The organism is Kribbella sp. NPDC020701, assembly GCF_055562215.1.
This window is the reverse complement of sequence record NZ_JBVHFT010000019.1, coordinates 60824-173895: the sequence shown is the minus strand read 5'-3', so window position 1 is coordinate 173895 and position 113072 is coordinate 60824. Positions and strand designations below refer to the sequence as shown.

Genomic DNA, 113072 nt, shown 5'->3' with positions numbered 1-113072 from the left:
TGCTGGTGGCGTCCCCGCGGACCGACGGCGGCCAGTCCGCGCCAGGCGCGGACAGATCACCCACACATCAAGCAGGAGAGCCGGATATCCCCTCGCATGCGGTTAGGTCGGGTGGTGGGGGTGTCAGAAGGTGTGTTCGTCGGTGGGGAAGGTGCCGGAGGCTACGTCTGCGGCGTAGGTGGTGGCGGCGGCGGTGAGGATGCCTCGGAGGTCGGCGTACTGCTTGACGAAGCGGGGCATGGTGCCTGAGCGGAGGCCGGCCATGTCTTGCCAGACGAGGACCTGGGCGTCGGTGTCGCGGCCGGCGCCGATGCCGATGGTGGGGATCGAGACTCGCTTGGTGATTTCAGCAGCGACGTCGCCTGGAACCATTTCGAGGACCACCGAGAACGCACCTGCCTCGGCGAGCGCCACGGCGTCGTCGATCAGGCCAGCGGCTTGGTCGCCACGACCCTGGACGCGGTAGCCGCCGATGCTGTGTTCGCTCTGCGGCGTGAAGCCGATGTGCGCCATCACGGGGATGCCGGACTGCGTCAGCTTCTCGACCATCGGGACCATGTTGCGGCCGCCTTCGAGCTTCACCGCATGTACGCCGGCTTCTTTCATGAACCGTACGGCGGTGTGGAAGGCCTGCTCGGGTGAGGCCTGGTACGAACCGAACGGCAGGTCCGCCACGACGAGTGCACGCTCGACGGCACCCGCAACGGCCCGCGCCAGCGGGATGAGTTCGTCGACGGTGACGCGCAGCGTGGTCTCGTAGCCGAAGACGTTGTTCGCGGCGGAGTCACCGACGAGCAGCACCGGAATGCCGGACTGGTCGAAGATCTCGGCGGTGTACTGGTCGTACGCCGTCAGCATCGCCCACTTCTCGCCACGGTTCTTCATGTCGCGGAGGTGGTGCACGCGGTACCGGCGCGGCTTCTTGCTGCCGTCACCCGGGCCGCTGCCGCCGGACGGCTTGTTCTCCACCGGTGCGGCCGGACCGCCGATCGCCGACGACGCCGCGGCGCTCGCCATGGCCTGAGCCCTACGGGCCGCACGGTGGGACGCGGACTGGTCGTTGCCGACCTGGCTCGGAGCGTCCTGCTGGACGTCCGCACGCCGCCGCCCACCGACGGGCTTGGGCTCGCTCACCGGCGCGTTGCTCTCGTACTCCGCGCTCGGATCCGACAGGTAACCGTTGTCCTGCTTCTGGGCCGGCTCCTGCGGGTAGGACTCGATTGCCTCCGGCATGTACGCCGTGATCGTCGGAGTGTCCACCGGGTAGTTGGCCGGGGGAGTCGCGGGCGCGGGCGGACGCGGCGGCTGTTGCTGTTGCGGCGGCGCCTGGTTCTGGGCCGGCGCAGGCGGCGTCTGCTGCTGCGGCGTCGGCGGCTGGTGCGGCGGGGTCACACCGTTGCTGCTGTGACCGTTGCTCTGAGCCGGAGTCAGTGGCGGTGTAGGCGAAGGGGTCGGAGCCGGACTGCTCCAGTTGGTGCTCCCGTTCGAGCTGTGCGGTGCGCCTGGTCGCTGTGTCACGCCATTGCTCGACTGCGGCGGTGCGGGCGGGCGCTGGGCCTGCTGCGGCGGTCCGGCCGGCGGCTGCTGCGGTTGACGGTTCGGCGGTGTGCCGTTGCTCCCCGGACCGAACGGACTCGGCCGGCCTTGCGACGGCGGAGGCGTCTGCTGCGCGGGAGGCTGCTGCGGCCGGAAAGGGTTCTGCTCCGGGTACGACGCCTGTCCGTACTCCTCGCCACGAGCCTGCTGCTCACGCTCACCACGGAGCTCACGCTCACCACGAGCCAACTGCTCACGCTCACCACGAGCCTGCTGCTCGCGCTCAGCACGAGCCTGCTGCTCGCGCTCAGCACGAGCCTGCTGCTCGCGCTCAGCACGAGCCTGCTGCTCGCGTTCTGCGCGGGGATCGCGCTCACCACGCGCCTGCTCGCGGTCGGCGTAGTACTCCGGCCGCTGTGGCTGATCGCCGTACGGCCGCGGCTGGTCGCCGTGCCGCTGCTGCTGGGGTTGCTGCGCCGGCGGTGGCGGTGCGGTCGGCAGGTACGGCGACTTGGGCACGTACGGCTGCTGTGGCACCGGGCCACGCTCGTACGACCGCGGTGCGTTCGGCAGGGACGGCGACGGGTCGAGTCCGAGCCCGTTGGCCCGCTCCCGCCAGTTGTCGTCGCCATAGTCCCCACGACGCTGCTCTTCGGTTGTCCGGTTCTTCGGTCCGGTCCCGTACGGCGACGGCAGCTCCTCGTCGTCACCTGGGGTACCGGCCGACAGGAAGTTGTCAACCATGCCTTCATCGTCCCACCGTTGCGGAGGGTGAGCGCCACCGCCTGTGGGTGAGCGATCGCTCACATCGTCGGCGGGCAGGCCTGAGCGGCCGGAGGGTTCCTCGGTGGAACCCCACGGAATGTCGGTGGAAGGGCGGTACCGCCAGGAGTCGCTCAGTGCTCGGCTGCCTTTCGTGCGTCCTCACGCCATGCGCTGGTGATCGGCAGTCGCCGGTCCCGGCCGAAGGCCTTGTGGGTGATCTTCGGACCCGGAGGATACTGCCGGCGCTTGTACTCCGCACGGTCGACCAGCTGGATCACCTTGGTGACCAGCTCGGTGTCGAACCCGGCGGCGACCAGTTCCGCACTGCCGCGGTCCTGCTCGACGTAGTCGTCCAGCATGTCGTCGAGCAGATCGTACGGCGGCAGCGAGTCGGTGTCCCGCTGTCCGGGGCGCAACTCGGCCGACGGCGGCTTGGCGATCGCGTTCTCCGGGATCGGCGGCTGCTGGCCGCGTTCCTTCGCGTCCGCGTTCCGCCACTTGGCCAGCCGCCAGACCAGCGTCTTCGGGACGTCCTTCAACGGTGCGTAGCCGCCGACCGCGTCGCCGTAGATGGTGGAGTACCCGACGGACAGCTCGGATTTATTGCCGCAGGCAAGCACCAGGTGGCCGTCGGCGTTCGACAGGCCCATCCAGATCACCGCGCGGACCCGGGCCTGCAGGTTCTCCTCGGCCAGGCCGGTCAGGCCGAGCGTGTCCAGGAACGGCTGCACCATCGGCTGGATCGGCACCACCCGGTAGTTGAGCCCGGTCCGCGCGGCCAGCTCGGCGGCATCGTCCTTGGAGTGGTCGCTGGAGTAGACGCTCGGGTTCGAGATGCCGAACACGTTCTCGGGGCCGATCGCGTCGCAGGCGATCGCGGCGACCAGCGACGAGTCGATGCCGCCGGAGAGGCCGAGCAGGACGGACTTGAAGCCGTTCTTCTGGACGTAGTCGCGCAGGCCGGTGACGATCGCGCCGTACATCTCGGCCTCGTCGGCCAGCCGCGGCGCGATCGCGGAGTCCATCGCCTCGTACGGCGCCAGCGCGTCCTCGTGGAGCACGGTGTGGACGATCTCGATGCCCTCGTGGGTGCCTTCCGGCGTACCGGTCGCGGCGGGGAGGTCGAGATCGACGACCATGCTGCCCTGCTCGAACTGCGGGGCGCGGGCGAACACCTTGCCGTCGGCGTCGGCGATCAGCGAGTCGCCGTCGAAGACGAGCTCGTCCTGGCCGCCGATCAGGTTCACGTAGGCGAGCGAGCAGCCGGCCTCGCGGGCGCGGCGGCGGACCAGGTCACCGCGGACGTCGTCCTTGTTGGCCTCGTACGGCGAGCTGTTGACGACGAGCAGGAGACCGGCACCGGCGGCCTTGGTCACGGCGACCGGGCCGCCGTCCTGCCAGAGGTCCTCGCAGATGACCAGGGCGATGTCGATGCCGTGGATCCGGATCACCTGCAGGGTGTTGCCGGGGACGAAGTGCCGGAACTCGTCGAAGACGCCGTAGTTCGGCAGGTGGTGCTTGACCGCGCTGGTGACCACCTGGCCCTGATGGATCACGGCGGCGGAGTTGGTCGGGGAGCCCTTGGGGCGGCCGAGCCGGTCGATGCCCATCGCCGTACCACTGGCGCGGTCGAGGTAGCCGCAGACCACCACGATGTCGCCGAGGCCCTCGTCGGCCAGTCGCTTCGCCAGGGTCTTGATCTTCACCTGGGAGGCGTCCACGAAGGACGCCCGCAGCGCCAGGTCCTCCACCGGATAGCCGGTCAGCGCGAGCTCCGGAAACGCCACCACGTGCGCGCCCCGCTCGACCGCGTTGCGGGTCCACGCGACGATCTTGTCCGCGTTCCCGTCAATGTCACCCACGGTCACATTGAGCTGAGCGAGGGCTACCCGAAGCTGAGGCACGGGAGCACATTACTGGTTCGTTGGCTCGAACCCACGCCCGATGTACTTCTTGATCAAATGCAGGTTCGCCTCGACCGGATCCATCGCGTCCACCGTGAGGTGTTCACGACTCAGCGGCGGGAACTCGGCCCGCATCCGCTCGACGTGATCCCACCCCACCTCATGCCACCCGGGGATGCCCCGGGTACGTCCTTCGAGCCGCCGCCGATGCTCGCCCTCGTCAGTACAAACGCAGACGATCACATCGAGGCGACCGTCGTACTCCGCCGCGGTCTTCTGCCACCGGTCGGCGACCTCGTCGTTGACGAGACAGTCCAGGATCGCCGACTGGCCGAGCATCAGCTGACGCTTCATCAGCGTCTCGAGCAGGTCGTTGTACATCGCCACGAAGGTCGGCCGGCTCAATCCGCTCAGAACCCCGTGGGGTTTGAGTGCTCCGAACAACCAGTCGCCGGCGAACGCGGGGACGCTGAGCTCCGTCGCCAGTTGCTCGGCGAGGGTCGACTTCCCGGTACCCGGCAGTCCGGTGAAGGCGATGACGTTTCTCATGCCTTCGAATCTAGCGACGAAGGTTCTGAGGGCGGGGACTTTCGTTGGATGTGGGTACCGAGGGCAGCGGATTGACTGGCGGTATGAGTGGACCTACTGGGTTGAGTGAGCGGGCGCTGGGGCCGGACTTGGCTCGGGGGTTCATGTTGTTATTCATTGCCTTGGCCAACTCGCATTACTTCATCTACGGGGACCGGGTGTTCGGAGGATTCCCGGTCGATGCGGGGCCGGTGGGGATGGTGATCTCGACGTTCGTCGACGGGCGGGCGTTTCCGATGTTCGGGGTGTTGTTCGGGTACGGCGTGGCGCAGATCGTCCGGCGGCAGCGGGAGGACGGGAAGGAGTGGCGGCCGATCCGGAAGCTGTTGTGGCGGCGGAGTCTCGTGCTCGTGGTCCTCGGCTTCCTGCACGCGATGCTGCTCTACATCGGCGACATCCTCGCGGCGTACGGCGTACTCCTCTTCCTCGGCGTGTGGGCGCTGCGCTGGAAGGACCGCTGGCTGTTCATCGTCGCCGCACTGGTGCTCGTACTCACGGCTTTGCCGAGCGATGACTCACTGGCGACCGCGTCCGACGCGGCGGATCCGTCGATGCTGCCCACGGACTTCCTCGGTCAGTTCGGCGATCGCATCGTCGTGCAGCCGTACATCGCCGGACTCGGGTGGATCGGGTTCATCACGCCGTTCCTGATCGGACTCTGGGCCGGCCGGCGGCGCATCCTCGAGCGCCCGGCCGAGCACCGCACCTTGCTCACCACGACGGCGATCGTCGGCCTGACCATCGCCGTGGTCGGCGCGCTCCCTGTCTCACTCGTCGTCGGCGGCATGATCGACCAGCCGAGCGACCGCGCGCTCCGCATCCTCGGTCCGCTGCACGACGCCGCTGGTGTCTTCGGCGGTTTCGGGTACGCCGCCTTGATCGTCCTGATCGCACACCGGCTGAACGATCGCCAAGGCCCGATCACCCGGGCGATCGCCGCCGTCGGCCAGCGTTCGCTGACCTGTTACCTCTCCCAGTCCGTGGTGTGGGCCGTCGTCTTCACGCCGTACCTGCTCGACCTGTCGCGCACGCTCACCACGACCACGACGGCACTGCTCGCCGTCGCGACCTGGCTGGCGACCGTGGTGATGGCCGACCGGATGCGGCGCGCCGGCTACCGCGGACCGTTCGAGCTGCTGATCCGCCGGATCACCTATCAGCCCGGCATCACCGCGGCCACGCGGTCGCGCAGTTCCGGCAGCCGCGCGTAGAACACGTCACCCGGGCACTGCGTCGAGTTGTAGTCCCGGTGCCCGACGATCGCTGCTCCGGCCCTCCATCAGGAACCCGCCGCGGCTGATCGTGAGCTGGTTGCCCATGTCGATCCAGCCGTTGGTGTCCATGTGCAGGTCCTGGATCCAGTGCTGGACCGCGTACGCCGCCGCGAGCGAGTAATCGGTCACGTTCGGGCTCGCGGTGTGGTGGATGACGATGTGGTCGGGTGCGCCGATCACCTGGGTGGCGGACTTGGGCGGGCGCGCCGACCATTCGGTGCGCGTGTAGCAGCGCGGTGCGGGAGCCGCGTGGGCTGCTGTGGTGGGGAGGGCGACGCCACCGAGCAGGACGCCGCCGGCGGCCGCGCCGCGCAGCAGGGTACGCCGGGACGGCAGCGCCGGAGTCTGGGTACGTTGGATATTTTCTGGGGCGGTCATACCTTGGAAAATTCCCTACCGATAACCCGCCGAAACCGAGGATGGTCTAATGACGGGCGTGACAGATGGTGTGCGGACGGGGGACGTCCGGCTGGGCCGAATCGGCAAGTGTGTCCGGGTCGGTGTAGCGGTCGTCGGGATCGGCCTGCTGATCAACGGATCGGTGCGGGCCTCCGACGACGCCTGGCCGTTCGGGCCGATGTCGCAGTACGCCGGTTCGATCGCCGACGACGCCTCGATCACGTTCACCCGGATCAGTGCGCAGACAGACGCCGGTACGACGGTCGACGTACCGCTGAACATCGAAGGCGCCGGCGTTGCCCGGGCCGAGATCGAGGCCCGGACCGGCGAGATCGTCAAGGACCCGTCGTTGCTGCAGTCGGTGGCCGATGGGTGGGCGCGGAAGCATCCGGACCGGCCGAAGTACGTGAAGCTCGAACTGATCCGGGACACCACCCAGCTGGTCAAGGGCCGGGTCGAGGGCCCGCCGACGTCCGAGGTCCTCGCGACCTGGGAGGTGCGCAGGTGAGCGCCGCCCAATCAGACGCCCAGCCCGCCGACCAGGCCGTCGCTCGCCGATCCACAGCCGGCCGGGTCGCCGACTGGTTCACCCCGAGGATCGCCGTCGCCCGGATCGCGTGGCTGCGGACGGTGCTCTACCTGTTCGTCATCCTCGACATGCACGCGTTCGTCCGCGACACCCGCGACAAGGGCGAGCACCCCGGCCTGTACCAGCCGCTACTGGTGGCCCGGATGCTCGACCTGCCCAAGCCGTCGGTGGCGAACACGACCACCTTGTACGTCGTCCTGATCGTGTTCTGCCTGATCGGCGCGGCCAACCGGTTGCCGCGGATCGCGGGCTGGGTGGTCGCTCCGGCGTTCACCTGGTGGGTGCTGATCGGGATGAGCGACGGCAAGGTCGATCACGACCACCTCGCCCTCGTCGTGGCGCTCTGGGTGCTGCCGACGGTGGCGCCGCGGGGTCGCGGCTGGACGTGGCGCCGGGAGGTTTCGCCGTACGCGGACCAGACGACGTCCGAGGCCGCCGGCTGGGCGATCCGGTGCATCCAGATCTCGGTGATCGCGACCTACTTCCTGTCCGCGATCGCCAAGCTCCGTGGTGCCGGGTGGACGCTCGCCTGGCCGAACAGCGCGATCCTGACCTGGGCGATCGTACGGCGGCCGCACCCGGTCGGGGAGTGGTTGCTGCACCACCCGTGGATGCTGCACGTGATGCAGTGGGTCGGCATCATCGCGGAGTTCTTCTCGCCGGTGATCCTCTGGCTCAAGGGTCGGTGGCAGTTGCTCGGGGCGCTGTTCTTCCTCGGGTTCCACGCGGCGAACACGGCGATCCTGCTGATCCACTTCCTGCCGACCGTGGTCTGCTGGCTCGCGTTCGCGCCGCTCGAGCGGGTGGTGCCGTGGTTCCAGCGGCGGCGGGGATCAGAAGGCGGACAGCCCGAAGACCAGGCCGAAGAGAGCCGGCAGGCCAAGGAGCAGGCCGGCGCGTAGCCGGAACCGCCGGCCGCCGGGGCCTGGTGTCCGGACGACCCGGGAGAGCACGGCACCGGCGTACCCGAAGACCAGGGCGGCGAGCAGGATCTGCTTGGTCGGCAGGTTGTCGGCGTCGTGGTGGGTCAGCCCGAGCGTGACCAGCCCGGGGCAGCAGAAGGCGAACATGCCGAACCCGAGCTCCGGGATCGGCAGCCAGCGGCGGCCGAGCACGTCCCGCTCGGCGGGCCGCTTGCGCCGGATCGACTGGACGAACCGGGTGGTGCTGAGCAGCAGATCGCTCACACACAGCAGCGCGGCCACGATCAGCGCCACCTGGTAACCGGCGCCGAAGATCGTCTGCACAAGGGAACACGTTAGGCCCTGTGCAAGCTCATGTCCGCCCGAGCACGTAACGTCTGCTTAACAGAGCCAGGGCACACTGTGTGAGGGCTCCCCATAGGTAGGCGAGAGGTGGACTGATGGACAAGCAGCAGGAGTTCGTGCTGCGCGCGCTGGAGGAGCGCGACGTGCGCTTCGTGCGGCTCTGGTTCACCGACGTGCTCGGGTTCCTCAAGTCGGTGGCGGTGGCGCCGGCCGAGCTGGAGGGCGCGTTCGCCGAGGGGATCGGGTTCGACGGCTCCGCGATCGAGGGGTTCGCCCGGGTGACCGAGGCGGACATGCTGGCCAAGCCGGACCCGTCGACGTTCCAGATCCTGCCCTGGCGGGGCGAGACGATGGGCACCGCGCGGATGTTCTGCGACATCAACATGCCGGACGGGTCCGCGTCGTTCGCCGACCCGCGGCACGTGCTGAAGCGGACCCTGTCGAAGGCGGCCGACCTGGGCTTCACCTTCTACACCCACCCCGAGATCGAGTTCTACCTGTTCAAGTCGCTGGTCGGCGCCGCCGGTACGACGCCGGAGCCGGTCGACTCCTCCGGGTACTTCGACCACACGCCGCAGGGGATCGGCAACGACTTCCGCCGCGAGGCGATCACGATGCTGGAGTCGATGGGCATCTCGGTCGAGTTCAGCCACCACGAGGGCGGGCCGGGCCAGCAGGAGATCGACCTGCGGTACGCCGACGCGCTGTCGACCGCGGACAACATCATGACGTTCCGGGTGGTCGTGAAGGAGGTCGCGTTGTCGCAGGGCATCTACGCGTCCTTCATGCCGAAGCCGCTGTCGGACCAGCCCGGGTCCGGGATGCACACGCACATGTCGTTGTTCGAGGGTGACCGGAACGCGTTCTTCGAGGGCGGCGCGCAGTACCAGCTGTCCAAGACCGGGCGGGCGTTCATCGCCGGCCTGCTGTACCACGCGGCCGAGATCACCGCAGTGACGAACCAGTGGGTGAACTCGTACAAGCGGCTCGCAGTCGGTGACGAGGCGCCGTCGTTCATCTCCTGGGGGCACAACAACCGGTCCGCGCTGGTCCGGGTGCCGATGTACAAGCCGCACAAGGGCCAGTCGAGCCGGGTCGAGTTCCGCTCGCTCGACTCCGCGGCGAACCCGTACCTCGCGTTCGCGCTGATGCTGGCGGCCGGCCTGAAGGGGATCGAGGAGGGCTACGAGCTGCCGCGCGAGGCGGAGGACGATGTCTGGTCGCTCACCGCCCGCGAGCGCAAGGCCCTCGGCATCAAGCCGCTGCCGAGCAGCCTCGCCGAGGCGATCAGCGCGATGGAAGACAGCGAACTGGTCGCCGAAACCCTCGGCGAACACGTCTTCGACTTCTTCCTCCGCAACAAGCGCGCCGAATGGCAGGACTACCGCCGCCAAGTAACCCCCTTCGAACTGAACAAACTCCTGCCCGTCCTGTAGGAGTCTCCTTCCCACGGGTGCTCCGCCCGCGGGTTGCCAGAGGGCACCGGTCAGAAAGTGCGATTTGCCGTGTTGTGGCGGTGAATAGTTTCCTGCGGTGTCATCTAGTGGTTGCCGGGGTCGCGTGGGATCAGGGCCATGCGGCGGCTGCTGGTGGTTGCGGGGTTACTGGTTCTGCTGTTTCTGGGTGGGGCCTCGTCGGCTTCGGCTCATGTGATCGCGTCTACCGGCTACTCCGATGTGCACCAGGACGGCAGTCGGGTGACCTGGTTGCTCAGCTTGGAGTACGACGTACTCGCGCGGGCCGTGGATCTCGGTGCGCCGGCGACTGACGACGGTCAGCGGGCGCAGGCGCTGGACAACGCCAAGGACCGGATCGCGGAGTACCTGCACGACCGCGTGGTCGTGTCCGTGGACGGCGCCGCGTGTGAGTCGGCGCTCGAGACGACCGCGGTCGGTGAACGAGCCACCAAGGCGTACGCCGAGCTCGGGCTGGTGTTCGACTGCCCGGGATCGGCCGGCGCGTTCAGCCTGAAGTACGACGTCTTCGACACCGCCGAGGCAGTCGCCGACGATCACACCAACCTGGTCGAGTACACCTTCGGCGACGCTTCCGGCCGGACCGTCTTCGATCGCTCGCATCACGACTTCACCGCCGGCGACAACACGATGGCCGGCTCCGGCCTGCAGTTCGGGAAGATGGGCGTCGAGCACATCCTGCTCGGGCTCGATCACGTGCTCTTCGTGGTCGCGCTGATCCTCGGCGCCGGCAGCCTGCGCGGCCTGGTCCAGGTGATCTCGATGTTCACCGTGGCGCACAGCGTCACGCTGGTCTCCACGCTGCTCGGCGGGCTCGCCGTACCGGCGGTGATCGTCGAACCGCTGATCGCGCTCTCGATCGCCTTCGTCGCGGTGGAGAACCTGCTCGGCTCCACCCGCCACCGGCTCCCGGTGGTCTTCGGTTTCGGTCTTCTGCACGGGCTCGGCTTCGCCGGGTCGCTGCGGATCACCGCCCAGGTCAGCCCGGAACTGCTCGTCTCGCTGCTGAGCTTCAACGTCGGCATCGAGGTGGGCCAGGCGTTGCTGCTGCTCGCCGTGTTCCCACTGGTCCTGATGATTCGCCGGACCCGCGTCGCGGTTCCGGTGGTTCGCTCGGCGACCGGGGTCGTCGCCGCCTTCGGCCTCTACTGGTTCGCAGAAAGGTTCTTCCTGTCATGATCCGCCTGTTCCACAGGTCGAACGATCATCCACTCGCCACGACGAGGTGGCACAAACTCTTGTACGGCGTGACCGGCGGCCTGGCCGTCCTGGTTGTCGCGGTGCCCCTTACCGGCGTGGTCGCGGACGCCGTTGACGGGCCCAGCGCCACCATCACCGGCACGGTCTTCGAGGATCGCGATGCCGACAACCGGATCGACAACGGTGAGGTCGGGATCGCCGGCGTCAGCGTGTCGGACGGTCAGCAGAGTGTCGTCACCGACGCCAACGGTCACTACACGTTCTCGACGGCCGTCGAGCGCCGGGACGTCGACCTGGTGTTCGTCACCCAGCCGGCCGGCTACTCGGTCGGCACCGACGACAACATGACGCCGAAGTTCTTCCGGAACCTCGGTCAGCTGGCCGACGGCGCCGGCCAGGAGGTCAACTTCGGCCTCCGCAAGGACAAGGCGTCCGCGAGCGGTGGGTTCACCTTCGCCAACGTCGCCGACCCGCACGTCAACGCGCAGCTGCCCGAGCAGATCACCGAGATCAACTCGACCCAGCAGAAGCTCGCCTTCATCCAGGTCAGCGGTGACCTGACGAACAACGCCACCGATGCGGAGTTCGACACCTACCAGCGCGGGACCGCGAACTCGAAGGTCCCGGTCTGGCCGGCCGTCGGCAACCACGAGTACGCCGCGGGAGCGACGTACGCCGCTCGCATCAACAACTACCGCAAGCACGTCGGCCCGGAGTGGTACTCGTTCGACTACAGCGACCGGCACTTCCTGGTCCTGGAGAACAACGGCGCCGCACCGTTCGCCGAGCAGCTGGAATGGGTCAAGGCCGACCTCGCCCGGAACATGAAGCCTGGCAAGCACCTGGTCGTGCTGACCCACCAGCCGATGAACGTGCCGTTCGGCTCGCCCTCGGTGTACGACGAGTACGGCAAGGTGCTCGAGCAGTACGGCGCCGAGCTGATCCTGGTCGGCCACGAGCACTCCAACGACGTGGAGCCGAAGAGCGACTTCGCCGGCACCGCGAAGCACATCCAGACGGTGTCCAGCTCGTACACGATCGACAACTCGCCCCGCGGGTTCCGCTTCGTGCACATGGACAGCAAGGCCTTCGACAACCCGTTCCGGATCTACGGCGCGGAGAAGGATCTGACCGTCGTCTCGCCGGCACCGGGCACCGCGGTCCCGCTGGACCGGTTCCCCGGGATCCAGGTGAACGCCTACGACACCACCGACAACCCGGTCCGGGTTCGCTACCGGCTGGACAACGGCTCATGGCGGTCACTTCAGTCCACCGGCGAGTTCACCTGGTACGCCGACCTGCCGCACGGCACGAAGGCCGGCCAGCACCGCATCGTCGTCGAGGCCGCGGACAAGACCGGCGCGACCTGGACCCGGACGTCGGACTTCACGCTGACCGGCGAGAAGGCGATCCAGCCGATCGCCGGAGCGAACTGGTCGCAGCACCACGGCAACGAATCGCACAGCGGTGTCGCCACCGACGCGATCGCGGCCGGTCAGCGGCTGGCCTGGTCGTACCGCACCAAGGGCACCTTCCTCACCGGTTCGCCGGCCATCGTGAACGGCGTCGTGTACGCCGGGACGCGGGACGAGAACGGTGATGGCAACAGCGCGGTCCACGCGGTCTCGCTGGCCACCGGCAAGAAGCTGTGGAGCTACACCGTGCCGTCGTCGGTGCACGGGAGCGTGGCGGTGTCGGACGGTCTCGTCTACGTCCCGACCCTGCGCGGAACCCTGTTCGCGGTCGACGCGAAGACCGGCCAGCTGAAGTGGCGCCACGACCCCGAGGCCGCGCCGGAAGGCAACAACCAGCGCACCTACGGGTACTACGGCGTGACGGTTGCCGACGGCAAGGTGTTGTTCCCGTACCAGACGCGGTTCGGTGAGGCGGCGGCTGGTTTGCTGCTGGCGCTCGACGCCAAGACGGGCGAGCGGGCCTGGGCCGCACCGATGACCGGTGCCACGATGAGCGACGGCACACCGGCGGTCTCCGACGGACGGGTGTACGTCGGCAACGAAACCGCCGACCGGGTGATCGCGTACGACCTGAAGACCGGCGCGAGGCTGTGGCAGGGCACCGAGTCCCTCGGCGGCTGGCAGGACGGCATCCCGTCCGCGGCCGACGGCAAGGTGTTCATCGGCTCGAACAACGGCATCGTCGCCCGTGACGGTGCGACCGGTGCGACCTTGTGGACCTACACCAGCTCGCACCCGTCGCTGGTGAGCAGTGGCGCGACGCCGGCCGCTGCAGCGATCAACGGCAACACGGTCTACATGTCCTTCCCGAGTGGCGCGGTCACCGCGCTGAACGCAACCACGGGTGCAGTGATCTGGGACCAGTTGCTGCCGGGTTCGCAGTACCGGGGTGGTTCGTTCACCTCGCCGGCGCTGTCCGGGAACACGCTGTTCGTCGGCGCCAACAGTGGCGGGTTCTACGCGCTCGACGCACGGACCGGTCAGCCGTTGTGGTCGCAGGACATCGGCACCTGGGTGTCGGCCGGGCCGGCGGTCAGCGGCAACACCGTGGTCGCGGGCGCGTTCGACGGCAACCTGTACGCCTTCACGCCGGGCGGAACGACCGCCAAGCCGTGGCCGCTGGTGGCCGGAACGGTGAAGAACAAGACCACCGGTGCACCCGCGGCGAACAGCACAGTGCTGGTCGTGCAGGACGGTACGGCGGTCGGCCGCACGACGACCGATGCTGCGGGCAACTACCAGGTCGGTTTGTCGCAGGGCGCGGGCAAGTACACCGTCCAGGTCGCGCAGCTCGGCTTCGCGACCGCGGCCAAGGAGATCGAGGCCGGTGACAGCGGCACGTACCAGGCCGATCTCGAGGTGACGCCGGTCAACGTCGACGCGAGTATCGGCAAGCGGCTGCCCAGCGGTCTGGTCGAGGGCGGCGTCGGTGACATCGTGATCGAGAACAAGCACCTCGCGATGGCGATCGCGAAGGTCTTCCAGGACTCGCAGATGGCGCCGTCCACGCCCGGCAAGGTCGTCGACATGGCGATCACCGGACAGCCGGACCAGCTGGACTGGATCAACCTGCCGTACGTGAGCACCACCGAGCCGACCGGCGGCAGCGCCTGGCAGCAGTTGCAGGTGCGGTCGACCGATGTACGGATCGTCGAGAACACCGGCGAGAAGGCGGTCGTCCAGGCCACCGGGACCTCGGCGGAGAACCCGAACCTCAAGGTGGTCACGACGTACACCGCGACCGCCGACGAGCAGTTCGTCACGGCGGCGACGACCTTCACCAACGCGACGGGTGCGCCGCTGACGGTGTGGGCCGGCGACGCGCTCGACCACGACGGTGCCGGGTCACGCTCGGCGGTGTCGGGTAACGCGCCGGTCACCACCGGTGGTCCGTTCGCCCAGACGCCGGATGCGAAGCGCTGGATCGGGCAGTCCGGGACCGGCGCGGACAACCAGACCTACGGGCTGGTGTACGGCGCCGACAGCGGAGCGTTCACCGGGTATTCGCAGGCGATCTGGACGATGAGCAAGTTCAAGCTGGATCTGCCGGCCGGTGGCGCACACACCATCACCCGGCGCGTCGTCGCGGTCTCCAACGAGGGCGCGGCGGACAAGTTCGCCGTACTGAACCAGTTCGCCTTCTGATCAACCGATCAGGACCGCGAGCACCCTGACGGGCTGCCGGGGCGAGGCCGCGATCCGGTCGAGCACCGGCAGCCCGTTGCTCACGGCACCGATGACCGTACTCAGTAGGAGCACTGCGACAGAGTGTGTTCAGACTTTGGCCGGCTCCGGAGGTGCGTCGTCCGAGGCGTGCTGTGAGGTCCAGCGGGACGCCGCGGTGGAGTGCCGGTACGGCGCCTCGCCCGGGGCAGGAGGTGTGACAACCGGCAGCGGCGGCTCTTCCCTGGGTGCGATGACCGGGGTGCCGTCGGCGGCGAGGGCGTGCACTTCCTCGACCGTGAGCAGGCCGACCGGGCGGACCCCTTCGGTGATCACCACCATGCAGCCGGGGATCACCTGCTGGGCCCGGTTTCCCTTGCCTGGCACGAGGATCCCCTCGGCCGGCGTCCGCCAGGCGCCCGGCGCGAACCGGCGCAGCGCGATCCCGGCCTGACCGTCCTCAGCCGTCCGCGGCGGCAGGAAAGCGGTAGCTGTGTAGTCGTAGTCGTAGTCCGGCTCAGGCGGCCCGGACACTCGCCCACCCTGCTGGGGCGTCAACCAGACCACCGTGCCCCGCACCGCGAGCGACCCCGTCATCATGACCATGAGAAGCCATCATGCCGATTACTGCGCGAATCCGCTACACGACACCGTGTATTGACCGCAATCATCCCGCGATCTCTTCGCGATCTCATAACACTGAGTATGAGGGGTTCGGCAGAGGTTGAGCCCGGGCGCATCGGTGCGGGGGCGTTTGGGTAGCCTGCAGAGGTGGCTGAGGCTCGGCGGGGTTCGTGGGAAGGTCGGCTGGTTCGGCTCGGTTTCGCGGATCCGCGGCGGGCCGGGGTGATGCTGGAGCAGCTGGACGCGCTCGATGCCCGCAGCCCGATGGTGACCGAGCAGTTGATCACCAGTTTGTCGGAGTCGGCGGATCCGGATCTCGCGCTGCACGGGCTGTGCGGGATGGCCGAGGCGCTGCATCGGCATCAGTACGACCTCGCCGCTTTCGCGCGCACGCTCGAGGTGGACGACGGCTTCCGGCGCCGGCTGGTGTTCGTGCTCGGCGCGAGTGAGGCGCTCGGCCGGCATCTCGGCGTACATCCGCGGCACTGGTACGACCTGGCGGACCCTGCGCTGGCGGGTGCCCGTCCGTCGGTCGAGGACGTCGCTGCCAAGCTCGCCAAGGCCGTCGACGCCGAGAACCCGGTCGACGCGCTCCGGGTCGAGTACCGGCGGCTCCTGCTCCGGCTGGCCGCGCGCGACCTGGCCGAAGGGCTGCTGGTCGACGAAGTGGCCGCGGTCCTGGCCGACCTGGCCGGGGGAGCGCTCGAGACCGCCCTGCACATCGCCCGCAACAACTACTTCGCGGCTCATCCGGGCGCCGCCGACTGCCGTCTGGCGATCATTGCCATGGGCAAGTGTGGCGGCCGCGAGCTGAACTACGTCAGCGACGTCGACGTACTCTTCGTCGCCGAGCCGCTCGATGGTGAGCCGGAACTGCCCGCGCTCAAGACTGCGAGCCAGCTAGCCGCCGCAGCGATGCGGATCTGCTCGGACCACACCGGTGAAGGCACGCTCTGGCCGGTCGACGCCGCGCTGCGCCCGGAAGGCAAGTCCGGCCCGTTGGTTCGAACTCTCGACAGTCATCTCGCCTACTACCAGCGCTGGGCCAAGACCTGGGAGTTCCAGGCCCTGCTCAAGGCCCGTCCGGTCGCGGGCGACGCGAAGCTCGGTCAGCAGTACGCCGAGAAGACCGCGGAGCTGGTGTGGTCGGCGGCCGACCGCGAAGGGTTCGTCGGCGACGTCCAGGCGATGCGGCGGCGCGTCATCGACCACATCCCGGCGGCCGACGTCGATCGCCAGCTCAAACTCGGTCCGGGCGGTCTGCGCGACGTGGAGTTCGCCGTACAACTCCTGCAACTCGTCCACGGCCGCAGCGACGAAGCGGTCCGCAGCGGTACGACGCTCGTCGCGCTGGAGTCACTCACCACGAACGGGTACGTCGGCCGCACGGATGGCGCCGTACTCGCGGACGCCTATCGGTTCCTGCGGTCGATGGAGCACCGCATCCAGCTGTACAGGTTGCGGCGTACGCATCAGGTCCCCGACGACGAAGCGGACCTGCGCCGGCTCGGCCGCTCGCTCGGGTTCACGAAGAACCCGATCACCGAGCTGACCGCGGCCTGGAAGAAGCACGCGCTCGAGGTGCGACGGCTGCACGAGAAACTGTTCTACCGACCGCTCCTTGCGGCTGTCGCGCGGATCCCCGGCCAGGAGGTGCGGCTGACACCCGAAGCCGCGAAGCAGCGGCTGACCGCGCTCGGGTACGCCGATCCCGCTTCCGCACTGCGGCACATCGAGGCACTGTCCGAGGGCGTGTCGAGGCGATCGTCGATCCAGAAGGCGCTGCTGCCCGCGATGCTCGGCTGGTTCGCGGAGTCGCCGGATCCGGATGCCGGACTGCTCGCCTTCCGGACCATCTCCGACTCCCTCGGGTCGACGCCGTGGTACCTGCGTCAGCTGCGTGACGAGGGCGCGTCGGCGGAGCGGCTCGCCCACCTGCTCGCGAGCGGCCGGTACGCCGTCGACCTGTTGCAGCGCGCGCCCGAGGCGACCGCGATGCTCGCCGACGAACGCGAGCTCGTGCCACGGACGCCGGAGGCCTTGCTGACGGAGATGTCCGCGGCCGCCGGCCGGCAGGACGAGCCCGAGGCCGCGGTGGCCGCGATCCGGGCGGTCCGGCGACGTGAGCTGTTCCGCGTGGCCGCCGCGGATCTGTCCGGGTTGCTCGATGTCGAGGCGGTCGGGCTGGCGCTGACTGTGATCACGGCCGGAACGCTCACGACAGCGTTGGAGGTTGCGCGCCGGACGATTGCCAAGGGACAGCCGGAGCCGACCAGGATGGCGATCGTCGCGATGGGCCGGTTCGGCGGGCACGAGCTCGGGTACGGCAGCGACGCGGACGTGATGTTCGTGCACGACCCGAAGCCGGGTGCGGACGAGAAGGCGGCGACGGACTTCGCCACTCAGGCGGCGACCGAGTTCCGGAGGCTGCTGGCATTGCCCGGCGCGGATCCGGCGGTCGCGGTCGATGCCGACCTGCGTCCCGAGGGCCGCCAGGGACCGTTGGTCCGGACGTTGGCGTCGTACGCGTCCTATTACGCGCGTTGGTCGGCGGTGTGGGAGGCGCAGGCGTTGCTGCGGGCCGATCCGCTCTGTGGTGACGCGGATCTGTGTCAGTCGTTCCGCGAACTGATCGACCCGTTGCGTTACCCGGCGAACGGGGTCAGCGAGCGCGATGTGATGGAGATCCGCCGGATCAAGGCGCGGGTCGACGCGGAACGGCTGCCGCGCGGCGCCGACCGGGCCACGCACACGAAGCTCGGCCGCGGTGGACTCGCCGACATCGAGTGGACCGTGCAGCTGCTGCAGTTGCGCGAGGCACACCGGGTTCCGAGTCTCCGGACGACGCGCACCCTCGGCGCACTGCAGGCCGGGGTCGAGGCCGACCTGATCGACCCGACCGAGGCGGACATCCTCCGCCGGGCCTGGGAGATGGCCACCCGGATCCGCAACGCGATCATGCTCGTCCGGGCCAGGGCCAGTGACTCGCTGCCCCGTGACCCCCGCGACCTGGCCGCCGTCGCCCAGATCTGCGGTTACCCGCCGGGCGAAACCAGCCGCTTCTCCGACGACTACCTCCGCCTCACCCGCCACGCCTCCAACACCGTCGCCCGTCTGTTCTGGGACGACTAATAGACTCCTGCTGGTGAATGCAGTGGATCAGGTCAGGCAGGAGGGCGTTTTCAGCCACGTCCGGCGGAGTGTGCGGATGACGGTTGGACAGAAGCGTGTCTGGGAGACGCACTGGTCCGAGCTGGGACGGCGGCTGGAGGAGTTGCCGCCGGGGCGGGTCGATCTCGCCGCGTGGTTCGAGCGGGACGCGCCGACCGTGCTGGAGATCGGGTCGGGGATGGGCGACGCGACGGCTCAGCTCGCGGTGGCGGCGCCGGAGCTGAATCACCTGGCCGCGGAGGTGTATCCGGCCGGGCTCGGCCAGTTGATGTTGTGGGTGGAGAAGTACGACCTCGACAACGTCCGGCTGCTGCACGGCGACGCGCTCGACTTCCTCCGGGACCACGTGGCCCCCGGCACGCTGGCCGGCGTACGCATCTACTTCCCGGACCCGTGGCCGAAGAAGCGGCACCACAAGCGGCGCCTGGTCACGCGCGGGTTCGTCGCGCTGGTGGCGTCCCGGCTGCAGCCTGGCGGGACGTTGCACCTGGCCACCGATTGGGCGGACTACGCGGACCGGATGCTCGAGATCTGCGAGGCCGAGCCGCTGCTGCGCAACCAGTACGACGGCTGGGCCCCGCGACCGGAATGGCGGCCGGTGACAAAGTTCGAGACCCGCGCCCAGGCCGAGGGCCGCGAGTGCCGCGACCTCCTCTTCACGCGGGTCACGCCGAGCGACTCGTGAAGCTCCACTGCCCGGCCGGCACCGTGTAGATCGTGTAGCCGTCCTCGTACGCCGGCTCGCTCACAAAGGGACCCGGTACGGCGGTGACGTCCGAGGCAGCCGCGGACGGTACGTGGACCTCGGCCGTCGTACCGACCGGGACCTGGACCTCCACCGACAGCACCCGGCTCGTCCTCTTCCAGACGACCGACACCCGGCCGCGAATCGTCTCGGTCCGGATGCCGGCGGAGTCCACCTCGCCCCGCGCGTCCGGTCGGACCACGATCCGCTCCCAGCCGGCGTCGACGTTGCGGAGACCGGCGACGTTCTCGAAGATCCATTGCACGACGGTGCCCTGGAAGTAGTGGTTCCGTGAGCGGGAGTCGTCCTCCCACTTCTCCCACATCGTGTCCGCGCCGAGCTCGAACCAGTAGCCCCAGCTCGGGTACGTCCGCTGCAACGCGACCTTCGTCGCCACCTCGCCGTATCCGTGCGCGGTGAGAACCGGCAGCAGTACGCCGACGCCCAGGCACCCGGTGTTGAGATGGAAGCCTCGCGCCTCGACGTCGGCGGCCAGGTTGGCGGCGACCCGCTCGACCAGTTCGCCGGGCACCATCCCGAACGCCAGCGGTAGGGCGTTGGACGTCTGCCGGTAGTCCGGGTCATCGGCGGACCGATACCGGCCGGCCTCGCGATCCAGGAACGCGCGGTTCAGACCGTCGGCGAGCTCGGTCGCCGCCTTGCGATAGTCGTTGGACTGCCCAATGATGTCGCCGATCTCCGCCGCCGCGAGCAAGGCCCGGTACAGGTACGCCGTCCCCGTGAGCCGCCGGTCCTCCGGCGCCGGGCCCCGGCCGTAGCCCGGTGGGAGCCAGTCGCCGAGCACGCTGACGGACAGCCCGTCCTCGACCCGGTCGAGCTCCCACGACAGGTAGCGCGTGAGCGGTTCCCAGTGCTCGCGCAGCAGCCGGTCATCGCCGTACGAGCGATGCATTTCGCGCAGCAGGAACGGATAGACCGTCGGCCACTCGGTCGCGGGGGAGAGATCGGTGAACCCCCAGCCGCTGGACGGGACGATCACCGGCAACTGTCCCGACGCGACCTGGCTGTCCCGGATGTCGCCGAGCCACTTGGTGAAGAACCGGGCCAGGTCGAACGCGGCCAGCATCGTCGGCCCGCCCACCTGCGCGTCACCGGTCCAGCCGTTCTTCTCGTACAACGGCGTATCGGTCGGGATCCCGTGCAGATTGCTCAGGATCGTCCGGCGCATCGCCTGGTCGAACTGCTCGTACGACGGCTGCGTCGAGGCGAACCTGGTCACCGTCGGAACGTCGGAGTTGACGACCCGCATCGCCACGTCCGGACGCTCCGCGAGTCCTTCGATCTGGACGTAGCGGAAACCCTTGTAGGAGAAACGCGGCTCCCAGGTCTCGACGCCCTGGCCGGCGGCGATGTACTCGTCACGCTGGATCCGGTCGCCCTCGACGTGCCCGTTGACCGCGACCACGTTGCCGTCGGCAACCGTCTCGCCGTGCGTCAGGCTGATCGTCGTACCAGCGGCAGCGGTCACGGTGAGCCTGGTCCAGCCGGCCACGGTCCGGCCGAAGTCGGCCACCCACACCCCGGGGCCGGCCTCGGTGAGCTCGATCGGGTCGACGGTCTCGATCACCCGGATCGGCTCGTGCGCCTGCGCGACCAGCTTGCCCCTCGGTGCGTCGACCACGGTGGCTGCGGACCATGCCGAGGCGTCGAAGGCGGACGTGTCCCAGCCGGGGAGGGCGCGGCGGGCGTCGTACGTCTCGCCGAGGTACAGGGAGTCGGAGAGCGTCGGGCCGCCGGTGATGCGCCAGGTCTCGTCGGTGATCACCTCGGCGGTGCGGCCGTCGTCGTACTCGATCACCAGGCGCGCGATCAGGCGTGGGTCGGCGGTCCAGGCGGTCTGGTGCCAGCGCCAGACATTCGGGCTCGTCAGACCGAAGAACCCGCGGCCGAGTTCGGCGCCGACCACGTTGTCGCCGGCGCGCAGCAGGTCGGTGACGTCGTGCGTGGTGTAGAGGACGGTGTGGTCGTAGGCGGTGAAGCCGGGGTCGAGGACCGCGTCACTCACCGCCTGGCCGTTGAGGCGGAGGTCGGCGTACCCGAGGCCGCTCGCGTACAAGCGCGCTCGCCGTACTGTCCCGTCGACCGCGAAGGCCCGGCGCAGGAGCGGAGCGCTGTCGACCGCGCCGCCGATCCAGCGGGCGTCGCCGAACCCCTCGTCGAGGAGAGCGGTCTCGAACCATTCCGGCTCGGCCCACTCGCCGATGCGGTCAAGGCCGTCCCACAGCCGCACGGTCCAGTGGTAGCGCGTGCGGGGTGCCGTCGGGCCGTCGTACTCGATGCCGAAGGTCCGCGCCGACGCCACCTTGCCGGAGTCCCACACATCCGCGCTCTCCGGCGTCAGCAGCTCCGGCGACGTAGCCACGAGGACCTGGTACGCCGACTGCGTCGCGCCGTACCCCGGAGCCGTGGCGACCCAGCTCAGCCGCGGCCTGGTCACATCAGTGCCTAACGGGCGGACGGCGTACTCAGTCTTGAGGGATCGGGCAGTCAACGGACCACCAGGCGTCCATCCGTCCGGCACGTGCATCAGGCTCCTCAGGCTCGTCTCGGCACCCCGAGGACCCTAGGCAGCTGGGGGGCGGGCTTTCAACATTCCTGACCAGATCCGGACGATGATCGAAAATGATCGTTTGTCTCACTTCGCGACTTGTCGTCTCACATGGCGAAACCTGAGCATGTTACTCGACTTTGTCCGCTTTCATGGATGCATGCAGGTCACCTCGAACGCTCCCGGCGCCGCGCTCACGCGCCGCCGGCACGTCGACCTGCTGCGCGTGAACTCTTCGGGTTGTTGACCTCGGCGTAGGACCTTCCGCCTTCCGTCCGCGTCTCCTCCCGACCCGTAGGAGCAGCTCCGTGCGTCGTCTCATCCTGATCGCCTTGCTGGGCTCGATCGCCCAGCTCGTCGACGGCACCCTCGGCATGGCGTACGGCGTCACCGCCAGCACCGCCCTGCTGATCACCGGGATCACCCCGGCCGTCGCGTCCGCGTCCGTCCATCTCGCCGAGGTCGGCACCACCCTCGCCTCGGGACTGTCGCACTGGCGGTTCGGCAACGTCGACTGGCGCGTGGTCGCGCTGATCGGGGTGCCGGGTGGTGTCGGCGCGTTCGCCGGCGCGACGTTCCTGTCCAGCCTGTCGACCGAGTCCGCCTCGGTCTGGGTGGCCGGCCTGCTGCTTCTGCTCGGTGTCTACATCCTGGCCCGGTTCGCGACCGGGAAGGTGCGGGCGATCGTGGAGGGCCGGCCGGCCGGCAAGTTCCTCGGACCGCTGGGTCTGGTGGCCGGGTTCATCGACGCCACCGGTGGTGGCGGCTGGGGCCCGGTCGCGAACTCGGCACTGCTCAGCAGCGGCAAGCTGGCGCCCCGGCGCGCGGTCGGCTCGGTGAACGCCGCCGAGTTCATCGTCTCGGTCGCGGCCAGCGTCGGGTTCCTGTTCGGACTCGGCCGGCAGAACCTGCCGTTCAGCATCGTCGGTGCGCTGCTGATCGGCGGCGTTCTCGCGGCGCCGCTGGCGGCCTGGCTGGTGTCCCGGCTCGCCACCCGCTGGCTCGGTGTCGGTGTCGGCCTGGTGCTGATCCTGACCAACGCCCGCACGCTGCTGAACGGCCTCGACGTGGCCACCGCGCCGCGCTACGCGGTGTACGGCGCTCTCGTCCTCGGCTGGGCCGCGGTCGTCGTCTACGGCATCCGGTTCGCCGGCCGCCGCGCGGTCGCTGAGGCCGAGCGTCTCCTCGACGACGAGCGTGACCTCGAAACCGTCTCCTGACCTGCGCTTTCTCTTCCGCCCGCGGCCGTCCGGCCGCCCGCAACTGAAGGTCTTCCTGTGCGCATCTCCAGCTTCCGTCCTGCCCGTCTCCTCGTTGCTGCTCTGGCCCTCGCGGTTGCCGCCGCCGGCTGCTCCCGGGCGGACAAGGACGAGACCCCGGCCGCCTCGTCCGACAAGGGCCCGGCCACCGAGCTCCGGCTCGGCTACTTCCCGAACGTCACCCATGCCGCCGCGCTCGTCGGCCTCGGCAAGGGCCTGTTCACCAAGGAGCTCGGCAACACCAAGCTGGTGCCGACCAAGTTCAACGCCGGTCCGGAGGCGGTCGGCGCGCTGCTCGGCGGCTCGCTGGACGCGTCGTTCATCGGCTCCGGTCCCGCGATCAACGCCTACGCGAAGTCGAACGGTGAGGCGGTCCGCCTGATCGCCGGTACGACGTCCGGCGGCGCGCAGCTCGTGGTCAGGTCGACGATCACCAAGCCCGAGGACCTGGTCGGCAAGACCGTCGTCACCCCGCAGCTCGGCAACACCCAGGACGTCTCGCTGAAGAAGTGGCTGGCCGAGAAGAACCTGACCGGCAAGGTCAAGGTGACCAACCTGGAGAACGCCCAGACCCTGGATGCGTTCAAGAAGGGTGACATCGACGCCGCCTGGCTGCCCGAGCCGTGGTCGTCGCGACTCGTTCTGGACGCCGGCGCGAAGGTGCTGCTGGACGAGGCCACGCTCTGGCCGGACGGCAAGTTCCCGACCACGGTGCTGATCGTCCGGACCCACTTCCTGCAGGAGCACCCGGAGACGGTGAAGGCGCTGCTGAGCGGCCTGGTGGCGTCGATCGACTTCGCCAACACCGACAAGGCGGCGGCCAAGACCGTGGTGAACGCGCAGCTGAAGGAGGCGACCGGCAAGGCGCTGAAGCCGGACGTGATCGACCGCGCGTTCGAGAACATCCAGATCACCGCGGACCCGATCGCGTCCACGTTCCCGCAGCTGGCCAAGGACCAGGTCACCGCGGGCATCGCCAAGGAGGCGCCGGCGGTGGCCGGGTTCGCCGACCTCGGCCCGCTGAACGACGTACTCAGCAAGGCAGGCAAGCCGGCCGTCGACGCGGCCGGCCTGGACACGAAGTAGCTCACGCAGCCATGAGGAGGCAGCCATGACAGTGCTTTCGGCCGGGCCTTCGGCACCGGCAGGGTCATGGGGCCTTGGCTCCCGGCCTTCCCTCGTCGTTCCAGTCGCTTCGCTCCCTCCACTCCTCAGTCCAGGCCGGGAGGCCCCATGACCGTATCGATGCCACGCCTCCGGCGCGGCGGGTCATGGGGCTTTGCCTCCCGGCCTTCCCTCGTCGTTCCAGTCGCTTCGCTCCCTCCACTCCTCAGTCCAGGCCGGGAGGCCCCATGACCGCGATAGTTGAGTCCGATCGGACGGTGTCGGACAGTGTGGTGAGTCCGGTGCGGTTCCACCAAGTGGGCAAGGCGTTCGGGACCGGCCGGAAGGCGGTCGTGGCGCTGGACGGCGTCGATCTCGAGGTCGGGGCCGGAGAGTTCATCTGCCTCCTCGGGGCTTCGGGCTGCGGCAAGACCACGTTGCTCAACCTGGTCGCGGACCTGGACCAGCCGACGACTGGCCGGATCGAGCTGAACTCGTCGCGGCCGGCCGTCGTCTTCCAGGAGCCGGCGCTGATGCCGTGGCTGACGGCCGCCGGGAATGTCGAGCTGCCTTTGCGGATGGCCGGCCTACCCAAGTCGCAGCGGCGTGCGAAGGCTGCCGAGCTGCTGGAGCTGGTCAGGCTGGCCGGGTTGGGCGACAAGCGGCCGCACGAGCTGTCCGGCGGCATGCGGCAGCGGGTTGCGCTGGCTCGGGCGCTCGCGTCGACGACCGACAACACCGGCTCCGGCACGGGCAAGCCGTCGTTGCTGCTGATGGACGAGCCGTTCTCGGCGCTGGACGCGATCACGCGTGACGTGCTGCAGGGTGAGCTGCTGCGGATCTGGCGTGCCACCGGTACGGCGATCCTGTTCGTCACGCACGACGTCCGTGAAGCCGTGCGGCTCGGGCAGCGCGTCGTACTGCTGTCGTCGCGGCCCGGCCGGGTCGTGCGCGAGTGGGATGCGGAGAACCTGCCTGAGGCCGAGGCGGTCGACGAGATCAACGCCGCACTGCGCAAGGTGATCAGCAGCCATGCCGCAGCCTGAGGTTCTGGAACACGGGTCGGTCGAGGCCGGCCTGGATGCGCTGGACACGCCGGTCATCGCGGCGGAGGGCTCGCGGATCAGGCGGCTCGCTGCGCGAGTGCTACCACCGATCGGTGCGATCGCGCTGTTTGTCGTCGTGTGGCAGCTGTTGTGGGCGGCCGCGTTCTGGCCCGAGTTCAAGCTGCCCGCACCGGCCGACGTGTGGGGGCAGATCTGGCAACTGGTGACAAGCGGCAAGATCCTGGAACTGTTCTGGGTGTCGGTGCACCGGGCCGTGATCGGCTTCGCGCTGTCGCTCGTGATCGCCGTACCGCTGGGCCTGGCGATCGCCAACATCAAGGTCGTACGCCGGGGGATCGGGCCGCTGGTCTCGGGGCTGCAGAGCCTGCCGTCGGTGGCCTGGGTGCCGGCCGCGATCCTGTGGTTCGGGTTGAACGACCGGGCCATCTACTGGGTCGTGCTGCTGGGCGCGGTGCCGTCGATCGCGAACGGGCTGGTGTCCGGACTGGACCAGGTGCCGCCGATCCTGCCGCGGGTCGGCAAGGCGCTCGGTGCGGGCCGGCTGGGCGGGATCCGGTACATCCTGCTGCCGGCCGCGCTGCCCGGGTTCCTCGGTGGCCTCAAGCAGGGCTGGGCGTTCTCCTGGCGGTCGCTGATGGCCGCCGAGCTGATCGCGACCTCGCCCGAGCTCGGTGAGGGCCTCGGCCAGTTCCTGCACAACGGCATGTCGTTGTCCGACATCTCGATGGTGTTCGCCGGCATCATGCTGATCTTCGTGGTCGGAGTCGGCATCGAGCTGCTGGTGTTCCGTCCCCTGGAGAACTCGGTGCTGCGGGCGCGCGGACTGACCGCATCGACCCGCTGAGTTCCGCCGGATCCGGTTACGGGTTGGCTTCTTGGCCGTCGTGCCGCGGGCGTGTTCCCCGATCCGCCGTACTGTTGGAGCGTGGTCCGATTTCTGCCGTTCCTGATCAGCCTGGTGCTCAGCGTCTACGCGCTGTTCTCCTGCATCCAGACGCCCGACGAGGAGGTGCCGCACCTGCCCAAGCTGGTGTGGATCGTCCTGATCGTGTTCGTCCCGTTCGTCGGGCCGATCGTCTGGCTGCTCATGTCGCGGACCCAGTCCAGTCGCGCGGACAGCACCGGACGACCGTCGAAGCCGCCTTCCCGCCCCGTCGCCCCCGACGACGATCCGGACTTCCTCAAGTCCCTGGATCGCTACCGGGATCCGCGGACGACGGCCAAGCCGCCGGAGCGTCCGAAGGATGTGACGAAGGACGAGCCGAAGGAGCCGAAGCGGTCCAAGGCCAAGGACAGCGACAAGGCGAAGGACGCGGAGGCACCGACGGAAGAGACTCCGTCAGAGCCCGACGACGGTAAGGCCTGAGCTTTCGCGCAGGCCTCACCGGCCGGAACGTGGGTGATTGGCTGCCGCGGTGACTACGCGGACTTTCGGTGCTCGGGGAGGAGGGTGTTGTCGCGCTCGGACTCCGTGGTGCCGCCCCAGACGCCGTACGGCTCTCCGACCGACAGCGCGTGCTGCCGGCACTCGGGCTGGACCGGGCAGGTGCCGCAGAGCGACTTGGCCACCATCTCGCGGGCGCGTTTGCGAACGCCACGCTCCGATTCGGGCGAGAAGAAGAGCTCCGGGTTGACGTCCCGGCAGGCGGCTTGTGACTGCCAGTCCCACAGATCCATGAGCGGGCGGGGCAGGCGAGGCATCCCTCTCGACATGGCAACCTCCTTGACTCACCGTGAGCGCGGACGGGCGCTCGGTGAAAACTATGCTCAACTCACACCGAGTTCAACCCTTGTTGTCTCGAAGTTCGGTCCATTCGTTATCGCGGAGTTCTCTCGCGGCGCCGTCGCAGGCCGTGAGCGGCGCTTTTCACGCGGAGAGCGTGTTCACGTCATCACGTGATGTGACATGGGTCACTTAGACAGCCAGGCGCCGAGAACGGCGGCGAGCAGACCGGCTCCGAGGTTGAGTACGACGTTCAGCACCGCCAGGCCACGGCGTCCGGAAGCGGCCAGTGCGGTCGTCTCCGCGGCGAAGGTGCTGTACGTCGTGAACGCGCCACAGAACCCGACGCCGACGAGCAAAGCGATCGTCTGATGACCGACGCCGGTGAGCAGTCCGAGCAGCAGGCTGCCGAGAATGTTGACGGTGAAGGTTCCCCACGGCAACGGACTCTGGATCCGGGTGCCGAGCAACAACCGGGCGACCATGTGCTTGTCCACCAGGAACCGCAGGGGAGCGCCGACCGCGGCGCCGAGGGTGACGAGCAGGATGTTCATCGCGACCGCCCGTTCACGCGACCGAGCCGGCCCCACTCGCCCAGAGCCGCCGCCAGCATCGCTGCGATGACCGTGCCGAAGTAGTAGACCAGGGCAACGACCACGTGCCCGTGCAGCAGCTTCTCGGTATCGACCGCGAAGGTCGAGAACGTCGTGAAGCCGCCGAGGATGCCGGTGCCGAGGAACGGCCGCAGCAGCGGATGCGATCGCGGGGTCAGGCGGGCCAGCAGAACGCCGATCGCGAAACAGCCCACCACGTTCGTCGCGAACGTCGCCCAGGGAAAGTCACCCGGTCCGTGCGGGAACGCCTCGGCCAGCCCGTACCGGGCCAGTGAGCCGATGATCCCGCCGAGCGCCACCACACCCACGACGCGAGGCAGTTCGGAGTCAGCCATTCTCCGTCGGATCGTAGCGGTAGTACTCGTGCCCGCCGTGCGCGGTGCCGGTCTCGCCGGTCAGCGCCCGGATCACCATCGCGTGCGTGACCGCCAGGACCGGTCCGTCGGTGCTGGCGGTGTGCCGGGCGAGCGCCGCACGGGCCCGCTCGCGGACCCGGGACAGCGGCTCCCACGGTCGCTGGATGCCTTCCGGCCATTCCCCGTCGTACGCCTCGAGCTCGGCCTGAGCAGCCCGTACGTCGGCCATGCTGCGCCACGATCCGGTGTGGTCCGGCAGCCAGTCGCGCAGGTCGTAGTCGACCCGGACGCCGAGGGCCAGGCGATGACCGATGATCGCGGCGCTGTGCAGGGCGCGCGTGAACGGCGAGCTGACCAGGTAGGTCGCCCGTACGCCGCTGAGGATGTCCGCGAGCTCCTGGGCCTGCTTCGCGCCAAGGGCGGTCAGCGGGGCGGAGTCAGCCGCCATCCCGGGCCAACCCCGCGCATCGATCGGCTCATAATCCGGCTCACCATGCCGAATCAGATAAATCTGCGTCACGGGCATGTTCTACCTGAGATGGCGGGCGCCTGCCCATCCTCGGGCGTGGCTCGGTGGGACTGGATCGGTCAGCGCGGCGGGTGGCCGGACCTGGTGGAGCTCGTCGAAGACGTGGTCGATGCCCGCGGCGGCCTCGGGTTGGGGATCGATCCAGCGCACCTCGGTCGCACCCTGGTGGCCGTGCACCGCGAGTACGGAGTGCAGATCCGGCCAGACCGCGGTCGCGGGATTCTCACCGCGCCACCGCAAGGCCACCGACCCGTCGCTGAACTCACACCCCTCCGCGACCACGCCCGTGCCTGACACCCCACTTGGATCCCGGTACCGAACCAACTCGAAGGTCCGCGGCCTCACCACCTGCTGCACTCCCCGTTTGTCTCGACCCGTCGTTGCAGCCCTCAACGAGTCCGAACCACCTCCGGTTACTGACGAGCAACCGGACGGCGCATGAAGATCCGCTCCGCCGGGTCCGGCCCGAACGCCGTCTCCTCGGCCAGAATCTCGGTCAGACCAGGTGTCAGCTCGTCGGTGCGCAGCTCCACGAACCCGAGGCGCGCGTAGTACGGCCCGTTCCACGGCACCGCGCGAAAGGTGCTGAGCGTCAGCGCCGGCATCCCCTGCGCGGCAGCCCACGAGTCCACGTGGTCGATCAGCCGCCGACCGAGCCCGTGGCCCTGGTGGTCGGGATGAACGCTCACCTGCTCGATGTGTGCCGCACCGTCCACGAGCTTGACCAGGACGAAGCCGATGACCTGGTCCTCGGCGTCGGCGAGCACCCAGAGGCGGCCGGCCTGACGGAAGTGTTCGAAGACCTGGAGGGACGGCGGTGGGTGCTCCGCGACGTCGGTCATGCCGAGGTTCGCGAAGAGGACGCCGGCGGCGACATCGAGGTGCTGGAGGAGCGGAAGCTCGTCGGGACGCGCCGTACGGATGTTCACCGGGTGAGACAACCATGACCAGGGCTCGGATGCCATCGGATTCCGTCCGGGTGCTATCGTCGTACTCGTGAAGCGCAGCTATTGGCGATTTTTTGAGTGGCCGGCCCTGGTGCCGGGCAGCTCAGCCGATCGCTGACGCCCAACCGAACACTCCAGAGCCGGCTCGAAGGCAAGGACATCCGTCCTTGCCTTTTCTCGTTCTCAGCCGGCGCCTGCGACCATCCGCGGCCGTCCGGCGGAAAGGTCCCAGTCCCATGAACACCCTGCCGAAACCGAGCGAACAGACCGCCGTCGTCGACCGGCGGATCGAGAAGACGGTCCCGCTGATCACGCCGCTCGCGTTGCACGACGAACTGCCGCTGAACGACACCCTGGCCCGGACCGTGGTCGACGGTCGCCAGGCGGCGGCCGACGTACTGAACGGCGTCGACGACCGCCTGCTGGTCGTCGTCGGCCCGTGCTCGGTGCACGACGCCAAGGCGGCCCTCGAGTACGCCGAGCGCCTCCGACCGGTCGCCGAGCGACTCTCCGACGGTCTGCTCGTGGTGATGCGCGTGTACTTCGAGAAGCCGCGCTCGACCCTGGGCTGGAAGGGCCTGATCAACGACCCGGGCTTGGACGGCTCCGGTGACGTGAACCGCGGTCTGCGCACCGCACGGCAGTTGCTCTTGCAGGTGACCGAGCTGGGACTCCCGGTCGGCTGTGAGTTCCTCGACCCGATCACGCCGCAGTACATCGCCGACACTGTCGGATGGGGTGCGATCGGCGCGCGGACAGTCGAGAGCCAGGTGCACCGGCAACTGTCGTCCGGTCTGTCGATGCCGATCGGGATGAAGAACCGCCCCGACGGCTCGATCGGTACGGCGGTCGACGCGATCAAGGCAGCCGCCGTACCGCATGTGTTCACCGGTATCGACCACGACGGCGCTCCCGCGATCCTGCACACCCGCGGCAACCCGGACTGCCACCTGGTACTGCGCGGATCCGACAGCGGACCCAACTACGACGCGGAGTCCGTGGCCGGCGCTGTCGAACTCCTGCGCAAGGCTGGTCTGCCCGAGCGAGTAGTCATCGACGCGAGCCACGGCAACAGCCGCAAGGATCACCGCCGGCAGCCGGTGGTGGCCGAGGAGATCGGCACGCAGGTCGCGGCGGGCAACCGGGCGATCGTCGGCGTGATGCTCGAGTCGTTCCTGCGGGAGGGCCGCCAAGAGCTCGACCCGACCCGCGAACTGACCTACGGGCAGTCGATCACCGACGCGTGCCTGGGCTGGGAAACCACCGAGACGGTGCTCGAAAAGTTGCGGGACACCGCGATCGCCCGCAGGGGATAGCTGTTCATCTGGAGGTCTCACAGCGGCTACAGGGCGACCCTAAGGTCCCGACCATGACTGTGTTGATGCCACGCCTCCGGCGCGGCGGGTCACGGGGCTGTAACTCCCGCCCTTCCCTCGTCGCTCCAGTCGCTTCGCTCCCTCCGCTCCTCAGTGCAGGCCGGGAGGCCCCATGACCGGGATCTCCCGGCGCCTGGTGCTCGGTTCGGCGGTGGGTGGGGCAGCGGTCTCGCTGCTCCCACCCTCGCTGCACACCGCGATGGCGCAACCTGTGCGGCGCGGTGGTCTGCGAGCGATCGAGCACGTCATCGTGCTGATGCAGGAGAACCGCTCGTTCGACCACTACTACGGCACGCTCCGCGGGGTCCGCGGGTACGGCGACCGGCTGCCGCTGCGACTGCGTGACGGCAAGAGCGTCTTCCACCAGCCGAAGGCCGGTGGCGGCGAGGTGCTGCCGTTCTCGATCCGCAAGGCGGCCGCCGACGCGGGCCGCAACCCCGACGACATCCAGTACCTCGGCGCGCTGGCCCACGGCTACAAGGACGCCACCCAAGCCTGGGCCAACGGCTGGCACGACGACTGGGTCCAGGCCAAGACGCCGGCCACCATGACCCACTACGAGCGCCGCGACATCCCGTTGCAGTACGAGCTCGCCGAGACCTTCACGATCTGCGACGCGTACCACTGTTCGGTCAACGGCTCGACGAACCCGAACCGCAACTACCTGTGGTCCGGCACCACCGGCTACGAGCCCGGTACGACGCAGCGCGCGGTGACGAACGCGGCGTACTCCTACGACCACGCGGGCTACGACTGGACGTCGTACCCGGAACGGCTGGAGAAGGCCGGTGTGTCCTGGCAGATCTACCAGGAGTGGGACAACTTCACCGACAATGCGGTCGAGTACTTCACGACCTTCAAGGAGCTCGGGCACCGGATCCTGGCATCGGTGCCGGGTGGTTACCGGACCACTGAGGAGTTCTACGACAAGCTCTTCGCGAAGACGCCGGCCGAGCAAGCCGAGGCGCTGCAGCAGCTGAACGCGGCCGTCGAGAAGCTGCCGGCCAAGGATCAGAAGCTGTTCCGCAAGGCGATGTACCGGTCCGAGCCGGAGTCGCTGATCCCGCGGCTCCGCGCCGACATCAAGGCCGGGACGCTGCCCCAGGTGAGCTGGCTCGTGCCGTCCGCAGTCGACTCCGAGCACCCCGGATCGTCAACGCCGGTGGGCAGCGCGAACCTCGTCTACGAGCTGCTCGACGCGATCGCCGCGGACGCGGAGACCTGGTCCAAGACCGCGCTGTTCATCAACTTCGACGAGAACGACGGGTACTTCGACCACGTCCCGCCGCCGGTCGCACCGCGGCCCGACTCGGGTGCGGGCGACGACTGGTACGCCGGCCAGCCGATCGGACTCGGCCCCCGGGTGCCGATGACGGTGGTGTCGCCGTGGTCGATCGGCGGGCACGTGAACTCGCAGGTGTTCGACCACACCTCGGTGATCCGCTTCCTCGAGCAGTGGACCGGCGTCCGCGAGCCGAACATCAGCACGTGGCGGCGGACCGCGTGTGGCGACCTCACGTCGGCGTTCGACTTCCAGCGTTCGTACCGGCAGCCGTCGGTCGACAAGCCCGGCCCGGTGCCGGCTCCGATCGCGCGCTGGAAGCCGACGCCTCCGGTCGACCAGGCGGTGCCGCAGCAGGAGCCGGGCCGCCGGCCGGCCCGCGCGATCCCTTACCAGCCGTCGGTTTCCGGGCTCGTTGCTGATGGCAAGCTGATGCTGGCGTTCAGCAACGATGCGGCGGAGGCGGCGCACTTCGCGATCTACCCGTACGGCGGTGAGCTGCCGGCGCCCGCGCATCTCGACGTCCGGCGGTCCCAGGTCCAGGAGATCGCGGTGGACGGCCCGTTCGAGCTGGCGGTGCAGGGACCGAACCGGTTCTGGGTCGAGCTGGCCGGCTCGGTCGACGGGGCGGCCGCCGGGCTCGACGTCCGCGCGGACCGGCACGGCGACTCGCTCGAACTCGAGCTGGTCAACACCTCGCGCAAGCCGCTCACCCTCAAGGTGAAGGCCCGCGGGTACGGCAGCAAGACGTCCGTGGTCGAGTTGCGTGGCAAGCAGACCCGCACACTGCCCTGGCCGACCGACCACGGCTGGTACGACGTCGAGGTCACGGTCGTCGAGGACACGACGTACCGTCGCCGCCTCACCGGCCACCTGGAAACCGGCAAGCCGAGCATCACCGGCTGACCCGTGACGTCCGAAGAAGCGAGGGGCAGAGCCCTCGCTTCTTCGGACGCACCCTCGGTGTCAGTCGATTGGTCTGTCATCCTCCAGCGTCGCTGCGCCGGTCATGATCGCCACGCCCTCGCTCATGGTGTGGCTGGCCGGTGTGATGACGCCGGCGCACCGGCCGAGCCGCTGGATGTGAATCCGGTCGGCGACGTCCCATACGTGCGGCATGTTGTGGCTGATCAGGATGACCGGCAGCCCTCGGCGGCGCAGCCCCTTGATCAACTCCAGCACCTGGTTGGACTCCTTGACCCCGAGGGCGGCGGTGGGCTCGTCGAGCACCACCACCTTGCTGCCGAACGCCGCGGCCCGTGCGACCGCCACGGCCTGACGCTGTCCTCCGGACAAGGTCTCGACCGGTTGCTGGATGTTCTGGATGGTCTGGATGCCGAGGTCCCGGACAGCGCCGGCCGCACGTTTGCGCATGCCGCCGTGGTCGAGCATCCGGAACACCGAGCCGAGGATCCCGGGCCGTCGTTCCTCGCGGCCGAGATACAGGTTGCTGGCGATGTCGAGTGCCGGCGCGACGGCAAGCGTCTGGTACACGGTCTCGATGCCTGCTGCGCGAGCGTCCTGCGGGCGCCGGAAGGTCACCGGCTGGTTCTCCAGCATCAGTTCACCCGCGTCGGGCACGAGCGCACCGGTCAGGCACTTGATCAACGTGGACTTGCCGGCGCCGTTGTCGCCGATGATCGCGAGCACCTCCCCGGCGTGCAGGTCCAGGTCGACACCGTCCAGTCCGATGACGCGCCCGAACGTCTTGACCAGTCCTCGTGCGGACAGCACCGGGATCTTGACCCGGGTGCCCTCGGCTGTGCCGATGATCGCTGTCATGAGCGCACCCTCCTGATCCACTGGTCGACCGAGACCGCCACGATGACGAGGACCCCGACGGCCAGCAGCCGGTACTGCGCATCGACCCCGGCCAGCGAGAGCCCGACGGTGAACGCCTGCACGATAAGTGCTCCGAGCAACGTTCCGAGCAGGCCGCCCCGGCCGCCGAACAAGCTGGTGCCGCCGATGACGACGGCGGTGATGCTGTCGAGGTTGGCGTCGACGATCGCATTCGGGCTGGCAGCCCCGGCCCGGCCGATCAGGACCCAGCCGGCGATGCCGTAGATGACTCCAGCCACGGCGTACACGCTGAACAGGACCCGCCCGGACCGTACGCCGCTGAGCCGGGATGCTTCCGGTTCGTCACCGACGGCATAGACATGACGGCCCCAGGCGGTCTGGCTGAGGGCGAAGCCCACGACGAGGTACAGGGCGCCGACGATGACGACCCCGGTCGTGATCCTGAAGCTCCCGATCGAGAAGCCTTCGCCGGTCCAGTTGAGCAGTGCCGGCAGCCGGTTGTTCTGGATGCTCTGACCACTGGAGTAGAGCAGCGCGATCGCGGTGAAGATGCTCAGCGTGCCGAGCGTCACGATGAACGGTGGCAGGCCGACGCGGGTCACCAGGAACCCGTTCAACGCACCGGCGGCCAGGCCGAGGATGATCCCGGCACCCAGCGCGAGCCAGGCCGGCCAGCCGTTGTCTGCCGCCAGGGTCGCCATCACCATCGTGGAGAGGATGGTGATGGCGCCCACAGACAGGTCGATGCCCGCGGTCAGGATGACCAGCGTCTGGCCGACCGCCAGGGCGGCCACGACAGCGGTTTGCTGGACCAGCAGCGACAGCGCCGCAGGACTCGCGAACCGGCTGTTCACGAGGGTGAAGCACACCACCGTCAGCACCAGGATGATCGCCGGACTCAGCGCCGGCCGCTGGTGGAGCAGGTGCTGCACCCGTTGCCCCAAGGTGTGCTCCCGGCGGGCCATTTCCTGCGCCGCGGCTCCGGGGGTGGTGCTCTGAAGGGTCATGTCGTCACTCCAGGACGGAAGAGCTCAATCCTCAGCCCCAGCACAACGAGGTTCCCTTCGTGGTGTCGATGCTCGTGACCCCGTCGCTGGACTTGTCGGTGACCAGAGCCACCCCGGTGTCGAAGAAGTCGAGACCCTCGGTGGTCTTCGGCTTCTCGCCTCCCCGAGCGATCTTGGCGATCGCCTCGACGCCGAGAGCAGCCATCTTCAGCGGGTACTGCTGGGACGTCGCCCCGATGACGCCGTCCTTCACCGACTTCACGCCGGCGCAACCGCCGTCGACCGAGACGATCAGCACCCCCTCGGTCTTGCCGGCCGCCTTCAAGGCGTTGTACGCGCCGACGGCCGCGGGCTCGTTGATGGTGTAGACCACGTTGATGTTCGAGTTCTTGGTCAGGCAGTTCTCCATCGCCGACCGGCCGCCGTCCTCGGCGCCCTGGGTGGGCTCGTTGCAGGCGATGGTGTAGGTCCCGCCGTCGTACGACCCGGTCTTGTCCTCGTCGCCGTTCTTCTTGGCGTCCTTGGTGTCGATGCCGAGGCCGGTGAGGAAGCCCTGGTCACGGTTGTAGTCGACCGAGACGACCTTGTCGTTGAACAGGTCGAGCATGGCGATGGTGGCGGGCTTGCCGGCCAGCTGCTTGCCGGTCCATTGACCGATCAGCTTGCCCGCCTGGAAGTTGTCCGTCGCGAACGTGATGTCGACGGTGTCGGCCGGATCCGGCGGAGTGTCCAGGGCGATGACGAACAGCCCCGCGTCACGGGCCTTCTTGATCGCCGAGTTGACACCAGGTCCGTTCGGCGTGATCAGGATGCCTTTCTGACCCTTGGCGATGGCGTTCTCGATGGCCTGGACCTGCCCCTGCTCATCGCCGTCGGCCTTGCCGGACGCCACCGTCAGGTCGACGTTGTTCTTCGTGGCGTCCTCCTTCGCGCCCTTCTGCATGGCCACGAAGAACGGGTTCGTGGAGTCCTTGGTGATGAGTGACACGCCGACCTTCTCGGTCGAAGCCGCCGCGTTGTCGCTACCGGATCCGCCGCAGGCCGCTGCGGCCAGCAGGCCTGTCAGTCCGGCCGCGACGGCGCTGAAGCGCGCCGTACGAGCGAAGAAACGCATGGTGGATCCCTCCAGGGAACGATTCAAGAGTTTGTGCTTACGTCAACGTTGACGTAAGCAGGAGACACCCCCTAAGCCTTGTGGTCAAGGTTTCAGTCGGAAAGAATCTGCTGCATGGGACAACGATGACGCAGCCTGGTGCCGACGGCGCGAGACCGATCCGGTCGACGATGAAGGACGTCGCCCGGTTGGCCGGCGTGAGCGTCAAGACCGTGTCGAGGGTGGTCAACGCGGAGCCCGGCGCGGGGGAGGCGGTACGGCAGCGGGTGCTGGCTGCCGCCGACCGGCTCGACTACCGGCACAATCTCGGCGCCAGCACGCTGCGGCGCAAAGACGCCCGGTCCGGCATCGTCGGTGCGCTGCTGCAAGATGTCGGTAACAGCTTCTCGGCCGGCCTCCTGCGCGCACTCGAGGATGCACTTCGGGGCGCGGGCCTGTCGGTCCTGGCGGCGAGCCTCGACGAGGAACCCGAGCGGGAACGCGGCATCGTCTCCGACCTGGTCGCCCGGCGGGCCGATGGGCTCGTGCTCATGCCGGCGTCGCGGCGGCACGAATACCTGATCAGTGAGCACCGGGCCGGTCTTCCCATCGTCTTCGTGGACCGTGCGCCACACGGCCTGGACTGCGACTCAGTCACTGTCGACAACCACGGCGGCGCGAAGGTCGCGACTGCTCATCTCGTCGCCGGCGGACACCGCCGGATCGCGATGCTGAGCGACCTGCACGACATCGAGACGGCCGTGCGGCGCCGAGCGGGGTACCGCGCCGCGATCGAGGAGGCAGGGATCGCCTTCGATCCCGCGTTGCTCGTCCACAGCGTCCGCAGCGAGCACGAGGCCGCCGAAGTGGTGACGCGGTTGCTGCAGCTGACCGACCCGCCGACCGCGATCCTTGCCGGACGCAACATCATCACCATCGGATCCGTCCGTGCCCTGCGGGCCGCGGGACTGATCCACCAGGTCGCCCTCGTCGGCTTCGACGACTTCCCGATGGCCGACCTGGTCGAGCCGGCGCTCACCGTCGTCCGTCAGGACGTTCGGCGGATCGGTGCCGAGGTGGGCCGGATCCTGCTCGACCGCCTGGGCGGATCCAGTGCCCCGCCCGAGCATGTCGTCCTCGAACCCACCCTGGTCATCCGCGGCAGCGGCGAGATCCCGCCACCGCGGCCGGCCCGGACCTGATCAGGTCCTCTGTGTCAGCGGGCGATGGCCGCCGTACTTGCTTTGGTGACGGCGATCAGGTCGGTGGGGGACAGTCCGATGTCGAGACCGCGGCGGCCGCCGGAGACGTAGACCGTGGCGTGCTCGGTGGCGGTGCTGTCGACGACCGTGGTCAGGGGGCGCTTCTGGCCGATCGGGCTGATGCCGCCGACGACGTACCCGGTGGTGCGTTCGGCGGCGGCCGGGTCGGCCATCACCGCCTTCTTGCCGCCGGCCGCGGCCGCGATCGCCTTCAGGTCCAGTTGCTTGTCCACCGGTACGACGCCGACCGTGAGCTTGCCGTCGACCTCGACCAGCAGCGTCTTGAACACCTGCTCAGGCGCCAGCCCCAACGCCTCGGCGGCCTCCAGCCCGTACGACTTCGCGCCCGGGACGTGGTCGTAGGTGTGCGTCGTGAACGCGATCTTCGCCTTCGTCAACGCCACCGTCGCCGGCGTCCCAGCCGCCTGCTTGCCCTTAGCCACCACCCGAGCTTATGCCCGCTGGCACAAGCCGCACGCAGCAGTGGCCGGGGGTCGGGACGAGCCGGGCTTCGTACGGGATGTCGAGGGTGCTGACCAGGCCGGCCAGCAGGTGCAGGTTCATACCGCAGACCAGCTGAGGCTGTTCCTTGGCGATGCGCTGGAACGGACAGTTGGCGAGCGCGATGCCGCCCTTGTCCGGACGGGGTTCGAAGCCATGGGCGGCCAGGATCTCGGTGAGCGGAGCTTCGCCCGCCGCGCGCCCGATTGCTTCGCCGTACTCACGGGCTCGACGGTTGACCGCCTCGCGGGGTGACGTCCCGGTCGACTCGGCGTCCTCGACGGCGCCGGCCAGGAGGCGGGCGGCGACGGCGTACTGCCGCTCGGGGAGGCTGATCTCGATCTCGCGCTCGGAGCGGTGGTAAAGCTTCGCGGGGCGGCCGGCGCCGGGGCCGGTGCGACCAGTGCGGCGCTCGAAGCAGGTTGCGAGCAGACCTTCCTCGGTCAGCTTGTCCAGGTGGAACGCGGCCGTCGTCCGCGGCACCCCGAGGGCGGTGGCCGCGTCATCCCGGCTGACCGGCTCCGGCTGCGCGACGACGTACTCGTAGAGGCGGCGTCGGGTCGGTTCCTCCAGCACGGCGACCGCCTGCACGCGTGCGTCCCAGGAGTTGTCCACGGAATGATTCTATCGACAACATCGGTTGGAGTAACAGTATGATGGTCCTTCGTTGAACTTTCAGGGAGTGAGTAGATGGCGATCTCGGCCGATTTCGAGTCCGTCCCCCTCCACATCGTCCCCGGACGTGCGGAGATCGATCTTCCCGCCGCCCAGCTCGCGGTCGCGGATCTGCTGAAAGCCCTCGGGAGGGACCCGCACAGCACGCACCTGGCCGACACTCCGCGCCGCGTCGCGTCGGCGTACGCGGAGATGCTCACGCCGCGCGAGTTCGAGCTGACCACGTTCCCCAACGATGAGGGGTACGACGAGCTCGTGCTGGCCAAGGACATCCCGGTGCAGTCGTTGTGCGAGCACCACCTGCTGCCGTTCCAGGGCGTCGCCCACGTCGGGTATCTGCCGGGGGAGCGGATCCTCGGCCTGTCGAAGCTGGCCCGCGTGGTGGAGCTGTTCGCCCGTGACTTCCAGGTGCAGGAGCGGCTGACCAAGCAGGTCGCCGACTGGCTGCAGGATCACCTCGACCCGAAGGGCGTCGGCGTGGTGATCGAGGCCGAGCACCAGTGCATGTCGTTGCGCGGCGTCCGCGCCGTCGGCTCGCGCACGGTCACGTCGGCCCTGCACGGCACCCTGCGCGAGAACCCCAGCTCGCGTCAGGAGTTCTTCGCCCTGACCGGCCTCACCCCGTAGCTCCGGCGGTCGGGCGAAGCGTTCCTCAGGCGGAGGCGACCGCCGTCGGTGGGTGGAGATGGGTGTGCCGGCCGGTGGCCAGGATGTGCGCCACCTCGCCCGGGAGGAGATCGGTGCCGGGAACCGTTTCCATCTCGGAGACGTCGATCCAGCGCACGACGGTGGCTCCGCAGTGGCCGTGAACGGCGAGGATGGAGTCGAGGTCCGGCCAGACCGCCGTGGACGGGTTCGGGCCGTGCCAGCGGAGGGCGACCGAGCCGTCGGTGAAGACACAGCCTTCGGCGACGATGCCCGTTCCGGAGACGCCACTGATGTCGGTGTAACGAACGAGTTCGAATGTCTGGGGTTTCACCGGCTGACCTCGCCGGAACTGTGGTGGCCGGGTCGGCCTGAGGGAGCTGCCATGGTCCTTTCCCCGTGGTCGGCGTGGATGGGCGCTCGCCACAAACCGGGGACAATACGGACTGTCAGCGGGGAAAGACGGTCTGTAGCGACTCAACTTCTCACAACAAGTTAGATCCAAATTGCTTGAACGCGCCAGAGCACCGGCCGCGTGTCTCAATCCCCGGCCGTCTAGTACCCCGGAATCTGCCGGCAAATCATCGTAATTCGGTGCGTTCTGAACGCGCGGCGTGATCGAATACGGCAGTGTTCCTGACATTTGCCACCGATCTGGCCGGAGTCGACGCTCCCGCGAGCGATTTCGGGTTCCTGCTGCACAAGAACCCGGCGCGACCCCAGGCGGTCGAAATTACCGGTGGGTTGGCGTATGTCTTCTATCCGGAGGCGACAGACCAACGTTGTACGGCGGCGGTCCTGCTCGAGATCGACCCGATCGCGCTGGTCCGGTCCGGGCGCGGGAAGGCGGCCGAGGGATTCACTCTCGGGCAGTACGTGAACGACCGCCCGTACGCCGCCTCCAGCCTGCTCGCTGTGGCCCTCGGCAAGCTGTTCCGGACCGCGATGAACGGGCGCTGCGACGCCCGCCCGGAGCTCGCGGCCCGCCCGATCCCGCTCGAGATCCACGTCCCGGCGCTCCCATGCAGTGGCGGCGCCGAGTTGGCCGAGCAGCTGTTCGCCCCGCTCGGCTGGACTGTCGACGCGCGCCCGGTGCCGCTCGATCCGGAGATCCCCGACTGGGGTTTCTCCCGGTACGTCGACCTGCGGCTGAGCGGCGTACTCCGGCTGGCGGACGCACTCAATCACCTTTACGTGCTGCTGCCCGTACTCGACGACGCGAAGCACTACTGGGTCGGCTCCGACGAGGTCGACAAGCTCGTCCGCGCCGGCGAGGGCTGGCTCGGCGCGCATCCCTTCAAGGACCTGATTTCACACCGCTATCTCGCCCACCGCCGATACCTGGCCGACACCGCGTTGGAGCGTCTCGCCGAGGCGGACGGCGTGGAGCTGGTGGAGGAGGCGCCGGTCGAAGGTTCGGTGTCGCTCGCGGTCGAGCGTCGTACGACGGTTGCCGCCGTACTGCGGGAGCTCGGTGCGCGGCGGATCGCGGACCTCGGCTGTGGCGAGGGTGCGCTCGTCGGCGAACTGCTGAAGGACCCGATGGTCGGTGAGCTGATCGCGACGGACGTGTCGGCGCGGGCGCTCATCGCGGCCAAACGACGGCTGCACTATGACGACCTGCCCGATCGCCAGCGCGAGCGGCTCCGCTTCCTGCAGTCGTCGGTGACGTACGCCGACCAACGCCTCGCCGGCCTGGACGCGGCCGTCCTGATGGAGGTCGTCGAACACGTCGACCCACCCCGCCTGCCCGCGCTGGCTCGATCCGTCTTCCAGACCGCCCGCCCCGGAGCCGTCATCGTCACCACCCCCAACAGCGAGTACAACGTGCGTTTCCCCTCCCTCCCCGCCGGCCGGTACCGCCACCCCGACCACCGCTTCGAATGGACCCGCGAGGAATTCCGAACGTGGGCAGTCGGTGTGGCGGACCGATACGCCTATATCGTCGAGTTCCGTCCCGTCGGTCCGGACGATCCCGAGGTCGGTCCGCCTACCCAGCTCGCGCTCTTCCGCCTGCGTGAGGAGGCTCGATGACGACCATCGACGTACCGAAACTGTGTTTGGTGGTTTTGGTAGGGGCTAGTGGGTCGGGGAAGTCGACGTTTGCCCGGAAGCACTTCAAGCCGACCGAGGTGATTTCGAGTGACTTCTGCCGGGGGCTGGTTTCTGATGACGAGAACGATCAGGCGGCGACCAAAGACGCGTTCGAAGTACTGCACTTCATCGCGGGGAAGCGCCTCGCGTCCGGCCGGCTGACGGTGATCGACGCGACCAACGTGCAAGCGGAGGCGCGCAAGGAACTGGTGAATCTCGCTCGAGAGCACGACGTCCTGCCGGTCGCGATCGTCCTGGACCCGCCGGAGCGCTTGTGTGTCGAGCGGAACGAGCAGCGAGCCGATCGGCAGTTCGGGGCGAAGGTTATCGTCCGCCAACGGTCGCAGCTCAAGCGCGGGCTGCGGAGCCTGAAGCGCGAGGGCTTCCGGACCGTGCACCTGCTCGGCAGCGTCGAGGAGATCGATGCCGTCAGCATCGAGCGCACTCGGCTGTTCAACGACCGCACGGACGAGACCGGTCCGTTCGACATCATCGGCGACATCCACGGCTGCCGCGCCGAGCTCGAGCAACTCCTCACAAACCTCGGCTACGCGTTCACCCGTGACGACGCCGGCCGGCCGATCGACGCCGTACACCCGGATCGTCGCGCCGTCTTCGTCGGTGACCTGGTCGACCGCGGCCCGGACACCCCGGGTGTGTTGCGCCTCGTGATGGGAATGGTTGCTAGCGGCCACGCTTTCTGTGTCCCCGGCAACCACGAGGACAAGTTGCTCAAGGCCCTCAGAGGCCGGAACGTGAAGATCAGCCACGGCCTGGAAACCACGCTGGAACAGCTGTCCGACGAGCCACCGGAGTTCCGCGACGCCGTCGAGCACTTCATCGACGGCCTGATCTCGCACTACGTCTTCGACGGCGGCAAGCTGGTCGTCTCGCACGCCGGCCTGGTCGAGCGGATGCACGGTCGCGCGTCCGGTCGCGTCCGATCCTTCTGCCTGTACGGCGAAACGACCGGCGAGACCGACGAGTTCGGACTGCCGGTCCGCTACCCGTGGGCGAACGAGTACCGCGGTCGCGCGACGGTCGTCTACGGCCACACCCCGACGCCGGAGCCGGAATGGATCAACAACACGATCTGCCTCGACACCGGCTGTGTGTTCGGCGGCGCACTCACCGCATTGCGGTACCCCGAGCGCGAGCTGGTCTCGGTCCAGGCCGCCCGCGAGTACTACGCCCCGGCGAAACCGTTGCACGTGGCAACCGCACCGACACGCGAACCGGACGTCCTCGAGCTGACCGACGTGACCGGCCGCCGGGTGATCGAGACCTCGGCCCACGGGCGGCTCAGCATCCGGGCCGAGCAGGCCGGCGCGGCGCTGGAGGTGATGAGCCGGTTCGCGATCGATCCGCGGTTCCTGCTCTACCTGCCGCCGACGATGAGCCCGGTCTCGACCTCACCGGAGCCAGGCTTGCTGGAGCACCCGCGGCAGGCCTTCGAGACGTATCGGGCGCAGGGCGTCACCGAGTTGGTGTGCGAGGAGAAGCACATGGGTTCGCGCGCCGTGGTGTTGCTGACCCGGAACGACGATGTGGCGGGGAAGCGCTTCGGCCTGGCTGGTCGCGGTGCAATCCACACGCGGACGGGCCGGTCCTTCTTCGACGGCGTGCTGACGGACGAGCTGCTGCTCCGCCTGCGCGCGGTCGCCGAGGAGGCAGGCGTCTTCGACGAACTCGACACGTCGTGGCTGCTGCTCGACGCGGAGCTCCTGCCGTGGAGCGCGAAGGCCGAGGAGCTACTGCGGAACCAGTACGCCGCTGTCGGCGCGGCTGCGCGTACGTCGTTGCCGGCCGCAACCGCGGCGCTGCAGTCGGCCGTCGCGGCCGGCCTCGACGTCGGCGAGTTGCTGGCCGCGACAGAACGCCGTACGACGAATGCCGCGAAATTCACCGACGCGTATCGGCGCTACTGCTGGCCGACGGACGGGCTCGAGGGGGTGCGGGTCGCGCCGTTCCAGGTGCTGGCATCGGAAGGGGCGACGTACCAGGACCGGCCGCATATCTGGCACCTCGGGATCGCGGACCGGATGGTGGCTGCTGGGCCAGGGCTGATCACGCCGACCCGGCGGCTGTTCGTGGACCCGGCGAACTGGGAGGCCGGGATCGCGTGGTGGGAGGAGCTGACCGGTGCCGGTGGTGAAGGCATGGTGGTGAAGCCGGCGGCCAACCTGACGCGGACGGCGAAGGGGCTGGCGCAGCCGGGGCTGAAGGTGCGCGGGCAGGAGTACCTGCGGCTCATCTACGGTCCGGACTACACCGAGCCCGCCAACTTCGAGCGGCTGCGCGACCGCAACCTCGGTCACAAGCGTTCGCTGGCCCTCCGTGAGTACGCACTCGGCCTGGAGTCGCTGGAACGCGCCGCCCGCGGCGAACCACTGTGGCGCATCCACGAATGCGTCTTCGCGGTCCTCGCCCTCGAGTCGGAGCCGATCGACCCGCGCCTCTGAGGCGGTCAGCTCCGCAGGCAGCAGGTTTCGCCGGAGGGTCGCGGGGCGGGAGTTGTCTCCGGTCGGTAAACGTCTTTCGGAATCGCTTGGCAAGGCGTGGGGGAGCGCCTTAGGGTCAGTGCAATGTCACACGGTACTGAGCAGAGGACGACATTCGTGGTCGAGGTTGAGCTGACCGGAGGGCTGCTGGGCGCCTGGCAGCAGCGGAATCGGGCGGCGACGATCCCGCACTCGATCGCGGAGTTGCGGAAGGCGGGCAACCTGGAGAACCTTCGCCGGCTGGCCGATCCGTCGGTCGGGCCGTACCGCGGGCGGTATCCGTTCCTCGACACCGACCTGTACAAGACCCTCGAGGGGCTCGCCTACGAGGTCGGCCGCGACGACGCGCCGGCGGGAGCGCGGGAGTTCTTCGACGAGGTCGTCGGGTTGCTCGAGCAGGCCCAGGCCGAGGACGGCTACCTGAACTCGTACTTCCAGGACCCCGACCAGCCGAAGCAGCCGTGGTCGGACCTCGGCTGGGGGCACGAGCTGTACAACCTCGGCCACCTCATCCAGGCGGCGGTCGCGGCGAATCGCCAACTGTCTGATGGTCGATTGCTGACAATCGCCTGCCGGTTCGCGGACCTCGCCGTCCAGCGGTACGGCGTGGACGGCGAGGAGGTCGTCGACGGGCATCCCGAGGTCGAGATGGCGCTGGTCGAGCTTTATCGAGAAACGGGTCGTGACGAGTACCTGACGCAGGCGCGGCTGTTCGTCGATCGCCGCGGGAAGGGGAAGCTCAAGCACACGATCTTCCCGGCCGAGTACTTCCAGGACAACGCGCCGTTCCGGGAGCTCACGTCGGTGACGGGGCACGCCGTACGGATGGCGTATCTGGCGGCCGGGGCCGCGGACGTGCATCTCGAGACCGGCGATCCGACGCTGCTGGCGGCGCTGGAGCGGCTCTGGGACGACATGGTCGCGACGAAGCTCTACCTGACCGGCGGGTTGGGCAGCCGGCACTCCGACGAGGCGATCGGTGATCGGTACGAGTTGCCGTCCGAGCGTGCGTACGCCGAGACGTGTGCGGCGATAGCGACCATGCAGTGGGCGTGGCGGATGTTCCTCGCGACCGGGAAAGCGTCGTACCTCGATGTGTTCGAGACCGTGCTCTACAACGCTTACGCTGTGGGGCTTTCGGCCGAGGGTACGGCGTTCTTCTACGACAACCCGTTGCAGCGGCGACCGGATCACGAGCAGCGTTCCGGGGCCGAGAGTGGCGGCGATCCGCTTCGTCGCCCGTGGTTCGGTTGCCCGTGCTGCCCGCCGAACATCATCCGCTGGATGTCCGAACTCCAGGACCACGTCGCCGCCGTCCGCGACGACACCCTGTACGTCGGCCTGTACGCCGACGCCCGCATCACCACCGGCGACCTCGAGGTCACCGTCACCACCGACTACCCGTGGGACGGCCAGGTGACGATCACGATCGAGCAAGCACCGGAAACCGAGCAGGCGATCGCCCTACGCATTCCGTGGTGGGTGGTTGGCGCTCAGGTGGATGGCTCGGTGGTGGACGCTGGGTGGGCAGTCGTCAGGCGAGTGTTTGTTGCTGGAGAAACCATCCAGTTGACGTTGCCGATGGCACCTAGAGCGCACGGGTCGCATCCGTACTTGGATGCCACCCGGGGAGCGATTGCCGTTGCTCGCGGCCCGCTTGTCTACTGCGTCGAGCAGCAGGACGTCCCGGCGCCGGTAGACGATCTATTGCTCTCGGCAACAGAAGTCCAGAACGCGGCGGCGCGGCGGTCGAACGACCATGTCGTGCTCGAGTTGCCGGTCGGTGTCGCGCCGGCGCCGCCGAAAGAGCTTTATCCCGTGATCACCGAGCAACCGCAGGTGGCTCAAGCAGGCGAGGTGCCGGCGACGTTCGTGCCGTACTTCCTGTGGGGGAACCGTCAGGCCCTGGCCATGCGTGTATGGCTGCGCGCCGCGAACTGAAAGAAGGAAAATGAAGAGAACGACCATGCTGGTGGGGCTCGTGGCGTCCGGTGCGCTGGTGCTCAGCGCCTGCGGCGGCGGCACGACCGGGGCCAGTGGCGACGCGGCCGGGCCGGGCGGCAAGGCGGCCCAGGGCGGCACCGTCCAGGTGCTTCAGAACGCGGCCTACTCCCACCTCGATCCGGCCCGCGGCTTCGACGGCGGCGTGAACAACTTCTACCGGCTGATCTACCGGACCCTGACCACCCAGGGCGCCGCGCCCGGTCCCGACGGCACCAAGATCGTGCCCGACCTGGCGACCGACACCGGGAAGCCGTCCGACGGCGGCAAGACCTGGACGTTCACCCTGAAGGACAGTCTGTTCTTCGAGACCGGTGCGCCGATCACCAGCGCGGACGTGAAGTGGGGTGTCGAGCGGGCTTGGGACCCGGAGCTCGGCATCGGTTCGCCGTACGCGAAGCAGCTGATCGAGGCACCGGCGACGTACCAAGGCCCGTACAAGACCGGTGACCTGCCGACGATCGAGACACCGGACGCGAAGACGATCGTGTTCCACCTGAAGAAGCCGTTCGCCGACTTCAGCAGTGTGGTCGCGCAGAACACCTTCACCCCGGTGCCGAAGGGCCAGGGCGCGGTCAACCAGCTGGACAGCAAGCCGATCGCCTCCGGCCCGTACAAGATCTCCGAGTACAAGCCCGGCGCGTCGCTGACGCTCGTCCGCAACGACAAGTGGGACAAGAACACCGACTCGATCCGCAAGGCGAACCCGGACGGCTACCACTGGACGTTCGGGCTCGACCCGGCCACGATCGACGAGCGGATGATCGCCGGCCAGGGCACCGACACCGACGCGATCGCCGGCACCATCCAGGCCGCGACGGTGGCCCGGATCCAGACCCCACAGCTCAAGCAGCGAACGCTGACGGGTCTGGCCGGCTGTACGACGTACATGGGCCTGAACACCACGAAGAAGCCGTTCAACGACGTCAAGGTCCGGCAGGCGATCAACCTGGCGGTCAACAAGGAGACCGTCCGGAACGCCGTCGGCGGATCGACGCTGGCCGACATCGCGACCAGCATCCAGCCGCCGACCGTGGCCGGCCGGGTGGACTACGACCCGTACCCGAGCCCGGACCACAAGGGTGACGCGGCGGCGGCCCAGAAGCTGCTCGCCGAGGCCGGGCAGACCGCGGGCTTCACGATGACGCTGGACATCATGTCCACGCCGAAGATGCAGGCGATGGCGGTCGCGGTCCAGCAGGCGCTGGAGCCGCTGAAGATCACCGTGAAGATCAACACCATCGACACCTCGACGTACTACGAGGTGATCGGGACGCCGTCGCAGCAGCACGACGCGGCGATCACCGGCTGGTGCCCGGACTGGCCGTCCGGTGCGACCTTCCTGCCGCCGCTGTTCGACGGCCGCAACATCGCGCCGAAGGGCAACTCGAACCTGGCCCAGCTGAACGACCCGGGCGTGAACGCGAAGATCGACGAGATCGCGAAGCTGACCGACGTGACCGCGGCCAACGCGGCGTACGGCGATCTGGACAAGCAGATCATGGCGCTCGCGCCGGTGGTCCCGCTGCTGTACGAGAAGGTGCTGATGCTGGTCGGCAGCAACGTCGCCGGCGCGTACCTGCACGACGGCTTCTCGGGTGGGATCGACCTGGTCTCGGTCGGCGTCGCGGACGCCGGGAAGTAGCCGATGACAACGACCCCGACACTGCTCGACGTCGAGGAGGTGGGGACCCCGGCAGCGGCCGGCGGTCCCCCGACCTCGACCCGGCGGATCCTGACCAGGATCACCCAGGACAGAGGCGCCGTACTCTGCCTGCTGTTCCTGGCGATCGTGGTCCTGATGGCGGTGGCCGCGCCGCTGATCACCAAGCTGAGCGGCTGGGGGCCGTACCAGTTCGACTCCGCGGCGATCAACTCCGACCTGGGCGGCGTACCGCGCGGCGCGCTCGGCGGGATCAGCGGGAACCACTGGTTCGGCGTCGAGCCGCAGAACGGCCGTGACCTGTTCGCGCGGATCGTGTACGGCGCTCGCGTCTCCATCACGATCTCGTTGTCGGCGACCGTCCTGACCGGGATCCTCGGGGTCGTGCTCGGCCTGCTGGCCGGGTTCTACCGTGGCTGGGTCGACCAGGTGATCTCGCGGCTGATGGACTTCCTGATGGCGTTCCCGGCGCTGATCTTCATGATCGCGATCCTGTCCTCGCTGCCGGCCGGGAACCGCCCGGTCCTGCTGGTCGTGGTGATCAGCGCGTTCGGCTGGCCGTACCTGGCCCGGGTGATCCGCGCGCAGACGATGACGCTGGCCAACCGCGAGTTCGTCGAGGCGGCGCGGGCGTCCGGGGCGAAGGATTCCGCGGTGGTGTTCCAGGAGATCCTGCCGAACCTGCGCGGTTCGATCATCGTGATGACGACGCTGGCGATCCCGGGCTACATCGGCACCGAGGCAGGTCTGTCCTTCCTCGGCGTCGGTGTCTCCCCGCCGACAGCGTCGTGGGGCCAGATGATCGCGAGCTCGGTCAGCTGGTACTCGGTCGACCCGATGTTCTTCGCGATCCCCGGCGCCTTCCTGTTCCTCACCGTGCTCTCGCTGACCGTCCTCGGCGACAAGATCCGCTCGGTGATCGATCAGGGGGAGGCCGCGTGATTCGCTATGTTCTCGGGCGGCTTGGCGGGGTCGCGGTCATCCTGCTGGCGGTCTGTCTGTTCACCTACCTGATCTTCTTCAAGCTCTCGCCGGACCCCGCGGTGATGATCTGCGGCAAGACCTGTACTCCGGACCGGATCAACTCGATTCGCGACGTACTCGGTCTCAACCAGCCGATCCTGAGCCAGTTCTGGGAGTTCCTGCGGGGCATCTTCGCCGGCCGTGAGTACGGCTCGGTGCACTGCCCGGCGCCCTGTCTCGGGTACAGCTTCCAGACCAACGAGTCGGTGTGGAGCATGATCACCGCCCGGCTCCCGGTCAGTGTCACGGTCGCGGTCGGCGCCGCCGTACTGTGGTTGCTCGCCGGCGTGATCGGCGGCCTGGTCAGTGCGATCAAGCAGGACACGTGGTGGGATCGCACCGCGATGGCGCTCGCGCTGGGTGGGGTGAGCGTGCCGAACTACGTACTCGCGCTTGTGCTCCAGTACGTCCTGGTCGTGAAGCTGCAAGTGCTGCCGTTCCCGTCGGCACCGGCGTTCGCGGACAATCCCGTGCTCTGGTTCGAGTCGTACCTGATGCCGTGGACCGTGCTCGCCGTCGGCTACGCCTGCCTGTACGCGCGGTTGACCCGGAGCAACGTGATCGACACCTTGTCGGAGAACTACTTCCGGACCGCACGAGCCAAGGGCTTGAGCCGGCCACTGATCCTGCGCCGGCACGCGCTGCGGCCTGCACTGACCCCGATCACCACGATCTTCGGGATGGACTTCGCCGGCCTGCTCGGCGGTGCGCTGATCACCGAGACCGTGTTCGGGCTGAACGGGATCGGCAAGATGGCGGCCGACTCGATCGCGAAGAACGACCAGCCGGTGATCATGGCGGTCACCCTGCTGGCCGCCTTCTTCGTTGTCATCGGCAACGTCGTGGTCGACCTCGTCTACACCGCCCTGGACCCACGAGTGAGGGTGACGACAGCATGACGGATGAGCTGTTCGTGGTGGAGGACCTGACGGTCACGCTGCCGACCGGACGTGGTCCGGTGGACGTGGTGAAGAACGTGTCGTTCACCGTCGGCCGGGACGACACGCTCGGGATCGTCGGTGAGTCCGGGTCGGGCAAGTCGATGACGGCGCTCGCCGTCCTCGGGCTGCTGCCGCCCGGAGCGCGGACGTCCGGCAGCATCCGGCTGGACGGCACCGAGCTGCTCGGGCGGTCGGAGCGGGACCTGCGCTCGGTGCGCGGGAATGCGATCTCGATGGTGTTCCAGGATCCGTTGTCGTCGCTGAATCCCTACTACACCGTGGGATTGCAGATCGAGGAGATGTATCGGGCACATCGCGGCGGTTCGCGTCGCGCCGCCCGGCAAGTCGCGATCGAGGCGCTCGACCGGGTCCGGATTCCCGATCCGGGCCGGCGGATCGATCATTACCCGCACCAGTTCTCCGGTGGCCAACGGCAACGAGTCATGATCGCGATGGCCTTGTGCTGCTCGCCGTCGCTGCTGATCGCGGACGAGCCGACGACGGCACTCGACGTCACCGTCCAGGCGCAGATCCTGGAGCTGCTGGCCGAGCTGCAGTCGACCACCGGGACCGGGATGATCTTCATCACCCACGACCTGGCGGTGATCAGCTCGATCGCGCAGCGGGTGCTGGTGATGCGTGCGGGTGATCCGGTCGAGTACGGCACGGCCGAGCAGGTGTTCTCGGATCCGCGGCACGAGTACACGCGCACGCTGCTGGACGCCGTACCGAGGATCGACGACGAGGTGACGGCATGACGTTGCTCGAAGTGCGTGGGGTGACCAAGGAGTTCGTCACCCGCGGCGAAGGGGCGATGGCCCGCAAGTCCACGTTCACCGCGGTCGACGACGTCAGCTTCGAGGTCGAGCTGGGCGAGACGCTCGCGATCGTGGGGGAGTCGGGCAGCGGGAAGTCGACCACCGCGCGGATCGCGGCCCGCCTGCTGGAGCCGACCAGCGGTACGGTCGTGTTCGACGGGCAGGACGTGACCCGGGCGACCGGCAGGGACCTGGCCACGTTCCGGAACAACGTGCAGGTGGTGTTCCAGGACCCGTTCTCGTCGCTGAACCCGCGGTACACGATCGAACGGATCGTCACGGCGCCGCTGACCTACCAAGGGATCACGCCTCCCGGAGGTCGGCGGGCCTGCGCCCAGGAGCTGATGGCGCGGGTCGGGCTGAACCCGGACCACTGCCAGCGGTATCCGGCGCAGTTCTCCGGCGGCCAGGCGCAGCGGATCGGCATCGCCCGGGCGCTCGCGGTGAACCCGAAGTTGGTGATCTGCGACGAGGCTGTGTCCGCGCTCGACGTGTCGATCCAGGCGCAGGTGCTGGAGTTGCTGATGCGGCTGCAGCGGGAGAGCGGGTTCAGCTACATTTTCATCGCCCACGACCTGGCCGTGGTCCGGCAGATCTCGCAGCGGGTCGCGGTGATGAACCAGGGCAGAATCGTGGAGCTGGGATCGCGCGACCAGGTGTTCGGCGACCCCCGCGACGACTACACGAAGACGCTGCTGGCCGCCGTACCGCGGATCAACCCGGAATGGGACGCACGGCGCCGGCGTAAGGAGGCCTCATGACCAGCTACACGATTCCTGGGATGCACGTGCGCGAGCACACGGTCGAGGTGCCGCTGGACTGGTCCGGTGCCGGCTCCGGGACGATCACTGTGTTCGCGCGCGAACTTGTCGATCCGATGCGCAAGGACGACGACCTGCCGTGCCTGCTGTTCCTGCAAGGCGGGCCGGGCGGGAAGGGGCCGCGGCCGGTCGAGCCGTCGGGGTGGATCGGGCAGGCGCTGAAGACCTACCGGGTGATCCTGATGGACCAGCGCGGGACAGGTCGCAGTACGCCGGTCTCCGGGCGGCGGATGGCGTCGTTGAGTGCCGAGGAGGGTGCTGACTATCTGGCGTGCTTCCGGGCTGACTCGATCGTTGCCGATGCCGAGCATCTGCGGACGACGGTGTTCGGTGGGCGCAGGTGGTCGACGTTGGGGCAGAGCTACGGCGGGTTCCTCACGCTGACGTATCTGTCCAAGGCTCCTGAAGGGTTGACGGCCTGCTACGTGACCGGCGGGCTGGCCTCGATCGATCCTTCGGCGGCCGAGGTCTACCGTCGTACCTATCCGCGGGTGGCGGCGAAGAACCGCGAGTTCTACCGGCGCTATCCGCACAACGTGGAGCGGGTCGGCCGGATCGCGGACCGGCTCGCGGCGTCCGACGTACGGCTGCCGGATGGTGACCGGCTGACGGTACGGCGGTTCCAGTCGCTCGGGATCGACTTCGGGATGAAGCCCGGGTACGAGCGGATTCACTGGCTGATCGACGAGGCCTTCGACGGGGACGAGCTGTCCGACACGTTCCTCGGCCAGGTGCTGGGATTGTCGTCGTACAGCGGCGGGCCGTTGTTCGCGGCGCTGCAGGAGAGCATCTACGGGTCCGGGGACGGCGCGACGGGATGGGCGGCCGAGGCGGAGCGAGCGCTGCGGCCCGAGTTCGCCGAGGACGCGCGGCCGCTGCTGTTCACCGGCGAGATGATGTACCCCTGGATGTTCGCGGAGATCCGCGGGCTGCGGCCGTTCCAGGGTGCGGTCGAGGTGCTCGCGCGGCGCCCGCGGTGGTCGGAGTTGTACGACCTCGAGCGGCTGGCGGCGAACGACGTACCGGTGGCCGCCGCGGTCTACTACGACGACATGTACGTCGACTCCGGGCTGCAGCTGGACACCGCGAACCGGGTCGGCAACGTCCAGGCGTGGGTGACGAACGAGTACGAGCACGACGGACTCGGTGCGGAACGGGTGTTCGCCCGGCTGACCGAGCTGGTGCGATCCGTCGGGGGTGGCGTACCCGTCGATTGAGGGCTGGGTGCTTCACAATGGGCGGCGACCAGGGAGGTGAATCGATGGCGGCTGACTCGATCGGGCTGCCGAGCGTACGGCGGCTGGCACAGCGGGAGAACCTGCGGGACAGCGTCGCCAACGCGCTGCGGGCGGCGGTGATCTCCGGCGAGCTGGTGCCAGGGGAGGTGTACTCGGCGCCGATGCTCGGCGCGCGGTTCGGTGTGTCCGCGACGCCGGTGCGCGAGGCGATGCTCGACCTGGTCCGCGAGGGCCTGGTGATCTCCCTGCGGAACAAGGGTTTCCGGGTCACCGAGATGTCCGACGACGATCTCGACAACCTCGCCGCGCTGCGCCAGCTGATCGAGCCGCCGACGATCCGGGACGTCGTACCGGCGATTCCGGCGTCGGACTTTCCGCGGTTGCGCGCGTTGGCGGAGGCCATCGTGGTGGCGGCGGAAGCGGGGGATCTGATCGCCTACATCGAGGCGGACCGGGTCTTCCACGTCACGCTGCTCGCGTACTCCGGCAACCAGAAGCTGGTCGACGTGGTGTCGGACCTGCGGTCGCAGACGCGGCTGCTCGGTCTCACACCACTCGTCGAGAGCGGCCGCCTCGGCCAGTCAGCAGCCGAGCACCACGAACTGATGGACCTGGTCGAGGCAGGCGACGCCGAAGGCGCCGAACAGCTGATGCGCCGCCACATCGGCCACGTCCGCGGCCTCTGGGCCCGCTCTCAGAGCACCTGACCCTTGACGGCCTCTGCGGCGGTTGCGGCGGCGGGGGAGCCGTAGGTGGCGGAGAGGCGGTCCAGGAAGGTGGACTGGTCCAGTGTGTACTCCTGGGTGCCGACCGTTTCCAGGACCGTGGTTGCCAGGGTGCAGCCGAGGTGGGCCGCGGCCTCGTGGTCGAGGCCGGCCGCACGGCCGGTCAGGTAGCCGGCCCGGAACGCGTCGCCGCCGCCGGTCGGGTCGACCAGGCCGGGCGCCGGAACGGCCGGGACCTTGGCCAGGATGCCGTCGGCGTTCTCGATCACCACGCCGTCGCCGCCGTGCGTGGTGATCCGGACGCCGACCCGCTCGAGGATCTCGTTGTGGCTCCAGCCGGTCTTCTGCACCATCAGGCCGGCTTCGTACTCGTTGCTGAACAGGTACGCCGCCCCGTCGATCAGCCGGCGGATATCGGCGCCGTCCATCCGCGCCATCTGCTGCGACGGGTCGGCCGCCACCGCGATCCCGTGCTGCTTGGCCAGCTCGGTGTGCTTGAGCATGCCGTCCGGGTCGTCCGCACCGATCAGCACCAGGTCGATCCCGCCGGCCGCCGCGTGGATCGCGCCCAGGTCGAGCTCCCGCGCCTGCGCCATCGCGCCGGTGTAGAAGGAGGCGATCTGGTTCGCGTCCAGGTCCGTCGTACAGGTGAACCGGGCGGTGTGTACGTTCTCACACACGCGCACGTGCGACACGTCCACGCCGGCCGTCGTCAGCGCCGCGCCGTACTCGGCGAAATCGGCCCCGACCGAGCCGACCAGCAGCGACGGGTGCCCGAGCTGGGCCATGCCGTAGCAGATGTTCGCGGCCACGCCGCCGCGGTGGACGACGAGCTCGTCGACCAGGAAGGACAGGGAGACCTTGTGCATCTGTTCCTCGAGGAACTGGTCCTTGAACCGGCCCGGGAACGTCATCAGGATGTCGGTCGCGATCGATCCGGCGACGGCGATGCGCATGCGGGGTGCTCCCTCGGGTGGGGTGGGTGTGCGGCGTGCGGACAACCCATAGAGACTACAGGCGACCGATCTAATACATGGAGGGCGGGAATTCATGGGTAGCCAGGTGCAGGTGACCGAGGAATTGCACGACTACATGGTCGCGCACGGCATGCCGCTGGACGAGATCGCGACCGACCTGGTGGCGGAGACCCGGCAGCTCGGCGGCGTGTCCGGGATGCTGACCACGTCCGACCAGGCCGGGCTGCTGACCACCCTGACCCGGCTGATCTCGGCGCGGCGGGCGGTCGAGATCGGTACCTTCACCGGGTTCTCCGCGCTGGCGATCTCGCGCGGGCTGCCCGACGACGGGCAGCTGATCTGCCTGGACGCGAGCGAGGAGTGGACCTCGATCGGCCGCCGGTACTGGGAGCGGGCCGGGGTCGCGAAGAAGATCGAGCTGCGGATCGGTGACGGGCACGAGCTGGCGGCGGCCCTCGACGGGTCGTTCGACCTCGCCTTCGTGGACGCCGACAAGCCGGGGTACATCGACTACTTCGAGCGCCTGCTGCCGCTGATCCGGCCGAACGGCTTACTGCTGTTCGACAACACGCTGGCCGGCGGCCGGGTGGTCGACGCGGACGGTCCGGCCGACCGCAAGGAGTTCAACGCGCACATCGCGAACGACGACCGGGTCGACGTGACCATGCTCGGCATCGGCGACGGACTGACCCTGGTACGCAAGAAGTGAGCCCGGGGTCGAGCAAGGCCGCGGCTCGGCTGAGCGTGAAGGAGTTGCAGCACAAGTACGGCGACCGGCCGGTGATCGAAGGCCTGACCTTCAGCCTCGCCGCCGGTCAGGCGATCGCGCTGGTCGGCCCGAACGGCGCCGGCAAGACGACCGTGCTCAAGTGCATCGTGGGCTCGGCGGAACGGGCGGCGGGCACGATCCTGCTCGACGGCCTGCCGATCGACGAACGCGCCGAGGCGATCCGGCGCGATGTCGCCACGCTGCTCGACGACCTCGACTTCTTCCCGGACCTGACCGCGGCCGAACACCTCGACCTGCTCGCTCGTGCGCACGGCAACCCGACTCCGGAAGATCTCGTCGACACGATCCTCGACGACATCGGGCTGCTGACGGCCGCCGATCAGCTGCCGGGCTCGCTGTCGTCCGGTCAGCGCCGTCGCCTCGCGTTGGCGACGGCGCTGGTCCGCCCGCGAAAGCTGATGGTGCTCGACGAGCCCGAGGCCAGGCTCGATGTGGGCGGCGTTCAGTGGCTGTCCGAGCGCCTGATCGAGGAGAAGAAGTCCGGTACGTCGATCCTCTTCGCCAGCCATGACCCATCCCTCGTCGAAGCCGTCGCCGACTCCGTCGTCACCCTCACCCCGCTGCCATGAGCTCAGCGGAAGGACCGGTCGTCTTCGACCCGGCGGACTTCGGTGCGATCCCGACGTCGCGTGCGCTCCGGCAATGGATGCGGACGACGCGGCGGCGACGCGCGGACCGGCCGTTCTCGCAGATCTTCGAGGACATCTATCTGGTGCTGTTCACGCTGGCCATGGTCGGCGCGTGCGGTGGCAACGTCATCCGGCACCTGAACGCCAACGTCGCCCAGTGCACGTCGTTCACGTGTGGCGAGTTGTCGCACTGGATGCCGTGGGTCGTGGTGCCTTTGCTGCTCGCAACCACGATCCGGGTGCTCCTGAGTGTCGGCCCAGTCTCCGCGTCACGCGCCACCGGCTTCTGGTTGCTCGCCACGCCCGTGAATCGGGCTGCTTTGCTGCGACCGACGTACCGGCTGGTGATGGGCATCGTCGCGGTGGTCGGGTTCGTTGCGTCGTTGATCGTGTGGGCGCTGGTCGGCTTGATGTGGTTCGACGTACTCGAGGCGTCGGCGCTGGTCGGAGCGCTGCTCGTCTGTACGGCGACTGTGACGGTGTGGGTCCAGCAGACGGCCGGGCGGTCGCGGTGGGCGCTGCGGGTCGCGGACCTGCTGTTGCTGGCGGCCGCGGTGCCGGCCGTGATCCTCGCTTTGCAAGGCGGCTCCCGGCAGGGCGCCGCTGAGACGCTCGTCATCACCTCGGCCTTCACCGGCTCCGATCCTGCCCCGCTCCTCGTCTTCGGGCAGGTGTCCGCGCCGGGGCTGCTTGACCCGGCGCAGACGCGGCTGCTGGTGATCTTCGCGGTCGTACTGCTCTTGTGCGTGGCGTTGGTGATCGTCACCTCACAGACGCTCGACAAGCTCAATCGGACGACTGTGATCGCGGGTGGGGAGCTGCTGGCCGGTCTCGCGGGTGCCGCGAGCAGTCTGGATATCAGCATGCTGGCGGACGTGGTGGCCGGCCGGCACTGGCGGTTGAAGGGACGGGCGCATACGCGGGGCGGTCGGGGTGCGAACGGTGCTGCTCTGGTGCATCGGGAGTTCCTGCGGATCTTGCGGTGGCCGCGGCGACTCGTGATCGGGTTCGCGCTGCTCGTCGTACCGTATGCGGTGGCGGGCGCGGGGTTCGACGTACTGGTGCCTGTCGCCGCTGGGTTCGCCGGGTTTGTCGCCGTACGTCCGCTGATGGACGGGTTGCGCTCGGTCTGCCGCTCCACCGGGCTGGTCCGTGCGCTCGGCATGGATCTTCGCGAGCTCCGCGTCATCATGGCGGTCGTCCCCGGCCTCTTCGCGGCCGTGTGGGCACTCCTCGCCTTGCCGGCGATCGGCAATGGCCCAGCCGCCTTCGCCGTCGCCGCCGGCATGCTCTCCGGCGCCGTCCGCCAGGCGTCCGCGCGGCCCCCGTCGTACGCCGGCCCGCTGGTCGCCTCGCCCATGGGCGCCATCCCACCCGGCCTCTTCTCCCAACCCATGCGCGGCTTCGACCTGCTGTTGGTCTGCCTGGCCCCAGTCCTGCTGGGAATCAGCTCCACCTGGGTCCTGGCCGTCCCCGCCTTCGTCCTCGCGGTCATGTTCTCCATCCGCCCCAAGACCGCCTGAGATTTCTTCGCGGTTCCCCGTGTCAGGGGTGGTGTCAGCGGCGGTGTCAGGGCGGTGACTGGGCCGCGTCAGGGCGCTCGGTGATTGTTGTCGACATGAGCAAGGCCAAGCCGGGCTCACCAGACACGCACATCACACGAGGAGATTTGTCATGCCTGTTTTCGCTTCGCCGGAGCCGATTACCGCCACGTTGACCACCGCGGGAGCTCAGGTGCGGGTCTCCGCGAGTGAGCGGTCGGACACCGTCGTACTGGTCGAGCCGATCAACAGCGCGAGCAAGTCGGACGTGAAGGTGGCCGAGAACATCAAGGTCGACTTCTCCGCCGGCGAACTGTCGATCAAGACCACCAAGTCGGGCGACAAGAACGGGTCGGTCGCCATCACGATCGAGCTGCCGGTCGGATCCAAGCTGGTCCTGAACACGGCCTGGACCGACGTACACGCCGAGGGCCGGCTCGGTGACTGTGAGCTGAACACGGCATCGGGTCAGGTCCAGCTCGACCACATCGGCGGGACCGCCGCCATCGAGAACGGCGCGGCCGGGGTACGGATCGGTGAGGTCGAGGGCGTCGTCAGGTACGAGGGGTCGAACGGTCGGATCTGGATCGGTCACTCCCTGTCCGATGTCGAGCTCAACGGTGCGGGCGGCAGCTTCGACATCGACCGTGCCGAGGGCAGCGTCATCGCCAAGGCGGGTAACTGCCCGATCCGGATAGGCCGGATCACGCGCGGCCAGGCCGAGCTGATGAACGCCTCCGGCGGCATCGAGGTCGGCATCAGCGAGGGCACTGCCGTCGAGGTGGACGCCAAGAGCACGAAGGGTGCGGTGCGCAACTCCCTGCCCGCGCAGGACGGCCTTGAAGACAACGTCAAGCTCTACGCCCGCACGCGCCTCGACGACATCGTCATCCACCCCGCGACTGTCTGAACACCTACCCACAATTCACTGCCCGGAGGCAGACCGAAATGTTCCACCGCATCGGGCGCGTCGTCGTCCGTCACCCCATCTGGACGATCGTCGCGTGGATCTTCATCGCGGCCGCCGTCGTCGCCACCGCACCCAGCCTCCCGTCGAGCAGTGACGAGAGCAGCTTCCTCCCCAAGAGCTACGAGTCGATCCAGGCCGCGGACCTCCAGCAGAGCGCGTTCCCCAGCGCCTTCACGCCCTCCGCGCTCGTCCTGTACGGGCGTTCCGATGGCGGCAAGCTCACCGAGGCGGACCTGAAGGACGCAGCGCGGATCACCACCGAACTCGGCGCGAAGAAGATCGATCAGGTCCAGCAGGTCGTTCCCGGTCCGGCGTCGAGGGACGGCCGCTACGTACTGGGTCTGGTCTCGATGGACACCAACAACGCCGGCCAGCCGCAACAGCTGGACGCCGCGAAGACGCTGCGCGCCGACGCCAAGGCGCTGACGAAGGGCACGCAGCTCGACGCCAAGCTCGGCGGTTCGGCGGCGCAGGGTCTCGACCAGCAGGCCTCGTCCAGCCGCGCCAACGCGCTGACGTTCGCCGGCACCTTCGCGATCATCCTGATCACGCTGCTGATCATCTTCCGCTCGCCGATTCTCGCCGTACTGCCGCTGCTCGTCCTGATCGCCCTGGTGTCCTCGACGGCGAATGCGCTGATCGCCGACGCCACCAAGCTGTTCGGACTCCAGGCGAACAGCTCGATCTCGTCGCTGCTGATCGTCGTACTGCTGGGGGTCGGCACCGACTACTACCTGTTCCTGATGTTCCGCTACCGCGAACGGCTGCGAGCCGGCGACGAGCCCAAGGAGGCCATGATCAACGCGGTCGGCCGGGTCGGCGAGGCGATCGCCTCCGCGGCCGGTGCGGTCATGATCTCGTTCCTCGCACTCGTACTGTCGACGCTCGGCTTCCTCAAGCAAATGGGCCCGGCGCTCGCCATCACCGTCGCGGTGACGCTGGTCGCCGCACTGACGCTGTTCCCGGCGATCTGCTCGCTGATCCCGCCGCGCGCCCTGTTCTGGCCGTCGAAGGCGTGGCGCAAGGAGCCCGCGAACGCGCGGTTCGCAGCGCTTGGCCGCGGAGTGCAGCGTCGCCCGGCCCTCTTCGCCTGCGTCTCGGGCGTGGTCATGGTCGCGCTGGCGCTCGGTACGCTCGGCTTCAAGGCCACCTTCGACCTGGCGTCCGGCTCGATGCCGAAGACCGAGGAGTCGATGGTCGTCCAGACCGAGATGCAGAACGCCTACTCGGCCGGCGCCGCCGAACCGACCTCCGTCTTCGTCACCTCGACGGGCGATGGCCGCCTCGACACTGCGGCACTACCGGCGTACGAGCGGAAGCTCGAAGCGATCCCCGGTGTCGCGGACGTCCAGCCCGCCGCGATCAGCAAGGACGGCAAGACCGCCAACTTCACGGTCACGCTGAAGTACGGGTCGGCGACCGACGAGGCGATCAGCGCGGTTGGCGACGTACGCGAGGTTGCACACGCCGACGCCCCACCTGGTACGAAGGCCCTCGTCGGCGGCATGTCGTCGATCTACAAGGACATCGACGCCGCGGTCGACCACGACTACCGCACGGTCTTCCCGCTCGCCGCGCTGCTGATCATGGTCATCCTCGGCCTGCTGCTGCGCAGCGTGGTGGCTCCCTGGTACCTGATGGCGTCGGTGGGGCTGGGCTTCGGCGCGACGCTCGGCGCCACAGTCCTGATCTTCCAGAAGGGTCAGGGGCACTCAGGATTGATGTTCATGCTCCCGGTGATCATGTACCTGTTCGTGGTTGCCATCGGCACCGACTACAACATCCTGATGATCTCCCGGCTCCGCGAGGAGGCGCGGGAAGGCCGCAATCCGCGTGAAGCCGCGAGCATGGCCGTGCGGCACGCCGGTCCGACCGTGGCCGCGGCCGGGTTCATCCTGGCGGCCACCTTCGCCACCCTGATGCTGGCGGGCAACTCACTGCTGACCGAGATGGGTTTCGCCGTCTCCTTCGGCATCGTCGTCGCCGCGTTCGTGATGGCGATGTTCTTCACCCCGAGCCTGACCGCCCTGATCGGCCACGCCGCCTGGTGGCCCGGCCACCAGGACCGCAAGACCCCCGCCGACGCGCAGCCCTCGGACAACACCCGCCAGTTGGAGCCGTCCGCAAAGAACTGACAGCCCACCTTGGGCACCGACCAACCATCCAACGTCACGGATTCCGGTTGGTGGGTGCCCAAGGTGCGGGTGGGCGGGGCCCGGGTTGGACTATGTTGGTGTCGGCAGGTACTGCCGGCGGAACGGCGTGCGGAGCTCCTCGCGGAGGTGACCTCGCAGATCGCCGAGGCACGCGCGTCCGGCGCCGTCTCCGAGAGCGAGGTCCGGGAGGTTCTGCAGCGGCTCGGGGATCCGGACGACCTCGTCGCGGCCGCCACCGACGGGCTGGTCCTGGTCGAGGTTCCGCCACGTTTGCGGCTCCGGGAGTTCGGCGCGCTCGCGCTGCTGTGGCTCGGGCCGGTCCTGCTGCTGATCGGCTGGGTGGTCGGCGTCTGGTTGCTGTGGGCATCCGACCGCTGGACCCGTGCGGAGAAGTTGCTCGGCACGCTCGCCTGGCCGCTCGGCTACGCCGCGGCGATCGCCGGCGAGATGTTCCAGCTCCCGGTCTGGCTGACGATCCTGGCCGCCAACCTGATCGTGCTCGCCGTACTCGTCGTGCTGATCAAGAACGCCCGCCCAGGACGGTCAAGCTCCGCCCGCGGTGCCACGGCCACCATCAGGCCGGTTGCCTCAGGCAACAGCTAGACACGGTCACAGCACTCGACCGAGTGACCCCGCGCAACTGGTCAGACCTCGCGGGCCAGCCACTTCTGGTCGATTTCGTGCGGTAGGTCTACGTCGTGCCGGCGAGCGAACAGGATCAGATGGCAGAAGACGTCGGCGAACTCCTGGTGGAAGCCCGCCTGGATCTCGTCCGCGGTGAGTCCTTTGGCGCGCGCCCGTCCGGTGTGCTGGAGGTAGGCCTGTGTCAGCTCACCCACTTCCTCCTGCAACTTCAGCAGGAACCAGTCCGGATCACGCTCGAACCCGAGCGTCTCGCCGTACCGAACCGACAGCTTTTCCAACCGCTCAGCCAACTCCGTGAGATCCACGGAACCAGCCAACCAGCCCCCACCGACAGCTACTTGTCGACCGGCGGCGTCGGCTCGGGATCGGGGACGTCGACCTGCGGGTCGGCGTTCGGGTCGGGCTCGGCGGGGACGTCCGGCAGGTCGACGGCGGGGAAGGTGTCGGGGGCGGTGGCCCAGACCGCGGCGGCCGCGCGGGCCGCGTCGGCGGCGTCGGTCTGGCGCTCGTAGTTCTTGATGTCGAGCGCGTACGCCTGCACCACCGCGGACAGGTCCCTGCGGAGTGCCTTGTGCACCCAGAGGGCGTAGGCCTGGGTGCGGGCCTCGATGAAATTCTTGAGTTCCTGCATCTGGGCGGGGGTCATGTCGTCGTCCTCCGAAGAGCCTGGGGTGAAGTCGCCACGGGCGATCGCGGCACGGGCCGCCGGTCCGGGGCAGTCGGTCGGGTCCGGGCGGACCGCGGAGTGCGGCCTGATCGCCGTACCGCGGGGGAAGATGCGGCGGAAGTCGGCGATCACCGCGCGGGTGGTCGCCTTCATCGCCGCGGTCGGCTGCTCGCCGGTGACCAGGACGAGCAGGATCGCGCCGTACCGCTCGTTCAGGTCGTTGTTGCCGTTCGCGCCGGACTGGATGCGCAGGCCGCGCAGCGTCCAGGCCCGGCCGGCCTGGTCGACCGCGACCTGGTACGCGATGTCGGACCAGCCGCGGGTGTCCATGTGGTAGTCCTGCCACCCGCGCAACGCGGACGCGACCGCGGCCTGGCTGTGGATGACACTCGTCGACCCGGTCCCGGGCCAGTGGATCACCGCGCCTTCGACCCTGGACACGGTCAGGCTGCCCGGGCCGTCGTTCGGCGATCGCGCGTTCCACGCGGACCGGGGTAGATATACGACCATCAATGCTCCTCACATGCCTCACAGCACCCATACCCCACGCTGGCGCTCGGTAATCAACCGATCACACTCGGCACGCGGCCGTCAAGCGATGGGCGCATCCTTCCAGGACCGGAGGGGCATTCGGGGGACGGTGAGTACCGAATGAAGTCTTGACATCGTTGTCTCGACTTGATGAGCTTCCGCTCGGACATCTCTGAAACGTTTCCAACCACCGCCCAGGCCGCGCTGTCGACGAGGCCGACGAGGAGTTCGATCATGGTCGTGATACGTCCTTCGCGCGCCCTGCGCGCTGTCCTGTCCGGTGCTGTCGCACTGGCCCTCGGGATGGCGTCGGCACCGCCGGCCGGAGCTCATCCGGGCCAGGCCGCCGACGGTCCGACCGCGGTCGCGCGGGCCCGGGTCGCCGCCGACGTGCTGATGAGTTCGTACGACCCGGTGAAGGCGTGGTTCCCCTCGAGCTGGTGGAACTCAGCGGTCGCGCTGCAGACCATCGGCGACTACATGCAACGCACCGGCGACCGGCGCTTCCTGCCGCAGCTGGACAACACGTTCGAGAAGGACAAAGGAGTATTCCCGGCCGGATACCTCTCAGGCGATCCGCTGCTGGGCAACTTCACCAGTCGCGCGATCGACGATTCCGAGTGGTGGGGGCTGACCTGGATCCAGGCCTACGACCTGACCAAGAACCGCAAGTACCTCGACATGGCGGTCACGATCGCCGAGTACGTCGAGGGCTACTGGGACCCCAGCTCGTGTGGTGGCGGCGTCTGGTGGGACGGGGAACGCACGTACAAGAACGCTGTCACGAACGGACTCTGGATCCGGCTGACCGCCGAACTGCACAACCGGCTGCCTGGTGACAGCCGCTGGCTCGGCCGGGCGCAGGAGGGCTGGAACTGGCTCACCGGCAGCGGGATGATCAACTCCAACGGTCTGGTCAACGATGGTCTCAACGGCAGCTGTGAGAACAACGGCGGCACGGTGTGGAGCTACAACCAGGGCCTGGCGATCGGTGCCGGTCTGGAGCTGTGGCGGGCGACCCGGAACCCCGCGCTGCTGACCGCCGTACGGCGGCTGGCCGACGCCGCGATCGGATCCGGTGGCCTGGTGACGGACGGCGTACTGACCGAGTACTGCGATGCTCCGGATCGGCAGTGCGACGACAACGGCAAGCAGTTCAAGGGAATCTTCCAGCGGTACTGGATGGATCTCGCGGACACCACTCATGACGCGCGGTACGCCGCCTTCGTCCAGCAACAAGCCACTAATGTGTGGGACCACGACCGTGACGCGGCCGGGCGACTGGGGGAGCGCTGGTCCGGTCTGACGAATGCAGATCACCCGAACGCGTTCGACTGGCGTACTCAGGCCAGTGCGCTGAGCGCCCTGATCGCAGTCGTGCCGAAGCAGACTCCGAATCAATCACTGTCGGCGACCCTGAGTCCTGCTCAGCCGGTGGTGATGCCGGCGAGCGGCCCGACCCACGTCAAGCTCAAGGTCGATCTGCAGGCCACTGCGCCGGCTGGTTCTCCGGTCAAGGTCGAGGTGAAGGCGGCGGCGCCCGCCGGGTGGACAGTGACACCGGTTCGCTCGACGACCACGCTGCATCCGCGTGGGAACGCCGTACCCGCGAAGTCGAGTGTCGACCTGGACGTGACGATTCCCGGCGGCGCGGCCGACGGGCACTACGCGGTGACCGCGACGGCGACGTCTGGTAGCAAGCTGGCGTTCAGTGCGCAGGCCGACATCCTGGTGGCGCACAACGTCGACTTCGACACCGGTACGGCGGCCGAGACGCCCTGGTTGTGGGACGCGGACGGCTCGCAGAGCAACGGCGTCCAGAACCGGTTCGCCGACGGCAACTCGTACTTCGTCTACCGCTTCCCGTTCCCGGCCGATGCCACCGCGGCGCACGCGACGCTGACGATCGACAACGAGTACGTCGTTCAGGTCAGCGGTGACGGTCAGAACTGGACCACTGTCCTGACCGAGACCCGCCAGATCCACGACGGCGAGAACAAGGCCGACCAAACGATCGACCTGACCCCGTACCTCGGTCCGGACAAGGCCGCCTACATCCGGGTCTCCGACTCCTTCCCCACCGACGGCTGGGGCGGCCGCGTCTACCACCTGAGCGCGAGCTACAGCTAGGAGTTCTTCAGCAGCGGCAGGAGCTGGTCGCCGACGCGGATGGTCTCCTCCCGGTACGGCGTGTCGGACAGGATGAAGTGGGTGATGCCGAGGTCCTGGTATCGCCGCAAGGACTTCGCCACGTCCTCGGCCGATCCGACGAGCCAGGTCGTGCCGGCGCCGCCTCCGCCGTACTTGCCGGGCGCGGTGTACAGGTTGTCGTCCAGGACCTCACCGCGCTCGGCGAGCTCGAGCAGGCGCTGCTGGCCGACGGCCTTGAACCAGCGGCGGTCCTTGGAGCCGTGCGCCTCGGCCATCGTCGCGACCCTGGCCTCGGCGTCGGCCCAGGCCTGCTCGGTGGTGTCGCGGATGAGAGTGGTGATCCGCAGCCCGAACTCGAGCGGCGCGTGCTCACGCTCGAGGTCGGACTCCAACTGCCGCAGCGTGCTGATCCGCTCGGCGATCCCGTCCAGCGGCTCACCCCAGAACAGCTGTACGTCGGCATCGGTCGCAGCCACCCGCTGCGCGGCCTCCGATGCTCCACCGAAGTACAGCCGCGGATGCGCCCGCCCTTCCCGTACGACGGGACGCGTCGCGACCGTGGACCCGGTCACCGAGAAGTGCTCGCCCGTGAAGGTCACGTCCTCCTTGGTCCACAAGCGCCGTACCAACTGCAGGAACTCACGGGTACGCGCGTACCGCTGGGCCTGATCGCCCTCGGAGTCGCCGTACGCGGCGAGGTTGTCCTGGCCCGACACGATGTTGATCAGCAGGCGCCCGCCGGTGAGCTGGTCGAGCGTGCCCGCGGCCGACGCGAAGTGCGCCGGCTGCCAGTACCCCGGCCGGATCGCGACCAGCGGCTGGAAGGTCGTCGTCCGCGCGGCCAGCGCGGTCGCGACCGTGAAGGTGTCGGGACGGCCCCACCCGGTCCCGAGCAGCGCTCCGCCCCAACCGTGGTCTTCGGTGAGCCGGGCCAGCTCGGTCAGCCGGTCGAGGCTGTTGTGTCCCTGGACGGCGTCGTCCCCGCGGTGACCGGGAGCGACCTGGTTCGGGATGTACAGAGGAAGGTCATATAAACAGTTTATGTTGACTCGATTAGTCGACTTTGGAATCGTCTCGCGGTCTGGTCAAGCCGATCGTGCCGGGGTGACGCTGGAGTCATGACTGCGCAGGCGTTGAGCGCGCAGGGCCTCTGACTCAGTACTGCGATTTGTGGGCTTCAGTTTGTTTCCGTGTTGGACGGAAACAGGGGGTCGTGACCAGGATGCTGGAAACGTTCCCGCGACGGTCGGAGGATCCGATGGCTGAGGCAAGGCGACGTTCGCTCGGTGTGGGTGGACCAGAGGTCAGTGCGCTCGGGATGGGGTGCTGGGCGATCGGGGGACCGCATGCGCGGCAGGGGAGTCCGGTGGGGTGGGGGGTGATCGACGACGACGAGTCGAAGCGGGCGCTGCGACGTGCGTACGACCTCGGGGTGACGTTCTTCGACACCGCCGACGTCTACGGTTGCGGGCACAGCGAGAAGCTGATCGCCGCCGCGCTCGGCGACGTGCGGGACGAGATCGTGATCGCGTCCAAGGCCGGTTACACGTACGTCGAGGAGACGCGGGAGGCACCGGGGGAGAACGGCGACCCGGACTACATCCGGTGGGCCTGTGACGAATCGCTCCGCCGGCTCGGCACGGATCGGATCGACCTGTACCAGTTCCACCTCGGCGGCTACGACCTGGCGAAGGCGGACGACGTACTCGCGGTGTTCGAAGAGCTGGTCGCGGCCGGAAAGGTCCGGGCGATCGGGTGGAGCACGGACAGCCCGGAGCGGGCCGCCGTGTTCGCGAAGAGCGAGCACTGCAAGGCGATCCAGCAACACTTCAACGTCTTCGGCGGCAATGACGAGGTGCTCGAGCTGTGCGAGCAAAGTGGTCTCGCGAGCATCGTCCGCGGTCCGCTCGGCATGGGCCTGCTGACCGGCAAGTTCACGCAGGACAGCAGTCTGCCGGCGGACGACGTACGGAACGGCTGGAACTTCCGGTCCGGCGACCAGGCAGAGTCCCTCCGCCGCCTCGACGCCATCCGCGACGTCCTCACGTCCGGCGGCCGCACCCTGGCCCAAGGCGCCCTCGCCTGGCTCTGGGCCCGCAGCGAAGCCTTCATCCCCATCCCTGGCTTCAAAACCACAACCCAGGTAGAAGAAAACGCCGGCGCCCTGGCCTACGGCCCGCTGTCCTCCGACCAACTCGCCGAGGTGACCACGATTCTCACTCGGTAACAGAGCGGCTGCCCGCGGCAGCCGATTCCTTTGCGCGGTGGCGGGGGTCTACCTGGTAGAAGGCCGGCCCGCTGGACGGGGCCGGTCTCGATCATGCCGAGAAAGGAACGGTGATCGCCATGAGCATCCCCGCCACCATCCCCGTCACCATGCGCGCCCTGCAGCAGACGTCCCGCAATGGTCCGCAGGACATGCGGCTGATCACCGACGCACCGGTGCCCGTGCCTGGCCGAGGGGAGGTCTTGATCCGGGTCACCGCCGCCGGGATCAACTTCGCCGACATCTCGAGGGCCCACGGTACGTTCCTGGATGGTCCAAGGCCGCCGTACCTGGCCGGTTTCGAGGCCGTCGGCGAGGTCGCCGCGGTGGGCGAGGAGGTGACCGGCCCCTGCCCTGGGACTCGCGTCATCGGCGTCGGGAACGGTGCGTTCGCCGAGTACATGGTGTTGCCCGCGGCCGCAGCGACGGCGGTACCCGGAGGCTGGACGGAGCAGCAGACGTTGGGCTTGGTCGTGAACTGGCCCACCGCGCTGGCCGCACTCAAGCCTCTGGGTGGCATCGCTGTCGGGCAGACCGTGCTGATCCATGCCGCGGCGGGTGCGACCGGCCAGGCTGCGGTGAGAATGGCCAAGCACTACGGCGCGACGGTCATCGCCACCGCCTCTGCAGGCAAGCACGAGACCGTACTCGCGCTGGGTGCCGACCACGTGCTGGACTCCGTCGGCGGCGACCTGGTCGCCGAGGTGCTGCGGCTGACCAGCGGCGCCGGTGCCGATCTGGTGCTGGAGTCCGCAGGCGGCAGCACCTTCGAGGCCAGCCTGGCCGCGGCCAAACGGGTGACCGGGCGGGTCATCGTCTACGGCCTGGCAGGCGGCGAAGCCACGATCACCAACTGGGAACTGGTGTACAGACACCAGGTCCACATCATCGGCCTCAACCTCGGCGTGCTGATACAGGCCGCACCGCAGATCTTCGGTGAGCTCATGGCTGAGCTGTTCGCGCTCATCGCTGCCGGGGTGCTCACCCCCGGCCGGCCCACCGCGTACGACTTGGCCGACGGTGCGAAGGCGCTGGCGGAACTGGAAGCCAGGGCCACCATCGGCAAGCTGGCCCTGCTGCCGTGAGTCGGGCTATCGAAGGGCCGGCAGGCCGTCGGCCTAAGCTCGCCGCATGACGGCGCAGTTGCGGGCGACTCCGGCTCAAGATCGGTTCGCGGCCGAGACGGAGCGGTTTCGGCGGGAGCTGTTGGCGCACTGCTACCGCATGGTGGGCTCGGCGTACGACGCCGAGGACCTGGTGCAGGAGACCTACCTGCGGGCGTGGCGGTCCTACGCCGGATTCGAGCGCCGCGCGTCGATCCGGTCCTGGCTCTACAAGATCGCCACCAACGTGTGCCTGAGGGCGTTGGAGCCGCGCCGTATCCGGGTACTGCCGTCGGGACTGGCCGGCCCGTGCGACGAACCCGACCGCGTGCCGACTCCTGCCGCGCCGGGCGAGGTCTCGTGGCTGGAGCCGTTGCCGGACGCGTGGATCGCCCCGCCCAACGATGATCCGGCCGCGGTGGTGGTCGCGCGGGAGTCGCTGCGGCTGGCGCTCATCGCGAGCTTGCAGCACCTGCCGGCCCGTCAGCGCGCGATCCTCATCCTGCGCGAGGTGCTGGCCTTCTCCGCGGCCGAGACCGCGGAAGTCCTCGACACCACCACCGCCGCGGTGAAGAGCGGCCTGCAGCGCGCCCGCGCTCGGCTGAACGAACTGGAGCCGGAGCCCGCGGAGCTGCTCGAACCGACCGACCAGCGGGCCCGCGCGCTGCTGGACGGGTACATCGCGGCCTTCGAGCGGTCCGACGCTGCCCTGCTGGAGAAGGTGCTGCGTACGGACGCCACGCTGGAAGCGACGCCGTTCCGTGACTGGCAGGCAGGCCGGGCGATGTGCATCCACGTGCTCGGCGCCTACGTGCTGGGCACCCCGGGCGATTGGCGGATGCTCGCGACCACCGCCAACGGGCAACCCGCGGCCGTCGTGTACCACCGGTCCGCGGACGGCGTGCTTCGGGCGAACGGCGCCGTGGTGCTGGCCACCACCGCCACCGGTGTCTCACGTGTGGTCGCGTTCCACCACCAGCCCACGCTGGTCGAGCTGTTCGGCTTCCCGGACGTGTACCCGGACTGATCCCGACCTGATCCCGGCCTGAACGGCCGAGGCCCCCGATCGCCGGAGCGGTCGGGGGCCTCGTCGTACGGCGGGGGTTGCGAACTCAGACGTCGTAGTAGAGCTCGAACTCGTGCGGGTGGGGGCGGAGCTGGATCGGGGCGATTTCCTGCTCGCGCTTGAGGTCGACCCAGGTCTCGATCAGGTCGGAGGTGAAGACGTCACCCTCGAGCAGGAACGCGTGGTCGGCCTCGAGGGAGTCGATCACGGCCGGGAGCGAGGTGGGGACCTGCGGGATGCCCGCGTGCTCCTCCGGCGGCAGCTCGTAGAGGTCCTTGTCGACCGGGTCGGCCGGCTCGATCTTGTTGCGGATACCGTCCAGGCCGGCCAGCAGCTGGGCCGAGAAGGCCAGGTACGGGTTGGCGGACGGGTCCGGGCAGCGGAACTCGATCCGCTTCGCCTTCGGGTTGGACCCGGTGATCGGGATCCGGATGCAGGCGGACCGGTTGCGCTGCGAGTAGACCAGGTTGACCGGCGCCTCGAAGCCCGGGACCAGGCGGTGGTAGGAGTTCACCGTCGGGTTGGTGAAGGCCAGCAGCGACGGGGCGTGCTTGAGCAGGCCGCCGATGTACCAGCGGGCGACGTCGGACAGGCCGCCGTACCCGGACTCGTCGTAGAACAGCGCGTCGCCGCCGGAGAACAGCGACTGGTGGACGTGCATACCGGAGCCGTTGTCACCGAAGATCGGCTTCGGCATGAAGGTCGCCGTCTTGCCGGCCGCCCAGGCGGTGTTCTTGACGATGTACTTGAACTTCTGCAGGTTGTCCGCGGTCTTCAGCAGCTCGTCGAAGCGGAAGTTGATCTCTGCCTGACCGGCGGTGCCGACCTCGTGGTGGGCGCGCTCGACGATCAGCCCGGACTTTTCCAGGTTCAGCGTGATCTGGTCACGCAGGTCGCCGAAGTGGTCGGTCGGGGCGACGGGGAAGTAACCACCCTTGTAGCGCACCTTGTACCCGCGGTTGCCGCCGTCCTCGACGCGGCCGGTGTTCCAGGCGCCGGCGACCGAGTCGATCGAGTAGTAGCCCGAGTTCTGCTTGGTCTCGAACCGGACGTCGTCGAAGACGTAGAACTCGGCCTCGGGTGCGAAGAACGCGGTGTCCGCGATGCCGGTCGACTTCAGGTACTCCTGCGCCTTCCGCGCGATGTTGCGCGGGTCACGCGAGTACGCCTCGCCGGTCAGCGGGTCGTGGACGAAGAAGTTGATCGCCAGCGTCTTCGTCCCGCGGAACGTGTCGAGGAAGGCGGTGGTCGGGTCCGGCAGCAGCTTCATGTCCGATTCGTGGATCTGCTGGAACCCGCGGACCGACGAACCGTCGAACATCAGGCCCTCTTCGAACACCTCGGGCCCGAACGACGACACCGGGACGGTGAAGTGCTGCATGATGCCCGGCAGGTCGGAGAACCGGACATCGATGATCTCGATGCCTTCGTCCTTGACGTAGGCGAGCAGCTCCTCAGCGCTGGAAAACATACGTACTCCTAGGGTGGCTCAGAGATTGATCTGAACGTAGGGCCTCGGCATTACTCGGTCGTGACCCCAATGTTTCGCGGATGTTACGCCCAGCGTGTCCGCGCTGACCCACTGGTGTACGGCGGTGACGCCCTGAGATCTCGCGGTCCGCTGTCGGCGGGGCGTGGGCGCTTCCGTAGGCTAGCCATCATGGCATCATCGGCGCAGCCGGGCACAGGACCCTCCGAAGAATTCCGTTTTCCGGGGAACCGCCTCGGCCTGCCACAGGACGGTCCGGGCTCGGTCGCGACGTGGGGCCGGCGCGTCCTCGCGCTCTTCGTGGACTGGCTGATCGCCGCGCTGATCGCGTCGGCGGTCACCTCGAAGCCCATCTGGGCCGGCGGGAACGACTTCAGCACCGCGCAACTGGTCACGTTCTTCGCGATGACCGCGATCCTGACCGGTCTCGTGGGCGGGACGATCGGTCACCGACTGTGCGGGCTCCGGGTGATCCCGGTCCGCGGCGGTACGACGTACACCACACAACCCGGCCTGCTCGCCGGGGTGATCCGGGCCGTGCTGATCTGCCTCGTCATCCCCGCTGTGGTTTTCGACCGGGACCGGCGAGGACTGCACGACCTCGCCGCGAAGACGGTCGTCGTCCAGCGACAAGTCAGCGGCGCGTGAGGCGCAGTTGCACGTCGTCCAGGTAACCGGTGCGGAAGCCGGCTTCGGAGTAGGCAAGGTAGAACTCCCACATCCGCTGGAAGGTGCCGTCGAAGCCGAGGGCCTCGATGGCCGGCGAGCGGTCCATGAAGCGGTTCCGCCAGATCCGCAGCGTCCGCGCATAGTCCGCGCCGAGGTGGCGGATCACCTCCGCCCGCAGGCCGGTGTGCTGGGTGGTGACGTCCTCGATCACCTTGATCGACGGGATCAGGCCGCCGGGGAAGATGTACTTCTGCACCCAGGTGAACGTGTTCCGGGTCGCGAGCATCCGCGCGTGCGGCATCACGATCGCCTGCACCACGGCGACCCCGCCCGGGGCCAGCCGTCGCTCGATCACGTCGAAGTAGACCGGCCAGTACTTCTCGCCGACCGCCTCGATCATCTCCACACTCAGCACGGCGTCGAACTCGCCGATCTGGTCGCGGTAGTCACGCAGCGCCACCTGCACCCGGTCACTCACCCCGGCGTCCGCGATCCGGCGCTGTGCGAGCAACGCCTGCTGCGAGGCGATCGTGATCGCGGTCACCCAGGCGCCACGCTGGGCCGCGCGGATCGCCAGACTGGCCCAGCCACAGCCGATGTCCAGTACGCGCGACCCGGACACAACGCCGGCCGCGTCGAGGATCGAGTCCAGCTTGTTCAGCTGCGCTTGGGTGAGCTCGTCGTACGACGCCGTCGCGAGGTCGGCCATGACAGCGGAGGAGGCGTCGCCGCCGAAGTACGCCGCGGAGTACGTCAGCGTGGGGTCGAGGAACTCGGAGAACATCGCGTTGCTCAGGTCGTAGTGCCGGCTGACGTTCTCGCGGGCGCCGGCCCGGTCGTTCTCCTGGTCGCCCGGCTGTGAGCGGGTCACCAGCCAGCGCAGCGACTGGGCCCACTTCGGCAGCAGGTGCCGGGTCTCCTCGTTGCTGAACCGCTCGGCGAACGGGACGAGCAGGTCGGCCAGGTCCGTGCCGGGCTCAGGGTCCCAGTCGCCGGCCAGATAGGCCTCGCCGAACCCTGATCCGGCGTCCTGCCCCAGCCGGTCCAGGAAATGTGCGCCCCGGTGGACCCGCATCGCCGGGCCGCCCAGGCCGTACGTCCGGTTCTCCAGGTGGATCGTGGCCGGCAGGTCCTTGGCGATCAGACGGATCGCGGCCAGCGCGCCGGCCCGGCGTACCGGGTTCGAGCGCGGGCGGGCCAACGTCGGCCACGTCTCCGCCACCGGCCGGTGCACACCCGCCGGTAAGAGATCCGTCATGGTCGTCAACCTCGTGTCCTCGATCCGTCAGCGCCCGCACACAGTCGCACCTTAAGGCCCAACCGCCACCCCACGACGCGACACGAAGGCACACACGTGCCACGTCACGACTGATCAACTGCTGAGCGGCTGCCGGGTTACCGGCAGCTCACTCAGCGAAAGGTGTTCGTCGTCCCCCGGCGCCGATCAGCGCCCCTGTCAGCGCCCCTTCATGGCCTGCCGGGCGCCCTTGAGGCTGGTCGGGACCGGGCCCTTCGGCATCGGCACCTGCGGGCGGACGGCGTCCAGCGCCTTCAGCCGCTGCAGCAGGTCGGTGATCTCCGACGGCTGCAGCGCCTGCGGCAGCTTCATCACGTGCTTGGTCAGCTTGCGGATGTCGATCTCGCCCTCGCCCTGACCGGCGACGATCTGGATCACCGGGGCGCCGCCGGCCACCCGGGTGTGCTTCTTGCCCTCGGCGGCGAGCAGGTTCTTCACCCGGCTCGGCTGGCCCTCGCCGACCAGGACGATGCCCGGCCGGCCGACCACGCGGTGCACGATGTCGGCGTTCTTGGTGACCGCGATCGCGGGCGTCACGGTCCAGCCCCGGCGCAGCGTCTGCAGCGCGGACGCGGCCGCACCGGCCTGCCCCTCGATCTGGCTGTACGCCGCCTTCTCGACCTTGCGGCCGAAGATGATCGTGGCGGCCAGGAACCCGAGCGCGACACCCAGCGGGATCCAGACCAGCAGCGGTCCGACCAGGAAGCCGAGCACGACGAACACGGCGACGATGCCGAGGAAGATCCCGGCGAGCACCAGTCCGACCGTCGGGTCGGACTTCTTGGTCAGCTGGTACGCCGACCGGATCTGCTTGAGCCGGCTGGTCTTCTCTTCGGGCGCGTCGTTCTTGGCCATGTCTCCCGGATTCCCTGTTATGCGTCTTGTACCGCGGAGTTCATCCGCGATTCCACAGCCTGACGGTACAGCCGACCGGCCCGGTACGACGAACGCACGAGCGGTCCCGACATGACTCCGGCGAAACCGATCGCCTCGGCCTCGTCCTGCAGTTCCACGAATTCCTCCGGCTTGACCCACCGCTCGACCGGGTGGTGCCGCACCGAGGGGCGCAGGTACTGGGTGATCGTGATGATCTCGCAGCCGGCGTCGTACAGGTCGAGCAGCGCCTGGCTGACCTCCGCGCGGGTCTCGCCCATGCCGAGGATCAGGTTGGACTTGGTCACCAGGCCGTAGTCCCGGGCCTGGGTGATGACGTCCAGCGAGCGCTCGTAGCGGAACCCGGGCCGGATCCGGCGGAAGATCCGCGGCACCGTCTCGACGTTGTGCGCGAACACCTCCGGCCGGGACGAGAACACCTCGGCCAGCTGCTCGGGTACGGCGTTGAAGTCCGGCGCGAGCATCTCCACGCCGGTGCCCGGGTTGAGCTCGTGGATCTGGCGGATCGTCTCGGCGTACAGCCAGGCGCCGCCGTCGTCCAGGTCGTCGCGGGCGACGCCGGTCACGGTCGCGTACCGCAGGCCCATGGTCCGGACCGACTCGGCCACGCGGCGCGGCTCGTCGCGGTCCAGGTCCTCCGGCTTGCCGGTGTCGATCTGGCAGAAGTCACAGCGCCGGGTGCACTGGTCGCCGCCGATGAGGAACGTGGCCTCGCGGTCCTCCCAGCACTCGAAGATGTTCGGGCAGCCGGCTTCCTGGCACACCGTGTGCAGTCCCTCGGACTTCACGAGTTTCTGCAGCGCCTGGTACTCCGGGCCCATCTTGGCGCGGGTCTTGATCCACTCGGGTTTGCGCTCGATCGGGGTCTCCGCGTTGCGCACCTCGAGCCTGAGCAGTTTCCGTCCTTCTGGGGCGATGGTCACGCCCTCCAGGGTACGCGGCCCCGGTCAGCAGCCATCCACCCGTAGGCTGATGAGCTATGTCCACGCTCGAACTCGGTACGGCGTCGTCGAACGCCGAGCCCGGGACACCACCGGCCACCGGGACGACGGTTCGGGGCTGGGTGCGGCCCGGTCCGTCCCCGAAGCAGCGCAGCAACGACATCCTGCTGGGTCTGGCGATGGCCGTGGCCGGCGTCATCGGGACCGAGCTGGCCCGGGGCGCCGCCCCGATGCATGTCGACCTGGGGATCGGCGGGGTCGAGGCGTACGTCCTGAGCGCGGCGATCGCCCTGCCGCTGTGCTTGCGGCGCCGCTTCCCGATCCCGGTGATGCTGGCGGTCGCGGTGCTGTTCGTGGTCAACGGCGAGCGGGCAACCTTCGCCTTCAGCGCGAACCTGGTCAGCCAGTCGAGCATGTTCATGGCGATCTACGCCGCGGTCGCGTGGGCCCGGGACCGGCGCCTGATGAAGGCCTCGGCGGCGCTGGTGTTCGTCGCCATGTTCGGCTGGCTGACGATCAACTTCGTCAAGGCGCTGCGCAACAACGAGATCGAAGGGCCGAACCACGCGCTGCTGTCGCCGTACGTGTCCAGCGTCATCATCACGCTCGCGCTGAACGCCTTGTACTTCTTCGGTGCCTACTTCTGGGGCCGCACCGCGTGGGGGATCGCCCGGCAGCGGTACGAGCTCGAGCAGCAGGCCGCCGAGCTCGCCACCCAGCAGGAGGCGAACGCCCGGCGCGCGGTGATCGACGAGCGGCTGCGGATCTCCCGCGAGCTGCACGACGTCGTCGCGCACCACATCAGCAGCATCGGCGTCCAGGCCGGCGGTGCCCGCCGCGTGATGGACACCGACCCGGACGCGGCCAAGGACGCGCTCAGCGTGATCGAGCACTCCAGCCGCACCGCCGTGAACGAGATGCGCCAACTGCTCGGCATGCTCCGCGCGGCAGACCCGGACCTGGACATCGACGCACCCGTCGTCAAGGAGCCACAGGCAGGCGCCGACCGGCTGCCCGCGCTGATCGCGGAGGTGAACGGCGAGGGCCTGTCTGTCGGATTCCACCAGATCGGTGCACCGGTCCGGCTGCCGGAGACCGTGTCGGTGTCGGTCTACCGGATCGCCCAGGAAGCCCTGACGAACGTACGCCGCCACTCGACGGCGCGCAGTGCGCACATCACACTGCGTTATCTCGGTGACGCGGTCGAGCTCGAGGTCCTCGACGACGGCCGGCCGAAACACGCGCCGGTCGGGAGCCGGCTGGGCCATGTCGGGATCCGTGAGAGGGTCGGTCTGCTCGGCGGCGAGAGCGAGATCGGGCCGCGTCCGGTCGGTGGCTTCCGGGTCCGGGTCCGGATCCCGCTCGACCCGCAGAACCGCCCACCGGCACCGAATCCGCCGGCCCTGAAGGAGAGTTCGGAATGACCGAGACCGCCCCGATGCGGGTGCTGCTCGTGGACGACCAGGACCTGGTCCGCGCCGGCTTCCGGATGATCCTGTCGGTCGAGCCGGACATCGAGGTGGTCGGTGAGGCCGCCGACGGCGAGAAGGCGATCGAACTCGCACTGACGTTGCGGCCGGACGTCGTACTGATGGATGTCCAGATGCCCGGCATGGACGGGATCACCGCGACCCAGCAGATCGTCGCGGCCGACGCCGGCAAGGTCGTGATCCTGACCACGTTCGACCGCGACGACTACCTGTTCGAGTCGCTCGGCGCCGGGGCCAGCGGGTTCCTGCTGAAGAACACCGCGCCCGAGGACCTGGTCGACGCGATCCAGGTCGTGCACTCCGGCCACGCCCTGCTCGCGCCGGAGGTGACCCGCCGGGTGATCAAGCGGTTCACCGGCGGCGGCGAACGCGTCTACCGCCCGGACCTGCTGGCCGAGCTGACCGACCGGGAGCGCGAGGTCCTCGGCCTGATCGCCCGCGGCCTCACCAACACCGAGATCGCCAACCAGCTCTTCGTCGGCGAGGCCACCGTCAAGACCCACGTCTCCCGCGTGCTGCTCAAACTCGGCCTCCGCGACCGAGTTCAGGCCGTCGTCTTCGCCTACGAATGCGGCCTCGTCACCCCCGGCGACGACGCGTCCTCCTGATCCGTCCACCCCGCGGATGACCTGCGTGATCACCCGCGCGGACGACGTGCGCGCGTACATGTCCTGACTAGCTTGGGGGAGTGTCGGGCATCGGTCCGGCTGGGGGCTGAGCTGATGGGGAACGGTGACGGATGCTGAGGGTGGCTGGGCTCACTCGGCGATTCGGTGCGCAACTGGCGCTGGACGATGTGACTTTCGACGTGGTGCCGGGACGGATGACCGGGTTCGTCGGGGCCAACGGGGCCGGTAAGACGACGGCGATGCGGATCATTCTCGGCGTGCTGGCCGCCAGCGCCGGCGAGGTGAGCTGGCAGGGCGAGCGGCTGACCCAGGAGGTACGGCGTGACTTCGGCTACATGCCCGAGGAGCGTGGGCTGTACCCGAAGATGAAGATCCGCGACCAGCTGGTGTTCTTCGGCCGGCTGCACGGACTCGACCCGGACCGGGCCGCCGAGCGGGTCGACAAGCTCCTCGAACGACTCGAGCTGGCCCAGCGGGCGACCGACGTACTCGAGGCGCTGTCACTGGGCAACCAGCAGCGGGTGCAGATCGCGGCCGCGCTGGTGCACGAGCCGATCGCGCTCGTGCTGGACGAGCCGTTCAGCGGTCTCGACCCGCTCGCCGTCGACGCGATGGTCGACCTGCTCCGCGAGGAGGTCACCGACGAAGTGCCGGTGCTGTTCTCCAGCCACCAGCTCGACCTGGTCGAGCGGTTGTGCGACGACCTCGTCGTCCTGTCCCGCGGCAAAGTCGTTGCCGCAGGCCCCGTTGCCGACCTGGCCGCCGGACCGTCTTCGACCTACAAGCTCAGGGTGGACGGCGACGCGGGCTGGCTGCGCGACGTCCGCGGCATCCAGGTGCGCGACGTCGCCGGCGGTACGGCGCTCTTCGACGTCGAGGATGACGGTGCTGTGCAGCAGATCCTTCAACAGGCGATCACCCGTGGTCCGGTGCTCGAGTTCGGGCCGGAACGGGTGGCACTGAGCGACGTCTTCCGGGAGGCGACCCGATGAACGACCGTACTCTCGACGGGCCCGTTGATCGGCCATGGATGCTGATCGCCCAGCGCGAGGTGAGCACCAAGCTCCGGGACAAGACCTTCATCGGTTCGACCGTGGTGATGCTGCTGATCGTGATGGCCGCGGTGATCATCCCCGCGGTGCTTGCCGGCCGCGGTGGCGCCGACAAGATCGCCGTGATCGACGACGCCGGCGCCAAGATCGTGCAGCAGGCGTCGACGACCAAGGGCGGGGACGGCTTCGAGGTGACCCGGGCCGCGGATCGGCCGGCCGCCGAGGAGCTCGTCACGAACGGCGATGTCAAGGCAGCGCTGCTGCCCGGGCAGAACGGGTACGTCGTCCTCGGGAAGGACCGCGTCGACTCCGGGCTCGAGAGCGCGCTGCGTGAGGCGGCGGTGAACGTCGGGATGGAGCAGAACGCGGCGCAGGCAGGGCTGACGCCTGACGAGCTGCGGGCCGGCACCAAGGTCGAGTTGCAGCTGCTGAAGCCCGGTCCGTTGCCGGACATCGTGTCCGACTTCGTCAACATCGGGCTGGCGCTGGTGTTCTACATGACCGCGCTCGGCTTCGGCATGATGATCGCGCAGAGCGTCGTACAGGAGAAGGAGAGCCGGGTCGTCGAGATCCTGGCCGCCGCGGTGCCGATCCGGTCGCTGCTGTGGGGCAAGGTGCTCGGCAACACCGCGCTCGCGCTCGGACAGATCGTGGTGATCGCGGGGACGTCGCTCATGGGGCTGCTGATCACCGACCAGGCCGACATCCTCGAGGTTGTCGCGCCGGTGGCCGGCTGGTTCCTGGTGTTCTTCGTGCTCGGGTTCGTCGCACTGGCCGGACTGTGGGCGGTGGCCGGCTCGCTCGCCACCCGGCAGGAGGACCTCGGGTCGACCACGCTGCCGGGCCAGATGATCCTGATGATCCCGTTCTTCTTCTCGGTGTTCGCCGGGTCGTCGGCCAAGACGGTCGCCTCGTTCATCCCGATCGCGTCGTCGATGTCGATGCCGGGCCGGATGCTGACCGAGGACGTACCGCTCTGGCAGCCGCTGGTGGCGATCGCGATCCTGCTCGCCACGACCGTACTGATCATCCGCCTCGGCGCCCGCCTGTACGAGCGGACGCTGCTGCAGACCGGCCGCCGGCTCGGTTACCGGGAGGCGCTGGCGCTCGACGCGTCCTGACTCATCGTCACAGCCAGGCCGCGTGTTACACAGATGGCCCGGCTGTGACGAAACCGCAATGTTGGGTACCTGTGTGCTGTGCCCACACCTGGACTACGGTCTCAACGCATGAACGTCGAGCTGCGCCACCTGCGGGTGGTGGTCCTAGTGGCAGAAGCGGGGTCCGTCGGACGGGCCGCCCGCTGGCTGAAGGTGAGTCAGCCGAGCCTGACCGCGCAGCTCAAGCGGATCGAGGCGGCGTTCGGCGGCGAGCTGTTCGAGCGCTCCCGCACCGGGGTCACGCCGACGCCTCTGGGCCGGTACGCCGTCGATCGCGCCCGCGCGATCCTGGTCGACGTCGATCACCTGTCCGCGACCGTGTCCGCGATGACGGCGGTCGAGTCCAGTGCGGCCCGGCTCGGCGGGTTCCCGACCGCGCCGATGTCGGGGATCGCGTCGCGGCTGCGCGACCACGGCGAGATCGAGCAGGTCAGCATCGAGGTCGAGTGGTCCACGAGTGTGCTCCTGCAGCAGTTGGAGAGCGGGCGGCTCGACTTCGCGCTGTTGCGCGAGTTCCCGGGGTTCGAGCTGCGGCTGCCGAGCGGCGTCGAGGCGATCACGGTCGTCGAGTCAGAATCGGCGTACGTCGTGATGTCGGCCGACCACCCGATGGCGGTGGGCTCGCGGGCCCGCGGGGAGATCGAGCTGTCCACGCTGTCGGACGAGGAGTGGATCGGGGAGCCGCCGGACGACAGCGGGTTCCACGTGCTGTTCCGGGCGGCGTGCGAGTCGGCCGGGTTCCAGCCGAAGGTCGAGCACCACTCGGTCGACACGTCCGTACTGATGGGATTCGTGACGAGTGGTCAGGGCGTCGCGCTGATCTCGCCGACGTCGTACCGGATGCTCTCCTCCGACGTCACCACCCGCACCCTGGTCGGCGACCCGATCCACCGCAAGCTGCTGCTGGCCTGGAGCACGGACTCACCGCGGGCACAGATGGCGCCCGACGTACTCGCGATGGCGACCGCGGCGTACGACGAGGCCATCACCGAGCACGCCCGGCGCGATCAGCACCAGCGCATGCACGTCGCTTGAACGCCTACGTTCCGGCGGGCCGGACGACCGGGGCCTCGAACGCGGTGAAGTGGAACTCCCCGGTGTCTTCGGGGTCCTCCATCCGCTCCCGATACTGAGACCCCACCTGTTCCTTAGGACCCGGCACCTTCTCCGCCTTGCGCTCGGCAGCCTTCTGCTCCTTCACCTCAGGCACCGTCTGCGCGGCCGCAGGCTCTGCCTTGGGCGCCTTCTGCTCTTCCTTCGGCTCCGGCGCGCTCTGCTCCGCGGCGGGCTCTTCCTTCACCTCCGGAGCTTTCTGCTCCACGGCGGGCTCACTCTTGGCCTCACGCGCGCTCTGCTCCGCAGCAGGCTGCCGGTTCACCTCAGCCGTCGGGACTGGCTCCTTCACCTCCGGCACCTTCTGCTCCGCGGCAGGCTCTTCCTTTGCTTCGGGCGCCTTCTGCTCGGCCGTGGGCTCTTCCTTCGCCTCCGGCGCGCTCTGCACCGCGGCAGACTCTTCCTTCATCGCGGGTGCCGCGACCGGCTCCGGCTCCTTCGCCGCCGGCGTCTCCGGCTTCGGGTCGGCCGGCACGTCCGACTTCGGTTCTGCCGGCGGTTCCGCCGTCTCCGGCTCAGCCGGTGCTTCCGCCTTTGGCGCAGCCGGGGCAACCTGCGTTACCTCGGGGTCGGCCGGAGGGGTCTGCTCCGCTCGCGGTTCTACTCGGGGCGCTTCCTGCGTCGGCTCGTCGGCCTCGGTTACTGCTGTGTCCTCCGGCTCGGCTTTCGCGGGCTCGTCCGCCGGGGGAGTGGCCGGCACCTGGACCGTCTCGTCGCGGTCCGTCGGCACGAGTACCGTCTCGTCGGGATCGTTGCCTGGGGCATCGTTCTCGGGGAACTGGGTGGTCTGGTCGATGCCCCCGACCGGGAACTGCGAGGTCTGATCGTCCGCCTGGTTACGCGGGCGAACCGGCTCCGGATCCTCGTCGAACAGGTCGTCGAACCGGCTCCTCGTTTCGTAACCGGCGTACTGACCGCCCACCGGATAGGTGCTCCCGGCAACCGGGTACACCGACGCGGCATCCGCCTCGTCCTGCGCCTGCGCGACCTCCTGCTCGCGCTGCAGTCGCTCCGCCTCGACCCGCTCCCGCCGCCGGCGCTGCACTCCATGCACCATCAGCTGGATCGCGTAGACCAGCGAGATCACCGCGAGGATCGGTACGACGCCGTTCAGCGTGTACTGCTTCGACCCCTCGATCATCCCGGTGGTCACCCCGGGGACGTCGTTCAGGAAGTTCGTGGTCCGGTTCGGGATCCAGAGCCAGCAGTAGATCAGCGTGCCGAAGGCGAGGAACGCCCCCAGCGCGCCGGCGCCGGTGAAGTACGACACCACGGCCCAGAAGATCAGCGCGCCGATACCGTAGGCAAGCGCCATCTCCTTCGTATTCAGCTCGATACCGCCCGGCGCCGCGAGTACTCCGAACACCGCCGGCCCGGCGAGCGCTACGGCCACTCCGAGCAAGAACCCAAGAAATTTGGACACACCCCCAAGGTAGCGACGTTTTACCGTCTCGCCCCGCAGACACTTCGGCACCACACGGAAGGGCAATCGCTTGCCTAAGGTAGATCCATGCACCGTCCCAACATCCTGGTTGTCCTGTCCGACGAGCACACGGCCTCGGCAACGGGGTGGGCCGGGCACCAGCACGTCCGGACGCCGCATCTGGATCAGCTGGCCGCGGAGGGTGTCTCGTTCGACCGCGCGTACACGAACAGCCCCATGTGTGTGCCCTCCCGGCTCTCGCTGATGGCCGGGCAGTACGTGCACCAGATCGGGGCCTGGGACAACGGAGTGATCCCACGGCCGTCGTTTCGCACGTGGGGTCACCATCTGCGCGAGGCCGGTTACACCTCGGTGATCGCCGGGCGCACCCACTTCAACGGACCGGACCGGCTGCTCGGGTTCGACCGTCGGCTGACCGACGACCTGGACTTCTGGCTCGACCACAGCGGCCGTCCACCTCGTCGTACGGCGGAGTGGCGGCGGCCGTCCAACTCCCACGTGACCGAAAACGGCCCTGGCGACCACGTCCACACCAGGCACGACGTCGAGGCGACCGACGCCGCACTGGAGTTCCTGGGTGATCCTGGACCGGATCCGTTCCTGCTGTACGCCGGGTATATGCATCCGCACTTCCCGTTGGTCGCACCGCCGTCGTTCCGCGCTCTCTACGATCCGGCCGACGTCGAACCGCCGTTGGTTACGGGCCACCAGCACCCGGTGATTTCGCTGCTGCGGCACGGTTTCCGCAACGACGAGCCACTGACCGAGGAGCAGGTGCGTGAAGCGACCGTTTGCTATTGGGCGCTGATCAGTCACCTGGACCACCAGATCGGTCGGCTACTGGCGGCGGTGCCTGACGACACGGTGGTCATCTACACGAGTGATCACGGCGAGATGGCCGGCCACCACGGCATCTGGCAGAAGCAGTGCTTCTACGAGCCCGCCGTACGCGTCCCTCTGCTACTTCGCCATCCGTCGCTGTCCGCGGCCCGGATCGCCTCGGACGTCAGTCTGATCGATCTGCTACCAACCCTCCGGGACATCGCTGGTCTGGCTCCCGACCCGGCTCTTCCCGGTGTGAGTCTGCTGGACCGTGTGAGTCTGCTGGACGCTGTCGATCGGCCGGTGTTGTCGGAGTACCACGCGCAGGGGATGGTCGACGGCGGTTTCATGCTGAAGTCCGGTCCGTGGAAGTACTGCTACTACGGTGCCGGGCAGCGGCCGCAAGTCTTCAACCTCGACACCGATCCGCTAGAGCTGCACGACCTCTCGACGGACGAGGTCCTGGTCGCCAAGCTCGATACCGAACTCCGATCGATCGTGGACCCCGATCAGATCGACGGACTCGCGAAGTCCGACCAGGCGGAGCGCCTGGCCACCGTGACGAGAGGATGATTCTGCTTGTCCGCGCCCAACATTCTGCTGATCGTTTCCGATGACCATGGGTACGCCGATCGCGGCGTACAGGGGATCCATCACGACGTACGGACGCCTGCCCTTGATCGGCTCGCGGCCGAGGGAGTGAGCTGCACCGACGCGTACGTGACGGCGCCGATCTGCAGTCCGTCGCGGGCCGCGATCATCTCCGGGCGGTATCAGCAGCGGTGGGGCGGTCAGTGGTTCGACTCGGCCGCGTTCCCGCCGGACGACGTACCGACGCTGGCGGAGATCCTGCGGGACCAGGGGTATCGCACGGGGTACTTCGGCAAGGTGCACTACGGGGGAGAGGCGGTCGGTGATCGCGCCTGTCCGCCGCATCATGGGTTCGAGGAGACGCTGTACGGGCTGGCCGGTCAGTCGTTCGGACGGCTCAACTACCTCCACCACTCGGAGGACGCGGTCTCGTCGTACGGGCAACTGGCGGCGCATCACATGGCGGTCCAGCCGTTACTGTCCGGGGACGAGCCGGTCGAGCACGAGGGCTTCCTGACCGCCGAGCTGGGACGGCGGGCGGCCGATTTCATCACCGGCGCGGACGAGCGGCCGTACTTCTGCATGCTCGCGTTCAACGCCGTACACAACTTCTGCTGGCAGCTACCGGAGGCCGAGCTCGCGGCTCGCGGTCTGCCCGCCTTCCGCGACTGGACACCGGACGTCGACGGCTCTTACACCGACTGGTACGACGACGTGATCGTGCCGAACCTGCCGCACGGGCGGGAGTACTACCTCGCGCAACTGGAACTGATGGACGCCGAGATCGGGCGACTGCTCGACCTGGTCGACGACAACGCCATCGTCGTCTACGTCACCGACAACGGCGGCTCCACCTGCAACTTCGGCGACAACGCGCCGTTGCGAGGCACGAAGTACACGCTCTGGGACGGCGGGATCCGCATCCCGATGCTCTGGCGCTGGCCGGGACGGCTCCCGGCCGGCCGTCGTACTGACGCCCTAGTCAGCACCCTCGACCTAGTCCCGACCCTCGCCGCCGCAGCCGGCGCGACGGTCGCCGGCGCCGACGGTCTCGACATCCTCCCAGTGCTGTCCGGCGAGTCAGACGCCGCCCACGACACCCTCCACTGGGACTGCGAATTCCAATGGGCAGTCCGCTCCGGCCCCTGGAAACTCAGCTGGGTAGCCGACACCTCCGACGTAGACCACCTCAAGTCCTACGAACACGCCCCCATGGGCAACGGCTGGTTCCTAGCCAACCTCTCCAACGACATAGCCGAACAAACCAACCACGTCACCACCGACCCCACCATCGCAACCCACCTACAAACCCTCCACACCACCTGGCGAACCAAGGTAGGCCTACCACCCCTCACCAACCTCACCCCACCCACCACCTAACCCCCCCCCGCAACCCGCCCCACCCACCAGTCGACCCAGCCGTCACCCGCACCAGCATCCCCTGCCGCCACCGATCAGCTCAGTCAGCCGCCCGCCCGGGCCACCCACCCAGCACCCGCGACCGCCACCCGACTGACTGCGTCAACTCGAAGCGCCCGCCCGGCCACACCCAGCGCCCGCGATCGCCGCGCGTCCGCCCGCATCAACTCCAGCGGCCCGGCCGGGCCGCCCACCCAGCGCACCTGACCGCCTGCGACCACCCCGTCAACTCCGGCCGCCCGCCCACGCAGCAGACCCAGCGCACGCGACAGCCCCGGACCGCCACTCGACCGGCCGCGCTAACCCCTACCGCTCACATTCGGTGCTTTGCCTAGGCACCGAACGGTCACTCAAACACCAACCTGCAAAGCTCCGTGAAGCGAATGGGAGCTACCCGCACCGACCCACAACGCAGCGGCAGCGGCACCGTCACCGGACCCTCAAACAGTCAACCCATAGGTGATTGCCGTAGGCGGTTCCTCGGTGTGATCAATGTCCGGGCTCCGCTCGTACTCCTCCCACGCCAGCAGCTGATCCAAATGCCGACGCACAGGCTCGAGCACCTCCGTCACCGAAACATCCCGCCCCAGTTCCTTCGACAACGTGGTGACATCAGCATCCGCAATCCCACACGGCACAATCCGGTCGAACCAAGCCAAATCGTTGTCGCAGTTCAGCGCGAACCCATGCATCGTCACCCCCGACGCAACCCGGATCCCGATCGCCGCGATCTTCCGCTCCCGCCCGCGATCATCCGCCGCCACCCAGACCCCACTACGACCCTTGACCCGCCCCGTCTTCACCCCGAGCTCAGCACAGACCGCGATCAGCGCTTCCTCCAGCCGCCGAACGTAATCCACGACGTACACATGTGAGGCCAGCTTCACGATCGGGTAGCCCACCAGCTGCCCCGGACCGTGCCAGGTGATCTTCCCGCCGCGGTCGACATCCACCACCGGCGTGCCGTCGAACGGCCGCTCCTGCGGCTCGGTCCGCTTGCCCGCCGTGTACACCGGCGGGTGCTCGAGCAGGATGACCGTGTCCGAACCCGTGCCCTCGGCAACTTCCGCGTGCAGGCGCCGTTGCTCGGCCCACGCGGTCTCGTAGTCCACCGCGTCGGCGCCGAACCCGGCCTCCACATACCTGATATCCCTCACGCCTTCGAGTGTAGGCGGCGCCCGATCCCGTCGTACGCCGCCGTCCACAGGCACCCGCCGTACGCCCGGATCGCGCGCTCCTGTGGATAACTTCCGCGGCGGTTCTGGCGATTCGTGCACTCTCTTGGGCATGGACCTCGAAGACATCGCCGGCTACAGCCTGCGCCGGAAGCTCGGGTCCGGATCGGCCGGCACCGTCTGGCAGGTCCGCGACCTCGGATCCGGCCGCAACGCTGTGCTCAAAAGCATCCCGATCACCGCAATCCCCGACCAGGAGAAGCTCCGTGAAGACCTCACCATCCTGCAACGCCTCCGTCACCCACACATCGCCCCCCTGCTGGAGTTCCGCGAGACCCGCACCGAGTGGCTAGTCATCAGCCAGTACGTCGTAGCCGGCAGCCTCGCTGCCCTCCTCACCCGCCGCCCCCCGCTCTCACCAGGAGAACTAGTCACCCTCCTCACACCCCTGGCCGAAGCCCTGGACCACCTCCACCGCTCCGGCCTAACCCACGGCCACCTGACCCCCACCAACACCCTCTTCGACGCCGATGGCCGCCCAGTCCTCACCGACACCGCCCTTCACCTCCAGGCCCCGCCCGCACCCGCCCACACCCCCCACGACGACCTACGAGCCCTAGCCACCCTCTCCCACCAAGCCGGCGCCGACCCAGCCGTGTTCACCCCGACCCTCTTCACCACAACCTCACCCCACAACCTCCCCACCCGCCTCCTAACCCTCGCCGCCCCCGAACCCATCGACCTCGCCTTCCCCCAAGACACCACCCCCGCCCGCCCCGCGCACCCACCCACCGCGCCACCCCCCGACGACCCCGTCGAACGCTCCCGCACCCCCCTCACCCCGCCCCCCGCCACGCCGTCCTCCCCGCCACCTCCACAAGCCACCAGCACCCCCCACCCGCCGACACCCGCCAAAATCCCCAAACGACGCCCCCGCCGCTCCCGCCCCCTCCGCCGCCCCACCCTCACCCGCCGAACCCCAACCCCCATCAACCCCCTAACCCGCCTAACCCCACCCACCCCAACCCCAGCACCCGCCGCCACACCGGCCGCGACTCCATCCGGCCCGACCTCGCCATTCGCCGCCGTACCGCCAACGACTCCAACCACCCCGACCTCGGCAGGCGCAGCCGGACAGGCACCGACCGCACCCACCTCGACCACAGCAGGCGCCATTCCATCGCTACCGACCCCACCCACCCCGACGTCGCCACTCGCCACCTCACCACTGGCGACCCCACCGACCTCAACCCCGGCACTCGCGGCTACATCAGCGGCGATCCCACACACCTCGACCTCAGCAGTCGCCGCCACACCGGCCGCGACCCCACCCATCTCGACCTCGGCACTGGCCGCTGTCCCGGTAGGAACCCCAACGCGACCAGACCGCCCCCGAACGCGCCGCCACCCTTGGCGCCGCAACCAGACGCTCTGGCGCCGCCGAGCCCTGCGCCTGCCTCACCCCACGTACGGCGTCGTGGCCGCAACCGCCCTCGGAGCCGCAGTCGTCCTGGTCATCGCTGTCGCGACTGTCAGCGCCCTAGACACCCCGAGCACCTCAACAGCCGCAGGCAACCAACCCACACCCTCAGTAGCCCCCACCGACGCAGTAACCCCCACCGACGCCACAACCCCGGCAACCTCCACTGGCCCTACCACGCCACCAACATCCGCGGGCGTCACCACCCCGCCAGCAAGCACCGCCCCCACCACCACGACATCCACCGGCACCTCGACCTCAACAGGACCCACCGGCGCCACCAGCCCAACAACATCCACCGGCATCACCACTCCGACGACACCCACCGGTGCCACCACCCCATCGACAGGCGCGCGGCTCCCGACCACCGCTGGCTCACGCACCGAGGCCACCGATTGGGCGCTGACTCTCAGCGCCCTGGACGCCCAACGTGCACACGCGTTCTGGACCCTCGACCCGCACATCCTCGACAAGATCTACGTCCCTGGTAGCCCGCCATGGCAGGCGGACCGCGAGCTGCTAGAGACCTACCGCAAACAACAAGTCCGCATACAGGGACTCCGCATTCAGATCGACAAGACCACCATCGCCCACCAAACCCCCACCACCATCACCCTCAAAACCACCGACCACCTGTCCGCCGGCGAAGCCGTGGACCACACCGGCACCACAACCCCACTCCCACCCGGCACCCCCACAACTCGCCTCATCACCCTCACCAAAACAACCCCCACCTGGCGAATAGCCGTCATCACCCCAGCCTGACCCCGCCCGCTACAGCACGCCCCTACAGCTGCTGTCGCGCGCCACCACCGCTCGCACACGTGCTCGCAACAGCTGTTGTCGCCCGCCGCCACCGCTCGCACGCGCACCCACTGCAGCGGTTGCCACTCGCTACCAGCGCTTGCACACGCACCCGCTGTCGTCAGCCGCCATCGCCCGCACGCGTGCCCGCTGTAGTCAGCCGCGATCGCCCGCGCACGTGCCCGCTGTAGTCAGCCGCGATCGCCCGCGCACGTGCCCGCTGTAGTCAGCCGCGATCGCCCGCACACGCGCCCGCTGTAGTCCGGCACCATCGCCCGCACACGCGCCCGCTACAGCCGTTGTCGAACACCGCCGCCCGTCCCGGCCTGGTCCTTCTGGCGCCGACCGCTTGTCGTCAGCTCCGTTGAGTCGTCTGCGCACGAACCGTCAACGGACTGGCATCGGCGCTGGACCGCAAGCAGCTCCTCGTCTCACCCAGCAGGGCCGCCGCCGCGCCGTCCAACGCTGAGCGAAGCGTGCCGTCGCGCAATATGTTGCTTGAGGCAACCTATTGCGGTTGTCCACAGCGCTCGCCGGTTTGTGGACAGTTGAAGATCGTCTGTGGATGACTGGAATCCCTGCAAAACAAGGGTTTCTGGGTTTGAGAACTGTCGGTGGGTGTGTCTAGTGTTGACGGCATGGAACTCCTGGGTGAGCGGCCGGTCTGGTCGATGAGCGGCAGTGAACTGCTGACCACTCTCGACCAGCTCGACGCCGACCTCGCCCGCCGACAGACCTACCGACTGCAGGTGATCGCGCGCCTCGACCAGATCGGCCACGCCCAGGAAATCGGCGCCCACGACACCGCCCAACTGCTCGCGTTCCGCTACCGTCTCGACCGCCCCGAAGCCCGCCGCGACGTCCACCTCGCACTAACGCTGTCGAAGTACCCCGCCGTGTCCGCTGCCCTGCCCGCCACCGCAGACATCGACCTGGAAGACCGACCCGGCGATCCGGGAGACCCATCCGGCGTCCCGGGGGACCCATCCGGCGTCCCGGAAGATCTGCCTGCCGACGCGCGTGAACTGATCGACGATTCGGACGAGGCCGACGCCACGGGGTCGGCGGAACTGTTTCTGCGCCCGGCCCAGGCCGGGGCGATCGTGTCCGCGCTTGAGAAAGTCCCGGCCACCGTGCCGGTCGAGGACCTCGAGGTGGCCGAACGTGAACTCGTCGGCCTGGCCCGCCACCTGTCCCCGGCAGAACTGCGTAAAGCCGGCCAGCGGGTTCGCGACGTACTGGACACCGACGGCCCCGAACCCGACGAACGCAAGGCCTACGACCGCGAGACGCTCACCCTCATCGGCGCGGATCGTGGCGTGAAGTTCCGCGGCTACCTGGCGAACGAGAACGCCGAACTCCTCCGCTCCCTCATCTACGCCGGCGCTCGCCCGCACCGCACCATCGACGGTGAGCTTGACCCTCGCCCTCGGGACAAGCGCCAGGCCGACGCCCTCACCACCGCCCTCACCCTCGCCACCGCCGCCTACGACACCGGCACGACACCACCCAACACGACCGCAGCCGGTACGAATGGTCCGGGCACGATCGCGGCGGGTACGACTGGTCCCGGCACGACCGCAGCGGATGCAACTGGTCGTGGCGCCGCGGGTCCCAGTACTACAGGTGCAGGTGCGGATGCAGACGGGACGACCGGGGCTGCGAGGTCCGGCCGGGTGCCGGGGTTCGGGGCCAAGGCCACCATCACCGTCACCATCGACCTGCAGGACCTGAAGTCGGCGGCCGCGGACGCGATCGGCGACACCGTGTACGGCGACGGACTGTCGGCGGCCGCGATCCGGCGGATGGCCTGCGACGCGAAGGTCATCCCGCTGGTGCTGGGGTCGAACTCCCAGCCGCTCGACGTCGGACGCGCCGAACGCCTCGTTACCGGCGCGATGCGCCGTGCCTTGAACGCCCGCGACAAAGGCTGCGTCGTCTGCGGAGCCCCACCCGTCCACTGCGACGCCCATCATCTGCAGTCCTGGATCGACGGAGGCACCACCGCGATCCACAACCTCGCCCTGCTCTGCCGCAGGCACCACAGCGACCTGCATGCCGGCGACTGGATCATCACCATTACCAACGGCGTCGTCCACGTGGCCCGCCCCAGCTGGGCCGACCCACCACCACAACGACGTACGGCCCAACCACAACGGCGGGCCGACCCGAGTAGACCGCAGCGCCAACCCGCCACACCCTCACCGCGCACTGGACCGAGCCTGTCAGAATGCGCGGCTGCATCGCAGACCGGAGCCAACCCATCAGGTCCATCCCGCATGTCCTCAGCGGACACTGGAGTTAGCTCGTCCGGTCCGTCGCGCAGGGCCGCACTATTGGAGGTCCGGGGCTCGTTGAGCGCCACCGCAAGCGGAATGCGAGAAGGGATGTTGCAGCGGTTGCTGCTGGCTGACAGCGAGAGCAGTGGGGGCATCTCGCCTTCCTCGCTTCGCGAGGCGGCGAGTCTGGCTGTCTGGGGCGAGGCACCCACCCCAGGAGCCGAACAGGCGAATGAGGGCGGGAGTGCGATGCTCGGCGATCAACCAGGAGATCAAGCAGGCGATCAAGCAGGCGATCAAGCAGGCGAGCAACCAGGTGATCTCAGCGACGAGGGTGCGGCTGACCTGTGGTGCGAGGAGGCGATCGTCAGACCTGCTTCGTAGGCAGGGGGCGCGCGGCGGCCGTGCGGGTCAGGAGATGAGGGCGGCTGCGTGGGGTTCGGAGGTACGCGCGGGGGCGTGCTGTCGGGAGGTGTGCGCGCGGCCGTGGGGTTAAGCAGCCGTGGGGTTAGGAGGTTAGGGCGGCGGAGATGGCTGTGGAGGCGGTGGGGTGGTGGAAGGTGAAGTTCTGGGATTGGAGGCGGGTGGGGAGGGCTCGTTTGCTGCCGAGTAGTTCCCAGACGAACTCGCCTAGGGCGGCCTTCATGAGGAGGCCGGGGACAGGGACGAACGCTGGGCGGTGGAGGGCGGTGGACAGCGCTTCGGTGAAGTCCTCGTTGGTGGTGGGGACGGGGAGGCTGAGGTTGACGGGGCCGCTGAGGGCATCGTGTTCGGCGACGAAGCGGACCGCGCGGAGCCAGTCGATGAGGGAGATGACCGGGAAGTACTGGGTGCCGGAGCCGAGGCGACCGCCGAGGCCGAGGCGGAAGGGGAGGGAGAGGAGCTGGAAGGCCGGCGCGTTGCGGTCGAGGACCACGCCGGTGCGGAGGGCGGCGACGCGGCAGCCGGCGGCGCGGGCGGGTTCGAGGGCGCCTTCCCAGAGCCGTACGACGTCCGAGAGGAAACCTTCACCGAGTTCGGAGTCCTCGGTGAGGATGCGGTCGCCGCAGTCCATCCCGTAGCCGCCGATCCCGCTCTGCGTGATCACGACCGGCCGCCGCTCGAGCTGGGTCGCGACTGACGCGAGGGTTGCGGTGGTGCTGACGCGGCTCTCGCGGATGGTCCTGCGGTACGTCGGGGTCCACGGGCGGCCGATGTTCGCGCCGGCCAGGTTGACCAGTACGTCGGGGGTGCCGAGCGCGACCGGATCCAGTTCGCCGCGGGCCGGGTCCCAGCGGATCTCGTTGGCGTTTGACGGCGTACGGCGTACCAGTCGGAGGACTTGGTGGCCGTCGGCCACGAGATCGCGGGCTAGCGCCTTGCCGAGGAAGCCGGATGCGCCGGCCAGGACGTACTTCATCCGTGCTCCTTGGTGTAGTCCTGGGGAGATTCAAACGGAAAGGCGCCGGTGCCCGCTCCAGAGGAGACGGAAACCGGCGCCATCGTCCGATCGGGATCAGACGTCGAACTGGGCCTCTTCGAGGCGCTGCTTGACGGCAGTCAGGTAGCGGGCCGCGTCGGCACCGTCGACCAGGCGGTGGTCGTAGGTGAGGGCCAGGTACACCATCTGCCGGATCGCGATCGTCTCGCCGAGCTCCGGGTGGGTGATGACGACCGGGCGCTTCACGACGGCACCGGTGCCGAGCATGCCGACCTGCGGCTGGTTCAGGATCGGGGTGTCGAACAGTGCGCCACGGCTACCGGTGTTGGTGATCGTGAACGTACCGCCCGCCATCTCGTCCGGCAGCACCTTGTTGTTGCGGGTGCGGTCGGCCAGGTCGGCGATCTTCTTCGCCAGGCCCGCGATGTTCAGGTCGCCGGCGTTGTGCACGACCGGGACCATCAGGCCCTTCTCCACGTCCACGGCGATGCCGAGGTGCTCGGCGGCGTGGTACGTGATCTCGCCGGCCTCCTCGTCGATCGACGCGTTCAGCTTCGGGTACTGCTTCAGCGCGTCGACCGCGGCGAGCGCGAAGAACGGCAGGAAGGACAGCTTGACGCCCTCGCGGGCCTCGAACTCGGCCTTCTTCTTGTTCCGCAGCTTGGCGATCTCGGTGACGTCGACCTCGACGACCGTGGTCAGCTGGGCCGAGACACGCAGCGAGTTGACCATGTGGGCCGCGATCGCCTTGCGGATGCGGCTCATCTTTTCGGTGGTGCCGCGGAGGGGGCTGATCGTTGCCTGTGCTGCCGGGGCGGCTGCTGCGGCTGGGGCTGCGGGCGCCGGGGCTGCTGCGGCGGCCTTCTTGGCTTCGGCGGCGGCGATGACGTCCTGCTTGCGGATTCGGCCGCCTACTCCGGTGCCTTGTACGGCGTTGAGGTCTACCTGGTGCTCGGCCGCGAGTTTGCGGACCAGCGGGGTGACGTAGTTGGGGCCTTCGGAGGTTGAGCCGTTGGGGGATGCTGCGGGTGCCGATGCGGCCGGGGAGGTCGCGGGGGCTGGGGCCGCTGCTGCCGGAGAAGAGACGGAGGGAGCCTGAGTCGGAGCCGGGGCTGCCTGGGGGGCTGCGGCCGGGGCCTGGGCGGGGGCCGGGGCTGGTGCGGAGGCGGCCGGAGCCTGAGCAGGAGCGGCGGCGGGGGCCGGAGCGGGTGCGGCGGCGGGGGCCTGAGCGGGCGCGGCGGCCGGAGCTGCGGCGGGGGCGGCGGCCTGTGCGGCCGGGGCTTGCGGAGCCGGAGTGGCCTCGGCGGGGGCGGCGGCTGGGGCGGCGTCGGCTGAGCCGACGATGGCCAACTCGGCACCTACCTCTACGGTTTCGTCTTCGGCGACCTTGATTTCGAGGAGCTTGCCGGCGACCGGGGAGGGGATCTCGGTGTCTACCTTGTCGGTGGAGACCTCGAGGAGGGGCTCATCTACTGCTACGTCGTCGCCTACCTGCTTGAGCCAGCGGGTGACGGTTCCTTCGGTCACGCTCTCGCCGAGGGCCGGCAGGGTTACCGGGGTACCGGATGCTGCGCCGCCTGAGGACGGTGCCGATGCGGCCGAGGAGGTTGCGGGGGCTGGGGCCGCGGCGGCCGGAGCTTCCTGCTGAGCGGGGGCGGCCTCTGCGGCTGGCGCCTGCTGGGCGGGAGCTGCCTGGGCGGCCTGGGCCGGGGCGGCCTCGGCGGGGGCGGCCTGAGCCTGGGCGGCGGGCGCTTCCTGCGCGGGCGCGGCTGGAGCTTCCTCGGCCGGGGCGGCTTCGGCGGCCGGGGCTTCCTGGGCTGGGGCGGAGGCGTCGGAGGCGGTGGATTCGCCGGCGTCGCCGATGACGGCCAGTTCGGCGCCTACCTCTACGGTTTCGTCTTCGGCGGCCTTGATCTCGAGCAGGGTGCCCGCGACCGGCGACGGGATCTCGGTGTCGACCTTGTCGGTCGAGACCTCCAGCAGGGGCTCGTCGACGGCAACCGTGTCACCGACCTGCTTGAGCCAGCGGGTGACGGTTCCTTCGGTGACGCTCTCCCCGAGGGCCGGCAGGGATACAGAGGTCGGCATGACGGTGGTTGCTCCTTCGTCTGATCGGTCGAGTGTCAGCCTACGGTGCCGCCGGAGTGCGCAGGATCCGGGTCACGGCGTACCCGCACGCCCCAGCGGCCTCAAACCTACTCGGGCGGCCCAGTGATCCGCCCGAGCGTCTCAGTCATGGAAATGCAAAGGCTTCCCGGCCAGTGCGAGGTGCGCTTCGCCGAGGGCCTCGTTCTGGGTCGGGTGGGCGTGGACCAAGGGGGCGACGTCGGCCGGGTACGCCTCCCAGTTGTAGATCAGCTGGGCTTCGCCGATCAGCTCGCCGACCCGCGAGCCGACCATGTGCAGGCCGACCACGGCGCCGTCCTTCGCGCGGACCAGCTTGACGAAGCCGGACGTCTTGAGGATCTGGCTCTTGCCGTTGCCGCCGAGGTTGTAGTTGAGGATCTCGACGTCGCCGTACTTCTCCCGGGCCTGCTCCTCGGTCAGGCCGACCGACGCGACCTCAGGCTCGGAGTACGTCACCCGCGGGATGCCGGCCTCGTCGATCGGGGTCGGCGTGAGGCCTGCGATGTGCTCGGCAATGAAGATGCCCTGCTGGAAGCCGCGGTGCGCGAGCTGCAGCCCCGGAACGATGTCGCCGACGGCGTACACGCCCGGCACGCTGGTCTGCAGCGTCGCGTCGACGGTCACGAACCCGCGGTCGAGCGCGACCCCGACCTCCTCGTACCCGAGGCCGGTGGTGTTCGGTCCGCGGCCGACCGCGACCAGCAGCACCTCGGCCTCGATCACCTCACCGCCGGCCACGGTCACCTTCACGCCCGTGTCGGTCACGGAGACCGACTCGAACGACGTACCTGTCTTGAAGGCGATCTTCCGCTTCCGGAACGCGCGCTCCAGCGTCTTCGAACAGTCCGCGTCCTCGGCCGGGACCAGCCGGGGGAGGGCCTCGACGATAGTGACCTTGGTGCCGAAGGAGGTCCAGGCCGAGGCGAACTCGACGCCGATCACGCCGCCGCCCAGGACGACGGCGGACTCCGGCACGCGGTCCAGGGTCAAGGCGTGCTCGCTGGCGATCACCCGGTGTCCGTCCAGCTCGAGGCCGGGCAGCGAGCGGGAGTACGAGCCGGACGCGAGGATCACGTTGCGGCCGGTGTAGGTGGTGTCGCCGACCTGCACGGTGGTGGGCGACGTGAGGCGGCCCTCGCCCTCGATCACGGTGATACCGCGGGCCTTGATCTGGCCCAGCAGCCCCTTGAAGAGCCGGTCGACGACGCCGTCCTTGTACTTGTTCACGCCACCCATGTCGACGCCCTCGAGCGTCGTACGGACGCCGAACTGCTCACCGTCGCGGGCCGAGTCGGCCACCTCGGCGGCGTGCAGGAGGGCCTTGGTCGGGATGCAGCCGCGGTGCAGGCAGGTGCCGCCGACCTTGTCCTTCTCCACCATGGCGACGGACAGGCCGAGCGAGGCGGCGCGCAGTGCGGCGGCGTAGCCACCGCTGCCGCCACCGAGGATCACCAGGTCGTACGTCGTACCACTCTCAGTCACAGGTTCCTCCGTGGGTCTGGTCGGCGGGCGCCCCGGATCGCGGGACCGGCCCGGCGTCATCTTTCCACCGATCGCCACTGACGCCACCCCCGGGCCGGTCGCAGCTGGTGACCGGAACCGTTACGGGAGTTTTCTCCCGGGGACTTGCCGGGATAGGGGACACTAACCTCATGAAGTGGTTCGGTCGCCGGCAGAAGGCCGGAACGATGCGCCGGTCGGACAATCCCGATCAGGCGCACCTGCGGGAGTTCGCCCAGACCCGCCAGGGTGTCGAGGGGTTCGTCGAGCCGCGGACGGCGGTGACCGAGTACACGCTGTTACTGGTGGCCATCGACGGCGAGTGGACCCGGCGCCGGGTCCCGTCGGTCCGGTGGGCGCACGACTTCGCCAACAAGCTCGGCATCCCGTCGTACGACGCGGCCGTGGTCGGCTACCCGCCCCGCATGCGCGAGTACAACGCCCGCATGAAGAAGAACGGCCTCGCCTAGAGCCGGCGTGCCCTAGAAGATAGGGACCCGGGCGCGGATCGGCGCCACGACTGCGGTGTCGATCGTGGCGTGCAGGGTGCCGGCAGCGGCGTCCAGGCGGGCCGAGGTCTGTCCCAGGGGAGTGGTGACCGAGCTGCGGCCGATTCCCAAGGGATCGGTGCCGACCGGCGGCACGTAGGCCTGGTCGCAGGCCAGCAGCCAGGCTTGGGCGTCGGCGGCGCGCGCCCGGGTCAGCAGGTCCCACTGCTCTTCCTTGCCAGGCCCCGCACCCCACGACGCCGGTACGGCGATCAGCTCCGCGCCGAGCCGGCCGAGTGCGGTGAACTGGTCCGCGAACCGCAGGTCGTAGCAGGTCGCCAGCCCGATCGTCAGGTCCCGCCACCCGAAGGTCACCAGCTCGTTGCCCGGCGCAACGGTGTCCGACTCGCGCGAGCCGAATGCGTCGTACAGGTGGATCTTCCGGTACGACGTCTCCACGCCAGGACCCGTGACGAGCAAGGTGTTGTGCACCCGCCCGTCCACGGACGGCTCGAACACCCCGGCCACGACCACGACCCCGAGATCAGCGGCCACCTTCCGCAGACCCGCCGCGAACGGCCCGTCCAACGACTCCGCGACCGAGCGCAGGTCGGTGCCGAAGCAGGCCGACGTGGCCTCGGGGAGCACGACCAGCTCGGCGCCCTCGGCCGCCGCCTGCTGGACCGCATCGGTCGCCGTGGCGAGGTTGGCGATCGGGTCCGGGCCACTGCTCAGCTGGGCCGCGGCCACGCGCAGAACTGTCATCAGGATCTCCGAGGCTGTATACGTTGAGTATGCAATTGAGCGGGGACTCCGGTCGTGATCGTGCCTATCAGTACCTGCGCGGGACGGTCCTGAGCGACCCGGCCGTGTCGGGGACGTTCATCAACGAGCAGGTGGTCGCGACCGAGGTCGGCATCTCCCGGACGCCGGTCCGCGAGGCGTTGCTGATGCTCGCCGCCGAGGACCTCGTGCAGCTCGTCCCGCACCGCGGTGCGTTCGTCGCCCCGCTGCCGGGCCGCGAGATCGCCGAGTTGATGCAAGCGCGCGGCGTGATCGAGTGCTGGGCCGCGACGACCTCGCTCGCGGAAGGAGAGGCCCCGGTCGAGGCGATGTCCGGGATCCTCGAGCGGCAGCGGGCGATCGTCGAGCAGGGTGACGCGAAGGCGTTCATCGAGCTGGACAGCCAGTTCCACGCGCTCCTGGTCGCGGCGGGTGGCAACTCCGTACTCGGCCGGCTGTACGAGAACCTGCGGGCCAAGCACGTGCTGCTCGGGGTCGTCGCCCTCCGGCGCAGTGCCACCCGCCGGCAAGACATCCTGGCGGAGCACCAGGCCATCGTCGACGGCCTGGCGGCGGGCGACTCGGCCGCGGCCGAGAAGGCGATCCTCGGCCACCTCGGCACCACCGGCTCGATCCTCATGCAGGGCTGACCGCAAGACCTTCCTTCCTCCTGGACATCGAGTGGACCTCTTCAGGACTGTACTCCATACTCGTTGTATACGACGTGTTCACGCAATAGGTGGAGGAGTGATGGTCTTGCAGTTCACCCTGCCGGACGGCACTGAACGGGCCATCGAGGTCCGCTACGCCCTGAATGCGGGGTACGCCGGTCGTGACACCGCGCAGGTCCGGCACCACGTGGCCGAGTTGGCCGAATTCGGCGTACCGGCACCGGGCCGCATCCCGACGCTGTACCCGCTGTCCGCATCACTGGTCGGGCGGCCGGACATCGTTCAGGTGGCGCACGCCAAGACGTCAGGCGAGGCGGAGTGGGCGCTCGTCGTCGGCGAGGACGACCTCCTGCTGACGGCCGCCTGCGATCACACCGACCGGGCGCTCGAGGTGCACGGTGTTGCCTGGAGCAAGCAATCCGCGCCGGACCTGCTCGGCGACGTGGCCTGGCCACTCGGTCAGATCGAGCGCGAGCTGGACCAGTTCACCCTGAAGGCCTGGGTCCGGCATGGCGACACCGAGCAGCTCATCCAGGACGGTACGGCGGGCCAGCTGCTGCCGCCGTCGTACTGGTTGAAGGAGCTCGGCGATCGCCTGGTGCCAGGCACAGTGCTGCTGAGCGGCACGATTCCGATGATCGCGGGCGTCGACCAGTTCGCCGATGCGTGGCGCGTGGAGCTGACCGACCCACGGGGTCTTACCAGCCGCGTCGTGTACACGGTCGAGCAGCTCGCACCGGCCTGGGAGTGACGTGAAGGAACAGAAGGAGTTCTTCGCAACCGCTGACGGCCCGTGGACCGACGCGGGCGGGGGCATCACGGAAAAGGTGCTCAGCCACGATGCCCAGGACGGCACGCTGACGAGGCTCGCTCGCTGGGCACCTGGTACCACGTCCGGGACCGAGGTCATCCGGCACGAGTACGTGGAGGAGGTGTACCTGCTCGAGGGTGAGCTGACCGATCTCACCCTCGAGCAGACGTTCGGCCCTGGCGACTACGCGTGCAGACCACCGGGCATGCCGCACGGCCCGTACGTCACGGGCGGCGGCTGCACGATGCTCGAGATCCGGTACTCAGCTCGCTGAGGCGGCCAGTTCGATCAGGGTGCGTACGGCGTACCCCGTGCCGCCGGCCGGGATGTAGCCGGAGCCGCTGCCCTCGTTGAAGGCCGGGCCGGCCACGTCCAGGTGGACCCAGTCGATGCCCTCAGCAACGAAGTCGCCGAGGAACGCGGCCGCCGCCAGCGCGCCGCCCCAGGGCTCGCCGGTGATGTTGGCCAGGTCGGCGACCTTCGAGTGCGACTTCAGCTTGTCCAGCATCTCGGCCGGGATCGGCAGCGGCCACATCGACTCGCCGGCCGCGACCGCGGCGTCGACGACCCGGTCCCGGGCGGTGTCGGTGTTCGCGAACGCGCCGGCCACCTTGGTGCCCAGGGCAACGACACAGGCGCCGGTCAGGGTGGCCACGTCGACGATCAGGTCCGGCTCGTCCTCGGAGGCGCGGACCAGGGCGTCACCGAGGACGAGCCGGCCCTCGGCGTCGGTGTTCAGCACCTCGACGGTCTTGCCGCCGTACATGGTCAGCACGTCGGACGGTCGCGCCGCCGATCCGGACGGCATGTTCTCGGCCATCGCGGCGTACGTGGTGACCTGGACCGGCAGGCCGAGCCGGGCGATCGCGACGGTCGCGCCGATCACCGCGGCGGCGCCGGCCATGTCGGCCTTCATGCTGACCATCCCGCTGGCGGTCTTCAGCGACAGGCCGCCGGAGTCGAAGGTGATGCCCTTGCCGACGAAGGCCAGGTGGGTGACCGGCTTCTTCGGCGCGTAGCTGATCCGGATCAGCCGCGGCGGGTTCGCCGAGCCCTGGCCGACGCCGAGGATGCCGCCGTACCCGCCCTTGAGCAGGGCCTTCTCGTCCAGCACCTCGACCTTGACGCCGTACTCCTTGCCGAGCTTCAGGGTCGCGGCGGCGAAGTCGGCCGGGTTCAGGTCCGAGGGCGGGGTGTTCACCCAGTCGCGCACCTGGGCGACCGCGTCGGCGGTCACCTCGGCCCGCTCGAGCGCGGCCTTGGCGTCCTTGTTCCGGGCCAGGTCGGTCAGGATCGTCACGTTGCCGGGTGCCTCGGTGGTGCTGTCCGACGACTTGTAGGCCGTGAACGAGTAGCGGCCGAGCAGCGCGCCCTCGGCGATCGCGCGGACGCACTCGGCGTCCGGCGTCGGCAGCGCGAACGCGACCGACTGGCCGGTCTTGACGGCCCGGACACCGCTACCGGCCGCGGTCCGCAGGTCCTCGGTCTTCAGCGCACCGTCGGGCGCCGCACCGAGACCGACCGCGATCAGCGTGGCCGACTTGCCCGGCTTCGGCCCCGGCACCTTGGTCACCTCCCCGGCCTTGCCGGTGGCGCCGAGGCCGGACAGCACCTCCACCAGCTTCCCGCCATACGCGGCGTTCAGCGACTCGGTGCCGGCCGGCAGGGTGACCTTGCCGCCGAGTTTGACCACGCCGATGACCACGGCGTCGGTCTTGACACCGGCCGCATCGGACTTGCTCAGGGTGATGGTGGTCACGAAATCCTCAGTCCTCCTTGACCGGCCAGGCAGCGGGCCGGTCGTGACGGTACGTGCGTGCTGCCCCCGCATGCTACGCGTCAGGTAGTTTCCCCTCCATGACCGAGTCGTCGGAGTTGAAGAAGTCCCCGCTGCACGAGCGTCATGTCGCCCTCGGCGCGAAGTTCGCCGAGTTCGGTGGCTGGGAGATGCCGCTGGAGTACGGCGGTGTCGTGGCCGAGCACACCGCGGTCCGTACGTCGGTCGGTGTCTTCGACGTGAGTCACCTGGGCAAGGCGACCGTCAAGGGTCCGGGCGCCGCGGCGTACGTGAACGCGTGCCTGACCAACGATCTCGGCAAGATCGCTCCGGGGCAGGCGCAGTACACACTGTGCTGCAACGAGCGCGGCGGAGTGGTCGACGACCTGATCGCCTACCTGCATGCCGACGACGATGTGTTCCTGATCCCGAACGCGGCCAACACCGCCGAGGTGGTCCGGCTGCTGCAGGCCGACGCACCCGAAGGCGTCGTGGTGACCAACACCCACGACGACTACGCGATCCTCGCGGTGCAGGGGACGAACAGCGACGACGTGGTGGCCGCGATCGGTCTGCCGACCGGACACGACTACATGTCCTTTGCGGTAGCCGACTTCGCGGGTACGCCGGTAGTGGTGTGCCGGACCGGGTACACGGGCGAGCGCGGATACGAGCTCGTCGTACCGAACGCTGCCGCCGTCGGGGTGTTCGACGCGCTGCTGGAAGCCGGTGCGCCGCACGGCATCGTCCCGGCCGGACTGGGAGCGCGGGACACGCTGCGGACCGAGATGGGCTACCCGCTGCACGGTCAGGACATCACTCCGGACATCACTCCGGTGCAGGCGCGGTCCGGATGGGCTGTGGGCTGGAAGAAGGAGCACTTCTGGGGTGACGAGGCGCTGCGAGCCGAGAAGGAACGGGGACCGGCCCGGATCCTGCGAGGTCTGCGGGCCGCCGGACGTGGCATCCCGCGGCCGCACATGACCGTCCTCGACCAGTCCGGCACCGCACTCGGCGAGGTGACGTCCGGCACCTTCTCACCGACGCTGAAGAAGGGCATCGCGCTGGCACTGCTCGACGCGACGGTGAAGGAGGGCGACCAGGTGACCGTCGACATCCGCGGACGGCAGGAGCTGTTCGACGTGGTCAAGCCGCCCTTCGTCACCGTGCACGTACGGGAGAGCTGATCGGATCAGCCCCAGTCCCAGGCCCGAGCCATGGCGGTCCCCTTCCGTCGGTGAGGCTCGCATCCTGGACCGGGGCTGTTACCGCGCGCTTACCATCCGCCATCGGGACAGCCTTATGCTGACCCGATGGAGTTCCGACTGCTCGGTCCGGTCCAGATCTGGTCCGAGGGCGAGCGGATCGGACTGAAGCGCCGGCAGGAGCGGCTGCTCCTCGCGGTGCTGCTGCTGGAGCCCGCCAAGGCGGTGCCCGCAGAGCGGTTGATCGAGCTGCTCTGGCCAGAGGCGATGCCCGCCAACCCACGGCGTGCTCTGCAGGTCTACATCTCTCGGCTGCGCACTGTCCTCGACGTCGAGCTCACCAGCGGGCGCGAGGGCTACGCGATCCAGACACCTCTGGGCACCACCGACATCGAGCAGTTCAGATCGCTTGTAGAGCAAGCCCGTCGGCACGACGACCTGGAACAGCGCAGCAAGCTGCTGACGGACGCTTTGGCCCTCTGGCGTGGCCCGGCTCTCGCAGACGTCACTACTGAGGACGTACGGCGGCGATTGTGCCGGGGACTGGAAGAGGCGCGGTGGGCGGCCGAGGAGCTTCGGCTGGCTACTGAGCTTGCACTCGGGCACCACCAGGAGTTGCTGCCCGCACTCGCCGAGCTGACCGCGGCACAGCCGACGCGGGAGTCGTTCGCCGCGGCCTCGATGCTCGCGTTGTACCGGTCCGGTCGTCAGGCCGACGCTCTGGCCGTGCATGCCGAGCTGGTCCGGCATCTCGACGAAGAGCTCGGTGTCGAGCCGGGGACCGAGGTACGGGACCTCCAGGTTGCGATCCTCCGGCAGGACCCGGCGCTCGAGCTGCCGACGGGATCACAGGTCCCGCGTGAGCTTCCCGCGGATATCGGCCTGCTCGTCGGGCGGGACGACGTACTGCGGGAGCTGTCCGGTGTCCTGGTCGGAGCCGTGCTGCCCGGCGTACCGGCTGCTGTTTGTCTGTACGGCGCTGCCGGGACGGGGAAGTCAGCGGCAGCCGTGCGGTTGGGCCATCAGCTGGCGGACTCGTATCCGGACGGGCAACTGTTCGCGCGGCTGCAGGACGTGGACGGGCAGGCGACAGCGGCACGCACGATCCTCGGCCAGTTGCTGCGGTCTCTCGGAGTGGACGGTGGCGAGATCCCCGATGCGGTGGAGGCTCGATCCGCGTTGCTGCGGAGCCGGCTGGCCGACAAGCGGGTGCTACTCGTGTTCGACGACGCCCTCGATGCCGGGCAGCTTCGTCCACTGCTCCCGGCCGGCGGTGGCTGTGGCGTGATCGTCACCTCACGACAGCCGATGCTCGGCCTCGAAGACGCTACTCATCGCGAGCTCACGCCGCTGTCCGACGCAACGAGCGCTGAGCTGCTGGGTGCGTTGTCAGGCCTCGGCGCCGACCATGTGACCGACGTCGTACCGCACTGCGCCGGGCTGCCGCTGGCCTTGCGCATCGTCGGCGCCCGGCTGGCCTTGATCCGCGAAGACGTCGCCGACGTGGTCAAGACGCTGGCCGACGAGTCACAGCGGCTGGACTACCTGGTCGCCGGTGACCGAGCCGTCCGGGCCAGCCTGGACCTCACGCTGAGCGTCGCCACGACGCAAGCCCGGCAGCTGTTCGCCCGCCTGGCTCTGGTCGGTGCGGACGAGTTCGCACCCTGGGTCGCGGCCCCGCTGCTAGGGCTGACCGAGCCCGCCGCGACCGCCGTCTTCGACACCCTCGTCTCTCTCGGCCTCGTCCAGCCCCGCCGCCTCACTCCACCCCGCTACGGACTCCACGGCCTGGTCCGAGCCCTCAGTGTCGAACTGCTGAGCAACACCGAAGCGGCACAAGTAACGCGGCTCGAGCAGCGCTACCTGGAGACTGTCCTGCGCTTGGTCCACATCGCCGACGCACAGGTCGATCACGCGGTCACCACCAGGGTGGAGTTCGATTCTGGGGATGAGCAACTCCTGCACGCGACGGTGGAGGCGGCCGGCGCCGGCGCCGGCTGGTTCGACATCGAGCTGCCGGTGCTGCAGGCCGCCGTCGACCTCGGCGTGCGGAGGTGGCCCCGGATGGCCGGCCTCCTGGGCGTGCGACTGCACGGGTTCCTGGCGGTCCGAGATCACCGCGAGGCCCGCCAGTACATCTTGCAGACCACACGGGACGCCACCGCCGCCTCCGGGGACGTCGACCTGGAAGCCGAGCTGAACCGCGGGCTGTTCGCGGCGTACGCCCAGAGCGGTGGACTGTCGGCCGACGAGCTGACTCAGCTGGCGGAGCGCTGCCTGAACTCGGCAGAGCGCGCCGGGGATGTCGTCCTGCGGGTCCGCGCGCTCAATCAGGTGGCCTGGGCCGCGGGCGCTCAAGGCGACTTCGGTCGCAAGCTGGACGTCGCGGAACAGATGCTCGCGCTGGCCGAATCGAGCCCGGAAGCGGAATCGACGAGGCTGAACGCCCTGGATCAGCGAAGCTCGGCGCTCCACAGTCTCGGCCGGATGTCCGAGGCACAGGCGATCCGGCGGGAGATCTGTGCCCAGACCGAGCCGGGGAGCCGGTTGCACGCGATCCGCCTGGTGATGCTCGGGGAGTCGCTCCTCGGCGATGCCGATCTGGGTGCCGCGCACCTCGCGGAACTGACCGGTGTGATCGGCGCGGCCCGGGAGATCGTCGAGCGGATCGGCGACGAGCTGGGAGGTGCCCATGTGGACAACATCGAGGCACTGGCGCTGATCGCGGCCGATGAGCTGGAGCCGGCCGATGCCTTGCTGCGTCGTGCGGCGGACATCTTCGCCCAGCGGCCGGACGACTGGGGAGAGGGCATGAACGCCGTCGGACAGGCCCGGTCGGCGTTCGCGGCCGGCCGGCCGGGCGAGGCTCGCCGCATTCTCGACGAGGCCGTCCGATCCGATCCCCGCAAGGCCCAGAGGTCCGAGCTGGACCGGCAGTCGAAGCTGCTGGGGTTGGGGTCCCGCGGGCCGGAGGAGCCGGAACACCGTTACGAAGCGTGACCGTTACCCGTTGCCAGGTTTCCTTACGCTCTGTCATAAGTTGGCACAAAATGGCCGCTGGCTGGACTGTGCCGACGCGTTTTGCGTAGGAATGACTGCACAGGGTGACGGATCGGCGTAAATGTTCCGTTCCGGTACCTGTTCCGGTAACGATTTGTGCACTCGTGCCGGGCACCGCTGGTTTGGTGTCACAGTGTCAGGCAGGCTAGCCCGCGGTTGTGGGGGACCGGCCTGTCAAGGGGATTTGACGGCCGCCCGCCACAGAGCGATGCTTCGGCACGATATCCACCCGATAGGTGCCGGATCCACGGACCGAAATCCGGCTGACAGAGGCGACGGAGCGCGAATGAGTATTGGGTCACCCGACTCGACCGTAGGGATCGAGGACCACCCGGCGTCGGCGGAACCGGTACGTGCGGCGACCGTGGCGCACGGCAAGTCTCCGACCCGGATCGCGGTCGACCGGCTCCGCAAGGACAAGGTCGCCGTGATCTGCGTGTGCATCGTGCTGTTCTTCGTGCTGATCGCGATCTTCGCGCCGCTGCTGGCCAAGCTCGAGGGCGGCGACGTTCAGACGTTCCACCCGGAGCTGGTCGACGAGTTCGGCTTCCCGGTCATCGGCATCACGCCCGACCACTGGTTCGGTGTGGAGCCGAAGACCGGCCGGGACAACTTCGCCCGCTGGGTCTTCGGTGCCCGGCCGTCGCTGATCGTCGCGTTCGTGGCCACCATTTTCGGCACCACGGTCGGTGTCGTGATGGGCCTGCTGGCCGGCTTCCTCGGCGGCTGGGTCGACCGGGTGATCTCCTGGTTCATCGACTTCGTGCTGAGCCTGCCGTACCTGCTCTTCGCCATCGCGATGGTGCCGATCGTCGAGTCCTGGCGCGGCGGGTCCTTCAACCTGACGCCCGAGGAACAGGCCAGTACCAGGTTCTACGTGCTGATCTTCGTCCTGTCGTTCTTCGGCTGGGCCGGACTGGCACGCATCATCCGCGGCGAAGTGCTGTCGCTGCGCGAGCGTGAGTTCGTCCTGGCCGCCAAGGCGATCGGTGTCTCGACCCGGCGGATCCTGTTCAAGGAACTGCTGCCGAACCTGGTGGCCCCGATCGTCATCTCGGCCTCCCTCGCGCTGCCGGCGTACGTGACCGCGGAAGCGGGACTGTCCTTCCTCGGCGTCGGCTTGATCGAGCCCCGGCCCTCGTGGGGCCAGACGATCGCCAGCGCGACGAACTGGTTCAAGGCCGACCCGTTGTATCTGTGGCTTCCGGTTGCGGCGATCACCATCCTGGTGCTCGCGCTCGCCCTCCTCGGCGACGCCATCCGGGACGCCTTCGACCCCAAGACTCGCCGGTAGTACGGCGATTGCCCCAGCGGCAGAAAAGGAGAAACCCGACCATGCAGTGGAAACGGATCACCGCAGTAGCGGCGACGGTCATGCTGGCCGCCGTTGCCTGTGGCAGCCCGTCCTCGAACAGCGGTACCTCGAGTGAGTCGAACGGGCCGGCCAACTCGACCCAGGAGAAGGTGACCGACGAGGCGGCCAAGGGCCCGGCGCCCGATGTCGACGGGTTCAAGAAGGGCGGAACGGCGACGATCCTGTCGGACGTCACTCCGGACACCTTCGACCCGACGAACACCTACTATGTCGACGGTTTCCAGATCGAGAAGCTGTACTTCCGGGCGCTGACCCAGTACCGGCTCGACGGACCGGACCACAAGCCCGTCCTGGTGCCCGACCTGGCCGAGGACCTCGGCAAGGTGTCGGACGACAAGCTGACCTGGACCTTCAAGCTGAAGCAGGGCATCAAGTACTCCGACGGCACCCCGGTCAAGGCCGAGGACTTCGCGTACTCGATCAAGCGCTCCTTCGCTCACGACCTGTACGACGCCGGACCCGCGTACCAGATCCAGTTCTTCAAGGACGGCGACAAGTACAAGGGCCCGTACGCCGCCGGCGGCGACGCCTACGCGGGCGTCGAGACTCCGGACGACAGCACCCTGGTCATCCACCTGGCCAAGCCGTTCCCGGACATGCCGTTCTTCGCGGCGTTCACGATGTTCACGCCGATCCCGAAGGCGAAGGACACCAAGCAGAACTACGAGCAGAAGCCGCTGTCGACCGGCCCGTACATGGTCGACTCGTACAACCCCGGCACCGAGCTCAAGCTGGTCAAGAACCCGAGCTGGGACCCGGCCACCGACGCGGTGCGCCACCAGTACCTGGACGGTTACGACTTCAAGTTCGGTCTGGACACCCTGAAGATCCAGCGGCAGATCCTGGCCAGCTCCGGCCCGGACGCGAGCGCGCTGACCTACAGCAACATCGACTCGACGCTGGTGCCCGAGCTGACCGACCAGAACAAGTCTCAGCTCATCCAGGGCGAGACGCCGTGTAACCGGATGGTCCCGATGGACACCCGGAAGATCCCGTTGCCGGTCCGCAAGGCCGTCGCGGCGGCGTACCCGTTCGACACCGAGCGCAAGGTCGCGGGCTGGACCTCGCTGGCCGAGCCGGCGACCTCGACGTACATGTCGCCGTCGGTTCCGGGCTGGGAGAACTACGAGATCCCGGGCCTGAACGGCAAGGGTGACGGTGACCCCGTCAAGGCCAAGCAGATGCTGACGGACGCCAACGCGGTCGGCTTCGAGTTGTCCTGGTACTACTCCAACGACGACAAGATCGCGACGCAGCGCAGCCAGGTTCGCCAGCAGAAGCTGGAAGCCGCCGGCTTCAAGGTCAAGGCCATCGGCGTGCCGAAGGCTCAGATCCGCACCGTGACCGGTGACCAGAACGCTCCGGTCAACATGCTGAAGGCCCCGACCGGTTGGTGCTCCGACTGGCCGAGCGGTTCGTCCTGGGCCCCGGTCCTCTTCCGCTCCGACGCGATCGCCCTGGGCAACAGCGTCGGCCAGCTCGAGGACAAGGCGCTGGACGCGGAGATCGACAAGATCTCGAACATGGACCCGAACGAGGCCCTGAAGCAGAAGTCCTGGATCGGCCTGGACAAGAAGATCATGCAGGACTACCTGCCGGCTCTTCCGCAGTACCAGTCGCGGTCGGCCTTCCTGGTCGGTACCAACATCGGCAACGCGATCAACGACCCGACACAGGGCATGCCCGAATTCACCTCGCTGTTCCTGAAGCAGCCCTGATCGGTACCAGTGACCGGACAGCCGTGAGGCGTCCGTTCTGATCGCAGGTAGGTGGCCGGACCGGTAATCGGTCCGGCCACCGCCAGCGATCGGTGAGGAGAACCCCGTGTTGCACTTCCTGGCGCGTCGCATCGTGAGCGCCCTGTCCGTCGTGCTCGTCACCCTCGTCGCGACGTTCGCGCTGTTCTTCGTCGCGCCCACCGACCCCGCGGGCGCGATCTGTGGGCAGCGCAACTGTCCCCAGGAGCGGTACGAGGAAATCAAGAAGAACCTGAACCTGGACAAGCCGAAGGTGACCCAGTTCGCCGACTACATGAAGGGCATCGTCGCCGGCCGGACCTACGTGACCGCCGGGGCCGAGCGGGACTGCCCCGCACCGTGCCTGGGCTTCTCCTTCAAGAACGACCGCCCCGTCCTGCAGATGCTGGCTCAGCGCGTACCAGTGACGGTCTCGCTGGTCGCCGGTGCCGCGGCCATCATGCTGCCGGTCGGCGTCGCGATAGGTTCGATGGCCGCGAAACGACGAGGGACGACCGGCGACCGGGGGTTGGTGACCACGTCGCTGGTGATCAGTTCGATCCCGTACTACATCGTCGCGCTGATGGTCGCGCTCTACCTCACCATCTTCTACTCGGTGCTGCCACGCGGTAGCTGGACGCCGTTCTTCGACGATCCCGCCAAGTGGTTCGTCGGGTTGCTGACGCCGTGGCTGTGTCTCGGCCTGGTCAACACGACGCAGTACGTGCGGTACTCGCGAGGCTCGATGGTCGAGACGCTCAACGAGGACTTCATCCGGACCGCGCGGGCCAAGGGCCTGTCGGACCGGAAGGTCACCTACAAGCACGCTCTCCGCGCGGGACTCATCCCTGTCATCACGATCTTCGGTCTGGATGTCGCCGGCATGCTCGCCGGTGCGATCTTCACCGAGCGGATCTTCGACCTGCCGGGCTTGGGCAACCTGGTACTCGAGAGCCTGAACAACTACGACCTGCCGGTGATCATGGGGACCGTGCTGGTGGCCTCGGTGTTCCTGGTTGCGGCCAACCTGGTCGTCGATATCGTGTACAGCGTGATCGACCCGCGGGTGAGGCTTACGTGAGCACACCCGCCCCAGAAGACCGGAAGGACACCATGGTCGAGAGTGCAGCCGGCCAGCCGGAGACGGCGGCCGCGGCGAAGCGTGGTCCTTCGATCGCGACCCGTGAGCGCCGCCAAGGTGTGATCAACCCGAGTGGCGAGACGCCGTACCTGGTGGTCGAGGACCTGACGGTCAAGTTCCCGACCGCGGACGGCGTGGTCAGCGCCGTGAACGGGTTGAGTTATTCGGTCCCGCTGGGCCGGACGCTGGCGATCGTCGGCGAGTCCGGTTCCGGCAAGTCGGTGTCCAGCATGGCCGTGATGGGCCTGCACGACCGCAAGCGCACCCGGATCACCGGGTCGATCCGGCTCGGCGGTGACGAGATCGTCGGGTTGCCGGAGAGCGACCTGATGAAGGTCCGCGGCGACGCGATGGCGATGGTGTTCCAGGACCCGCAGTCCTCGCTGCACCCGCTCTACACGGTCGGCAACCAGATCGTCGAGGCCTACCGGGTGCACCACAAGGTGTCCAAGGAGGCCGCCAAGAAGCGGGCCCTGGAGATGCTCGACCTGGTCGGCATCCCGAACCCGCCGCGCCGGTTCGCGCAGTACCCGCACGAGTTCTCCGGCGGTATGCGGCAGCGCGCGATGATCGCGATGAGCCTGGTCAACGACCCGAAGCTGGTGATCGCCGACGAGCCGACCACCGCGCTGGACGTGACCGTGCAGGCGCAGATCCTGGACCTGCTGAACAACCTGCAGAAGGAGTTCGGCTCCGCGATCGTGATGATCACGCACGACCTGGGCGTGGTGGCCGAGATGGCCGACGACGTCCTGGTGATGTACGGCGGCCGCTGTGTCGAGTACGGCACCGCCGAGGACGTGCTGGCCAACCCGCGGATGCCCTACACGTGGGGTCTGCTCGAGTCGATCCCGACGGTGTCGGCGGCGAGTGAGCGGCTGCGTCCGATCAAGGGCCTGCCGCCGAGCCTGCTGGCCCTGCCGAGCGGTTGCTCCTTCAACCCGCGCTGTCCGTACGTGGACCGGGTGAAGGGCGAGCGCTGCACGACCGAACTGCCGGAGCTGATGCCGGTCGACGGCGCCGGTGCCCACACGTCCCGTTGTCATCTGCACGACAAGGCCGCGATCTACACGGCCGAGGTCCTGCCGAGACTGAGCTGACAGGGGCTGAGGAGAAAGATGAGCGACACAGTGCGCGAACCAGAGCGCAAGGTCGACGGCGTTCCGGCGTCCGGCGCTGCGGGCACCCCGCTGCTGCAGATCCGGGACCTGAAGATGCACTTCCCGATCAAGGAAGCGGCGGGTCTGTCCCGGACCAAGAAGGTCGTCCAGGCCGTCGACGGCGTGAGCTTCGACCTGAAGGCGGGCGCCAGCCTGGGCCTGGTCGGCGAGTCCGGCTGTGGCAAGTCGACCACCGGACGGATGATCACCCGGCTGCTGACCCCGACGTCGGGGCAGATCCTGTTCAAGGGCACCGACATCGCCCAGCTGAAGGAGAAGGACCTGCGCCCGTTCCGCCGGGAGCTGCAGATCGTCTTCCAGGACCCCTACAGCTCGCTGAACCCGCGGCAGACGGTCAGCAACATCATCAGTACGCCGCTGCGCGTGCACAACCTGGTCAAGAGGGGCAAGGAGGTCGAGCGGGTCCAGGAGTTGCTGGAGCGGGTCGGCCTGAACCCCGAGCACCACAACCGCTACCCGAACGAGTTCTCCGGCGGTCAGCGCCAGCGCATCGGCATCGCCCGGGCGCTCGCGGTGGAGCCCGAGGTGATCATCGCGGACGAGCCGGTGTCCGCACTGGACGTGTCCATCCAGGCCCAGGTGATGAACCTGCTGGAGGACCTGCGCCGCGACCTGGGCATCGCGTTCGTCTTCATCGCCCACGACCTCGGCGTCGTCCGGCACTTCTGTGACGAAGTCGCGGTCATGTACCTGGGCAAGATCGTCGAGCAGGGCCCGCGGGACCAGATCTACAACGCACCGCAGCACCCGTACACGCAGGCGCTGCTGTCCGCCGCTCCGGACCTGGGCACCATCCGTGGTGTCCCGCCGAAGGAGCGGATCCGGCTGGTCGGCGACGTACCCTCGCCGATCGACCCGCCGAGCGGCTGCCGGTTCCGGACCCGCTGCTGGAAGGCGGAGGACATCTGCTCCACGCAGGAGCCGCTGCTGGAGATCAAGCCGCAGTCCGGCGCCGGCCACACGGCCGCCTGCCACTTCGCGGAGCCGAAGGTCGACCTGACCGCCGAGGTCTCGGCCTGAAACACCTTGTGGAGAAGGTCCCCCGGTGATCCGGGGGCCTTTTCTCATGAGTGCTGTTCGCCGTGCTTCAGTTCCTCGCGCTCCTGGGCGAACCGGACCGATTCGAAGGCGACCAGGCCGGCCAGCAGCGCCGTGAGTACGGCGAGTTGCCCGAGCGCGGGCACCTTGGCCAGCAGCGGTACGGCGATCAGCGTGAGCGCGGCCGTGATCAGCCGGGAGACGCTCCACTGGTGCACCGTCCGCCGCTTGAAGCCCACGTGGCCGAGCAGGTAGAGCGCGACCCCGAAGAACAGCGCGGCCAGACCGACACCCTTCAGCGGGTCGTCGAGGTGGTGATGCTCGACGTCACCGACGTACTCGAGGACCTTCTTCAGTCCGAGCGCGAGCAGCACGATGCCGGCCACCATCGGCAGGTGCAGGAATGTGTACGCGTCCCGGGCCAGCTTCGGGCGGGTCTCCAGTGGTTCGGCCTCCAGCGCGCGTTCGCCGTACCGCACGGTCGCGTCGAAGTAGATCCACCACAGCGCGGTCGAGACCGCCAGGCCGAGCAGCGACGCGAGCAGGATCGGCCACGAGATCGGCAGGTCGGTCACCCCGACGCCGATCGCCACGATCGACTCGCCGAGCGCGATGATGATGATCAGCCCGTGCCGCTCGGCGAAGTGCGCGGCCGAGCGGAAGCGCCAGCCCCGCGCGTCGATCAGGTAGGTGCCGCCGTAGTCCGCCGCGAGTGCGGCCGCCCACAGCAACGTCTGCGTTCTCCCGTGGTACTGCGAGGCGATCAGGAGCAACGCCGTACCTGCGAGCATCGACGGCGCGAACCGGATCAGGGTCCGGCGAAGCACCGGGTCTCCGTCCGCGACCAGCCAGAACAGGACCAGATGCAGTGCCCGGAAGACGAAGTACGCACCGGCGATGACCACGGGTCCCGGTAAGCCACCGGGCAGGTCGTGGAACGCCTCCGGAATCGCGAGGGCGATCACGAACATCGCCGCCATCGCCAGCAGCAGCACGACCCGCACCGAGCCCTCGTCGGCCTTGACGATGTTGCACAGCCAGGCGAAACCGATCCAGCTCCACCAGAGCAGTCCGACCAGCAGCACTCCGCGCAGAACGCCGTGCCAGCTGAGGTCGTGGGCCATCAAAGCGGTGATCTGGGTCAACGCGAACACGAAGACCAGATCGAAGAACAACTCCAGCGTCGTGACCGACTGGTTCTCGCTGGTGACCGCTGCCCTGATGGGATTCCTGGATGGTGCCATGGCGCACATCCTGCCATCGCTACCAGGCCCCCGCGGGCTAGGTGGAACGGCGGGCTCCCGTCTGGTCAGGGTCAGGAAGGAGCCCGCCGGCTTGTTACGCGCGGCCGTGCGCTTGGCGGCTGCGGCGGCTGAGCGAGTCGATGGTGACGGCGATCAGGAGAACGCCTGCGGTGACCATGTAGCGCACGCTCGAGTTGAGGCTGAGCAGCGCCAGCCCGTTCGAGATCGACATGATCACGAGGGCTCCGAGGAGTGCGGAGTACGCCGAACCCCGGCCGCCGAACAGGCTCGTGCCACCGATCACGGCGGCCGCGATCGCGTTCAGGTTGGTGTCGGTGCCGCCGCTGCTCTGGTTCACGGCGACCAGGCGGGCCGCGGCGAGCAGACCGCCGACCGCGGCGAAGGTCGAGCAGGCCGCGAAAACGGACAGGTAGATCATCCGCACGTTGATACCGGCTCGGCGGGCCGCCTCGACGTTGCCGCCGACCGCCATCACCGAGCGCCCCCACCGGGTCCGCCGGACGGCGAGATCCGTGCCTACGACCAGCGCGAGGAAGAGCAGGAACATCGACGACACACCGCGATCGCCGTTCAGGATCAGCACCGGGATCAGCAGCACCACAGCGAGCGCGCCGGCCTTGATCGCGATCACCGAGTTCGGCGCTGCCGACAGTCCGGCACTCGCCCGCGCGCCGCGGGCGCCCAGCCGGGTCAGCACGTACGCCGCCACGACAACGGCGATCAGCCCGTAGGCCAGGGCGGGGGAGAGGAAGCTGCGAGTGGCGAACCCGACGAGCGCGGAGTCGTACGGAAGGTTGAGTGAACCCTCCTTGCCGAGCACCAGTAGCTGGAGCCCGAGGAACCCGAGCAGACCAGCGAGCGTAATCACGAAACTCGGGACGCCGAAGCGTGTGTACAGAGCGCCGTAGAACAGTCCGATCACCAGGCCGATGGCGACGCCGGCCAGCAGCGACAGCAGCAACGGCCAGCCCTGGTTGACGAACGTCACGCCGAGGACGGCGGCGGACAGACCGCTGACCGAGCCGACGGACAGGTCGATCTCGCCCAGCAGCAGGACCAGAACGATGCCGAGGGCAATCACTCCGACCGAGGTGGTCTGCAGGGTCAGGTTGACCAGGTTGCGGCTGGACAGGAACGAGCTGTTCGCGATCTGGAAGACCGCCCAGATGATGATCAGGCCGACCACCACCGGCACCGAGCCGAGGTCGCCGGAGCGGAGCCTGGAGGTGAACGCCGCGACCGCGCCGCTGATCCCGTGACCGGCGATGAGTCGCTCGTCCTGGAGGTCGGCGGGTAGTTGTGCGGCGTCCGTCGTACCGGTGTCGCCGTTGGCCGGCGTACCCGGCGTTGTTCCGTTCGCGGCCGCCGGGTCGGTGGAGTCGGGGCGCGGGGTGTCCTGAGGGCGGGTGCCGGATCCGTGCAGGCTCATGATGCGGGGCCCTCCTCCCGGGTCCGGCGCGCGGCGCGCTCGGAAACGGCGTTGTCGGTCGCGCCGGTGATGGCGGCGATGATGTCCTGCGTCTTGGTGTCACTCACCATGAAGACGCCGTTGTTGCGGCCGAGGCGGAGGACGGCGACGCGGTCGGCGACCGCCATCACGTCGGCCATGTTGTGGCTGATCAGGATCACGGCCAGACCGCGTTCGCGCAGCCGCTCGACCAGGTTGAGGACCTCGGCGGTCTGAGCTACGCCGAGGGCCGCGGTCGGTTCGTCCAGCATCACGACCTTGGGCTGGCCGAGCAGGCTGCGCGCGATCGCGACGGTCTGCCGCTGGCCGCCGGACAGGCTGGCGACCGGGATCCGGACCGAGGGGATCTTGGCGGACAGCTGGCGGAGCAGCTCCCAGGACGACCGTTCCATCTCGACCTCGTCGAGCACCCGGCCCCGGCGGAGCTCGCGGCCCAGGTAGAGGTTCGCGACCACGTCCAGGTTGTCGCACAGCGCGAGGTCCTGGAACACGGTGGCGATCCCGAGCTGCTGCGCCTCGGCCGGACTGCCGACCCGGACCTCCCGGCCGTCGAACACCATGGTCCCGTCGTCGGCGGTGTAGACCCCCGCGATCGCCTTCACCAGCGTCGACTTACCGGCGCCGTTGTCACCGACCAGCGCCAGTACTTCACCGGCCCGGACGTCCAACTCGATGTTCTTCAGAGCCTGCACCGCGCCGAAACGCTTGGAGACCCCTCGCAGCGACAGCACCGTACCGGTGCCGACGTCGAGGGGTGTCGGGGTAACAGTCACTCGATCAGCCTCCTGGGCTTTGCGTTCAGGCCATGATCCCGGCGTTCGGCCCCGCGGGACAGGGCGACGGGGCAACAATTCCGGACTGGGCCGGGACAGCTGCCCGGTGTTTTCCCCCCCCCCCCCCCCGGGTAACACCCACGGTGGGGTCCGTTGGTGTTCCCTTCCGCGTCGCTTCCAGCGGTGGTTAAAAAAATGGT

At 68.7% G+C, this 113072-nt stretch carries 95 protein-coding genes; 58 read left to right on the top strand and 37 right to left on the bottom strand.

What is annotated here, in order from left to right; genetic code table 11:
* Positions 1–123: 123 nt before the first annotated feature.
* The 3 genes from panB to ACZ3HV_RS36530 form a co-directional block, all read right to left on the bottom strand.
* Complete coding sequence (gene panB, locus ACZ3HV_RS36540) at positions 124–2280, bottom strand: 3-methyl-2-oxobutanoate hydroxymethyltransferase (protein WP_465691317.1); 2157 nt, start codon at positions 2278–2280, stop codon at positions 124–126.
* 152 nt (positions 2281–2432) lie between these two features.
* Positions 2433–4205 carry an NAD+ synthase gene (locus tag ACZ3HV_RS36535; protein ID WP_465691315.1) on the bottom strand — a complete coding sequence of 591 codons (1773 nt, stop codon included), beginning with the start codon at positions 4203–4205 and terminating at the stop codon, positions 2433–2435.
* A 9-nt stretch (positions 4206–4214) separates the two neighbouring features.
* On the bottom strand, positions 4215–4754 hold the full coding sequence (locus tag ACZ3HV_RS36530) for a P-loop nucleotide/nucleoside kinase family protein (RefSeq protein ID WP_465691313.1): 540 nt from the start codon (positions 4752–4754) through the stop codon (positions 4215–4217).
* An 83-nt stretch (positions 4755–4837) separates the two neighbouring features.
* Between ACZ3HV_RS36530 and ACZ3HV_RS36525 the strand changes: the two genes are divergently transcribed.
* The gene (locus tag ACZ3HV_RS36525) at positions 4838–6004 is read left to right on the top strand and encodes a DUF418 domain-containing protein (protein ID WP_465691311.1); all 1167 of its coding nucleotides are present in this window, start codon (positions 4838–4840) and stop codon (positions 6002–6004) included.
* Between the two features lie 6 nt (positions 6005–6010).
* On the opposite strand, the gene ACZ3HV_RS36520 is transcribed toward ACZ3HV_RS36525, so the two are convergent.
* Positions 6011–6445, bottom strand: a complete 435-nt coding sequence (locus tag ACZ3HV_RS36520; RefSeq protein ID WP_465691309.1) for a peptidoglycan recognition protein family protein — start codon at positions 6443–6445, stop codon at positions 6011–6013.
* 58 nt (positions 6446–6503) lie between these two features.
* Between ACZ3HV_RS36520 and ACZ3HV_RS36515 the strand changes: the two genes are divergently transcribed.
* Both ACZ3HV_RS36515 and ACZ3HV_RS36510 read left to right on the top strand, forming a co-directional pair.
* Positions 6504–6974 carry a hypothetical protein gene (locus tag ACZ3HV_RS36515; RefSeq protein ID WP_465691307.1) on the top strand — a complete coding sequence of 157 codons (471 nt, stop codon included), beginning with the start codon at positions 6504–6506 and terminating at the stop codon, positions 6972–6974.
* The gene (locus ACZ3HV_RS36510; RefSeq protein ID WP_465691305.1) at positions 6971–7957 is read left to right on the top strand and encodes a hypothetical protein; all 987 of its coding nucleotides are present in this window, start codon (positions 6971–6973) and stop codon (positions 7955–7957) included. Before ACZ3HV_RS36515 ends, ACZ3HV_RS36510 begins: the two co-directional genes overlap by 4 nt.
* On the opposite strand, the gene ACZ3HV_RS36505 is transcribed toward ACZ3HV_RS36510, so the two are convergent.
* Positions 7889–8302 carry a hypothetical protein gene (locus ACZ3HV_RS36505; RefSeq protein ID WP_465691303.1) on the bottom strand — a complete coding sequence of 138 codons (414 nt, stop codon included), beginning with the start codon at positions 8300–8302 and terminating at the stop codon, positions 7889–7891. The genes ACZ3HV_RS36510 and ACZ3HV_RS36505 overlap by 69 nt on opposite strands.
* 116 nt (positions 8303–8418) lie before the next feature.
* Here ACZ3HV_RS36505 and glnA (ACZ3HV_RS36500) point away from each other — a divergent pair, with 116 nt between their 5' ends.
* The 3 genes from glnA (ACZ3HV_RS36500) to ACZ3HV_RS36490 all read left to right on the top strand — a co-directional run bounded on the left by glnA (ACZ3HV_RS36500) (position 8419) and on the right by ACZ3HV_RS36490 (position 14618).
* Positions 8419–9759 (top strand): type I glutamate--ammonia ligase, encoded by a 1341-nt coding sequence (glnA, locus tag ACZ3HV_RS36500; protein ID WP_360375585.1) that lies wholly within the window; start codon positions 8419–8421, stop codon positions 9757–9759.
* Between the two features lie 138 nt (positions 9760–9897).
* A complete protein-coding gene (locus tag ACZ3HV_RS36495) occupies positions 9898–10977 on the top strand; it encodes a HupE/UreJ family protein (RefSeq protein WP_465691301.1) in 1080 nt (359 codons plus the stop codon).
* Complete coding sequence (locus tag ACZ3HV_RS36490; RefSeq protein ID WP_465691299.1) at positions 10974–14618, top strand: outer membrane protein assembly factor BamB family protein; 3645 nt, start codon at positions 10974–10976, stop codon at positions 14616–14618. The genes ACZ3HV_RS36495 and ACZ3HV_RS36490 overlap by 4 nt, the downstream gene beginning before the upstream one ends.
* Before the next feature lie 129 nt (positions 14619–14747).
* Here ACZ3HV_RS36490 and ACZ3HV_RS36485 read toward each other — a convergent pair whose 3' ends face one another.
* Complete coding sequence (locus ACZ3HV_RS36485; protein ID WP_465691297.1) at positions 14748–15242, bottom strand: hypothetical protein; 495 nt, start codon at positions 15240–15242, stop codon at positions 14748–14750.
* Positions 15243–15407: 165 nt separating this feature from the next.
* On the opposite strand from ACZ3HV_RS36485, the gene ACZ3HV_RS36480 reads away from it, so the two are divergent.
* Entirely contained in the window at positions 15408–18392 is a 2985-nt protein-coding gene (locus ACZ3HV_RS36480) for a bifunctional [glutamine synthetase] adenylyltransferase/[glutamine synthetase]-adenylyl-L-tyrosine phosphorylase (RefSeq protein ID WP_465691295.1), read from the top strand.
* Between the two features lie 76 nt (positions 18393–18468).
* Positions 18469–19116: a tRNA (guanosine(46)-N7)-methyltransferase TrmB gene (trmB, locus tag ACZ3HV_RS36475; RefSeq protein WP_465691293.1), complete on the top strand. Its 648-nt coding sequence runs from the start codon at positions 18469–18471 to the stop codon at positions 19114–19116.
* On the opposite strand, the gene ACZ3HV_RS36470 is transcribed toward trmB, so the two are convergent.
* Positions 19097–21724, bottom strand: a complete 2628-nt coding sequence (locus tag ACZ3HV_RS36470; RefSeq protein ID WP_465691291.1) for a family 78 glycoside hydrolase catalytic domain — start codon at positions 21722–21724, stop codon at positions 19097–19099. The two genes, trmB and ACZ3HV_RS36470, sit on opposite strands and share 20 nt — an antisense overlap.
* Before the next feature lie 329 nt (positions 21725–22053).
* Between ACZ3HV_RS36470 and ACZ3HV_RS36465 the strand changes: the two genes are divergently transcribed.
* The 5 genes from ACZ3HV_RS36465 (at position 22054) to ACZ3HV_RS36445 (ending at position 26541) form a co-directional block, all read left to right on the top strand.
* A complete protein-coding gene (locus ACZ3HV_RS36465) occupies positions 22054–22965 on the top strand; it encodes a sulfite exporter TauE/SafE family protein (protein ID WP_465691290.1) in 912 nt (303 codons plus the stop codon).
* 57 nt (positions 22966–23022) lie between these two features.
* Positions 23023–24090: an ABC transporter substrate-binding protein gene (locus tag ACZ3HV_RS36460; RefSeq protein WP_465691288.1), complete on the top strand. Its 1068-nt coding sequence runs from the start codon at positions 23023–23025 to the stop codon at positions 24088–24090.
* Between the two features lie 266 nt (positions 24091–24356).
* On the top strand, positions 24357–25154 hold the full coding sequence (locus ACZ3HV_RS36455) for an ABC transporter ATP-binding protein (protein ID WP_465691286.1): 798 nt from the start codon (positions 24357–24359) through the stop codon (positions 25152–25154).
* Positions 25141–26019 carry an ABC transporter permease gene (locus ACZ3HV_RS36450; RefSeq protein WP_360375605.1) on the top strand — a complete coding sequence of 293 codons (879 nt, stop codon included), beginning with the start codon at positions 25141–25143 and terminating at the stop codon, positions 26017–26019. The genes ACZ3HV_RS36455 and ACZ3HV_RS36450 overlap by 14 nt, the downstream gene beginning before the upstream one ends.
* Positions 26020–26100: 81 nt before the next feature.
* Positions 26101–26541 carry a PLD nuclease N-terminal domain-containing protein gene (locus ACZ3HV_RS36445; RefSeq protein WP_465691284.1) on the top strand — a complete coding sequence of 147 codons (441 nt, stop codon included), beginning with the start codon at positions 26101–26103 and terminating at the stop codon, positions 26539–26541.
* A 53-nt stretch (positions 26542–26594) separates the two neighbouring features.
* Here ACZ3HV_RS36445 and ACZ3HV_RS36440 read toward each other — a convergent pair whose 3' ends face one another.
* From ACZ3HV_RS36440 to ACZ3HV_RS36415, 6 genes are all read right to left on the bottom strand, one after another.
* Positions 26595–26888 (bottom strand): WhiB family transcriptional regulator, encoded by a 294-nt coding sequence (locus ACZ3HV_RS36440; protein ID WP_131350551.1) that lies wholly within the window; start codon positions 26886–26888, stop codon positions 26595–26597.
* Positions 26889–27086: 198 nt separating this feature from the next.
* The gene (crcB, locus tag ACZ3HV_RS36435; protein WP_465691282.1) at positions 27087–27452 is read right to left on the bottom strand and encodes a fluoride efflux transporter CrcB; all 366 of its coding nucleotides are present in this window, start codon (positions 27450–27452) and stop codon (positions 27087–27089) included.
* The gene (gene crcB / locus ACZ3HV_RS36430; protein ID WP_465691281.1) at positions 27449–27847 is read right to left on the bottom strand and encodes a fluoride efflux transporter CrcB; all 399 of its coding nucleotides are present in this window, start codon (positions 27845–27847) and stop codon (positions 27449–27451) included. Before crcB (ACZ3HV_RS36430) ends, crcB (ACZ3HV_RS36435) begins: the two co-directional genes overlap by 4 nt.
* A complete protein-coding gene (locus ACZ3HV_RS36425; RefSeq protein WP_465691279.1) occupies positions 27840–28394 on the bottom strand; it encodes a histidine phosphatase family protein in 555 nt (184 codons plus the stop codon). The genes crcB (ACZ3HV_RS36430) and ACZ3HV_RS36425 overlap by 8 nt, the downstream gene beginning before the upstream one ends.
* A 3-nt stretch (positions 28395–28397) precedes the next feature.
* Positions 28398–28694: a hypothetical protein gene (locus ACZ3HV_RS36420; RefSeq protein WP_465691277.1), complete on the bottom strand. Its 297-nt coding sequence runs from the start codon at positions 28692–28694 to the stop codon at positions 28398–28400.
* 116 nt (positions 28695–28810) lie between these two features.
* Positions 28811–29326 (bottom strand): GNAT family N-acetyltransferase, encoded by a 516-nt coding sequence (locus ACZ3HV_RS36415; RefSeq protein ID WP_465691275.1) that lies wholly within the window; start codon positions 29324–29326, stop codon positions 28811–28813.
* Positions 29327–29580: 254 nt separating this feature from the next.
* Between ACZ3HV_RS36415 and ACZ3HV_RS36410 the strand changes: the two genes are divergently transcribed.
* Positions 29581–30660, top strand: a complete 1080-nt coding sequence (locus ACZ3HV_RS36410) for a 3-deoxy-7-phosphoheptulonate synthase (protein ID WP_465691274.1) — start codon at positions 29581–29583, stop codon at positions 30658–30660.
* A 172-nt stretch (positions 30661–30832) separates the two neighbouring features.
* Positions 30833–32908 (top strand): phosphocholine-specific phospholipase C, encoded by a 2076-nt coding sequence (locus ACZ3HV_RS36405; protein ID WP_465691272.1) that lies wholly within the window; start codon positions 30833–30835, stop codon positions 32906–32908.
* Positions 32909–32968: 60 nt separating this feature from the next.
* Here the strand turns inward: ACZ3HV_RS36405 and ACZ3HV_RS36400 are convergent, their stop codons facing one another.
* From ACZ3HV_RS36400 to ACZ3HV_RS36390, 3 genes are read right to left on the bottom strand one after another with little or no spacing between them, the layout of a single operon-like run.
* Positions 32969–33784 carry an ATP-binding cassette domain-containing protein gene (locus ACZ3HV_RS36400; protein ID WP_465691270.1) on the bottom strand — a complete coding sequence of 272 codons (816 nt, stop codon included), beginning with the start codon at positions 33782–33784 and terminating at the stop codon, positions 32969–32971.
* On the bottom strand, positions 33781–34812 hold the full coding sequence (locus ACZ3HV_RS36395; RefSeq protein ID WP_465691268.1) for an ABC transporter permease: 1032 nt from the start codon (positions 34810–34812) through the stop codon (positions 33781–33783). The genes ACZ3HV_RS36400 and ACZ3HV_RS36395 overlap by 4 nt, the downstream gene beginning before the upstream one ends.
* A 31-nt stretch (positions 34813–34843) precedes the next feature.
* Complete coding sequence (locus tag ACZ3HV_RS36390; protein ID WP_465691266.1) at positions 34844–35926, bottom strand: substrate-binding domain-containing protein; 1083 nt, start codon at positions 35924–35926, stop codon at positions 34844–34846.
* A 125-nt stretch (positions 35927–36051) separates the two neighbouring features.
* On the opposite strand from ACZ3HV_RS36390, the gene ACZ3HV_RS36385 reads away from it, so the two are divergent.
* The gene (locus ACZ3HV_RS36385) at positions 36052–37107 is read left to right on the top strand and encodes a LacI family DNA-binding transcriptional regulator (RefSeq protein ID WP_465691264.1); all 1056 of its coding nucleotides are present in this window, start codon (positions 36052–36054) and stop codon (positions 37105–37107) included.
* A 14-nt stretch (positions 37108–37121) separates the two neighbouring features.
* Here ACZ3HV_RS36385 and ybaK read toward each other — a convergent pair whose 3' ends face one another.
* Together ybaK and ACZ3HV_RS36375 are read right to left on the bottom strand one after the other, a co-directional pair.
* On the bottom strand, positions 37122–37610 hold the full coding sequence (ybaK, locus tag ACZ3HV_RS36380) for a Cys-tRNA(Pro) deacylase (protein ID WP_465691262.1): 489 nt from the start codon (positions 37608–37610) through the stop codon (positions 37122–37124).
* Positions 37603–38283 carry a helix-turn-helix transcriptional regulator gene (locus ACZ3HV_RS36375; RefSeq protein ID WP_360375632.1) on the bottom strand — a complete coding sequence of 227 codons (681 nt, stop codon included), beginning with the start codon at positions 38281–38283 and terminating at the stop codon, positions 37603–37605. The genes ybaK and ACZ3HV_RS36375 overlap by 8 nt, the downstream gene beginning before the upstream one ends.
* Before the next feature lie 75 nt (positions 38284–38358).
* On the opposite strand from ACZ3HV_RS36375, the gene folE reads away from it, so the two are divergent.
* Positions 38359–38970: a GTP cyclohydrolase I FolE gene (folE, locus tag ACZ3HV_RS36370; protein WP_465691260.1), complete on the top strand. Its 612-nt coding sequence runs from the start codon at positions 38359–38361 to the stop codon at positions 38968–38970.
* 25 nt (positions 38971–38995) lie between these two features.
* On the opposite strand, the gene ACZ3HV_RS36365 is transcribed toward folE, so the two are convergent.
* Positions 38996–39322, bottom strand: a complete 327-nt coding sequence (locus tag ACZ3HV_RS36365; protein WP_465691258.1) for a hypothetical protein — start codon at positions 39320–39322, stop codon at positions 38996–38998.
* A 296-nt stretch (positions 39323–39618) separates the two neighbouring features.
* On the opposite strand from ACZ3HV_RS36365, the gene ACZ3HV_RS36360 reads away from it, so the two are divergent.
* The 10 genes from ACZ3HV_RS36360 (at position 39619) to ACZ3HV_RS36315 (ending at position 52795) form a co-directional block, all read left to right on the top strand.
* Positions 39619–41022 carry a 3' terminal RNA ribose 2'-O-methyltransferase Hen1 gene (locus ACZ3HV_RS36360; RefSeq protein WP_465691256.1) on the top strand — a complete coding sequence of 468 codons (1404 nt, stop codon included), beginning with the start codon at positions 39619–39621 and terminating at the stop codon, positions 41020–41022.
* Positions 41019–43544: a polynucleotide kinase-phosphatase gene (locus ACZ3HV_RS36355; RefSeq protein WP_465691254.1), complete on the top strand. Its 2526-nt coding sequence runs from the start codon at positions 41019–41021 to the stop codon at positions 43542–43544. Before ACZ3HV_RS36360 ends, ACZ3HV_RS36355 begins: the two co-directional genes overlap by 4 nt.
* Before the next feature lie 123 nt (positions 43545–43667).
* Positions 43668–45524: a glycoside hydrolase family 127 protein gene (locus ACZ3HV_RS36350; RefSeq protein WP_465691252.1), complete on the top strand. Its 1857-nt coding sequence runs from the start codon at positions 43668–43670 to the stop codon at positions 45522–45524.
* Positions 45525–45534: 10 nt separating this feature from the next.
* Positions 45535–47229, top strand: coding sequence for an ABC transporter substrate-binding protein (locus tag ACZ3HV_RS36345; RefSeq protein ID WP_465691250.1), 1695 nt, complete (start codon positions 45535–45537; stop codon positions 47227–47229).
* Between the two features lie 3 nt (positions 47230–47232).
* On the top strand, positions 47233–48189 hold the full coding sequence (locus tag ACZ3HV_RS36340) for an ABC transporter permease (protein WP_465691248.1): 957 nt from the start codon (positions 47233–47235) through the stop codon (positions 48187–48189).
* Complete coding sequence (locus tag ACZ3HV_RS36335; protein ID WP_465691246.1) at positions 48186–49169, top strand: ABC transporter permease; 984 nt, start codon at positions 48186–48188, stop codon at positions 49167–49169. Before ACZ3HV_RS36340 ends, ACZ3HV_RS36335 begins: the two co-directional genes overlap by 4 nt.
* Complete coding sequence (locus ACZ3HV_RS36330) at positions 49166–49969, top strand: ABC transporter ATP-binding protein (protein ID WP_465691244.1); 804 nt, start codon at positions 49166–49168, stop codon at positions 49967–49969. The genes ACZ3HV_RS36335 and ACZ3HV_RS36330 overlap by 4 nt, the downstream gene beginning before the upstream one ends.
* Entirely contained in the window at positions 49966–50790 is an 825-nt protein-coding gene (locus tag ACZ3HV_RS36325) for an ATP-binding cassette domain-containing protein (RefSeq protein WP_465691243.1), read from the top strand. The genes ACZ3HV_RS36330 and ACZ3HV_RS36325 overlap by 4 nt, the downstream gene beginning before the upstream one ends.
* On the top strand, positions 50787–52067 hold the full coding sequence (locus ACZ3HV_RS36320) for an alpha/beta fold hydrolase (RefSeq protein WP_465691241.1): 1281 nt from the start codon (positions 50787–50789) through the stop codon (positions 52065–52067). The genes ACZ3HV_RS36325 and ACZ3HV_RS36320 overlap by 4 nt, the downstream gene beginning before the upstream one ends.
* A gap of 44 nt (positions 52068–52111) precedes the next feature.
* On the top strand, positions 52112–52795 hold the full coding sequence (locus ACZ3HV_RS36315; RefSeq protein ID WP_360375656.1) for a GntR family transcriptional regulator: 684 nt from the start codon (positions 52112–52114) through the stop codon (positions 52793–52795).
* Here ACZ3HV_RS36315 and ACZ3HV_RS36310 read toward each other — a convergent pair.
* Entirely contained in the window at positions 52783–53769 is a 987-nt protein-coding gene (locus tag ACZ3HV_RS36310; RefSeq protein WP_465691239.1) for a carbohydrate kinase family protein, read from the bottom strand. The genes ACZ3HV_RS36315 and ACZ3HV_RS36310 overlap by 13 nt on opposite strands.
* Before the next feature lie 94 nt (positions 53770–53863).
* On the opposite strand from ACZ3HV_RS36310, the gene ACZ3HV_RS36305 reads away from it, so the two are divergent.
* The 6 genes from ACZ3HV_RS36305 (at position 53864) to ACZ3HV_RS36280 (ending at position 60479) form a co-directional block, all read left to right on the top strand.
* A complete protein-coding gene (locus ACZ3HV_RS36305; protein WP_465691237.1) occupies positions 53864–54499 on the top strand; it encodes an O-methyltransferase in 636 nt (211 codons plus the stop codon).
* Entirely contained in the window at positions 54496–55149 is a 654-nt protein-coding gene (locus ACZ3HV_RS36300) for an ABC transporter ATP-binding protein (protein ID WP_465691235.1), read from the top strand. Before ACZ3HV_RS36305 ends, ACZ3HV_RS36300 begins: the two co-directional genes overlap by 4 nt.
* Positions 55146–56732 carry a DUF6297 family protein gene (locus ACZ3HV_RS36295; protein ID WP_465691233.1) on the top strand — a complete coding sequence of 529 codons (1587 nt, stop codon included), beginning with the start codon at positions 55146–55148 and terminating at the stop codon, positions 56730–56732. Before ACZ3HV_RS36300 ends, ACZ3HV_RS36295 begins: the two co-directional genes overlap by 4 nt.
* Before the next feature lie 151 nt (positions 56733–56883).
* Positions 56884–57660 carry a DUF4097 family beta strand repeat-containing protein gene (locus tag ACZ3HV_RS36290; RefSeq protein ID WP_465691232.1) on the top strand — a complete coding sequence of 259 codons (777 nt, stop codon included), beginning with the start codon at positions 56884–56886 and terminating at the stop codon, positions 57658–57660.
* A 38-nt stretch (positions 57661–57698) separates the two neighbouring features.
* Complete coding sequence (locus ACZ3HV_RS36285) at positions 57699–59855, top strand: MMPL family transporter (RefSeq protein ID WP_465691230.1); 2157 nt, start codon at positions 57699–57701, stop codon at positions 59853–59855.
* 54 nt (positions 59856–59909) lie between these two features.
* Positions 59910–60479: an HAAS signaling domain-containing protein gene (locus ACZ3HV_RS36280; protein ID WP_465691228.1), complete on the top strand. Its 570-nt coding sequence runs from the start codon at positions 59910–59912 to the stop codon at positions 60477–60479.
* A 41-nt stretch (positions 60480–60520) separates the two neighbouring features.
* On the opposite strand, the gene ACZ3HV_RS36275 is transcribed toward ACZ3HV_RS36280, so the two are convergent.
* Complete coding sequence (locus tag ACZ3HV_RS36275) at positions 60521–60826, bottom strand: pyrophosphatase (protein WP_465691226.1); 306 nt, start codon at positions 60824–60826, stop codon at positions 60521–60523.
* 29 nt (positions 60827–60855) lie between these two features.
* Positions 60856–61698: a peptidoglycan recognition protein family protein gene (locus ACZ3HV_RS36270; RefSeq protein ID WP_465691224.1), complete on the bottom strand. Its 843-nt coding sequence runs from the start codon at positions 61696–61698 to the stop codon at positions 60856–60858.
* 255 nt (positions 61699–61953) lie between these two features.
* Here ACZ3HV_RS36270 and ACZ3HV_RS36265 point away from each other — a divergent pair, with 255 nt between their 5' ends.
* Entirely contained in the window at positions 61954–63849 is a 1896-nt protein-coding gene (locus ACZ3HV_RS36265) for a glycoside hydrolase family 76 protein (protein ID WP_465691222.1), read from the top strand.
* On the opposite strand, the gene ACZ3HV_RS36260 is transcribed toward ACZ3HV_RS36265, so the two are convergent.
* Positions 63846–64814, bottom strand: a complete 969-nt coding sequence (locus ACZ3HV_RS36260; protein WP_465691318.1) for an LLM class flavin-dependent oxidoreductase — start codon at positions 64812–64814, stop codon at positions 63846–63848. The genes ACZ3HV_RS36265 and ACZ3HV_RS36260 overlap by 4 nt on opposite strands.
* A gap of 314 nt (positions 64815–65128) precedes the next feature.
* On the opposite strand from ACZ3HV_RS36260, the gene ACZ3HV_RS36255 reads away from it, so the two are divergent.
* From ACZ3HV_RS36255 to ACZ3HV_RS36245, 3 genes are all read left to right on the top strand, one after another.
* The gene (locus ACZ3HV_RS36255; RefSeq protein WP_465691220.1) at positions 65129–66097 is read left to right on the top strand and encodes an aldo/keto reductase; all 969 of its coding nucleotides are present in this window, start codon (positions 65129–65131) and stop codon (positions 66095–66097) included.
* A gap of 119 nt (positions 66098–66216) precedes the next feature.
* Positions 66217–67221, top strand: coding sequence for a zinc-binding dehydrogenase (locus tag ACZ3HV_RS36250; protein ID WP_465691218.1), 1005 nt, complete (start codon positions 66217–66219; stop codon positions 67219–67221).
* A 46-nt stretch (positions 67222–67267) separates the two neighbouring features.
* Positions 67268–68266, top strand: coding sequence for an RNA polymerase subunit sigma-70 (locus ACZ3HV_RS36245; protein WP_465691216.1), 999 nt, complete (start codon positions 67268–67270; stop codon positions 68264–68266).
* An 85-nt stretch (positions 68267–68351) separates the two neighbouring features.
* Here the strand turns inward: ACZ3HV_RS36245 and glnA (ACZ3HV_RS36240) are convergent, their stop codons facing one another.
* Positions 68352–69776 carry a type I glutamate--ammonia ligase gene (glnA, locus tag ACZ3HV_RS36240; protein ID WP_465691214.1) on the bottom strand — a complete coding sequence of 475 codons (1425 nt, stop codon included), beginning with the start codon at positions 69774–69776 and terminating at the stop codon, positions 68352–68354.
* Between the two features lie 189 nt (positions 69777–69965).
* Between glnA (ACZ3HV_RS36240) and ACZ3HV_RS36235 the strand changes: the two genes are divergently transcribed.
* Positions 69966–70442, top strand: coding sequence for an RDD family protein (locus ACZ3HV_RS36235; protein ID WP_465691212.1), 477 nt, complete (start codon positions 69966–69968; stop codon positions 70440–70442).
* Here the strand turns inward: ACZ3HV_RS36235 and ACZ3HV_RS36230 are convergent.
* The 3 genes from ACZ3HV_RS36230 to lipA all read right to left on the bottom strand — a co-directional run bounded on the left by ACZ3HV_RS36230 (position 70429) and on the right by lipA (position 73577).
* On the bottom strand, positions 70429–71721 hold the full coding sequence (locus tag ACZ3HV_RS36230) for a class I SAM-dependent methyltransferase (RefSeq protein ID WP_465691210.1): 1293 nt from the start codon (positions 71719–71721) through the stop codon (positions 70429–70431). The genes ACZ3HV_RS36235 and ACZ3HV_RS36230 overlap by 14 nt on opposite strands.
* A gap of 198 nt (positions 71722–71919) precedes the next feature.
* Complete coding sequence (locus tag ACZ3HV_RS36225) at positions 71920–72615, bottom strand: DUF4191 domain-containing protein (RefSeq protein WP_465691208.1); 696 nt, start codon at positions 72613–72615, stop codon at positions 71920–71922.
* Between the two features lie 17 nt (positions 72616–72632).
* Positions 72633–73577: a lipoyl synthase gene (gene lipA / locus ACZ3HV_RS36220; RefSeq protein ID WP_465691206.1), complete on the bottom strand. Its 945-nt coding sequence runs from the start codon at positions 73575–73577 to the stop codon at positions 72633–72635.
* Between the two features lie 56 nt (positions 73578–73633).
* Here lipA and ACZ3HV_RS36215 point away from each other — a divergent pair, with 56 nt between their 5' ends.
* From ACZ3HV_RS36215 to ACZ3HV_RS36195, 5 genes are all read left to right on the top strand, one after another.
* Positions 73634–75019 carry a sensor histidine kinase gene (locus tag ACZ3HV_RS36215; protein WP_465691204.1) on the top strand — a complete coding sequence of 462 codons (1386 nt, stop codon included), beginning with the start codon at positions 73634–73636 and terminating at the stop codon, positions 75017–75019.
* Positions 75016–75693 carry a response regulator gene (locus ACZ3HV_RS36210; RefSeq protein ID WP_465691202.1) on the top strand — a complete coding sequence of 226 codons (678 nt, stop codon included), beginning with the start codon at positions 75016–75018 and terminating at the stop codon, positions 75691–75693. The genes ACZ3HV_RS36215 and ACZ3HV_RS36210 overlap by 4 nt, the downstream gene beginning before the upstream one ends.
* Positions 75694–75824: 131 nt before the next feature.
* Positions 75825–76706: an ABC transporter ATP-binding protein gene (locus ACZ3HV_RS36205; protein WP_465691200.1), complete on the top strand. Its 882-nt coding sequence runs from the start codon at positions 75825–75827 to the stop codon at positions 76704–76706.
* Positions 76703–77887, top strand: a complete 1185-nt coding sequence (locus ACZ3HV_RS36200) for an ABC transporter permease (protein ID WP_465691198.1) — start codon at positions 76703–76705, stop codon at positions 77885–77887. Before ACZ3HV_RS36205 ends, ACZ3HV_RS36200 begins: the two co-directional genes overlap by 4 nt.
* A 108-nt stretch (positions 77888–77995) precedes the next feature.
* Positions 77996–78961 (top strand): LysR family transcriptional regulator, encoded by a 966-nt coding sequence (locus ACZ3HV_RS36195; protein ID WP_465691197.1) that lies wholly within the window; start codon positions 77996–77998, stop codon positions 78959–78961.
* A 4-nt stretch (positions 78962–78965) separates the two neighbouring features.
* Here the strand turns inward: ACZ3HV_RS36195 and ACZ3HV_RS36190 are convergent, their stop codons facing one another.
* Complete coding sequence (locus ACZ3HV_RS36190) at positions 78966–80462, bottom strand: MGR2/ROMO1 family protein (protein WP_465691195.1); 1497 nt, start codon at positions 80460–80462, stop codon at positions 78966–78968.
* Between the two features lie 87 nt (positions 80463–80549).
* Between ACZ3HV_RS36190 and ACZ3HV_RS36185 the strand changes: the two genes are divergently transcribed.
* Entirely contained in the window at positions 80550–81878 is a 1329-nt protein-coding gene (locus tag ACZ3HV_RS36185; protein ID WP_465691193.1) for a sulfatase-like hydrolase/transferase, read from the top strand.
* Between the two features lie 6 nt (positions 81879–81884).
* Positions 81885–83276, top strand: coding sequence for a sulfatase family protein (locus ACZ3HV_RS36180; RefSeq protein ID WP_465691191.1), 1392 nt, complete (start codon positions 81885–81887; stop codon positions 83274–83276).
* A gap of 479 nt (positions 83277–83755) precedes the next feature.
* Here the strand turns inward: ACZ3HV_RS36180 and lipB are convergent, their stop codons facing one another.
* Positions 83756–84472 carry a lipoyl(octanoyl) transferase LipB gene (lipB, locus tag ACZ3HV_RS36175; protein ID WP_465691189.1) on the bottom strand — a complete coding sequence of 239 codons (717 nt, stop codon included), beginning with the start codon at positions 84470–84472 and terminating at the stop codon, positions 83756–83758.
* A 130-nt stretch (positions 84473–84602) separates the two neighbouring features.
* Between lipB and ACZ3HV_RS36170 the strand changes: the two genes are divergently transcribed.
* Together ACZ3HV_RS36170 and ACZ3HV_RS36165 are read left to right on the top strand one after the other, a co-directional pair.
* Complete coding sequence (locus tag ACZ3HV_RS36170) at positions 84603–86735, top strand: protein kinase domain-containing protein (RefSeq protein ID WP_465691187.1); 2133 nt, start codon at positions 84603–84605, stop codon at positions 86733–86735.
* Between the two features lie 677 nt (positions 86736–87412).
* Positions 87413–89437, top strand: coding sequence for an HNH endonuclease signature motif containing protein (locus ACZ3HV_RS36165; protein ID WP_465691185.1), 2025 nt, complete (start codon positions 87413–87415; stop codon positions 89435–89437).
* Positions 89438–89561: 124 nt separating this feature from the next.
* Here the strand turns inward: ACZ3HV_RS36165 and ACZ3HV_RS36160 are convergent, their stop codons facing one another.
* The 3 genes from ACZ3HV_RS36160 to lpdA all read right to left on the bottom strand — a co-directional run bounded on the left by ACZ3HV_RS36160 (position 89562) and on the right by lpdA (position 94082).
* A complete protein-coding gene (locus ACZ3HV_RS36160; protein ID WP_465691184.1) occupies positions 89562–90452 on the bottom strand; it encodes a TIGR01777 family oxidoreductase in 891 nt (296 codons plus the stop codon).
* 96 nt (positions 90453–90548) lie between these two features.
* Positions 90549–92561, bottom strand: a complete 2013-nt coding sequence (gene sucB, locus ACZ3HV_RS36155) for a 2-oxoglutarate dehydrogenase, E2 component, dihydrolipoamide succinyltransferase (RefSeq protein WP_465691182.1) — start codon at positions 92559–92561, stop codon at positions 90549–90551.
* Positions 92562–92702: 141 nt separating this feature from the next.
* A complete protein-coding gene (gene lpdA / locus ACZ3HV_RS36150) occupies positions 92703–94082 on the bottom strand; it encodes a dihydrolipoyl dehydrogenase (protein WP_465691180.1) in 1380 nt (459 codons plus the stop codon).
* Between the two features lie 170 nt (positions 94083–94252).
* Between lpdA and ACZ3HV_RS36145 the strand changes: the two genes are divergently transcribed.
* The gene (locus ACZ3HV_RS36145) at positions 94253–94570 is read left to right on the top strand and encodes a hypothetical protein (RefSeq protein ID WP_360362121.1); all 318 of its coding nucleotides are present in this window, start codon (positions 94253–94255) and stop codon (positions 94568–94570) included.
* A 12-nt stretch (positions 94571–94582) separates the two neighbouring features.
* Here the strand turns inward: ACZ3HV_RS36145 and ACZ3HV_RS36140 are convergent, their stop codons facing one another.
* A complete protein-coding gene (locus tag ACZ3HV_RS36140) occupies positions 94583–95353 on the bottom strand; it encodes a carbon-nitrogen hydrolase family protein (RefSeq protein WP_465691178.1) in 771 nt (256 codons plus the stop codon).
* Between the two features lie 29 nt (positions 95354–95382).
* Here ACZ3HV_RS36140 and ACZ3HV_RS36135 point away from each other — a divergent pair, with 29 nt between their 5' ends.
* From ACZ3HV_RS36135 to ACZ3HV_RS36125, 3 genes are all read left to right on the top strand, one after another.
* Entirely contained in the window at positions 95383–96021 is a 639-nt protein-coding gene (locus tag ACZ3HV_RS36135) for a GntR family transcriptional regulator (RefSeq protein ID WP_465691176.1), read from the top strand.
* A gap of 100 nt (positions 96022–96121) precedes the next feature.
* Positions 96122–96793, top strand: a complete 672-nt coding sequence (locus ACZ3HV_RS36130; RefSeq protein WP_465691174.1) for a DUF2848 family protein — start codon at positions 96122–96124, stop codon at positions 96791–96793.
* Between the two features lies 1 nt (position 96794).
* Positions 96795–97127, top strand: coding sequence for a cupin domain-containing protein (locus ACZ3HV_RS36125; protein WP_465691172.1), 333 nt, complete (start codon positions 96795–96797; stop codon positions 97125–97127).
* Here the strand turns inward: ACZ3HV_RS36125 and ACZ3HV_RS36120 are convergent.
* The gene (locus tag ACZ3HV_RS36120; protein ID WP_465691170.1) at positions 97116–98612 is read right to left on the bottom strand and encodes a leucyl aminopeptidase; all 1497 of its coding nucleotides are present in this window, start codon (positions 98610–98612) and stop codon (positions 97116–97118) included. The genes ACZ3HV_RS36125 and ACZ3HV_RS36120 overlap by 12 nt on opposite strands.
* A gap of 98 nt (positions 98613–98710) precedes the next feature.
* Here ACZ3HV_RS36120 and gcvT point away from each other — a divergent pair, with 98 nt between their 5' ends.
* From gcvT to ACZ3HV_RS36085, 7 genes are all read left to right on the top strand, one after another.
* On the top strand, positions 98711–99817 hold the full coding sequence (gene gcvT / locus ACZ3HV_RS36115; protein ID WP_465691168.1) for a glycine cleavage system aminomethyltransferase GcvT: 1107 nt from the start codon (positions 98711–98713) through the stop codon (positions 99815–99817).
* 126 nt (positions 99818–99943) lie between these two features.
* Positions 99944–102835: an AfsR/SARP family transcriptional regulator gene (locus tag ACZ3HV_RS36110; RefSeq protein WP_465691167.1), complete on the top strand. Its 2892-nt coding sequence runs from the start codon at positions 99944–99946 to the stop codon at positions 102833–102835.
* Positions 102836–103181: 346 nt separating this feature from the next.
* Positions 103182–104189 carry an ABC transporter permease gene (locus ACZ3HV_RS36105; protein WP_465691165.1) on the top strand — a complete coding sequence of 336 codons (1008 nt, stop codon included), beginning with the start codon at positions 103182–103184 and terminating at the stop codon, positions 104187–104189.
* A gap of 41 nt (positions 104190–104230) precedes the next feature.
* The gene (locus ACZ3HV_RS36100; RefSeq protein ID WP_465691163.1) at positions 104231–105988 is read left to right on the top strand and encodes an ABC transporter substrate-binding protein; all 1758 of its coding nucleotides are present in this window, start codon (positions 104231–104233) and stop codon (positions 105986–105988) included.
* Positions 105989–106094: 106 nt separating this feature from the next.
* The gene (locus tag ACZ3HV_RS36095) at positions 106095–107087 is read left to right on the top strand and encodes an ABC transporter permease (RefSeq protein ID WP_360362092.1); all 993 of its coding nucleotides are present in this window, start codon (positions 106095–106097) and stop codon (positions 107085–107087) included.
* A gap of 32 nt (positions 107088–107119) precedes the next feature.
* A complete protein-coding gene (locus ACZ3HV_RS36090; RefSeq protein ID WP_465691161.1) occupies positions 107120–108247 on the top strand; it encodes an ABC transporter ATP-binding protein in 1128 nt (375 codons plus the stop codon).
* Positions 108248–108265: 18 nt separating this feature from the next.
* The gene (locus ACZ3HV_RS36085; protein WP_465691159.1) at positions 108266–109348 is read left to right on the top strand and encodes an ABC transporter ATP-binding protein; all 1083 of its coding nucleotides are present in this window, start codon (positions 108266–108268) and stop codon (positions 109346–109348) included.
* Positions 109349–109392: 44 nt separating this feature from the next.
* On the opposite strand, the gene ACZ3HV_RS36080 is transcribed toward ACZ3HV_RS36085, so the two are convergent.
* The 3 genes from ACZ3HV_RS36080 to ACZ3HV_RS36070 all read right to left on the bottom strand — a co-directional run bounded on the left by ACZ3HV_RS36080 (position 109393) and on the right by ACZ3HV_RS36070 (position 112872).
* The gene (locus ACZ3HV_RS36080) at positions 109393–110610 is read right to left on the bottom strand and encodes a low temperature requirement protein A (protein WP_465691157.1); all 1218 of its coding nucleotides are present in this window, start codon (positions 110608–110610) and stop codon (positions 109393–109395) included.
* A gap of 94 nt (positions 110611–110704) precedes the next feature.
* Positions 110705–112060, bottom strand: a complete 1356-nt coding sequence (locus tag ACZ3HV_RS36075) for a sugar ABC transporter permease (protein ID WP_465691155.1) — start codon at positions 112058–112060, stop codon at positions 110705–110707.
* Positions 112057–112872, bottom strand: a complete 816-nt coding sequence (locus ACZ3HV_RS36070) for an ATP-binding cassette domain-containing protein (RefSeq protein ID WP_465691153.1) — start codon at positions 112870–112872, stop codon at positions 112057–112059. Before ACZ3HV_RS36070 ends, ACZ3HV_RS36075 begins: the two co-directional genes overlap by 4 nt.
* Positions 112873–113072: the final 200 nt, after the last annotated feature.

Coding starts and splice junctions, on each gene's coding strand:
- panB (WP_465691317.1), bottom strand. CDS start 2,280: ATGGTTGACAACTTCCTGTCGGCCGGTACCCCAGGTGACGACGAGGAG.
- ACZ3HV_RS36530 (WP_465691313.1), bottom strand. CDS start 4,754: ATGAGAAACGTCATCGCCTTCACCGGACTGCCGGGTACCGGGAAGTCG.
- ACZ3HV_RS36525 (WP_465691311.1), top strand. CDS start 4,838: ATGAGTGGACCTACTGGGTTGAGTGAGCGGGCGCTGGGGCCGGACTTG.
- ACZ3HV_RS36520 (WP_465691309.1), bottom strand. CDS start 6,445: ATGACCGCCCCAGAAAATATCCAACGTACCCAGACTCCGGCGCTGCCG.
- glnA (WP_360375585.1), top strand. CDS start 8,419: ATGGACAAGCAGCAGGAGTTCGTGCTGCGCGCGCTGGAGGAGCGCGAC.
- ACZ3HV_RS36495 (WP_465691301.1), top strand. CDS start 9,898: ATGCGGCGGCTGCTGGTGGTTGCGGGGTTACTGGTTCTGCTGTTTCTG.
- ACZ3HV_RS36490 (WP_465691299.1), top strand. CDS start 10,974: ATGATCCGCCTGTTCCACAGGTCGAACGATCATCCACTCGCCACGACG.
- ACZ3HV_RS36485 (WP_465691297.1), bottom strand. CDS start 15,242: ATGGTCATGATGACGGGGTCGCTCGCGGTGCGGGGCACGGTGGTCTGG.
- trmB (WP_465691293.1), top strand. CDS start 18,469: ATGACGGTTGGACAGAAGCGTGTCTGGGAGACGCACTGGTCCGAGCTG.
- ACZ3HV_RS36470 (WP_465691291.1), bottom strand. CDS start 21,724: ATGCACGTGCCGGACGGATGGACGCCTGGTGGTCCGTTGACTGCCCGA.
- ACZ3HV_RS36455 (WP_465691286.1), top strand. CDS start 24,357: ATGACCGCGATAGTTGAGTCCGATCGGACGGTGTCGGACAGTGTGGTG.
- ACZ3HV_RS36450 (WP_360375605.1), top strand. CDS start 25,141: ATGCCGCAGCCTGAGGTTCTGGAACACGGGTCGGTCGAGGCCGGCCTG.
- ACZ3HV_RS36440 (WP_131350551.1), bottom strand. CDS start 26,888: ATGTCGAGAGGGATGCCTCGCCTGCCCCGCCCGCTCATGGATCTGTGG.
- crcB (WP_465691282.1), bottom strand. CDS start 27,452: ATGAACATCCTGCTCGTCACCCTCGGCGCCGCGGTCGGCGCTCCCCTG.
- crcB (WP_465691281.1), bottom strand. CDS start 27,847: ATGGCTGACTCCGAACTGCCTCGCGTCGTGGGTGTGGTGGCGCTCGGC.
- ACZ3HV_RS36425 (WP_465691279.1), bottom strand. CDS start 28,394: ATGCCCGTGACGCAGATTTATCTGATTCGGCATGGTGAGCCGGATTAT.
- ACZ3HV_RS36410 (WP_465691274.1), top strand. CDS start 29,581: ATGAACACCCTGCCGAAACCGAGCGAACAGACCGCCGTCGTCGACCGG.
- ACZ3HV_RS36405 (WP_465691272.1), top strand. CDS start 30,833: ATGACCGGGATCTCCCGGCGCCTGGTGCTCGGTTCGGCGGTGGGTGGG.
- ACZ3HV_RS36400 (WP_465691270.1), bottom strand. CDS start 33,784: ATGACAGCGATCATCGGCACAGCCGAGGGCACCCGGGTCAAGATCCCG.
- ACZ3HV_RS36395 (WP_465691268.1), bottom strand. CDS start 34,812: ATGACCCTTCAGAGCACCACCCCCGGAGCCGCGGCGCAGGAAATGGCC.
- ACZ3HV_RS36390 (WP_465691266.1), bottom strand. CDS start 35,926: ATGCGTTTCTTCGCTCGTACGGCGCGCTTCAGCGCCGTCGCGGCCGGA.
- ACZ3HV_RS36385 (WP_465691264.1), top strand. CDS start 36,052: ATGACGCAGCCTGGTGCCGACGGCGCGAGACCGATCCGGTCGACGATG.
- folE (WP_465691260.1), top strand. CDS start 38,359: ATGGCGATCTCGGCCGATTTCGAGTCCGTCCCCCTCCACATCGTCCCC.
- ACZ3HV_RS36355 (WP_465691254.1), top strand. CDS start 41,019: ATGACGACCATCGACGTACCGAAACTGTGTTTGGTGGTTTTGGTAGGG.
- ACZ3HV_RS36350 (WP_465691252.1), top strand. CDS start 43,668: ATGTCACACGGTACTGAGCAGAGGACGACATTCGTGGTCGAGGTTGAG.
- ACZ3HV_RS36345 (WP_465691250.1), top strand. CDS start 45,535: ATGAAGAGAACGACCATGCTGGTGGGGCTCGTGGCGTCCGGTGCGCTG.
- ACZ3HV_RS36340 (WP_465691248.1), top strand. CDS start 47,233: ATGACAACGACCCCGACACTGCTCGACGTCGAGGAGGTGGGGACCCCG.
- ACZ3HV_RS36330 (WP_465691244.1), top strand. CDS start 49,166: ATGACGGATGAGCTGTTCGTGGTGGAGGACCTGACGGTCACGCTGCCG.
- ACZ3HV_RS36325 (WP_465691243.1), top strand. CDS start 49,966: ATGACGTTGCTCGAAGTGCGTGGGGTGACCAAGGAGTTCGTCACCCGC.
- ACZ3HV_RS36320 (WP_465691241.1), top strand. CDS start 50,787: ATGACCAGCTACACGATTCCTGGGATGCACGTGCGCGAGCACACGGTC.
- ACZ3HV_RS36315 (WP_360375656.1), top strand. CDS start 52,112: ATGGCGGCTGACTCGATCGGGCTGCCGAGCGTACGGCGGCTGGCACAG.
- ACZ3HV_RS36310 (WP_465691239.1), bottom strand. CDS start 53,769: ATGCGCATCGCCGTCGCCGGATCGATCGCGACCGACATCCTGATGACG.
- ACZ3HV_RS36305 (WP_465691237.1), top strand. CDS start 53,864: ATGGGTAGCCAGGTGCAGGTGACCGAGGAATTGCACGACTACATGGTC.
- ACZ3HV_RS36295 (WP_465691233.1), top strand. CDS start 55,146: ATGAGCTCAGCGGAAGGACCGGTCGTCTTCGACCCGGCGGACTTCGGT.
- ACZ3HV_RS36290 (WP_465691232.1), top strand. CDS start 56,884: ATGCCTGTTTTCGCTTCGCCGGAGCCGATTACCGCCACGTTGACCACC.
- ACZ3HV_RS36285 (WP_465691230.1), top strand. CDS start 57,699: ATGTTCCACCGCATCGGGCGCGTCGTCGTCCGTCACCCCATCTGGACG.
- ACZ3HV_RS36270 (WP_465691224.1), bottom strand. CDS start 61,698: ATGGTCGTATATCTACCCCGGTCCGCGTGGAACGCGCGATCGCCGAAC.
- ACZ3HV_RS36265 (WP_465691222.1), top strand. CDS start 61,954: ATGGTCGTGATACGTCCTTCGCGCGCCCTGCGCGCTGTCCTGTCCGGT.
- ACZ3HV_RS36255 (WP_465691220.1), top strand. CDS start 65,129: ATGGCTGAGGCAAGGCGACGTTCGCTCGGTGTGGGTGGACCAGAGGTC.
- ACZ3HV_RS36250 (WP_465691218.1), top strand. CDS start 66,217: ATGAGCATCCCCGCCACCATCCCCGTCACCATGCGCGCCCTGCAGCAG.
- ACZ3HV_RS36245 (WP_465691216.1), top strand. CDS start 67,268: ATGACGGCGCAGTTGCGGGCGACTCCGGCTCAAGATCGGTTCGCGGCC.
- glnA (WP_465691214.1), bottom strand. CDS start 69,776: ATGTTTTCCAGCGCTGAGGAGCTGCTCGCCTACGTCAAGGACGAAGGC.
- ACZ3HV_RS36235 (WP_465691212.1), top strand. CDS start 69,966: ATGGCATCATCGGCGCAGCCGGGCACAGGACCCTCCGAAGAATTCCGT.
- ACZ3HV_RS36230 (WP_465691210.1), bottom strand. CDS start 71,721: ATGACGGATCTCTTACCGGCGGGTGTGCACCGGCCGGTGGCGGAGACG.
- ACZ3HV_RS36225 (WP_465691208.1), bottom strand. CDS start 72,615: ATGGCCAAGAACGACGCGCCCGAAGAGAAGACCAGCCGGCTCAAGCAG.
- ACZ3HV_RS36215 (WP_465691204.1), top strand. CDS start 73,634: ATGTCCACGCTCGAACTCGGTACGGCGTCGTCGAACGCCGAGCCCGGG.
- ACZ3HV_RS36210 (WP_465691202.1), top strand. CDS start 75,016: ATGACCGAGACCGCCCCGATGCGGGTGCTGCTCGTGGACGACCAGGAC.
- ACZ3HV_RS36205 (WP_465691200.1), top strand. CDS start 75,825: ATGCTGAGGGTGGCTGGGCTCACTCGGCGATTCGGTGCGCAACTGGCG.
- ACZ3HV_RS36200 (WP_465691198.1), top strand. CDS start 76,703: ATGAACGACCGTACTCTCGACGGGCCCGTTGATCGGCCATGGATGCTG.
- ACZ3HV_RS36195 (WP_465691197.1), top strand. CDS start 77,996: ATGAACGTCGAGCTGCGCCACCTGCGGGTGGTGGTCCTAGTGGCAGAA.
- ACZ3HV_RS36185 (WP_465691193.1), top strand. CDS start 80,550: ATGCACCGTCCCAACATCCTGGTTGTCCTGTCCGACGAGCACACGGCC.
- ACZ3HV_RS36170 (WP_465691187.1), top strand. CDS start 84,603: ATGGACCTCGAAGACATCGCCGGCTACAGCCTGCGCCGGAAGCTCGGG.
- ACZ3HV_RS36165 (WP_465691185.1), top strand. CDS start 87,413: ATGGAACTCCTGGGTGAGCGGCCGGTCTGGTCGATGAGCGGCAGTGAA.
- ACZ3HV_RS36160 (WP_465691184.1), bottom strand. CDS start 90,452: ATGAAGTACGTCCTGGCCGGCGCATCCGGCTTCCTCGGCAAGGCGCTA.
- sucB (WP_465691182.1), bottom strand. CDS start 92,561: ATGCCGACCTCTGTATCCCTGCCGGCCCTCGGGGAGAGCGTCACCGAA.
- ACZ3HV_RS36145 (WP_360362121.1), top strand. CDS start 94,253: ATGAAGTGGTTCGGTCGCCGGCAGAAGGCCGGAACGATGCGCCGGTCG.
- ACZ3HV_RS36140 (WP_465691178.1), bottom strand. CDS start 95,353: ATGACAGTTCTGCGCGTGGCCGCGGCCCAGCTGAGCAGTGGCCCGGAC.
- ACZ3HV_RS36135 (WP_465691176.1), top strand. CDS start 95,383: ATGCAATTGAGCGGGGACTCCGGTCGTGATCGTGCCTATCAGTACCTG.
- ACZ3HV_RS36130 (WP_465691174.1), top strand. CDS start 96,122: ATGGTCTTGCAGTTCACCCTGCCGGACGGCACTGAACGGGCCATCGAG.
- gcvT (WP_465691168.1), top strand. CDS start 98,711: ATGACCGAGTCGTCGGAGTTGAAGAAGTCCCCGCTGCACGAGCGTCAT.
- ACZ3HV_RS36110 (WP_465691167.1), top strand. CDS start 99,944: ATGGAGTTCCGACTGCTCGGTCCGGTCCAGATCTGGTCCGAGGGCGAG.
- ACZ3HV_RS36105 (WP_465691165.1), top strand. CDS start 103,182: ATGAGTATTGGGTCACCCGACTCGACCGTAGGGATCGAGGACCACCCG.
- ACZ3HV_RS36100 (WP_465691163.1), top strand. CDS start 104,231: ATGCAGTGGAAACGGATCACCGCAGTAGCGGCGACGGTCATGCTGGCC.
- ACZ3HV_RS36090 (WP_465691161.1), top strand. CDS start 107,120: ATGGTCGAGAGTGCAGCCGGCCAGCCGGAGACGGCGGCCGCGGCGAAG.
- ACZ3HV_RS36085 (WP_465691159.1), top strand. CDS start 108,266: ATGAGCGACACAGTGCGCGAACCAGAGCGCAAGGTCGACGGCGTTCCG.
- ACZ3HV_RS36080 (WP_465691157.1), bottom strand. CDS start 110,610: ATGGCACCATCCAGGAATCCCATCAGGGCAGCGGTCACCAGCGAGAAC.
- ACZ3HV_RS36075 (WP_465691155.1), bottom strand. CDS start 112,060: ATGAGCCTGCACGGATCCGGCACCCGCCCTCAGGACACCCCGCGCCCC.